At 42.3% G+C, this 115,343-nt stretch carries 93 protein-coding genes, 1 tRNA gene and 1 pseudogene (1 of these 95 running past the window's edge); 67 read left to right on the plus strand and 28 right to left on the minus strand.

Features of this window, described 5'->3' with window-relative positions; translation table 11 throughout:
* The first annotated feature begins 509 nt into the window (after positions 1–509).
* From CHB62_RS01955 to CHB62_RS01975, 5 genes are all read left to right on the plus strand, one after another.
* Positions 510–719, plus strand: coding sequence for a hypothetical protein (locus CHB62_RS01955; RefSeq protein WP_240616232.1), 210 nt, complete (start codon positions 510–512; stop codon positions 717–719).
* 6 nt (positions 720–725) lie between these two features.
* The gene (locus CHB62_RS01960; RefSeq protein WP_141240396.1) at positions 726–2,270 is read left to right on the plus strand and encodes a hypothetical protein; all 1,545 of its coding nucleotides are present in this window, start codon (positions 726–728) and stop codon (positions 2,268–2,270) included.
* Positions 2,271–3,345: 1,075 nt separating this feature from the next.
* Positions 3,346–3,579 (plus strand): hypothetical protein, encoded by a 234-nt coding sequence (locus tag CHB62_RS01965; protein WP_089365485.1) that lies wholly within the window; start codon positions 3,346–3,348, stop codon positions 3,577–3,579.
* A 47-nt stretch (positions 3,580–3,626) separates the two neighbouring features.
* Positions 3,627–5,237, plus strand: a complete 1,611-nt coding sequence (locus CHB62_RS01970) for a hypothetical protein (RefSeq protein ID WP_089365486.1) — start codon at positions 3,627–3,629, stop codon at positions 5,235–5,237.
* Positions 5,238–5,641: 404 nt separating this feature from the next.
* The gene (locus CHB62_RS01975; RefSeq protein ID WP_089365487.1) at positions 5,642–6,085 is read left to right on the plus strand and encodes an HU family DNA-binding protein; all 444 of its coding nucleotides are present in this window, start codon (positions 5,642–5,644) and stop codon (positions 6,083–6,085) included.
* A gap of 822 nt (positions 6,086–6,907) precedes the next feature.
* Here CHB62_RS01975 and CHB62_RS01980 read toward each other — a convergent pair.
* The 3 genes from CHB62_RS01980 to CHB62_RS01990 form a co-directional block, all read right to left on the minus strand.
* On the minus strand, positions 6,908–8,419 hold the full coding sequence (locus tag CHB62_RS01980) for a class I adenylate-forming enzyme family protein (protein ID WP_089365488.1): 1,512 nt from the start codon (positions 8,417–8,419) through the stop codon (positions 6,908–6,910).
* Positions 8,416–9,261, minus strand: a complete 846-nt coding sequence (locus CHB62_RS01985; RefSeq protein ID WP_176414834.1) for an SDR family NAD(P)-dependent oxidoreductase — start codon at positions 9,259–9,261, stop codon at positions 8,416–8,418. The genes CHB62_RS01980 and CHB62_RS01985 overlap by 4 nt, the downstream gene beginning before the upstream one ends.
* A gap of 247 nt (positions 9,262–9,508) precedes the next feature.
* Positions 9,509–10,234 (minus strand): RDD family protein, encoded by a 726-nt coding sequence (locus tag CHB62_RS01990; RefSeq protein ID WP_089365490.1) that lies wholly within the window; start codon positions 10,232–10,234, stop codon positions 9,509–9,511.
* Between the two features lie 102 nt (positions 10,235–10,336).
* On the opposite strand from CHB62_RS01990, the gene CHB62_RS01995 reads away from it, so the two are divergent.
* The 17 genes from CHB62_RS01995 to CHB62_RS02080 all read left to right on the plus strand — a co-directional run bounded on the left by CHB62_RS01995 (position 10,337) and on the right by CHB62_RS02080 (position 30,701).
* Positions 10,337–11,314, plus strand: a complete 978-nt coding sequence (locus CHB62_RS01995; RefSeq protein WP_089365491.1) for a stage II sporulation protein M — start codon at positions 10,337–10,339, stop codon at positions 11,312–11,314.
* Complete coding sequence (locus tag CHB62_RS02000) at positions 11,289–12,281, plus strand: hypothetical protein (RefSeq protein ID WP_089365492.1); 993 nt, start codon at positions 11,289–11,291, stop codon at positions 12,279–12,281. The genes CHB62_RS01995 and CHB62_RS02000 overlap by 26 nt, the downstream gene beginning before the upstream one ends.
* An 11-nt stretch (positions 12,282–12,292) precedes the next feature.
* Entirely contained in the window at positions 12,293–12,904 is a 612-nt protein-coding gene (locus CHB62_RS02005; RefSeq protein WP_089365493.1) for a DUF4129 domain-containing protein, read from the plus strand.
* Complete coding sequence (locus tag CHB62_RS02010; RefSeq protein ID WP_089365494.1) at positions 12,901–14,157, plus strand: DUF4350 domain-containing protein; 1,257 nt, start codon at positions 12,901–12,903, stop codon at positions 14,155–14,157. Before CHB62_RS02005 ends, CHB62_RS02010 begins: the two co-directional genes overlap by 4 nt.
* Before the next feature lie 48 nt (positions 14,158–14,205).
* Positions 14,206–15,180: an AAA family ATPase gene (locus tag CHB62_RS02015; RefSeq protein WP_089365495.1), complete on the plus strand. Its 975-nt coding sequence runs from the start codon at positions 14,206–14,208 to the stop codon at positions 15,178–15,180.
* Between the two features lie 124 nt (positions 15,181–15,304).
* Entirely contained in the window at positions 15,305–16,618 is a 1,314-nt protein-coding gene (locus CHB62_RS02020; RefSeq protein ID WP_089365496.1) for a DUF58 domain-containing protein, read from the plus strand.
* 615 nt (positions 16,619–17,233) lie between these two features.
* Entirely contained in the window at positions 17,234–17,713 is a 480-nt protein-coding gene (locus CHB62_RS02025) for a hypothetical protein (RefSeq protein ID WP_089365497.1), read from the plus strand.
* On the plus strand, positions 17,710–18,651 hold the full coding sequence (locus CHB62_RS02030) for a calycin-like domain-containing protein (protein WP_089365498.1): 942 nt from the start codon (positions 17,710–17,712) through the stop codon (positions 18,649–18,651). Before CHB62_RS02025 ends, CHB62_RS02030 begins: the two co-directional genes overlap by 4 nt.
* A 14-nt stretch (positions 18,652–18,665) precedes the next feature.
* Positions 18,666–19,460 carry an HmuY family protein gene (locus CHB62_RS02035; RefSeq protein WP_089365499.1) on the plus strand — a complete coding sequence of 265 codons (795 nt, stop codon included), beginning with the start codon at positions 18,666–18,668 and terminating at the stop codon, positions 19,458–19,460.
* 75 nt (positions 19,461–19,535) lie between these two features.
* Positions 19,536–21,506: a TonB-dependent receptor plug domain-containing protein gene (locus tag CHB62_RS02040; protein ID WP_089365500.1), complete on the plus strand. Its 1,971-nt coding sequence runs from the start codon at positions 19,536–19,538 to the stop codon at positions 21,504–21,506.
* 23 nt (positions 21,507–21,529) lie between these two features.
* A complete protein-coding gene (locus tag CHB62_RS02045; RefSeq protein WP_089365501.1) occupies positions 21,530–22,396 on the plus strand; it encodes a hypothetical protein in 867 nt (288 codons plus the stop codon).
* Between the two features lie 1,480 nt (positions 22,397–23,876).
* A complete protein-coding gene (locus CHB62_RS02055) occupies positions 23,877–24,368 on the plus strand; it encodes a TlpA family protein disulfide reductase (protein WP_089365503.1) in 492 nt (163 codons plus the stop codon).
* A 4-nt stretch (positions 24,369–24,372) separates the two neighbouring features.
* Entirely contained in the window at positions 24,373–26,001 is a 1,629-nt protein-coding gene (locus tag CHB62_RS02060; protein WP_089365504.1) for a DUF6029 family protein, read from the plus strand.
* Between the two features lie 5 nt (positions 26,002–26,006).
* Complete coding sequence (locus CHB62_RS02065; protein ID WP_089365567.1) at positions 26,007–26,795, plus strand: Omp28 family outer membrane lipoprotein; 789 nt, start codon at positions 26,007–26,009, stop codon at positions 26,793–26,795.
* Between the two features lie 43 nt (positions 26,796–26,838).
* Complete coding sequence (locus CHB62_RS02070; RefSeq protein WP_089365568.1) at positions 26,839–27,513, plus strand: hypothetical protein; 675 nt, start codon at positions 26,839–26,841, stop codon at positions 27,511–27,513.
* A 29-nt stretch (positions 27,514–27,542) separates the two neighbouring features.
* Positions 27,543–28,853 (plus strand): thioredoxin family protein, encoded by a 1,311-nt coding sequence (locus tag CHB62_RS02075; RefSeq protein ID WP_089365505.1) that lies wholly within the window; start codon positions 27,543–27,545, stop codon positions 28,851–28,853.
* Positions 28,854–28,883: 30 nt separating this feature from the next.
* Entirely contained in the window at positions 28,884–30,701 is a 1,818-nt protein-coding gene (locus tag CHB62_RS02080) for a MutS-related protein (protein WP_089365506.1), read from the plus strand.
* A gap of 250 nt (positions 30,702–30,951) precedes the next feature.
* Here the strand turns inward: CHB62_RS02080 and CHB62_RS02085 are convergent, their stop codons facing one another.
* Entirely contained in the window at positions 30,952–31,767 is an 816-nt protein-coding gene (locus tag CHB62_RS02085) for a Cof-type HAD-IIB family hydrolase (RefSeq protein WP_089365507.1), read from the minus strand.
* Between the two features lie 253 nt (positions 31,768–32,020).
* On the opposite strand from CHB62_RS02085, the pseudogene CHB62_RS02090 reads away from it, so the two are divergent.
* Positions 32,021–32,731 (plus strand): annotated as a pseudogene (locus CHB62_RS02090) (MIP/aquaporin family protein); the annotation flags it as partial.
* A gap of 203 nt (positions 32,732–32,934) precedes the next feature.
* Complete coding sequence (locus tag CHB62_RS02095; protein ID WP_009012217.1) at positions 32,935–33,948, plus strand: class II fructose-bisphosphate aldolase; 1,014 nt, start codon at positions 32,935–32,937, stop codon at positions 33,946–33,948.
* Between the two features lie 144 nt (positions 33,949–34,092).
* Here the strand turns inward: CHB62_RS02095 and CHB62_RS02100 are convergent, their stop codons facing one another.
* Positions 34,093–35,610, minus strand: coding sequence for an NAD(P)H-hydrate dehydratase (locus tag CHB62_RS02100; RefSeq protein ID WP_089365509.1), 1,518 nt, complete (start codon positions 35,608–35,610; stop codon positions 34,093–34,095).
* Positions 35,611–35,691: 81 nt separating this feature from the next.
* Between CHB62_RS02100 and hpt the strand changes: the two genes are divergently transcribed.
* The 5 genes from hpt (at position 35,692) to CHB62_RS02125 (ending at position 40,259) form a co-directional block, all read left to right on the plus strand.
* The gene (hpt, locus tag CHB62_RS02105) at positions 35,692–36,231 is read left to right on the plus strand and encodes a hypoxanthine phosphoribosyltransferase (protein ID WP_009012219.1); all 540 of its coding nucleotides are present in this window, start codon (positions 35,692–35,694) and stop codon (positions 36,229–36,231) included.
* Positions 36,231–36,803: an adenylate kinase gene (locus CHB62_RS02110; RefSeq protein WP_089365510.1), complete on the plus strand. Its 573-nt coding sequence runs from the start codon at positions 36,231–36,233 to the stop codon at positions 36,801–36,803. Before hpt ends, CHB62_RS02110 begins: the two co-directional genes overlap by 1 nt.
* Before the next feature lie 153 nt (positions 36,804–36,956).
* Complete coding sequence (gene obgE / locus CHB62_RS02115; RefSeq protein ID WP_009012221.1) at positions 36,957–38,129, plus strand: GTPase ObgE; 1,173 nt, start codon at positions 36,957–36,959, stop codon at positions 38,127–38,129.
* Complete coding sequence (gene pgeF, locus CHB62_RS02120; protein WP_089365511.1) at positions 38,122–38,901, plus strand: peptidoglycan editing factor PgeF; 780 nt, start codon at positions 38,122–38,124, stop codon at positions 38,899–38,901. Before obgE ends, pgeF begins: the two co-directional genes overlap by 8 nt.
* Before the next feature lie 266 nt (positions 38,902–39,167).
* A complete protein-coding gene (locus CHB62_RS02125; protein ID WP_254919361.1) occupies positions 39,168–40,259 on the plus strand; it encodes a hypothetical protein in 1,092 nt (363 codons plus the stop codon).
* 85 nt (positions 40,260–40,344) lie between these two features.
* On the opposite strand, the gene CHB62_RS02130 is transcribed toward CHB62_RS02125, so the two are convergent.
* Both CHB62_RS02130 and CHB62_RS02135 read right to left on the minus strand, forming a co-directional pair.
* Complete coding sequence (locus CHB62_RS02130; RefSeq protein ID WP_089365513.1) at positions 40,345–40,530, minus strand: hypothetical protein; 186 nt, start codon at positions 40,528–40,530, stop codon at positions 40,345–40,347.
* Between the two features lie 11 nt (positions 40,531–40,541).
* Entirely contained in the window at positions 40,542–41,846 is a 1,305-nt protein-coding gene (locus CHB62_RS02135) for a phosphoribosylaminoimidazolecarboxamide formyltransferase (RefSeq protein ID WP_089365514.1), read from the minus strand.
* 104 nt (positions 41,847–41,950) lie between these two features.
* Here CHB62_RS02135 and CHB62_RS02140 point away from each other — a divergent pair, with 104 nt between their 5' ends.
* Together CHB62_RS02140 and CHB62_RS02145 are read left to right on the plus strand one after the other, a co-directional pair.
* Complete coding sequence (locus CHB62_RS02140; protein WP_009012227.1) at positions 41,951–42,325, plus strand: RidA family protein; 375 nt, start codon at positions 41,951–41,953, stop codon at positions 42,323–42,325.
* An 848-nt stretch (positions 42,326–43,173) separates the two neighbouring features.
* Positions 43,174–43,458, plus strand: a complete 285-nt coding sequence (locus CHB62_RS02145) for a hypothetical protein (protein ID WP_089365515.1) — start codon at positions 43,174–43,176, stop codon at positions 43,456–43,458.
* Between the two features lie 355 nt (positions 43,459–43,813).
* Here the strand turns inward: CHB62_RS02145 and rplS are convergent, their stop codons facing one another.
* From rplS to CHB62_RS02160, 3 genes are all read right to left on the minus strand, one after another.
* Positions 43,814–44,176: a 50S ribosomal protein L19 gene (rplS, locus tag CHB62_RS02150; protein WP_009012229.1), complete on the minus strand. Its 363-nt coding sequence runs from the start codon at positions 44,174–44,176 to the stop codon at positions 43,814–43,816.
* 134 nt (positions 44,177–44,310) lie between these two features.
* The gene (locus CHB62_RS02155) at positions 44,311–45,045 is read right to left on the minus strand and encodes an acid phosphatase (protein WP_089365516.1); all 735 of its coding nucleotides are present in this window, start codon (positions 45,043–45,045) and stop codon (positions 44,311–44,313) included.
* 451 nt (positions 45,046–45,496) lie between these two features.
* Positions 45,497–47,632 carry a TonB-dependent receptor gene (locus CHB62_RS02160; RefSeq protein ID WP_089365517.1) on the minus strand — a complete coding sequence of 712 codons (2,136 nt, stop codon included), beginning with the start codon at positions 47,630–47,632 and terminating at the stop codon, positions 45,497–45,499.
* Between the two features lie 318 nt (positions 47,633–47,950).
* Between CHB62_RS02160 and CHB62_RS02165 the strand changes: the two genes are divergently transcribed.
* Positions 47,951–48,715 carry a 5'-nucleotidase C-terminal domain-containing protein gene (locus CHB62_RS02165; RefSeq protein WP_089365518.1) on the plus strand — a complete coding sequence of 255 codons (765 nt, stop codon included), beginning with the start codon at positions 47,951–47,953 and terminating at the stop codon, positions 48,713–48,715.
* A gap of 20 nt (positions 48,716–48,735) precedes the next feature.
* Positions 48,736–49,575 (plus strand): bifunctional metallophosphatase/5'-nucleotidase, encoded by an 840-nt coding sequence (locus CHB62_RS02170; protein WP_089365519.1) that lies wholly within the window; start codon positions 48,736–48,738, stop codon positions 49,573–49,575.
* Positions 49,576–50,017: 442 nt separating this feature from the next.
* Here CHB62_RS02170 and CHB62_RS02175 read toward each other — a convergent pair whose 3' ends face one another.
* The 3 genes from CHB62_RS02175 to porT form a co-directional block, all read right to left on the minus strand.
* Complete coding sequence (locus CHB62_RS02175; protein WP_089365520.1) at positions 50,018–50,350, minus strand: hypothetical protein; 333 nt, start codon at positions 50,348–50,350, stop codon at positions 50,018–50,020.
* Between the two features lie 170 nt (positions 50,351–50,520).
* Positions 50,521–51,684: an ATP-binding protein gene (locus CHB62_RS02180; protein WP_089365521.1), complete on the minus strand. Its 1,164-nt coding sequence runs from the start codon at positions 51,682–51,684 to the stop codon at positions 50,521–50,523.
* 201 nt (positions 51,685–51,885) lie between these two features.
* Entirely contained in the window at positions 51,886–52,632 is a 747-nt protein-coding gene (porT, locus tag CHB62_RS02185; protein WP_089365522.1) for a type IX secretion/gliding motility protein PorT/SprT, read from the minus strand.
* Positions 52,633–52,986: 354 nt separating this feature from the next.
* On the opposite strand from porT, the gene fdxA reads away from it, so the two are divergent.
* Entirely contained in the window at positions 52,987–53,154 is a 168-nt protein-coding gene (gene fdxA / locus CHB62_RS02190) for a 4Fe-4S ferredoxin (protein ID WP_008822033.1), read from the plus strand.
* Between the two features lie 589 nt (positions 53,155–53,743).
* Here the strand turns inward: fdxA and CHB62_RS02195 are convergent.
* Positions 53,744–53,817, minus strand: a tRNA-Met gene (locus CHB62_RS02195).
* A 451-nt stretch (positions 53,818–54,268) separates the two neighbouring features.
* On the opposite strand from CHB62_RS02195, the gene CHB62_RS02200 reads away from it, so the two are divergent.
* The 12 genes from CHB62_RS02200 to CHB62_RS02250 all read left to right on the plus strand — a co-directional run bounded on the left by CHB62_RS02200 (position 54,269) and on the right by CHB62_RS02250 (position 69,378).
* Positions 54,269–54,661, plus strand: coding sequence for an START-like domain-containing protein (locus tag CHB62_RS02200; protein ID WP_089365523.1), 393 nt, complete (start codon positions 54,269–54,271; stop codon positions 54,659–54,661).
* A gap of 201 nt (positions 54,662–54,862) precedes the next feature.
* Entirely contained in the window at positions 54,863–56,809 is a 1,947-nt protein-coding gene (locus CHB62_RS02205) for an LptF/LptG family permease (RefSeq protein WP_089365524.1), read from the plus strand.
* 4 nt (positions 56,810–56,813) lie between these two features.
* Positions 56,814–58,019 (plus strand): bifunctional 3,4-dihydroxy-2-butanone-4-phosphate synthase/GTP cyclohydrolase II, encoded by a 1,206-nt coding sequence (locus CHB62_RS02210; RefSeq protein ID WP_089365525.1) that lies wholly within the window; start codon positions 56,814–56,816, stop codon positions 58,017–58,019.
* Positions 58,020–58,846: 827 nt separating this feature from the next.
* Positions 58,847–59,230, plus strand: coding sequence for a hypothetical protein (locus CHB62_RS14795; protein WP_158296825.1), 384 nt, complete (start codon positions 58,847–58,849; stop codon positions 59,228–59,230).
* A gap of 215 nt (positions 59,231–59,445) precedes the next feature.
* Positions 59,446–60,639 (plus strand): pyridoxal phosphate-dependent aminotransferase, encoded by a 1,194-nt coding sequence (locus tag CHB62_RS02215; protein WP_089365526.1) that lies wholly within the window; start codon positions 59,446–59,448, stop codon positions 60,637–60,639.
* Between the two features lie 228 nt (positions 60,640–60,867).
* Positions 60,868–61,707, plus strand: coding sequence for a MotA/TolQ/ExbB proton channel family protein (locus tag CHB62_RS02220; protein ID WP_089365527.1), 840 nt, complete (start codon positions 60,868–60,870; stop codon positions 61,705–61,707).
* Between the two features lie 30 nt (positions 61,708–61,737).
* Entirely contained in the window at positions 61,738–62,388 is a 651-nt protein-coding gene (locus tag CHB62_RS02225) for an ExbD/TolR family protein (RefSeq protein ID WP_089365528.1), read from the plus strand.
* A 12-nt stretch (positions 62,389–62,400) separates the two neighbouring features.
* Positions 62,401–63,087 (plus strand): ExbD/TolR family protein, encoded by a 687-nt coding sequence (locus CHB62_RS02230; RefSeq protein ID WP_089365529.1) that lies wholly within the window; start codon positions 62,401–62,403, stop codon positions 63,085–63,087.
* 35 nt (positions 63,088–63,122) lie between these two features.
* Entirely contained in the window at positions 63,123–64,004 is an 882-nt protein-coding gene (locus CHB62_RS02235) for an energy transducer TonB (protein ID WP_009012245.1), read from the plus strand.
* 13 nt (positions 64,005–64,017) lie between these two features.
* Complete coding sequence (locus CHB62_RS02240; RefSeq protein ID WP_009012246.1) at positions 64,018–64,983, plus strand: PstS family phosphate ABC transporter substrate-binding protein; 966 nt, start codon at positions 64,018–64,020, stop codon at positions 64,981–64,983.
* Between the two features lie 755 nt (positions 64,984–65,738).
* A complete protein-coding gene (locus tag CHB62_RS02245) occupies positions 65,739–67,154 on the plus strand; it encodes a tetratricopeptide repeat protein (protein WP_089365530.1) in 1,416 nt (471 codons plus the stop codon).
* A gap of 955 nt (positions 67,155–68,109) precedes the next feature.
* A complete protein-coding gene (locus CHB62_RS02250) occupies positions 68,110–69,378 on the plus strand; it encodes an MFS transporter (RefSeq protein ID WP_089365531.1) in 1,269 nt (422 codons plus the stop codon).
* A gap of 154 nt (positions 69,379–69,532) precedes the next feature.
* On the opposite strand, the gene mutY is transcribed toward CHB62_RS02250, so the two are convergent.
* Positions 69,533–70,537 (minus strand): A/G-specific adenine glycosylase, encoded by a 1,005-nt coding sequence (gene mutY, locus CHB62_RS02260; RefSeq protein ID WP_089365533.1) that lies wholly within the window; start codon positions 70,535–70,537, stop codon positions 69,533–69,535.
* Between the two features lie 211 nt (positions 70,538–70,748).
* On the opposite strand from mutY, the gene CHB62_RS02265 reads away from it, so the two are divergent.
* The 7 genes from CHB62_RS02265 (at position 70,749) to rodA (ending at position 78,312) form a co-directional block, all read left to right on the plus strand.
* A complete protein-coding gene (locus CHB62_RS02265; RefSeq protein ID WP_009012250.1) occupies positions 70,749–71,108 on the plus strand; it encodes an outer membrane protein assembly factor BamD in 360 nt (119 codons plus the stop codon).
* Positions 71,109–71,302: 194 nt separating this feature from the next.
* Entirely contained in the window at positions 71,303–71,899 is a 597-nt protein-coding gene (locus CHB62_RS02270) for an IMP cyclohydrolase (RefSeq protein WP_089365534.1), read from the plus strand.
* A 46-nt stretch (positions 71,900–71,945) separates the two neighbouring features.
* The gene (locus CHB62_RS02275; protein ID WP_009012252.1) at positions 71,946–72,968 is read left to right on the plus strand and encodes a rod shape-determining protein; all 1,023 of its coding nucleotides are present in this window, start codon (positions 71,946–71,948) and stop codon (positions 72,966–72,968) included.
* A gap of 12 nt (positions 72,969–72,980) precedes the next feature.
* The gene (gene mreC / locus CHB62_RS02280) at positions 72,981–73,865 is read left to right on the plus strand and encodes a rod shape-determining protein MreC (RefSeq protein ID WP_009012253.1); all 885 of its coding nucleotides are present in this window, start codon (positions 72,981–72,983) and stop codon (positions 73,863–73,865) included.
* 111 nt (positions 73,866–73,976) lie between these two features.
* A complete protein-coding gene (gene mreD / locus CHB62_RS02285; protein ID WP_009012254.1) occupies positions 73,977–74,477 on the plus strand; it encodes a rod shape-determining protein MreD in 501 nt (166 codons plus the stop codon).
* A gap of 3 nt (positions 74,478–74,480) precedes the next feature.
* Entirely contained in the window at positions 74,481–76,847 is a 2,367-nt protein-coding gene (mrdA, locus tag CHB62_RS02290) for a penicillin-binding protein 2 (RefSeq protein ID WP_089365535.1), read from the plus strand.
* Positions 76,837–78,312 carry a rod shape-determining protein RodA gene (gene rodA, locus CHB62_RS02295; protein WP_089365536.1) on the plus strand — a complete coding sequence of 492 codons (1,476 nt, stop codon included), beginning with the start codon at positions 76,837–76,839 and terminating at the stop codon, positions 78,310–78,312. Before mrdA ends, rodA begins: the two co-directional genes overlap by 11 nt.
* A gap of 1,069 nt (positions 78,313–79,381) precedes the next feature.
* Here rodA and CHB62_RS02300 read toward each other — a convergent pair.
* The 4 genes from CHB62_RS02300 to CHB62_RS02315 form a co-directional block, all read right to left on the minus strand.
* The gene (locus CHB62_RS02300; RefSeq protein ID WP_009012257.1) at positions 79,382–79,876 is read right to left on the minus strand and encodes a gliding motility lipoprotein GldH; all 495 of its coding nucleotides are present in this window, start codon (positions 79,874–79,876) and stop codon (positions 79,382–79,384) included.
* A 20-nt stretch (positions 79,877–79,896) separates the two neighbouring features.
* Entirely contained in the window at positions 79,897–81,225 is a 1,329-nt protein-coding gene (locus CHB62_RS02305) for a PSP1 domain-containing protein (RefSeq protein WP_089365537.1), read from the minus strand.
* Positions 81,226–81,389: 164 nt separating this feature from the next.
* On the minus strand, positions 81,390–82,529 hold the full coding sequence (locus tag CHB62_RS02310) for a DNA polymerase III subunit (protein WP_089365538.1): 1,140 nt from the start codon (positions 82,527–82,529) through the stop codon (positions 81,390–81,392).
* Positions 82,530–82,547: 18 nt separating this feature from the next.
* On the minus strand, positions 82,548–83,549 hold the full coding sequence (locus CHB62_RS02315; RefSeq protein WP_089365539.1) for a methylenetetrahydrofolate reductase: 1,002 nt from the start codon (positions 83,547–83,549) through the stop codon (positions 82,548–82,550).
* A gap of 217 nt (positions 83,550–83,766) precedes the next feature.
* On the opposite strand from CHB62_RS02315, the gene CHB62_RS02320 reads away from it, so the two are divergent.
* Together CHB62_RS02320 and CHB62_RS02325 are read left to right on the plus strand one after the other, a co-directional pair.
* On the plus strand, positions 83,767–85,044 hold the full coding sequence (locus tag CHB62_RS02320; RefSeq protein ID WP_176414835.1) for a glycoside hydrolase 5 family protein: 1,278 nt from the start codon (positions 83,767–83,769) through the stop codon (positions 85,042–85,044).
* Positions 85,045–85,600: 556 nt separating this feature from the next.
* Positions 85,601–86,563 carry a type I phosphomannose isomerase catalytic subunit gene (locus CHB62_RS02325; RefSeq protein ID WP_089365541.1) on the plus strand — a complete coding sequence of 321 codons (963 nt, stop codon included), beginning with the start codon at positions 85,601–85,603 and terminating at the stop codon, positions 86,561–86,563.
* 116 nt (positions 86,564–86,679) lie between these two features.
* On the opposite strand, the gene CHB62_RS02330 is transcribed toward CHB62_RS02325, so the two are convergent.
* Together CHB62_RS02330 and CHB62_RS02335 are read right to left on the minus strand one after the other, a co-directional pair.
* Positions 86,680–87,804: an AI-2E family transporter gene (locus tag CHB62_RS02330; RefSeq protein WP_089365542.1), complete on the minus strand. Its 1,125-nt coding sequence runs from the start codon at positions 87,802–87,804 to the stop codon at positions 86,680–86,682.
* 8 nt (positions 87,805–87,812) lie between these two features.
* A complete protein-coding gene (locus CHB62_RS02335) occupies positions 87,813–88,412 on the minus strand; it encodes a thymidine kinase (RefSeq protein ID WP_089365569.1) in 600 nt (199 codons plus the stop codon).
* Between the two features lie 526 nt (positions 88,413–88,938).
* Between CHB62_RS02335 and rsmI the strand changes: the two genes are divergently transcribed.
* A complete protein-coding gene (gene rsmI / locus CHB62_RS02340) occupies positions 88,939–89,661 on the plus strand; it encodes a 16S rRNA (cytidine(1402)-2'-O)-methyltransferase (protein ID WP_089365543.1) in 723 nt (240 codons plus the stop codon).
* Positions 89,658–90,572 (plus strand): Cbp1 family collagen-binding glycoprotein adhesin, encoded by a 915-nt coding sequence (locus CHB62_RS02345; protein WP_089365544.1) that lies wholly within the window; start codon positions 89,658–89,660, stop codon positions 90,570–90,572. Before rsmI ends, CHB62_RS02345 begins: the two co-directional genes overlap by 4 nt.
* A gap of 233 nt (positions 90,573–90,805) precedes the next feature.
* Here the strand turns inward: CHB62_RS02345 and CHB62_RS02350 are convergent, their stop codons facing one another.
* The 4 genes from CHB62_RS02350 to CHB62_RS02365 form a co-directional block, all read right to left on the minus strand.
* Positions 90,806–91,195 (minus strand): PTS cellobiose transporter subunit IIC, encoded by a 390-nt coding sequence (locus tag CHB62_RS02350; RefSeq protein WP_089365545.1) that lies wholly within the window; start codon positions 91,193–91,195, stop codon positions 90,806–90,808.
* A complete protein-coding gene (locus CHB62_RS02355) occupies positions 91,192–91,674 on the minus strand; it encodes an RNA polymerase sigma factor (protein ID WP_089365546.1) in 483 nt (160 codons plus the stop codon). Before CHB62_RS02355 ends, CHB62_RS02350 begins: the two co-directional genes overlap by 4 nt.
* 6 nt (positions 91,675–91,680) lie before the next feature.
* Positions 91,681–92,136, minus strand: coding sequence for a hypothetical protein (locus tag CHB62_RS02360; protein WP_089365547.1), 456 nt, complete (start codon positions 92,134–92,136; stop codon positions 91,681–91,683).
* 438 nt (positions 92,137–92,574) lie between these two features.
* Positions 92,575–93,027, minus strand: a complete 453-nt coding sequence (locus tag CHB62_RS02365) for a nucleoside deaminase (protein ID WP_089365548.1) — start codon at positions 93,025–93,027, stop codon at positions 92,575–92,577.
* Positions 93,028–93,259: 232 nt separating this feature from the next.
* Here CHB62_RS02365 and CHB62_RS02370 point away from each other — a divergent pair, with 232 nt between their 5' ends.
* From CHB62_RS02370 to CHB62_RS02415, 10 genes are all read left to right on the plus strand, one after another.
* Positions 93,260–93,625: a YraN family protein gene (locus CHB62_RS02370; protein WP_004360454.1), complete on the plus strand. Its 366-nt coding sequence runs from the start codon at positions 93,260–93,262 to the stop codon at positions 93,623–93,625.
* 14 nt (positions 93,626–93,639) lie between these two features.
* Positions 93,640–94,431: a biotin--[acetyl-CoA-carboxylase] ligase gene (locus CHB62_RS02375; protein ID WP_089365549.1), complete on the plus strand. Its 792-nt coding sequence runs from the start codon at positions 93,640–93,642 to the stop codon at positions 94,429–94,431.
* A 54-nt stretch (positions 94,432–94,485) separates the two neighbouring features.
* The gene (gene pyrH / locus CHB62_RS02380) at positions 94,486–95,196 is read left to right on the plus strand and encodes a UMP kinase (RefSeq protein ID WP_025837978.1); all 711 of its coding nucleotides are present in this window, start codon (positions 94,486–94,488) and stop codon (positions 95,194–95,196) included.
* A gap of 227 nt (positions 95,197–95,423) precedes the next feature.
* Positions 95,424–97,523: a protein-disulfide reductase DsbD family protein gene (locus CHB62_RS02385; protein WP_089365550.1), complete on the plus strand. Its 2,100-nt coding sequence runs from the start codon at positions 95,424–95,426 to the stop codon at positions 97,521–97,523.
* Positions 97,524–98,126: 603 nt separating this feature from the next.
* On the plus strand, positions 98,127–101,378 hold the full coding sequence (locus CHB62_RS02390; RefSeq protein ID WP_089365551.1) for a SusC/RagA family TonB-linked outer membrane protein: 3,252 nt from the start codon (positions 98,127–98,129) through the stop codon (positions 101,376–101,378).
* A gap of 18 nt (positions 101,379–101,396) precedes the next feature.
* Positions 101,397–102,854 carry a RagB/SusD family nutrient uptake outer membrane protein gene (locus CHB62_RS02395; protein ID WP_009012276.1) on the plus strand — a complete coding sequence of 486 codons (1,458 nt, stop codon included), beginning with the start codon at positions 101,397–101,399 and terminating at the stop codon, positions 102,852–102,854.
* Between the two features lie 345 nt (positions 102,855–103,199).
* Positions 103,200–103,907, plus strand: a complete 708-nt coding sequence (locus CHB62_RS02400) for a DUF4843 domain-containing protein (protein WP_009012277.1) — start codon at positions 103,200–103,202, stop codon at positions 103,905–103,907.
* 41 nt (positions 103,908–103,948) lie between these two features.
* On the plus strand, positions 103,949–105,376 hold the full coding sequence (locus CHB62_RS02405) for a PKD-like domain-containing protein (RefSeq protein ID WP_089365552.1): 1,428 nt from the start codon (positions 103,949–103,951) through the stop codon (positions 105,374–105,376).
* 7 nt (positions 105,377–105,383) lie between these two features.
* The gene (locus CHB62_RS02410; RefSeq protein WP_089365553.1) at positions 105,384–107,933 is read left to right on the plus strand and encodes a zinc-dependent metalloprotease; all 2,550 of its coding nucleotides are present in this window, start codon (positions 105,384–105,386) and stop codon (positions 107,931–107,933) included.
* Positions 107,934–107,953: 20 nt separating this feature from the next.
* Positions 107,954–110,473 (plus strand): zinc-dependent metalloprotease, encoded by a 2,520-nt coding sequence (locus tag CHB62_RS02415; protein ID WP_089365554.1) that lies wholly within the window; start codon positions 107,954–107,956, stop codon positions 110,471–110,473.
* A 577-nt stretch (positions 110,474–111,050) separates the two neighbouring features.
* On the opposite strand, the gene CHB62_RS02420 is transcribed toward CHB62_RS02415, so the two are convergent.
* From CHB62_RS02420 to trxA, 3 genes are all read right to left on the minus strand, one after another.
* A complete protein-coding gene (locus tag CHB62_RS02420) occupies positions 111,051–112,025 on the minus strand; it encodes a DNA-methyltransferase (RefSeq protein WP_089365555.1) in 975 nt (324 codons plus the stop codon).
* 507 nt (positions 112,026–112,532) lie between these two features.
* Positions 112,533–114,842 (minus strand): outer membrane beta-barrel family protein, encoded by a 2,310-nt coding sequence (locus tag CHB62_RS02425; RefSeq protein ID WP_089365556.1) that lies wholly within the window; start codon positions 114,840–114,842, stop codon positions 112,533–112,535.
* A 398-nt stretch (positions 114,843–115,240) separates the two neighbouring features.
* On the minus strand, positions 115,241–115,343 hold the end of the coding sequence (gene trxA / locus CHB62_RS02430) for a thioredoxin (RefSeq protein WP_009012283.1). The gene runs 212 nt beyond the window's last position; the window shows 103 of its 315 coding nt (coding positions 213–315); its start codon lies beyond the right edge, outside the window; the stop codon is at positions 115,241–115,243.

Genomic DNA, 115,343 nt, shown 5'->3' on the forward strand with positions numbered 1-115,343 from the left:
GCTAATTTCTTGTTTGTTTCATATATTCTCACTACCTTTGCGGCCAGTTAAAATAAAATTAACTCGTAATAACGATGAGAGTCATAAAGAATATTAATTCAGCAAATGTTTGCACTTTATTAGGAAATAAAGGCGCAGACACGCTTTGTGTTGTATTAGATTCTTTAACGAAGAAAGATGAAAAAAATATCGGAAATTATTTGGTAGTTCCAAATAATTTTGTACTCTCTCTCTCTCTCATATAGGCCAGGCCTAACCTCCCCACTTTTTTCTTCTCGCATACGCGCGCGAGGCGTGCCGTGCAACCCCTGTAAACAAAGGACTTTTCGGAGTTTCCTTTGTTCGCGTTTGTGTGTCATTTTCTCTATGATGGCACATGGTTCTAACGAAAATACGAGATGAGATCTTAAGTCTATAGTTCTGACAAATAATCAACATGTAACGATAATTAATTACGGATGAAATCAACCCGATACACGAAGTTGTATCTCTAAACTCAAATGAAAATTATGGAAAAGGTAAAGAGGGCTTACAAACAGCCCATGTGTGGAATAGTCTGCACAGAAATTGAAACATTGTTGGACCAAGTAAGTGGGCAACATTCTAACATTGGCCAAGGTGGAAGCTTTGAAAATGCCAAACAAACTTTATTCACTGAAGAGGATGAAGAGGAATATATTAATGAAGAAAAGAGTAGTTATACTCTGTGGAATAATTAAATGATTATGAAAAAGATTTTTTTAATTACAACAATTGCATCTACAATTTTTGCTGTAGGATGTTCTAACAATAATGAAGTGGGACAAGAAGATTTTCACATACAAGAAAACAAAAACACTATTAGTTTTGTAGGTGGTATTGATAATAATCAAACTGCTACCCGTACTTCTATTACACATACTATAGGTAATGGAGCTATAGCTTATTGGAGTTCAGGCGATAAAATATGGGTAAAAGATAATTCTGGTGTGTTCCATCAAAGCTCAGCTGGAGTATTAAATACGACAAAAGCAAAAGGTCTTTTTAATATGCCTAATGGCATGTATTCAAATGGATGCCAAGTGAATTATGTAGGCGGTAGTTCTGATGGAACAAAAGTAACGATTGCGGCTAATCAATCTCAAACTGTAGCGAATGATTTTTCTCATGCAGGTGTATCTGGTGATTGTGGTACAGCTATTGCAACAGGTAGTGGTTCATCTTTCGTGTTCACTCTTCAGCATAAAGCTGCATACTTATGTTTGATGCCTAGGAGTACTAATGCTGCATTCATGGCTTGTAAATTAACAGGTATCAAAATTATATCAAATAATGCTATTGCAGGCGTCTACGATTTTTCTTCAGGGAACTTGAGCACTGCCCCTATATCTTCAACTTCAAATACTATTTCATTAACAACAAATAATTTCTCTATTCCTAATATTGAAACACAGAGTTTTGCATCTTATGTTGTTATTGCACCAGGTGTTCATACTCTTACAATACAATATCAATTGTTAGATCCAAATATAGGACAGGCCGGTACTGTTACGAAGTATGTTAGTTCAACTTTTGTTGCAGGTAATATTTATGATATAAAGTCAAATTTCGACACAAATACGATAGGTCGTGAATATTACTTATGGGATGCAAAATATGATACTTGGTTTGGGCATACAGCTGACCAACCATATAAAAATGATACATACGATACAAATGGCATAAATAATTATCCTGTTTCATCTAGTGATATTCGATGGTATAATCCTACTACTTCAATGTCAGCAAGGGCGCAAAATAGTTCAAAGGATTGTCCAACGACTAATGAGATTACTTGGTATGCAAAGTTTGGAGACCCACATTGGGATGCTAATGAATTATGGGCATGGAATGGTATGGGAACTGTTCAGAAAGGCGGAATGTGGATAAAGAAAAAGGCGTATATTTCTGGGTTCACGGCAAGTATAGGTGCTACAGGTGTTGATTATAACTCTAATCCAGTTTTACAAGCATCGTTTAGCACACCAGCTATACAAGGTCGTCCTTCAAGTTCTGATATCAACAAGTATTTCTTCTTACCTGCAGAAGGACGTTATCGTTTCTTCCGTGATGGAAAAACTGGTATAATGAAAGATGTTGGAGTTACTGGAACTTATTTCCCTAGCACAAATACTCCAGTAGTTCCAAGTGCTCCAGATGGTACATACGCTTTGCATTTTACAAAGGACTTCTTGGCACTTTCCAACGGAGGAACTAAGAAGGATGCTATTATGAATTGGAAAGCACAATAGTATATCGTTATTCTATTAAAGATAGATACGGTATTATTATTCTTTGAAAGTTTTCTTCTAAAAGAATAAATATTGGTATTACATAGTATTATATATTAGTATTATTAGTTTGGTAATTTAATTTTCGTTTTCTTGCCCCTGTCGCCACTCTTGGTGTTGAGGGGCAAGTTTTTTGGATCTTCAGCAATTTGGAGTGATACTTTCTGAGATTAGAACCTTGAAAAAAGGTCACACAGAGAAATGGAGAGCACGGAGGATTGTTTATAACAAATCTATTGTTGACACAGAGGCATCGTTGGTGCGTGGAGGAACAGAGGATATTTGCGAGTTTTATTAATACTTTGGCCTACTTCATTACAAAGCAGTGGTTTGCAAGATTAGTTAAAAACGTTTATTACCAAAGCTATCAGTAACACGTACACTACGGCTCTGTCGCTCTTTGTGCCTTCGGCACCTCCGTGCTCTCCCCTTCTCTGTGTGCCTTTTATATGTAGTAGGCTTAATTTATCACTCCATATTTTGGAAGAACCAATTTTGTTTTGCTTTTTCCTCTCGCTATTTAATAAAGGTTATGTCCTTACTTGATATGCTATGCGCCCTAAACGTTAAAGTTTAGCTACGCTTTTCTATTTACTTTTATATTTTTTTGCTAATTTCTTGTTTGTTTCATATATTCTCACTACCTTTGCGGCCAGTTAAAATAAAATTAACTCGTAATAACGATGAGAGTCATAAAGAATATTAATTCAGCAAATGTTTGCACTTTATTAGGAAATAAAGGCGCAGACACGCTTTGTGCTGCATTAGATTCTTTAACGAAGAAAGACGAAAAAAATATCGCAAATTATTTGGTAGTTCCAAATAATTTTATACTCTCTCTCTCTCTCTCTCTCATATAGGCCAGGCCTAACCTCCCCACTTTTTTCTTCTCGCATACGCGCGCGAGGCGTGCTGTGCAACCCCTGTAAACAAAGGACTTCACGGAGTCTCCTTTGTTCGCTTTTTTGTGTTCCTATGTAAACGAAATAAGAAGAAATTAAGCACGAAATAATAACTATTTTTAATCAATAAGACAATGGAGAAAAAGAAACAAAAGAAGAACTATTCTGCACCAAAGTGTGAAATAGTTCAGGTAAGTGAAAGCACTTATTTGATGGATACATCCTTCCCGAGCCAGCACAAGAAGGCAACCCACGCCAGCGGTCCAACGGCTTCAGCGAAGGCCTTCGGCTTATGGAATGATGAGCACCTTGAGGAGGGCAGCAATGAGGAAGCTAACGATGACAGCTCATCATCATGGGACGACTAATTTCTAAAGCGATTAATTAACAGAAAACGAACAAAGAAAAAAGAAAGATGAAACAGACAATGAAACATCAGTCCCTTTTATCAGGGATAAAGTCTTTGGGCATCATGCTGAGCTTAGGTTTGGCCTTGGCTTCATGTACAAAGGACGACGTGTCTCAGAACCCAGCAAAGCCAAACGAGGAAGAGAATAAGAACTTAACGACCTTCGTGGCAGGTGGCGAGAATAAGACGCGTACGTCAATGGATTACGACAGCGGTGACTTCTATTGGGAAGCAGGCGATTATATCTACGTAAAGGATGATGATGGTGTATTGCAGAAGAGTAGCAACGCTCCAACTCAGAAGGTAGCTTCCTTCCGTTATAGAGTTCCTGGCAAGTTTGGCGCAAGTGCAAGTTATAAAGTTTATTACTTGGGTAAGAATAGTAACGGCAGCAAAGTAACTATCTCTACTAATCAAACGCAGACAGCCCCAGACAACACCGAGCATTTCGGCATTGCAGGCGACTACGGTACTGCTACGGCAACAGGAGCAGTAGGCGGCAGCATCTTTAGCTTCCAGTTAGAGCATCAGCCAGCTTACCTTGTCTTCCAGCCTTACACAAGTAACACAATTCTGCAAAACTGTTACTTAACTAAGGTAGAGGTAAGCTCCGACAACGATATCGCTGAGACCTATACTGTCAGACTACCTAAAGGCAAATTAGTCGCTTCTGTAGGAACGGGGAGCAATAAGATCGTCTTAACCACAAAAGACCCAACAAGTGGTAGCAGCTACTACTACGGCTTCCCACTGGGCAACAGTGCAGCTGACGTAACGAATAACGGAGCTTACATGGTGATTAAGCCAGGTACTCATACTTTAAGGGTACGTTATTGGGTAAAGGACGTAGCAACAGGAGTGGAGGGTACCATTACTAAAACTCTATCCCAAGCAACGTACGCTGCCAACACCTACTACGATATGACAGCTAACCTTGACGTAAAGGATTACGATGGTGACCATTATTATATGTGGGACGCTCAGGAACAATACTGGAAGGGGCATGAATGGTGGTCAGCCAATAGACACCAGCCAGTGTTGAACAATTCCGGTAACGGCAACTACGCCCAGAACAACGCTGACCCAAACAATCGTTGGTACCACGAGGGTAGCGGTTCACCTTTCAATGCTACTCAGAGTTGCGCTACTCTCCCCAACGCTAACGAGCTGTCTTGGTATTGCAAATACGGTGATCCTCGTTGGGACGGAGACGAGTTATGGACTACAATGGGGCATTTATATAAAGGCGGCATGTGGTTTAAGAAGAAGTCTGTATTACAAGCAGAGGGTCATTATAACACCGAGAAATCTGCCGACGGTTCAACCGACCTACGTACAACATGGAAGAAGTACCAGAACAACAACAGTAGTATCAACAACTCTGGGCTCCCTTCCGCAGCTGATGCAGGTAATTACTTCTACCTGCCCGCCTTGGGAGCCTACGTCAACTTTGGTGGACTGGACAGCGTTGGCGTCCTCGGCCGCTATTGGTCGTCAAGTGCTTACCCGGGGTCCAGCTACGGCCCCTTAGCGTACCACCTGTACTTTTACAGTGGTTACGTCAACGTGGGCTACATCCACCGCTTCTACGGGTTAAGGGTCGACGGTTTCGAGTAGTCCGTGCGCTTGCCCTTTTAAAACCCCACCCCGACCCTCCCCGAAGGAGAGGGAGTGCCTAACGGGATGAAGGAGGGTGAGAGATAAGGAAAAATCTAACCCGTTGCAAGAAAATTTCTAACCTGTTAGAAATTTACGGGGAACGGGTTAGCGAGAAATTTCTAACGGGTTAGAAATTTTCTTCCGACCCGTTAGAAATTTTACTCTGACCTAATATGTGTTTTTAAGCCTCCGCATCGTGCGGGTTTTCCAAGCTTTGCGGAGGTTTTTGTTTCTTTTGAATAGTGAATAAACACGCTTTTACTTAAGCTAATTATGCTCGGTATAAGAAACGAAACTAATGAAAGACGTGTTGCTGCAAAGTGCAGCAGAAGTAAGTAATAACTAATAAAATCTTAAACACAATGAAAATCAAATTGATTGAAAGAAGAAAACCAGGCACCAAGACAGGTCCTGGAAAGTTTTATGCAAGTCCTGTGAACGTGGGGAAGAAGACCTTGCGAGATATTGCGCATGACATTGCGGGGCGTTCTTCGCTGACACGTGGTGATATTGAAAACGTACTGGCGAACTTTATGGATTGTCTGCCTCATTACCTCCGTGACGGCTTTAGCGTGCAGTTAGGAGAGTTTGGCACAATGCGCCTAACACTGTCAAGCGAGGGGGCTGCAACGGAAAAGGCTTTTAAGACCGAGACGATTAAGCCTCGTGTGGTCTTTACGCCAGGAAGAGAATTGAAGAGTGAGCTTGCCGCAAACTCCTACGAGTCGGTGAGGAAGAAGGAGGAAGCAGACAAGGACAAGAAAAAGAATGGAGGAGGAAGTGGCCCTGTAGCGGGCCAAGGATAGGAAAGGATATTGGGCTTATGAGCCTAATGAGGCCAATAGGGCCAATATTCAAGAAAAGAAAAAAGTTCGGTTTTAATAATACTGAATTGATTAATTTAGTTTTAATTATGTTTCCAGCGGGAAGCCATTGATGTGATATCAATGACGATACATCGGTAATTTAATTTTCGTTTCTTGCCCCTGTCACCATGGTTGGTGTCATGGGGCAAGTTTTTGGTGGTAGCTCGTTGTTTTTTTTTCTCACAGATTTTCACAGATGAACAGAACCCTTTCTGCTAACAGGTAGAACTCACAAACGCCGGCAAGTGGCGACAGATATCACAGAGCCTTTCCGCTAACGTTGGTTGTATCGTTCTGTGATATCGGTTGACTTAATGTCTCTGTGCACCTTTGTGATTTCTGTTCTTCTGTGTAGTTCTGTGAGAAAAGAATGCGAGAGGCTCGTTGGGGATTTTATCTCTCACAGATTTTCACAGATGAACAGAACCCTTTCTGCTAACAGAGAGAACCCACAAACGCCGGCAAGCGACGACAGATATCACAGAGCGTTATTGCTATTCATCAACACCTAACAATTAACACCCAACACCCAACAATGGCTGAAACGCTCTGTGTTCTCGGTTGACTTAATGTCTCTGTGCGCCTTTGTGATTTCTGTTCTTCTGTGTAGTTCTGTGAGAGAATAAAGGAGAACATGAGAGAGAGCGGCCCCTCCCCCAACCCCTCCCCGATTGGAGAGGGGAGTGATCACCGAGGTTACCCCTCCTTCGCTGCTTGTGTTGTGATTGAAATTTTCTGTGAAACTCTGTGAGAGAAGGGATTTCAATGCGCTTTCTGCTTACCCGTTGAGAGCATATCAATGGTCTTAAATGTGATAGCATGTGGCATTTCTGCTCGTGAGAGTTGGGGACGAAGCCAGTTGAGGAGGGCAGACAGGGAGAGAGAGGAATTGTGAGTACATTCTACTTCAGCGTGGATAACATTGCCAAAGGCGGGGTTGGGGACACTGAACGCACGTGCAGCGGAGATGAGAGGGTGGGAGAGAAGCACCTGCTCTACGTGTTCGGGATGTACGTTCTCACCACCACAAACAACCATTCGGTCGGTACGGCCACGATGGAAAAAGTAGCCTTCTGCATTTTGGTAGACAATGTCTTTCGTGTTCTGCCACTTATTCTTACGTCCTGTCATGGCCCAACTTGATTGTACCCACAAGTCACCCGTATTCTCCTTGTCGGTCTTTTTAATCTTACAGCGCACTCCCCATATAGCCTTACCAAGTGTAGGCTCGTCGAAAGAAGCGAGGTCATGAGGGGTAGCCAGCAAGAAGAAGCCCGCTTCAGACGTACCATAAAGATTGAAGAGTATCTCGCCAAGTTGATTATGGGTTAGGTTGATGAGGCTTTTAGGGAGACTATCTCCACCGCAAATCATACATTTCAGAGTCTTCATCATCTCTTTTGCCCCTTTTGTCTGCCAAATTCTTGAAAGCATAGCAGGGACGATAGGCATCACTTCGATGTGTTCATGCTGAATAATCTCTAAGGTCTTTGGAGCATCGAAACGTCCTTGTAAGTAGATTTCCTTTCCCATCAAGAGAGAAACGATGAGTGTGGCAAGTCCGAAACCATGATAGAAAGGGAGAGCGATGAGTACACTCTGATATTGATAGACCCCTATCTCTCGAAGGAGGGCAACGAGTGGTGGAAGAAAGGACGTGACAGATGGGCGCCGTTCCACACGCTGATAGTTCCCGCTCGAACCGCCAGTATGGATGATAATCTCCCTTCCGCGCCCTATTCGAGGGAGTCTTTTTCGTTCGTACTGATAGTCCCTATATATAATAAGGTGGTGAAGTTCGGTGGTAGTGACAGTCTGATACGAGATAGGAGGTAGGTTTTCTATCAGGTCGTCGTCATAGATAAAGAGTTGATATTGTCGTCCTCTAAGGTGGTTGGATAGTTGTTCTCTTCCCATATCCGTATTTAATAAGACGGTTTGTACGCCAAGTCGAGAGAGCGCAGGGAGGAGTAAAGTAAGGATAAGACTGTTTCGTCCTAAGATGGCGACTCGCATGTTAGGGCGTAGATGGTATTGCATATAAAGGAGCTGAGCAAGGTCTTGTGCCTTCTGGTAAGTCTCCTGATAGGTCAATGCCGCCTTCCCATCTTTCAGGGCACAGCGTTGTGGATAGAAATGAGCCGCAAAACGGAGCAGTGCCATCAGACTGATACCTTCAGACGTGAGACTTTTAGTCCACACCCACATACCCTTTGGCGAGACTATGTGTAGCCGATAGAGAATAGAAAAGATAGTGTCAGTCTTCCTTTTCATACCATTCGCTTATAGAACAAGTGAACAATCGGGGCAAAGAGATAGGCTATTGGAGCAGACAACTTAGCCCACCAAGGTTGGTAACGCTTCCCCTTTCGTATGGCAAGTCGCAAGAGAATGTTGGCAGCATCAGCTGGGTAGTAAGCAGGTAGTTGTTGATACCGCTCGTTGACATCCGACATCGCTGTATGAACCAAGGGCAGATAGGCAATCTGTACACGGATACCTAACGGCGCAAACTCGCTGTTTGCCGTCTCGCACCACGTGTTGGCTGCACTTTTTGAAGCGTGATAAGCCGACCAGCCCGGTGCCATCGGATAGAGTGTGCTCACTGATGAAGAGTAGATGATACTTCCTTTACTTGCTTTCAAGGCAGGTAATAATGCCAATGACAAGGCCACTAAGGCACGGTAATTAAGGTCTATTGTGCGGTCATAGTCGTGTAGACGGTCCAGTGCATCCGTGATCTTACGATGGATAGACTTACCAGCATTACAGAAAAAGTAATCCAACTGCGGTAGAGTTTCCTTTAGTTTTTGACAAAGCAGTTCCAATTTCTCTCTGTTTCTAAGGTCTATTGCACAGTAGTCAGCACGGTTCCCCCTCTGCTTGGCTCGGTCGCATAAGCATTGTAACTCCGCTTCGCTACGAGCGATGAGGAAGACATTTGCATCGGCGTCAATGAGTTTCTCGGTTAGAGCCCTACCTATTCCGTGCGATGCACCAGTGACAAGAACCCACTTGCCAGAGAAATGCTCCTTTGTAATTGCAGGCTTCAATCTTACTTGAGGGTAGGCCAACGCAGTCCCAATAGCCAATAGCTTGTCTTTTATACTTGCCATGATAACTCTTTTCTAACAGATGGTAGCTTTCATTTCGATAGTAGGTAAGGATTGTGTTTATTTGTCAACTCATCATGAGATGGGCAACAACACATCGGCCGAAGAGTGGGAGAAGGACTAAGGATTACCTTTATATAAAATGTAGAAAGACAGGGACAACATACTAATCTGAGACGTATTTTATTAGTAGATAATGTTCCCTTGTCCTTACTTTATCATTTTGTCGTATTTCTCCGGTCGTAATCTGTTAGATAATCTCTAATGTAAAATGTTGGTAATCAAGTAAGATTGTATAGAGAAACTTCTCGTCATCAGTCTTAGTATCAGTAATCTTCAGATGCTCCCTAACCTTAGCAGCAAGCGAGGTGATGCGCCTTTCACGTTCATATCCGTATTCTGTGTTAAGCGTACGTTGGATGACATCAAGCTGATTTAGGGAGAGGTCTTCTGCTTGTGGATATACTGGCTTATACTTCCTATCGAGGTATGAGAACTCATCAAGCGATACTTGTATCTTATGGTAGTTGTTGATACGTATCACCATAGTGCCTGCAGCAAGGTCGCCAAGTCGCTGAGAATCCTTCGAAACGAGTATAATCAAGACTCCAATACAAGAGAAACCGATGTCGATAAGTTGCAAAAGCCAACGCATGAAGAAATTACCAATCCCCGGAGTCGTACCATCCTTCTTCACGACACGGGTGTGCATGACCATCTTTCCCACGCTTTGCCCGTGATTAAACAGCTCCATTAAGAACGAATAGAAAAGTGCTGGTAGGTATATAGCGAGTGCGAAGAAGATGTTATTCGCAAAGAAATCAGCTTTGGTTTCGACAATGAGAATAGAGATGCCAATCACATAAAAGATAATTAGAACACTATCAATAACCTGCGCCATGATGCGTTCACCTAAGCTGGCAGGAGATTGACTTATTTGCACATATTGTCCGGTAATGATGTTGGCTTCCGACATATCTATTGTTAATTATATGTTGTTTCTGTTGCAAATGTAGAAAAAAAACTCTAAATTTGCGCTCAATTGAATAATAATGTGCGCTTATACATGTGATTTTTCATGAAGGAGATACTATTTATACGCAATAACATTGCTAAGTGGAGGACTATGGAAGGGATGATAGAGAATGTTAAGTTTGAGATGCCCGACCAGTTGGCTGATGCTTATACAGAGCTGACGGCCGATCTTGCCTTTGCTCAAACACATTATCCTCGTTCGCGTATAACTATCTACCTGAATAACCTTGCTTCAGCACTACATAATGAGATCTATCGCAATAAACGTGAGAAATGGGGACGACTGATAACCTTTTGGACACAAGAGGTGCCTGACGTGATGTGGAAAGAACGTCGTATGCTACTTTTGTCCTTTGTTATCTTCATGATAAGTGTGCTGGTAGGCGTTGTGTCTACATTAGGTGATGAGTCTTTTCCACGGCTTATTTTGGGCGATGGATACATGGATATGACACTTGAAAATATAGCTAAGGGTCAGCCAATGGGGGTATATGGTCAAGAAAGCGAGGCAAACATGTTCCTCAGTATTACGCTAAATAATATCATGGTGTCGTTTAATGTCTTTGTCTCTGGCGTACTGACAAGTTTTATGTCGGGCATACTGCTTTTCCAAAATGGTATTATGATAGGTTGTTTTGACACCTTCTTTTATCAGCACGGACTATTAGGAGAAAGTCTTTTAGCCACGATGTTGCATGGAACATTGGAACTCTCGGCTATTATAGTGGCAGGTGCTGCAGGATTGGCGATAGGCAATGGATGGCTATTCCCTGGTACTTATTCACGTATTGTTAGCTTCCAACGTGGCGCAAAGAGGGGAATGAAGATTATTGTGGGTACTATCCCAATCTTTATCTTAGCAGGCTTTATCGAGAGTTTCATAACTCGTCATACGGAACTGAACGATATTGTTCGGCTCAGTATCATCCTGTTATCATTAGCCTTTGTCGTGTTTTATTTTATTTATTTACCTTATAAACGTAATTATCAACGCAATGCAAATAGAAAGACCAAAGATTGAACTTTATGAAATGCGTAGCATTGGCGAGAAATTCTCTGCTGTTTTTGGCTTTATACGTGAGAATTTCAAGTTGTTACTACGTGCATGTACCTACCTACTCTTGCCTCTTTGCTTGGTACAGGGGGTTGTTATGGAGGTGATGATGAATGTGTTGATGCCTTTTTATACCAATACGTTGGGTATAGGCAACAACATGGATTTGTCAGATAGCATGTTGCTTCGAATGGGAGGAGCGTACTTGGGCTACTGTCTTTGTATGATGGTTGGAACTATTCTATTGACGGGTATCTGCTTTGGAATGGTTAAGTATTATCAAGCAAGCCCTAACAGACTACGTGGAGTGATGATGAGTGACTTAAAACCGACGATTATTAAGGTAATCAAACGGTCGTTGGTAATGTCCTTGGCCTTGGTTGCTATCCTGATTGTTCTTATGGCTCTTCTCATCACATTCACAGTACTTCTTGATACGGTGATACTGGTGGTGTTCTTCTTTCTGGGTATTCTTGTGTTCAGTCTACCTGTTTCAATGGCAATACCAGTATATGTCTTTGAAGAAGACGAGTCTTTGTTCAATGCGCTTCTACGTGGTATAAGGTTAGGATTCAAATCCTTCTGGTCATTGTTAGGATTGATTTTTGTGATGGGATTCCTAAGCAATACCATCAGTTCCTTTACTACTCTACCATGGTATATGCTGACTATTGTGAGAGGAGTCTTTATAGTAGATCAGTCAAGTCAGGCTGCTTTTGTAGGTAGTCCAGTCTATAGCTTCTGCGTGTACTTGGCATCTGTATTCATGAACTTCTGTATGTATCTTACGATGACACTCTCTACTTTTGCCTTGGCGTTCCACTATGGAAGTATAGCAGAGGAAGAAGATGGGTTCTCAGTAGAGAAGGATATACAGCGTTTTGAGGAGTTGAAGGAGGAAGATAACGATATTGACAATTTTGATAAACTCTGATAACCATTCGTATGTTACAACCATTGACTGATACTCTGTCGTGTGACACAACCTTACTTCACCAGTATTGCGCTGATGAAGCATACGATTATGCACGCGAGTTACAGGCTCCAGAACTCGACTGGACGAGTTGGTTGATTCAGAAGATAGGTGATTTCTTCTCTGATATCTTTGATTATGATGGCGATTTGGACTTTCGAATGGTCGTTTACATCTTCCTTGGGCTTGTAGTTGTGGGTCTGATAGCTTTTATCTTGTATCGTTATCAATTCAAACTCTTTGGTAGAACGGGCAAGGTGACGGCTGACGACGATGAGGAAGACAATATCTATGGAGTCAATTTCGACGCTGTATATGAGAAGGCAATGGCGCAGAAGGATTATTATAAGGCTGTTCGAATAGTCTATTTGCGTACACTTCGATGGTTATCAGATAATAATATGATTAGTTGGCAGCTTTATAAGACGCCAACACAGTACACTCGTGAATTCTTATCTGCTGAGTTTGGACGGATGACAACTGCTTTTATGCGTGTAAGATATGGTAATTACCAAGCTTCGGAAGAAACTGTTAAGCTGCTCTTAGACTTAGAAAGCAAGATAAAGGAAGGAGGTAAGCGATGAACAAAAAGTTCTTGATCTTTATAGTTGGCTTCCTCGTCTTAGTCTTCCTATTAGAGTTGAGTGCACCATCGATGTTTGTTTGGGATCCTACCTTTAGTCATCATGATAGGCAACCCTTTGGTTGTGCGGTGTTCGACTCGCTGATGAAGAAATCAGTTCCTGCTGGGTATGAGGTGACACGAAAGACTTTATCACAGTTGGAACGTGACGGATATGGTAAGAAACCGCATGCCTTCTTAATTCAATCAATCGATTTTAACCCGTCACCGACCGACCTCCGTGCGTTAGACCGACTTCTGAAAACAGGTAATAAGGTGTTTATTGCAACGTCATCAATAACCCCTGACTCTCTCTATCCCGACCTACAATTAACGATTAGTGGCCAATATGGCTTCTCTCCCATGCAGGTCAAGGCCTCAATTGAGAATCAAGAGATTCCATACGATACGTTAGTTTGGTGTCGGCAGTCGCCTTATCAGAATAAGAAATACAGTATTTACTCTGCAATGTCAGGCAACAAAGTCGATGTGGATAAGCCTGCTAAGTATGATATCTTGGTTAAGAACAGGCAGACAGATGACTATACTGATAGGGTTGATAGCTACTGGGTGCCCCGTGTAGTTCGTATTCAACGAGGGAAAGGAGAACTCTTCTTTTCTTGCGAACCATTGTTATTAACCAACTATGGTATTCTTGATGAGCAAGCTAATGGTCTTGTCTTTCGTTTGATGTCACAGTTTCGTGGCTTACCAATCGTTCGTACGGAGGCTTATACGCCTCAAGCAGAGATTAACGAGGAGACTCCACTGCGCTTTTGGCTACAAAATGAGCCTCTCCGATGGGCTATCTATCTCACCTTAGGAGGGTTATTACTCTTCTGTATGTTCTATGCTCGCAGGCGACAGCGTGTTATCCCTGTTGTAGAAGAGCCTAAGAACCGCTCGATAGAGTTTGTGAAACTGATCGGAACACTTTATTATCAGAAGCATATCAACCATGACTTACTGCAGAAGAAGTATGCTTATTTTACTGAAACACTTCGTCGTCTGATGATGGTTGATGTGGAGGACACCGAAACAAGAAAAGATGATGTGGCACAGATAGCACTCCGAGCAGGAATGCCAGAGGCTGAGGTCAGGATGATTCTCGACCGTGTCGACCGTTATCTAAAGGCTGATGAATATATCAACGATGCCGCTTTGCGGAAGGCAATAGACGGTATGGATAAGATAATCAATAATCTTTTAATGTGATAGACGCATAATAAGTAAAGTATTAATGAAGCGTAAACAATAGATAAGATGGAAGAGTATAAAGAAGAAAGAGCTGACCTTGAATTGTTTAGTCAGAAGGTTAGACAGTTGAGAGAGGAAATCAGTAAGGTTATCGTTGGGCAACAAGAAGCTGTTGCCTTGTTGTTGACAGCGATACTTGCAGACGGTCATGTGCTGATAGAAGGTGTGCCAGGAGTAGCAAAGACCTTATTAGCACGATTGATGTCACGCTTGATAGATGCCCGTTTCAGTCGTATTCAATTCACGCCAGACCTCATGCCAAGCGACGTACTCGGTACGACTGTCTTCAATCTTAAGACTTCTGAGTTCGATTTCCATGAAGGTCCTGTATTCTCAGACCTCGTCCTTGTGGATGAAATCAACCGTGCTCCTGCCAAGACACAGGCTGCTCTCTTCGAGGTAATGGAGGAACGTCAGGTTACAGTAGACGGTACCACGCATCGTATGAGTGATGTCTATACGATTATAGCGACGCAGAATCCAGTCGAGCAGGAGGGTACCTATCGTCTACCAGAGGCCCAACTCGACCGTTTCCTATTTAAGATAAGCATGGGTTATCCATCTGTTGATGAAGAGATGAACATCCTCAAGCGCCATCAAGAGAAGAGAAACCTCATCAAGTTAGCCGATGTTAGACCCGTGTTGACCATTGACGAACTTTTGCAGATGCGTAAGAAATTGGATACTGTATATGTTGAAGAGAGCCTTCTACGCTATATAGCAAACATCGTACAGCAGACACGCACCTCAAAGGCAGTCTTCCTTGGTGCCAGTCCACGTGCCTCTGTGGCAATGCTCAATGCTTCTAAGGCAAGTGCACTATTGGGTGGACGCGACTTTGTGACGCCTGAAGATGTTAAGTTCGTTACTCCAAGTATTCTTCAACACCGTCTTATCCTTACAGCTGAGGCCGAAATGGAGGGTTACACTCCGTTGAAAGTTGCACAGAAGTTGATTGATAAGGTGGAAGTTCCTAAGTAATGGTGTCTGACGGAGGATGATAAACTCAGCGTTGCCATACTGATGTTGTATGCTGGCGGATAGTTTGTTGTCTTCTTTATGGACCTCCCTCGACACCTGCTAACATCTAACAAAAGATAAAGAAATGTTCCTTACCAAACGGTTTTATATCATCTTAGCAAGTCTAACCCTCTTAGCAGGGTTTGGTTATGTGTTCCCACAGCTTTTTACAGGTGTAAAGATACTTCTGTTTATCTTTGCCGTAATGGTTGTGATAGATGCCGTTATGCTTTATCATCGTCGTGGGATAAGTGCAAAACGAAGCTGTTCTGAGCGTTTCTCTAATGGTGATAAGAATGTTGTCAAGATAAGTCTTGAGAGTAACTATTCCTTCCCAGTGTGGCTGACGATTATCGATGAGGCTCCAGAAGTGTTCCAACGAAGAGATATCAGTTATAAGAGTTCTCTTGCAGCTATGGGTCATACGGTACTTCGTTACACACTGACACCAGTCAAGCGGGGCGTCTACTCCTTTGGTAAGATACGTTGCTTCACACGTACCAGCATAGGACTTGTAGAGCGACGCTATACTTTGGGCGATGCAAAGGACGTTAAGGTCTATCCTTCTTATCTGATGTTAAATCGCTATGAACTTCTTGCAATGAGCAATAACCTCACAGAGATGGGTATAAAACGTATTCGTCGTGTGGGTAACAATACGGAGTTTGAGCAGATAAAAGACTATGTGAAAGGGGATGACTACCGTAGTATAAACTGGAAAGCAAGTGCACGTCGCAACCAGCTGATGGTGAATGTCTATCGTGATGAGCGTTCTCAACAGATATTCTCGGTGATTGATAAGGGGCGTGTCATGCAGCAGTCTTTCCGTGGAATGACGCTTCTCGATTATAGTATCAATGCTTCTTTGGTCTTGTCCTACGTTGCTATGCGTCGTGATGACAAGGCAGGTTTGATAACCTTTGCTGATAAGATAGATACTTTCGTAGCTCCATCACACCGAACAGGACAGATGCAGACCCTTTTGGAGGCGCTTTATGCACAAGAAACCAATTTCGGTGAGACCGACTTCAGTAATTTGTGTGTTAATGTACATAAGCAGGTAAGCAAGCGAAGTTTGTTTATTATATACACGAGCTTCTCTGGTATAACAGCTCTCAATAGGCAGTTAGCTTATTTGAAGCTGCTTAGTCAGTGGCACCGAGTACTTGTTGTCTTCTTTGAGGATGCTGAGATGAACGATTACATACGTTCCCCTAAGCGCTCTATGGAGGAGTATTATCAGCACGTTATAGCCGAGAAATTCGCCTACGAGAAGCGTTTGATAGTCTCAACACTGCGTCAGTATGGTATATATAGCGTGTTGACAACCCCCGACAAGCTTAGCATTGATGTCATCAATAAGTATTTAGAGATGAAGCAAAGACAAATCTTAACGTAATATTCCGCTGTTGGCATTATGAATGTCAATGGCTTGTAGCGTTTTTTATACATAGAGTTTAAGGGCTGAAATCCGACAGTGGGTTTCAGCCTTTATTGTTTTCATGGGTCAACAAGACGAACGTAACGACCGTTATATGCGTTCCGTTCGATAGGATATAACGGCTATGAACGATAGAGAATATTACTGGTAAAGAGTCAGTAAGGCGTGTTTCTATGATAGGCAAAAGTAGTCATGCCGAATTATTATCATGAAGAAAAATATTTTTTATCATGAAAATAAATATTTCTTGTCGTGAAAAAAAATATTTTTCTTCATGAAAAGAATTTGAAAACGACAAGGAGTTGCTCGTTCCTAACGCTCTTCTTGTATGTTGACGATGATGATAAGAGGGCATAAAGAAGCCAAGTTAGGGTGTAGCATTTGCTTGGGAGAATTCGAGAAATCAGTACGTTGCGCTGCCTTCTGTCGTCGTTTAGGTCGCTGTTCATAAGCATTTGTAAGTAATTTTTAAGTGTTCTGTGGGCTAAAATCATAATAAATAGGTATTGTGGCATACTGATGTTTCTTATAACTTTGCATTCGAATAGAATTAATATAAACTGAATCAGTAACATGAGAATTAAAAATTTATTTCTTACACTTGCTGTTGTGCTGTTAGCTTCGATGACTTCTATCCCTGTCTCTGCGGCTAACCATGTGAAAGTAAGTGACAAAGATGGCAATAACACTTACTTTGCTCTGTCTGATAAGCCTACTGTTACCTTCACTTCCACTGCCATGGTTTTGACTGCTGGAAGCCAAACAATAGAGTATCCTCTGACAGACTTCCGTGCTTTTGCCTTCGAAGATGATCCATTAAGCATTGAGTCTTTTAATGCAGAAGGCAACAATGCCGTCTTTTCCTTTGGTAACTCCTTGAAGGGAGAAGGCCTGAAAGCAGGTAGCCAAGTAGCTGTTTACACCATTAATGGACAGTTGGTTGGCCGTTCTACCGTAAGCCAAAGCGGTACTGTTGAGATTCCTCTCGACGGACAAACAGGCGTTTTTGTAGTTAAATCATTATCTAAGACATTTAAATTCATACGTAAATGAAAAAGATCTTTACTTTAGTAATCGTATCTTTCTTGAGTGCACTCGCAGTACAGGCACAGTCATTAAAGGTAACCAAAACCGATGGTAGCGTTGTAACTTATAACGCATCAGATATTTCAAAGATTGAGTTCTTGCCAAGTGAAACCCCTTCACAACCAAAGTTGATACACGAGTTTGCAGGCTATCTGACTGTAAAGAACAGAGCACTCGATAATGTTCGTTTTGACACAGGCGCTAAGATTAAGGTGTTGCAGGACGGTGGTAAGTTCTTTGCAGAGTTCTCCGATACTCAGTGGGGTACTGGTTCTTTCGAGATAACCATGGCTAATCATGCCATTAACGGTACTGGAAAGATGAAGATTGCAAACCCAAAAGCTGGCGGTGCAATGAATGAGTATGATGCAACAATGAGTGGTTCGATGACAGAAATAAAGATTTCAATCCCATCACTCATGGGTGGTACTGATATTACTTGGCATTATGCTGAGGCTTCAGCAGCGTCAAAGGTGGCAGGAAACTATACTGGTACGACCTCTTTGAATGTGGGTGGAATGTTTGGTCCATTCACATCTGCAACGGTTGGGTATAAGATTACTGCTAATGAAGATGGCTCTATCAATGTGACAGCATCTGAAGAGAAGTACACAGGTGTTACAATGATGCAGAACTTGACATTAGGAACATATACCGTAAAGAACCTTGCTTACGATAAGGCAACCAATAGCTTTAGTCGTGACTATAGTAAAGACGGTATCAAAGTACACTTCAAGGCAACCGGCGGCGCGATGGAAAGGGATGAAAATTACGAGTTCGGAGAAACAAGTAAGATGACCGTTACACTTGCTGAGGATGGTACATTGACCATAACTAACAAATATAAGGTAGGCAAAATGCCATTCCCAATCTCAGCAACTTATACTGGTAAGAAGGCTAAGTAAAACGTTATACGCTCATGCACAGAGTATTTCGCCCTATTTCTATCCTTGCAGGCTGTGCCATCATGATGTTGGTAACAGCCTGCAACGGCATTTTTGATGATATATATGATGAGGCTTCTGCTTCATCAAGTGTAACGACAGAGGGTCAACTCCTTGTTAATGCTGCCAGTTGGAAGGACTGGTATTATGTTGACTTTGACTCTTTACAGATGTATATCGAGCGCAAAGACACTGCAGGACTGCTCAAGGCACAGACAAACTTCACGCATTATGCTATCCCAACGAGCCTGTCGTCGGGTAGTGGTGACGGGAAAACGGGTATGTACACTTACTGGTTTGATGTCTTCGGAAAAGGTATCTCTGTTAATGAGAAGCGTGGCTTTACTGCTACGGATGCGCAGCCTGAACCACAGTCATGGAGCATTGCCTTTCATCGTAACAATGTTAGGACGAACGGTGGGGCCGTACTTGAAACGAAGTACACCTCTTTGAATGAGCTTCCAAAGAATAGTTCCTATTTCTTAGGAGCAACATTCCAAGAAGATGAATGGACAGAGAACGAGGTTTGGGAGGACCAGTCGCAGATGCTTATGAGCCTGATTGGATGCCAGGGAATACGTATTAATAAGGTACTATCGTCTTGGTTGAAAATCGATATACCCCCAATGCCACCTGCTTTCACGATGAACAAGCATGTATTCATCGTTCGTTTGAAGAATGGGAAGTATGCTGCCTTGCAGTTGGAGAACTATATTGGTACCGATGGAACCAAGTGCTGGTTGACTATTAACTATAAGTATCCATATTAAATTAGACATGCAACCCTTTTCGTTATGCTTTATTCGAGGATAAGAAAGGGACTTCATTAATATTTGTTATTGGCTATGACGCGAAAGACCATTATATTGTCAGTCCTACTCAGCCTCACCTTTGAAGGTATGTCGGCTGATGTTCCCAATGACTCTATCCCCCAGACGATAGAGTTAGACCAAGTAGTAGTGACGGGAACACGTACCCCAAAGTTGCTTGCCAATACCCCTGTGTTGACGAAACTCATCACTGCTAATGACATAATGAAGACAGATGCCACCAATCTACGTGATGTCTTACAGCAGATAATACCAGGTGTTGAGTTCTCATACGCCATGAATCAGCAGGTACACATGAACTTTTCTGGCTTTGGTGGACAGAGTATGTTGATACTTGTTGACGGTGAACGCCTTGCTGGAGAGACGATGGACGATGTCGACTTCACCCGCATTGGTATGGAAAATGTTGACCATATCGAGATTGTGAAAGGTGCTGCATCAGCGCTCTATGGCTCTAATGCCGCTGGTGGAGTTATCAATATCATCACAAAGAAAAAGCCCAATCCATGCGCACTCAACCTTAACATGCGTTTTGGTCGCCATCATGAGCAACGCTATGGACTGTCTTGGCAGTACGCAAGGGGCAAGTGGAATAACTTGCTGACGGTCAACAGGAATAGTTCCAACAACTTTAATGTGCACAACGGACCTAATCCTATTACGCGCGTCGTATCTACCATCTATGGTGATGCTGTCTGGAACTTCAAGGAACAGCTAACTTATACACTGAATGAGAAGCTACGCTTGACAGGACGTGCCGGTTATTTCTATCGTCAGTTGGTACGTACAGAGGAGGTGCCAGAGCGTTATCGTGACTTTACAGGCGGCCTTCGTGGTACGTGGACACCCGACCTCTTCAACAGTGTAGACCTCTCCTATGCTTTCGACCAGTATGATAAGTCAGACTATCAGCGCATTACTCGACTGGACATCCGTGACTATTCAAATGTACAGAACAGTCTTCGACTACTTTATACGCACACGTTTGAAAACGAGAATGTCCTCTCTGTGGGTGCAGACTATATGCATGATTACCTCTTCAATACGAACTTAGAGGGTCGAGTACGTAAGCAAGACTCCTTCGATGCATTTGCTCAATACGACTGGAACATCAATAAGTATTGGGAAGTAGTAGGTGCGCTGCGTTACGACTACTTCTCTGATGGACACATCTCAAGACTGACTCCGAAGGTAAGTGCACGTTATCAACCAATAAGAAACCTAAATGTTCGACTCAGTTATGGCATGGGCTTCCGTGCACCAACACTAAAAGAAAAGTACTACAACTTTGATATGTCGGGTATATGGGTGGTCGAAGGCAACCCTTCTTTACGGCCAGAAGTGAGCCAGAACTTCAATGCCTCGGTTGATTACACAAAGGGTCACTATAACTTCACGGTAAGTGCTTATTGTAATAAGATTGAGAACAAGATAGCAACGGGTGCTCCTTACTATAAGAGTCCATCGGACATCATGCCTCATCTACCTTATCTTAACCTAAATAACTATACGGTAAGTGGGGGAGAGGCAACGGCACAAGCGCGTTGGACGAATGGTCTTACCGCCCGTTTAAGTTATGCTTATACCAATGAGCGCCTGCCTAAAGACAAGAATAGCAACGCTGTAAACAACCAGTATATACCTGCTCGCAAACACTCAATGACAGGTCATGTCGATTGGGACCATCAGTGGTTGAAGAACTATGGAACGAACATCGGACTCGATGGACGCTTCCTCTCTGCAGTCGACAATGAAGAGTTTGTTGATTACTATGACATCTCTAAGGGTATAAAGAATATCCATTACCCAGCATACGCACTCTTCAAACTATCCTTAGTGCAGCGTATCAGCAAGGCTGTAAAGGTAAGTGTTGTACTCGATAACATTTTTAATTATAAACCAGAATATTATTATTTGAACTGCCCATTGACTGATGGAACAAACCTAATGATAGGGATGTCGGTCGATGTGGACAAACTCTTTTAAGCACTGAAAGCTTTAATTAATTTATGGAAAAGGATAAGATCTATTTCTGGCGAGCCATCGCCTCGTTTATTTTAGTGTTGTTCACGATGCCTTTAGGTCATGCTCTTATGATCATGATGGATAAGAACATGGCGCCAGAAGCTGTGCATTATGCTGGCTTTGCCATGGGTTTTGTGGGATTGGTCATCGTTATCATTGGTGTATTTGTTAAAGGTGATACTCGTCAAACACTGTGGGGACTTATCGGAGGGTTGCTCTTCTGGACCGGATGGGTAGAGTTCCTCTTCCAATATTACGCCAATCGCTATGGCGTACCACCAGAGATTGAACACGGACAGGTCGTTACTAAGCCAGAATATCTGATACTTCCTGCATCATTCGGGTTCTGGATGATGATGATGACGATGTACATCTTTAGTACACGTAATGGTTGTGACTTTATAACATGGATACAGAAACGACTGTTTGGAAAGCGTAAGAACGAGATAGCCTTCCAACCGATGACCCGCCACACGTCTATTGTCACGTTTATGGAAGTCAATATGATTCTATGGGCTTCTTATCTTTTATTGATGTTCTGTTACGATAAGAACTTCCTTGGCGACCATCATCCAGTGACTTATCTCATAGGTTTTAGTTGCTTTATCGGTTCGTTGTTCATGTTCAAGAAGCAGCTCCACATCGCTTCATGGGGTGCTAATATCCGTATGTCAGTGGCAACGGTGATTGTTTTTTGGACTCCTATTGAGATTCTCGGACGTATTAATTTCTTCAAGGAGTTCTGGATTCATCCACAAGAATACAGTGTTCAACTACTTTGCATCTTAGCTGCTTTCATCATCTTGATAGTTTATATGTGGATGAAAGGTGCTAAGAAGAAGCGTGGATAATAAGTGATAACGAGGACTACTGTAGGCGATGTGTAATCGTGTTGCCTATTCTCAAGAAATATGATATATACAGTATAGATTACTTGTTGGCAATAGCGAGGTTGCTGACAAGTAATTTTTTTTGTATCTTTCAGCTGCACTAAAAGGCTACTAAGCCATTGATAGCGGGCGTTACCCTATAGTATTCTACTGTGAAAAGCGTTACATATAAGTCCTATCCATTGTTTTGATGTCGCTTTCAAACAATCTGTACAAGTCCGATTCATTGTTTTGAGGATAGTCTCAAACAATCTTCTTCCCACTTTGGAAGAATTGACAATAAGGTAAAAAATCGTTACAAGCATTCAAGCTAAGTGTCCTCGACATAGGAGTAATATATGTTTTATGAATGAGTTTGTAACCTACAAGGAATCTGAATCTTACAAGTTGGGTTGAAGAAAATGCCTTTCTTGCTTCAAGAAGGGCGTCTTCTTGAGGCAAGAAGAGCATGTTCTTGTATGAAGAAGGGCCTTTTCTTGCATCGAGTCAAGCCTTTTCTCCAAATTAAGAAGGGATTGTTAATGAAATAGTTTTATAATTTCTACTAATTTGTTTAGCCTTCCCTCTTTCTTTCCTATTACCTTTGTTGGTGTCTCTCAGTGATTCCCTCTTGTCGTGAAGGACATTTCCTCTTACAGAATCAAGTTCCCATAGAGGTCCATTCAGGCACAAGCTATCACAGACTTTACAAGCGATTTTAGCAGTAACGCTCTGTGTTCTCTGTATGCCGAAGGCCTTCTGTGGGCTCGAAACTGTGCGCCAAAAAGCTCCGTGAACTCTGTGCGCTCTGTGAGAGAAAAAACTCCCCAGCGTGAGAGAAATGCTTACTCACACCTCGTGTCAGCAGGCCAGTAGGGGTAACCTCACATACTAACTACCAGTTGGCCCCTCCCCCTTCCCCTCCCCCGAAGGGAAGGGGGCGTAATCACCGAGATACCCCTATAAAAAGGATGTAGGCTTCGTTATGTCCCTTAATGGCAGTCTTGTAGGGGTAACCTCACATACTACGCCCCTCCCTGCGGGGGAGGGGTTGGGGGAGGGGCCACTATCTTTTGGACTCGAACCTGTGCGCAAAAAAGTTCTGTTAGATCTGTGAGTTCTGTGAGAGAAAGAAATGTCCTTAGTGAGAGAAAGAAGTGTCCTTCGTGAGAGAAAGAAATGTCCTTCATGAGAGAAAGAAAAGTCCTTCGTGAGAGAAAGAAATGTTCTTCGTGAGAGAAAGAAAAGTCCTTCGTGAGAGATAATACTCCCTATCGCTCTCAAGCAACCTCTTTATTACAGCAGAAAACTACCCCGAGCGAATAAGATAAGGGAGCATGATACGCATGACGGACAAGTCTAAAATCGGTCAAGACGTATAATGTTGTTTCTCTTTGGCTGTTTCTTCTTTGCTATATCGCTTTTTTTTCGTATTTTTGTAGCACCAATATAATTAAAAACAATGAATAAGTTATTTCTATCCCTTTGTTTGTTGTTGGTGAGCTTTGCGTTGTCTGCACAAGAGCGACTGCCCAAAGTGATACTCAAAGACATAGAAGGAAGGACCGTACAAACCGACACTATCTCTAATAATGGCAATCCTCTTGTTATTACCTTCTTTGCTACTTGGTGCAAGCCATGCGACCGTGAGTTGAAAAGCATTGATGAGCTTTATGATGATTGGCGCCGAGAAACAGGTGTGCGAATCGTTGCAGTATCCATTGATCAGGCTCAAAACGTCAATAAAGTGAAGCCGATGGTCGACCAGAATGGCTGGCGTTATGATGTATTACTCGACCCTAATGGTGAGTTCCGACGCTCGTTAGGTATTCTGTCAGTGCCTTATACGGTCTTACTCGATGGTCAGGGCAGGATTGTTTATAAGCATAATGGCTACACAGATGGCGCTGAGATGGAGCTATATAAGAAGGTGAAAGAGGTAGCAGGAAGGTGATTTTATGAAAAGATGGATGATGATAGGACTGCTCATAAGCCTGAGTAGTACATCGCTTTATGCACAAGAGTCCGACAAATTACACCTTTCTGGAAGTCTTCAGAGTGATATGCTGTTGGCACAAAAGGACAGCGCGACAGGCGCAGAGGCTACAGGCAGTCGTTTCCGAACGAATACTTATCTTGACTTGAGGCTTTCAAACAGATACTTTGAGGCTGGTGCAAGGTTGGAATATATGCCCCATCCACTCCCAGGATACGAGCATGACTTTAAGGGTTGGGGCGTTCCTTACGCCTACTTGAAGGGTCGTTATAAGAATGCGGAGCTTACTTTGGGTAGCTTCTATGAGCAGTTTGGCTCTGGTTTCATCCTCCGTTCGTATGAAGAACGCAGTCTTGGAATTGACAATTCATTGCAAGGTGCACGCTTGAACTATCTCCCTTGTGCGGGAGTTGCGGTCAAGTTGCTTACGGGTAGACAGCGTCGTTACTGGCATCACAATAAGAGTTGGATGACAGGAGCAGATGTGGAATGGAACATGGAAAAGTCGTTTAAGTCGCTTCAACAGCATAATACCTATATAATGTTAGGTGCTTCCTACCTTAATAAATACGAGAGAGACGAGGTGGTGATGGTCGACCCGACCCATCGGTTGCGCCTTCCTCGTTATGTCAATGCGTTCGATTTACGTCTACGAGTGCAACATCACGGCTTCAATGTATTGGCAGAAATGGCAATGAAGACGCAGGATCCTTCGCATGATAATGGTTACATCTATCGTAATGGCTATGTGGCAATGCTCTCTGGGTCCTATTCTAAGCGTGGAATGAGCCTATTGTTGCAAGCAAAACGCAGTACGAATATGGGCTTCCGAAGCCGTAGAGGGATGGAAGGTATCTCCTCTTTCATCAATCATCTACCGCCTTTCACGGTGGAGCATACCTATACCTTGGCAGCACTCTACCCTTACGCTACACGCCCCGAGGGTGAGTGGGCTTATCAAGCAACGGCAGCTTACACCTTTCCAAAGGGCTCATGGATGGGAGGAAAGTATGGAACAACAACGAAAGTGAACTTCTCTCATGTCCATTCAGTGCTTAAGAAGGGTGCAGGAGAGATGGGTACAGAGGGTTATGGTAGCCCGTTTTGGGCATGGGGGGACGCTACCTATTATCAAGATATTGATGTGCAGTTGGAGAAGCGACTCTCTAAAGCAACGAAGTTAAACCTGATGTATATGTATCAACGGTACAATCAGACCTTGTTAGAAGGGCATGGAGGAATGTTAAACACGCATATCTTCGTCGCAGATGTCAAACAGAAACTCGGAACGAACGCCATCTTGCGTGTCGAAGGGCAGTATCTTGCATCAAAAGAGGGCGATAAAGACTGGCTATTCGGGCTGGGAGAACTATCGTTCGCACCGCATTGGATGGTCACTGTGAGCGATCTCTACAATGCAGGTAACAGTCATGTGCATTACTACCAAGGCTATGTAACCTATAGCGGCGGGGCACATCGACTGCAATTAGGCTATGGTCGAACACGTGCGGGCTTTAATTGTTCGGGTGGAGTATGCCGTTATATCCCTGCAACAAAGGGTTTGACACTCTCTTATAATTATAACTTTTGATGGAAATGAGACGTTTTTATATACTTATCTTGGCTGCTGTTGCACTCTTGACAGGCTGTGATTCAGTTGGTTCTGACGAACGATTGATAGAGATTCCACCTGCAACTGTTCAGCGAAATGTACTCATAGAGGACTTTACAGGGCAGCGTTGTATCTTCTGTCCGGCAGCTTCTCAGACGATAGAAGAGCTGCAAAAACTTTATGGAGCAGACAGATTGATAGCCGTGGGCATACATGCTGGACCGCTCGCAATAAAGAGTATGGGTGGAGTTAAGGGCTTGCGCACTGATGCAGGGGATGTTTATTACAAGTATTGGGCAGTTCCTAATGTGCCGAAAGCCATTATCAATCGTCGTGGAGGCGTCCTACAGAAAGATACTTGGGCTGGGCGTATCTACGAAGAGTTCGCTCAAACGACTACAATCAATATAGCCCTTCAATGTCACTATGACGCTGCTACACGTCAAGTGAAGATTGAAACCAACTTAAAAACATTGTCCGATGATGTGAAGGGAAGGCTTCAGCTTTGGTTAGTAGAGGATAGTGTCGTGGCTCCACAGCTCTTTCCAAACAATAAGATGGATAAGGAGTATGTGCATAACCACGTGTTCCGTGCTGCTATCAATGGGGAGTGGGGAACGGAGTTAACGCTCTCTTCAATGCGAACGCACGTGGAGCAAACAACGTACACACTCCCGGAAGATGTCGTACCAGGCAATGCGTGGATTGTAGGATTCGTCTATAACGATAGCGGAGTACTGCAGGCTGTGCGCCAAAAGGTTTCTATTTCGTAAATAAATTATCATCAATTAAGTAGATAAATATAAAATGAACAATATGAAATTACGCTTACTCGTATTATTCGGACTGCTGACCAGTCTTTTAGTTAGTGCTCAAGCACAGACAAGTAACAATGATGTTGCCTTCGTGGATGCGCAAGGTAAGGTTATTCCCAACGGCACAACGGTGGTATTAAACGCTGTGAAAGATGCCATGTTCCCACCTGGATGGAAGGAAATAGCAGGTGAGGTGTATATTAAGAATACGTCGGATAAGGACCTGATAGTGACCCTTTTCAGTAGAATTAACAGCATTGATGGGGGTAATGTGACGGTTTGTGCACTCGGCGGATGTACTCCTGTAGAAGAAGGTAATAGTACAGAGATAGGAAGTCAACCGCTGTTGGCAGGCTCGGAGAAGGAGTCTATTGCGATAGAACACACTTACGAACATAGTGAGAAGGGCTCAATTACATTGAAGATTACTACTAAAGAGTCTGACTCAGAACAGCAGATAGAGGGCCCATCTATTACTATTAAGTTCGATACCAACCCAACAGCAATAGCAGGAGTAGCGTCACAGAAGGGTCTTACTTACGATGTCTTCAATACGCAAGGTTCCTTATTGTATAAGCAACTTACGTCTTTGGCAGGTCTTCCTAAGGGTCTTTACCTTGTGAGACAGCAGTCTGCAAAGGGTGTTACCACGATTAAGAAATGCGTAATTCACTAAACATTCATCTTTAAAATGCACAACCTGACATGTTACGTAAGTATTATATACAAATCATCACACTAATTGCTCTCTTCTCATACACCGTGAACGTTAAGGCACAAGAGCATATTCTCATGCCTACTGCGGGGCAGAGAGTGTATGTACCCATCACTGCAAAGAGTGTAAAAGGGAAGATGAAAGTCTCTAATATAGGTAGGACTACTATTCAGAACATAGACTATACGCTTTCTCTCAATGGGAGGGAGTTGGAGTCAAAACACTATGTATTCCCACAGGCGTTGGGACATAACGATGATGCTGTGGTTGAGGTAGATGTCCCACCATACACAGAATTAGGAGAGGACGAACTTGTCTTCACGATAACAAAGGTGAATGGGGGACGTAATGGTGCAACGATTAGCTATGCTAACCTACCGAGAATTACAGTAACAAAGGTCCCTAAGCGGAGGATAGCAGTGGAGGAATACACGGCAATGTGGTGCAGGTATTGTCCAACAGGGATTGCCCTTATGGAAAACCTGTCGCATACTTTTGGCGATGACTTCGTCGGTATTGCTGTACATGTTGATGATCCATTGACCTGTTGGGACTATTATTCAAAGGCTAAGGGGAACCGTTTTCCCACAGTTGATATGAATAGAAGCCACAAGTTAGGCTATGTCTTGGGTGTAGATGAGTTCAAAGCAGAGCAAGAAGCTGGTGCAGACATGGACCTTGAGGTGTCAGCTGTATGGGACGAGAGTAAGAACAACATTACAGTGACGCCTGTTGTTACATTCCGAGTGAACCGAGATGAGGCTCCATACGGCTTTGCCTATGTCCTAACAGAGGATGGAATGACGGACTCAAGATGGGTGCAGAACAATGCATACTCTGGTAGTCACGGAGACCGCGGAGTAACAAAGGAGTTCGACGAGATAATCGACTCTCCAGGAGAAATCCATAATCTTAAGAACAACTTTGTAGCTATTGCAGCAGAGGGGGTGAATGTTCCTGTAACAGGTCACGTCGAAGCGCCGATTAAAGCAGATACCCCACTGAACCATTCCTACGTCTTTAAAGATATTAATAGTAAGAAAGTCATACAAAAGAAAGAGAATCTTCGTGTCTGTGTCCTGCTGATTAACACACAAACGAGGCATGTTGAGAATGCAGCTAAGTGTGTTATCTCTGAACCAAAGGCCACTGGCATCTCTTCTGTTTCAGATGGTACTCGTAGCGAAGTAGTGGTAGGACGCTACACACTTGACGGTCGACGCATCACGACTCCACAAAGGGGAATTAACATCGTGAGGTACAGTGATGGGCGAGTGAGCAAAGAGGTAGTGACAAGATAAGGACTCCTTCAATATTATATAGGTGTAACCATGAATAAAGACTTAACTGATTTGTATCAGCATAAAGCGGAAGAGACGAGTACAATGCTCGTGTCTCTCCGTAGCCGTAGTCGGTTTTTTATCTTGACAGAAATCGGTTCCTTTTTAGTTGCCATTGGCTTTGTAGTTCTCTACACGCTATTGGCTGATGCGGCTTGGACACTCCTCTGTGCCGTAGCCGCCTTGTGTTTCTATCTTTACATCCGTCATCGTGACGTATTGAACGACCGAAAGATAAAGCACGGAGAGGCACTGCTGCGGGTTTATCAGAATGAGATAGACTATCAGCATGGCAATTTCTCAGGCTTTGAAGCTGGCGAACAGTATGTTTGTCCGCAACATCCTTACACCTTTGATATGGATGTCTTCGGGGCAGGATCACTGTTTCAAAGGATGAACCGCACCATCTCTACTGGTGGTAGCGACCAGTTGGCAGCCTGTCTGTCTACTGAGTGGGGACATGCGAAAAGGGAGGAACTTGTAGGACAGATACGCATGAGAATGGCTGCTATTGACGAGTTAGGACAAGACGAAACATTCTTGTCTTCCTTCAAGTCTTTGGGCGTTAAAGAGCGAATTAATACAGCAGAAGTGTTGAAAGCACTGACGGCTATTCATCAGCAGACCTTTCCAAAGATTTTCCACAACCCTCTCTTGCGTTATTTCTGTTATGCCGATTTACTCGGGTTCTACGTGAGTATCGTGCTTTCCATTATGGGTTTAGCCCCCTCTTTGCTCCCTCTATGGTGGGGAATGTTCAACTTCATGTTCTCTTTCCTTTGTGGACATAAGTACATGCGTGTCATTTCTGAACTGATAGCAAAGGTACACGCACAGGTAGATGGTTACTTGCAAGTATTGAAGTTGATTAACACGACTGAGTTTAAGTCGGCTGAACTCCAAGCGTTGAAAGCACAGCTTTCGGGTGCAGAGGCCTCCTTTGAGCAGTTAGAACTTATCTTACAAAAGATAGATAACAGAAGTAATGAGGTCGGGGTGTTTATCTTCAACAGTTTTGCCTTGATTGATCTTGCGATTGTAAGACTGTTCCTTCGTTGGCAACACACGTATGAGCAACGCACAAAAGAATGGATTGACGGTCTTAATCTCTTTGATGCTTTGGTGTCAATGGGTAACTATCGACTGAATGAAGATAGAGCAGTAAAGGCCGAAATCAGCGAGGAGAATAAGGTAGTCTACGAAGCGAAAGGTCTTTATCATCCCTTCCTTGGCGAGAAGGCTGTGGCAAACGACTTCACTATTCACGACCATGAGTATTACATCGTCACGGGTGCAAATATGGCAGGAAAGAGTACTTTCCTTCGTTCGTTAGGTATTAATTACCTCTTAGCAATGAATGGTTTGCCCGTCTTTGCAGCCGAGTTGAAGGTCTCAGCGTTCCATCTTTTTACGAGCATGCGCACCACGGACGACCTTACCCACGGTATTTCTTATTTCAATGCGGAGTTGCTTCGTTTGAAGAAACTGTTAGGCTCGTTGCATGATGACGTACCGAGTCTGATTATCTTAGACGAGATATTGAAGGGAACAAACTCCCTCGATAAGTTGAATGGGTCTCGTCTTTTCTTACAATACATCGCAGAACGCAATGTGACAGGCGTCATTGCCACGCACGACCTTGAGCTTTCAAAGATGGAGAACGAGTATGAGGGGCTTTTTCATAACTATTGTTTTGAGATAGAATTAGGTGAGGATATCACCTATTCGTATAAGATTACCAAGGGAGTAGCCCGTAATCAGAATGCGACATACTTGCTGAAAGGAATCTTAAAGCCCAATGTCTTTTGAATAGTCGAGTAAGTTGAGGGCAGGATAAGATAGTTGGTGAGCGGCTATCCTATCGTTTTCAGCGTGTTTAATAAGGATAAATAATAAGCTAAATCGACTATTAGGACTGGTCGACTTTAGCTTGTTTTCGAATTCTTTTCATGAAGAGAAATATTTCTTTTCACGATAAAAAATATTTATGTTCATGAAGAAAAATATTTCTTTTCATGAACATAATTCAGTCTTAGTGATGTTAACTAATTTAATTCGCCTACTCAGTTGGAAGAATAAAGCGTTCGATGACATGTGCCACACCATCTTCTTCATTCGATAAGGTGACGAAATCGGCCTCTTTCTGTATGTCTTCTGCAGCGTTCGCCATCGCTACACCGAGTCCTGCAAAGCGTATCATACTAAGGTCGTTATATCCGTCACCGCAGGCGATAACCTCCTCGCGGCTAATACCGAGCGACGAGATGAGACGATTGAGAGAGCGGGCTTTGTCGATGCCGAGCGGTACACACTCAAGGAAAAAGTCGGCCGAACGATAGACATCCATCCTCCCTTCCAACTCTTTAGACAATCTTAATTCTAACTCATGGAGTGGGGTAGGGTCGCCAACAATGAGACATTTGTTGATAGGATAGACCAACTGATGAAGGAAATCATCGTATTGCATGACGGGCATCTTATTGATGAAAGCCTCGTGTTGTACGTATTTATCGTCTTTGTTGGTAGCCGCAATACCCTCCCCTTGGTAGGTTAGGATTTCCATATTAGCTTTCTTCGCTTCTTGATAGAGCAGAGGAACAAGCTGCTCGTCCAACTTCTGTTCAAAAAGAACGTTGTTGTTCGTGCAGTCGATAATCTTTCCTCCATTGAAGGCGAGGATATAACCGTTGTTTTCTTTCAGTTTTAACTCCTCCGCCAAAGGGACGATACCGTATGTAGGGCGGCCAGATGCCAGTACGACATGCACTCCAGCAGCCTGTGCCAGCATGAGGGCTTGCTGGGTGTGAGGGGTTATGAGTTTTCTATTGTTGGTCAGTGTGCCGTCCAAGTCGAGCACTATCATCTTATACTTCATATTGCTTTAATACTTTATTCTTTGTATTTTCGGTTGTGGAAAACATCTAATTCTTATTGAGACGCATGAATCTCTTTGCAAAGGTACGGCTTTTTATGAAGTAAAGGCCGTGTTTCTCTTGATATAAACCAAAAACTTTCAAAAAGTAGACGACCGATATAATAAATCGTAGGCGAAAGCGTTTATACAGCGAATTAACCATTCTAAAGACATTAAAGTCAGGATAAATAAATATTAATTAAAATCGAAGAGAGTTATGAAGAAGTATTTAGCTGAGATGATCGGTACAATGGTATTGGTCCTCATGGGCTGTGGCGCAGCTGTATCTTTGGGTTGTGACCCTGTTAACAATCAAGCAGCTGTAGTTGGAACAGCCATTGCGTTTGGTCTTTCTGTAGTCGCAATGGCTTACACGATAGGGGGTATCTCTGGTTGTCATATTAATCCAGCGATTACACTCGGTGTCTTCCTTAGTGGTCGTATGAGTGCGAAAGACTGCGTGATGTACATGTTGTTCCAGTTTATTGGCGGTCTGATAGGTGCAGCACTACTGTTCCTCCTTGTCACGAATGCCGGTAGTAGCTTTGCAGCTGCAGGTGCAGGCTTAGGCGCAAATGGGTTGCAAGAAGGGATAAGTGTCGTAAGTGGCCTACTTGCAGAGATTATCTTTACATGCGTATTCGTACTTGTAGTATTGGGTACAACGTCAAAGACCAATGGTACAACAGGTAAGTTTGCAGGATTAGCAATAGGTTTGTCGCTCATCCTCGTACACCTTGTATGTATTCGTTATACAGGAACATCAGTCAACCCAGCACGTTCATTTGGTCCAGCTTTGTTTGTTAAGCTCGCAGGAGGTCCTTCCGCAGCATGGAGTAACCTATGGATATTCATCGTCGGACCGTTTGTTGGCGGTGCAATAGCGTCCGTCATTTGGCGAGTTCTCGACTCTTCAGAGAAGTAATAGAATAGGCTTATTAGACAGACGGTGCTAATAAGCCTATTAATCTATAATCTTGAGGCAACGAGTATTTGTTAGGGATTTTAACACTTAAAGGCTATTAAATATGTGTGATGTCTTGGTTATGAGAAAATAAAACCGTACTTTTGCAAATACAAAATAGGTATAGACTTATTAATTTTAATTTTTTAAGCATAATAGAAATTATGGTAGTAGATTACAAGAAATTAGGTCTCGTGAACACACGTGAGATGTTCAAGAGAGCAATCAAAGGCGGTTATGCTATCCCAGCATTCAACTTTAATAACCTTGAGCAGCTTCAGGCTATTATCAAAGCATCTTCTGAGTTGAGATCACCTGTTATTCTTCAGGTATCTAAGGGTGCTCGTAAGTATGCTAACCAGACGCTACTTCGTTACCTCGCAGAGGGTGCTGTAGAGTATGCAAAGGAGTTGGGTTGCCATCATCCAGAGATTGTACTTCACCTTGACCACGGTGATAGCTTCGAGACATGTAAGTCTTGTGTAGACTTCGGCTTCTCTTCTGTGATGATTGATGGTTCTGCTCTTCCATACGAGGAGAATATTGCTTTGACAAAGAAGGTTGTTGAATATGCACATCAGTATGATGTAACTGTTGAGGCTGAGCTCGGTGTTCTCGCTGGTGTTGAGGATGACGTTGTTGCTGAGGTATCTCACTATACAAAGCCAGAAGAGGTTGTTGACTTCGCTACTCGCACTGGTTGTGACTCTTTGGCTATCTCAATCGGTACTTCTCATGGTGCTTACAAGTTCACTCCAGAGCAGTGTACACGTGACCCAAAGACTGGCCGTTTGATTCCTCCTCCATTGGCTTTCGACGTTCTCGCAGCTATCGAGAAGCAGCTCCCAGGCTTCCCAATCGTTCTCCACGGTTCTTCTTCTGTTCCTCAGGAGTATGTTGACATCATCAACGAACACGGTGGTAAGTTGCCAAACGCTGTAGGTATCCCAGAGGATCAGCTTCGTCAGGCTGCTAAGAGTGCTGTATGTAAGATTAACATCGACTCTGACTCTCGTCTTGCCTTTACTGCTGGCGTTCGTCAAACATTTGATGAACATCCTGAGTACTTCGATCCACGTCAGTACTGTGGTAAGGCTCGTGAGTACATGGAGGACCTTTACAAGCACAAGATCACTGATGTTCTTGGTTCTGATAACAAGCTCGTTAACTGCGACTAATCGTCAGTTGAGATCAGTTTGATTAGATATAAAAATAAGCGGCAGTTCCTTTTGGAGTTGCCGCTTTTTGGTTGTTTCGTTTTCTAAGAGACGATGTCTCGTAGGCTGATACCTTATTATAATAGGCTACGGGTGGGTGATTGGCTAATCATCCAAGAGCTTAAAGGCCTTAGGAAGATAGTTGATGATATCACTTGCAACAAGGCTCTCCTTACCTAAGTCTTTAGCGGCTAAGTCGCCAGCAAGGCCGTGTAAGTACATTCCCACCATACAAGCGTTCTGTTGATGATAGCCACGTGCAAGGAGGGCAGTGATGATGCCGGTGAGTACATCACCACTTCCAGCTGTTGCCATACCGCTATTACCAGTGGCGTTGAAGATAACGTTACCATTAGGAAGGCATAGTGCACTGTTATGTCCTTTAAGTATAATGTAGGCTTGTAACGACTTTGCCAACTCACGTGTACGGTGGAGACGCTCGTAATCAGCATTGGCTGGAGAGCCTGTCAGGCGGTCGAGTTCCCTCGCATGAGGTGTCATTATGATTCCCTTTGGTAGTTGTTGCATCCATGCACGATGGCTTGCAAGGATGTTCAAAGCATCCGCATCTGCAACAATAGGGCATTGCGCACGTCTTATCTGTGCTATCATCGCAATTGCTGTAGGCTCTTGTCTGCCCAAGCCAGGCCCAATGGCTAATGCATCAAAGTCATCTGTATCAACGGCTTCGGTAAAGGCTGTCTCCTCGTGGTCCATCTGTAAGACTGCTTCAGGGACTGCAATCTGCATGATGTCGTAGTTCTTCTTGGGTGTATGTACGGTGGTCTTGCCCACACCACAGCGTAGACAAGCACGAGCAGACAATATTGCTGCCCCCGACATACCATAACTACCAGCTATGATAAGCGCATTCCCCATGTCTCCCTTGTGTGAGAAATCGTCTCGATGGATAAGACGTGAACGAATGTCGCTCTCTTCTAATACATAATACTGTGCTTCAGTCTTCTGAATAAACTCCTGACTTAAACGAATGTCAAGTACTTTCAGTCTACCAATAAACTGCTGTGCATCAGCGAAAAGGAAGGAGAGTTTCCGCTCGTGGAGGGTCAGCGTGAGTGTAGCATGGATGATATTGGCACGTACGTTATAGGTGTTGTCTTCAGACATCAGGCCTGATGGCACATCAATACTTACAATCTTTGCAGGACTCTGATTGATATATTTCACCAAAGAAGCAAATCCTCCAGCCAAAGGCTTGTTGAGTCCAGATCCGAAGAGACCGTCAATAACCAAAGTGTCAGCGGTCAGCTCTGGTGGATCAAACTTTGCTGTAATCTCCGTAAAGTCCTTTGCATGCTTACCATCAAGCAGTCGCTGACGGTTTGTTACGCAGTCTTCCGATAGATGATTGGTGATATTAAAGAGGTATGTACTTACCTTATACCCTTCATTTATCAGTAATCTGGCCACAGCAAGAGCGTCCCCACCATTGTTGCCGGGGCCTGCAAAGACAACAATTGGCGTGTTTGTAGACCATTCCTCAGTGATAGCACGAGTAATAGCCTTGGCTGCACGTTCCATTAAGTCAATTGACTTGATTGGTTCATGCTCTATAGTGTATCTGTCCAGTTCGTGAATCTGGGCACTTGTAAATATCTTCATAACGATGGCAAATTTACAAAATAAATGCGGATAGTTTGGTATTATTTTCGTAATTTTGCGCTAAATTATAAATAAAGAAGCATGAGTCGCGTAACAATTAAGGATAAAACGTTTGAGACATCTATACCAGAAGCGGAGATTCTGGATAGGGTGAAACAGGTAGCAGAGCGTATTAATAAGGATTTTGAAGGTAAGAAACCATTGTTCCTTGCCGTGTTGAATGGTTCTTTTATGTATGCCTCTGACTTGATGAAGAATATCACTATCCCATGTGAAATATCTTTTGTCAAGTTAGCCTCTTATCAGGGTGTTACTTCAACAGGCACTATCAAGGAGATTATCGGTTTGAATGAAGACATCCGTGGCAGGGAGGTCATCATTGTAGAAGATATTGTTGATACAGGTGCAACGATGAAGCGTATGCTCGAGACACTTGGTACACGTGAGCCAGCAGGACTACATATTACAACCTTACTATTGAAGCCAGGTAAGCTTACAGTACCTTTGAACATAGAGTATGCAGCTATTGAAATACCAAACGACTTTATTGTTGGCTATGGACTCGACTACGATCAAGAGGGTCGTAACTTAAGGGATATATACACATTAGTACAAGAATAATGAAGAATATTGTGATTTTTGGTGCGCCAGGTGCAGGTAAAGGCACTCAGAGCGACAGGATGATTGAGGAGTATGGGTTCGGTCATATCTCTACAGGTGACGTACTTCGTAATGAGATAAAGAATGGTACAGAACTCGGTAAAACGGCAAAAGGCTACATTGACAATGGTCAGCTCATTCCAGACGAGTTGATGATAGACATCCTTGCAAGCGTCTATGACAGCTTTGGAAAGGAGCATAAGGGAGTTATCTTCGATGGTTTCCCACGCACTATCCCACAAGCAGAAGCATTGAAGAAGATGCTGGCTGAGCGTGGTCACAACGTAGCAGCAATGATTGAACTATTTGTTCCAGAGGAAGAGTTGATGAAGCGTCTACTTCTCCGTGGACAGCAGAGTGGTCGTTCAGACGATAACGAGGAGACTATTAAGAAGCGTCTTAACGTGTATCACAATCAGACTTCTCCATTAATCGACTGGTACAAGGGTGAGAATATCCACCATCATGTGGAAGGTCTCGGAACTGTAGATGATATCTTCGCACGTATTGCGTCTGTTATTGAAGAACTTTAATATACTGGCTGATAGGTGTTAGGTATGGGCAGATACTATATGTATTGTCTTTTCCTAAAGCCTATCAGCTTTTTGCTAATTAGACCTTAAATAATAAAAGGTCAGTTGATATAAACGATTATTCATACTATTCTCTAACATTCATCACTTGCTATGGCTGATTCGAATTTTGTTGATTATGTAAAGATATACTGCCGCTCTGGTAAGGGAGGTAGAGGTTCCATGCACCTTCGTCATGTGAAGTATAACCCTAATGGAGGCCCAGATGGTGGCGACGGTGGCAAAGGTGGAAGCGTTTATCTGCGTGGTAACCACAATTATTGGACGCTGTTGCACTTGAAGTTTCAGCGTCACATTTATGCTGAACATGGTGGTAATGGTGGTCGTGACAAGTGTCATGGTACGGATGGTAAGGATGTTTATATCGACGTTCCCTGTGGTACTGTTGTCTATGATGCCGAGACGGGCAAGTATGTCTGTGATGTTATGCACGACGGACAGACGGTATTGCTGTTGAAAGGTGGACGTGGTGGATTGGGTAACTTTCAGTTCCGTACATCCACAAATCAGGCTCCCCGTTATGCACAACCAGGTGAACCAATGCAGGAGATGACTGTTATTCTTGAGTTGAAGTTGCTCGCTGATGTCGGTCTGGTGGGTTTTCCGAATGCAGGTAAGTCTACTTTGCTTTCTTCTCTCTCAAGTGCAAAGCCCAAGATAGCCAACTATCCCTTCACAACAATGGAACCTTCGTTAGGAATTGTCAGCTATCGTGACAACCAGAGCTTCGTGATGGCCGATATTCCAGGTATCATTGAAGGGGCAAGCGAAGGTAAGGGACTCGGCTTGCGCTTCCTCCGTCATATCGAGCGCAACTCCCTTCTCCTCTTTATGGTACCAGGGGATACAGACGACATCAAGCGCGAGTATGAGATACTACTTAATGAGTTGCAGCAGTTTAATCCTGAGATGCTCGACAAGCACCGTGTTTTAGCGGTAACAAAGAGCGACCTTCTTGATGATGAACTCATTGAGATGCTGCGCGAGACATTGCCAACCGACCTTCCTGTAGTCTTCATTTCAGCAGTTACTGGACAAGGTCTTGATGAGCTGAAGGATATTCTATGGAGGGAACTGAACGCTGAGAGTAATAAGCTACAGGGTATTCTCTCAGAAGACACACTTGTCCATCGTGATAAGGATATGTCACGTTTTGCAGCCGAGTTAGCGGCTGAGGATGCTGATATAGATGATGTAGAAGAGGTTGGAATAGACGAGTTAGATGAGGTGGAAGACCTCGAAGATTTTGAATATACGGATGATTAAGCCTGTTCTACATTACTTTAATCTTGCCGACGAGGTAGTCTGCTTTAGTACTACCCGCCATGGCGGTGTTAGCAAGGGGAAACTTGCAACACTCAATATCAACCCTCATCGGGGGGATGACCCATCTGCTGTAGCTGAAAATCTGCAGGCCGTAGCTGCAGAGATTGGCGTCAAAGCAGATAAGATTGTCCGTCTTCATCAGATACATGAGACGCACTGTCTTACCGTGACGGATGATTTCTTCCATCTTTCAGCCGCTGAACAGTATGAGAGGGAAGAAGGGAAAGATGCTGTCGTTACCGATTGTCGTAACGTTTGCATTGGTGTTCATACGGCCGATTGTGTTCCTATTCTTTTTTACGACCCCGTTCACTCTGCTATTGGGGCAGCCCATGCCGGTTGGCGTGGCACGGTGCAACGTATCGCTCAACATACACTTCGTAAGATGACAGAACTGTACGGTACCAACCCAAAGGAGCTTAAGGCGGTTGTAGGACCATGTATCTCATTAAAGAACTTTGAGGTTGGTCAGGAGGTATATGACGCCTTTTCTGAAGCAGGCTTCCCTATGGAACGTATTGCACGGATGTATGAGAAATGGCATATCGACCTTCCGCTCTGTAATCAACTTCAATTAGAAGAACTCGGTGTACCAACTGCTAACATCCTTCAGGCGGCTATCTGCACCTATGATAATGCTTCAGAATTCTTCTCAGCACGTATTCTAAAGGAGGGATTTGGCACTATTTACACTGGTATAGCCCTGCGATAAATTTCCGCATGACGTGTTGTCACATATTTATTGTCATGTAAATAAATATTTCTTGTCGTGAAAATAAATCTTTCTTGTCGTGAAGAAAAATATTTCTTATCATGAAAAGAATTCGAGAAGGGTGTTTGTGTAAGTGGTGTTGAGCGTTCAGATCGGGATATAATAAGGTGAGGAAATGTGATTGAAAGGCATGTCTTTGTGAATAATTTAGTATCTTTGCTGTCTAAGGAGACGTTTATTCCGTACCGAGATATTTGTTGTATCGTATGAAGAAAATCGTGTTTTTCCTATCAATATGTATGCTTTTGGTTGCATGTACAGACAAGCGACAAGGACAGATAGCGAAAGTTCTCTTTCTATTGAATAGGACAGGAACATACTATGAAAGGTCTAATGCTGATAGTAGACAGTGTTATCTCAATGTTGATAGTTTGTTGGATTGTATAGACACAACTAATATAAAGACGTCCAAAGGGGCAAGAGCCTTTCCTATTGTGCAGCCTTTGTTAGACTCATTATGTACTACAAAAGAACTTTGTGAACTCACAAGTAGGAGCTATTCCGCAGTCGTTCGTCTTGCTGCCACAGATGCTCTGATACGTCGAAAGTATGTACATTTAGAAGACATATTGCTTTCGAATTATACAGATACGACGAGGATAGGTGTCTGTTCAGGCGATGTTGGGTGGGAAGAACGTGTTGGTAGTGTGTTCTTACGTAATGTTCAGTCGTGTAGAAAAAAGGCGGTCATTAGTAAAGAAGATTCTTTGCGCAATGACTCATTAGCACTTTATGCAGTAGGATTGTCCAATTATCTATATACCAGAAGACTCTTATTACGACTCCCACCGAAGGCGAGTTATTACGCAAGAATAAAGGAGATTGTGCTTAAGGAGCAAACCTATCAAGCGTTGAAAGCCTTAGCTCGCTTTCGTAGAGAGGGAGATAAAGCGATTTTAATGAGTGCTTTGTCTCGTTATGCAAACGAGGAAGAGGATGTAGAAAGTGAAGATGATGAAACCAATAACGCCTTGTTGGCGGTTACGGTTTGGCCTTGTCAGGAATTTATCCCGATGTTGATGCGTATCCGAGACGATGAGGTTAAGAAGGATAATAATAGTATGCTGCCACGTAGCAAATACTTATTTGAGGCTGTAATGGCCTACAACAACCAGTGGGCCTACAACTTTATTGACGCAACACTTGCCTTGTCATCAAAAAAGAACGACCGTGAGTATAGCTCTGATATAACGATGGCAACAAACTTCCATTCGGCTATGTTGTCTCATTATAATCCTCGTTTTGCCAGCTTATTAAGGAAGTATCCTGGTGAAGACTTTGGTGATGGCTATGAATAGACAGCCGTTTCATCAATAACAAACGCCCTCATTTCTCCAAATCCCTTTGATAGGGGCGGACAAACGAGGGCGTTTGTTGATTTATTTACTTGTGTCGGTTGGCACGTTGCTGACGGTATTTCGCCTTCTGCTTAGCACTGCCAGAGCCATGAGCACCAGTTATATATTTCTTTTTCTTGGCTTTGGTTTTCACCTTGCCATCATCGGTCTTGGGTTTCGAGGCACCTCGAAAGACCACTCCACTCTCGATGATTTCATCTATATCGCTCATATTTAATCTCTTTAATGATGGAATAAACGAACGCCTGTAAAGGCCATTGCGATGTTATACTTATCACATGTGTCGATGACATGGTCGTCACGAATACTCCCTCCGGCCTGTGCTATATACTTTACACCACTCTTGTGCGCACGCTCAATATTGTCGCCAAATGGGAAGAATGCGTCAGAACCAAGTGCAACACCAGTGTTTTTGGCAATCCACTCCTTACGCTCTTCACGTGTCAGAGGCTCTGGACATTCTGTAAAGAACTGTTGCCATACGCCATCTTGCAGCACGTCTTCATACTCGTCAGAGATGTAGATGTTGATAGTATTGTCCCTATCAGCACGGCGAATATCCTTCTTGAATGGGAGGTTCATAACCTTTGGGCACTGACGTAGCCACCATTCGTCAGCCTTATTACCAGCTAAACGGGTACAGTGGATGCGACTCTGCTGTCCAGCCCCAATCCCTATAGCTTGTCCATCAGCCACATAACAAACCGAATTACTCTGAGTATATTTCAAAGTAATCAACGATATGATAAGATCTCGCTTGGCATTCGCAGTGAAAGTCTTGTTCTTTGTAGGAATGTTCTCGAAGAGCTTGGGGTCATCAAGCTTCACTTCGTTGCGCCCTTGTTCAAAGGTAATACCGAAGACTTGCTTTCTCTCGATAGGAGCAGGTACATAGTCAGGGTCAATCTTGATAACATTGTATGTCCCCTTACGCTTCGCCTTTAGAATCTCTAAAGCCTCCGGAGTATAGTCAGGGGCTATCACACCGTCGCTAACCTCACGTTTGATAAGTAGCGCAGTCTCCTTGTCGCAGGTGTCACTAAGGGCACAGAAGTCACCGTATGAGCACATACGGTCGGCTCCACGAGCACGTGCATAGGCACTGGCAAGCGGTGTAAGCTCGAAGTCAACATCATCGACAAAGTAAATCTTCTTGAGTGTCTCACTCAAAGGAAGACCTACTGCAGCGCCAGCTGGGCTGACATGCTTGAATGATGCGGCTGCAGGAAGACCCGTAGCAGCCTTCAGCTCCTTAACAAGCTGCCAACTGTTGAGTGCATCAAGAAAGTTAATGTAGCCTGGACGACCACTGAGAACTGTGATGGGGAGTTCGCCTTCCTCCATATAGATACGTGAAGGCTTCTGGTTCGGATTGCATCCGTACTTAAGAGCTAATTCTTTCATATAACTTATGTGGTATATGTAAATGGTTATGCAAAGGTAAGGAAAAATAATGGAATACGTTGTTACGGTCGTTGTTTTTAAGTAAAATAGCCCTTCAGGTTTGTTTCTTTTGAAAGAAATCATTACTTTTACACTCGATAAAAATTAATCTTTGGAGCATAGAGGGCTGTCTTGTCATTGACTATACACCCTCGGCTACCTTTAATCCCTTACAAATTATAATAGATATGCAAGCATTACACACAGACAAGGCACCTGCTGCAGTAGGTCCTTACAGCCAGGCCATCGAGGCTAACGGTTTCATTTTCGCATCTGGTCAGCTCCCTATTGACCCAGCTACCAATGCTTTCGCTGAAGGAGGTGTGAAGGAACAGACACGCCAATCACTCACGAATGCACGTAACGTGTTGGCTTCTGCTGGTGTTGACCTGTCTCATGTCGTTAAGACAACAGTATTCCTTTCAGATATGGAGAACTTCGCAGCGATGAATGAGGTTTATGCTGAGTTCTTCAAGGAACCTTATCCTGCCCGCTCAGCCTTCGCTGTCAAAGCTTTGCCAAAGGGTGCACTCGTTGAGGTGGAGTGCATTGCTGTGAAGTAAGGTGGTGTGATTTATCTAATCGCATGCTCTTAGCTTGTGGGGAGGATGGTCTGTTCTCTCATGGAATGGCACAGATGTTTACATACGAGTAACGCTCATCTGGATTTATCCCAATCGTTTTGATGTAAATAATTTTCACCTCTCTCGGAAACAGTATATGCCCTTCAAGCTAAGAGAAGAGGCCTAATTAGATTGCAGAATATGCCCTTCTTGCCTATAGAAGACGCCCTTCTTGATGCAAGAAGGGCGTCTTCTGCAATGCTGTTTGTAATATGCTGATATAGTGAGGATTATAAGCTTGATAGTTGAGGATGTTATATTCCTGCTATGAGAGAGCTTTTCTCTATAATATGTAATGATTTTTTATGTATCTACAAATGCCCTTGAGATAGGGAGAAGAAGATATGGAACATTCATTAAAAAGTCGATTGCACTGGTAGAAAATCTTAAAAGAGGAACGTTTTGTTGCTTAGGAAGATAGATAGAAAGGGTAGGAAAGACGATAATCACCCCTTTTTCTGTCGTTATATGATGTGTTTGCACGAATGGTATTAAGGCTTAATCGCCTTCCGAAATGCTGTTGGAATGGAGGATAGAAAGGGGCGGATAAGGCGTTAGATAACTCAGAATAAGGTTTGTTAGATTAGGTTCTTCTTTATTAGAAAACGACGTAAGGCGTTCTAAGTCAAAGTGGTATCGCATAGTGATGGAACTCATTAAATTATTACCCCTTCGTTCACAAGTTTAATTAACATATTTAACGTTGAGAAAAGTCGTTGAATATTACTTAATTACTTATTCTTTTATTACTTTTGTAACACGTTAGTATTTATACTGGAGAATGAGGTATGAGAAAGAAGCTTAGAACCATTATCGAGGAGCTTGGGCAAAGGACGAATATGCGTAAAGAGCTGGCTTCCGATTTGGAGAGATTGTCTGACAGGTTAGCACTTTATCACATCCACTTGGGGTCAGCATCGTTGAAGAAGCTGATAGGCTATTTCAAGGGGATAGAAAAACCTTCTAAAAAAACATTAGATAGGCTGGCTCTCTTTGCAGGGTTCCAAAACTGGAAGGATTTAAGTGCTGCTTTGCATGGCGAAAACGATGCGAAGTTGAATTATGAAGATTAAGTACTCCATTGTATGATGGGGTAGGGGATGGTCTTGAAGACTGGATGCTGAAAGACTGTCTGTGAGGGTTTGTAGGGACATACGGTAGGTTTATCCGCAGCAAAGGCCTGTTATGAGATAAACAAGGCGTATATCCCTACATTGTTTTAATGCCACCTTTGATAGAGGAATACCACGTCTCGGGGTTAAGCGAAAAGTGAGATGTAAGTTTGTATGTAAGTTCTTAGGATTATTGATTTCGCTCTCTTTCTAACGTGTCACAGGTGAGGTAGTGGTAAATAAACCTTTTGAGAGACAAATAAAAAAGCCCGAAACCAATGGTTTCGAGCTTTTATTTTCTTGGATTCTCAAGGATTTACTTTTCAACAGCAACGGTTCTCTTCTCCTTGATGCGTGCAGCCTTACCTGTAAGATTACGTAGGTAGTAGAGTTTCGCACGGCGAACCTTACCACGCTTGTTCACCTCGATAGAATCGATGTTAGGTGACTCAATAGGGAAGATACGCTCAACACCGATGGTGCCTGACATCTTACGAACAGTGAAACGCTTCTTCTCTCCATGACCAGAAATCTTGATTACTACGCCACGGTAGAGCTGAATACGCTGCTTATTACCCTCGACGATTTTGTAAGCGACAGTGATAGTGTCACCAGCCTTGAACTCTGGGAACTGCTTGCCGGTTGCAAATGCTTCTTCAGCAACTTTAATTAAATCCATTGTCTTTTATTAATTAAATATTGTTTGTCGTTCCAACGTAACATAGTCCATGACTCTTCCACGACCAGCGGTTACGCCAAAAGCGATGCAAAGTTACTACTTTTCAATGAAATGACAAAGTATTTATATGCTTTTTAATGCTTATTTGTTGCAAGCACCTTTGCAATCTCCTTCTTTGCCTTAGCCATTTGCTTCTGGAAAGCATCTGATGACTGTACGGCAGCAAAGCCTACACTTGCACAGAGACGGCCTGCGTCGACATCGCTCTGATAGTGGTATCCACAGATTACTCGGCTCTGACCATATTCGTAGGCATGCTTCATGATTTCGTTGCCACGGGATGGGTTCAACGCTGTTAAGGTCAATCCGAAAATCCATCCACGGCAAGTATGACCAGAAGGATAGGAACCGTTGTTGATTAATTCTGCCTCGAACTGTGGTTGGAGGGTATGCTCATGGAACTGAGCAAATGGACGCTTGCGCATATACTTAGCCTTGGCGCGGTCGACAGCATGGTTACCATCAATACCAATCATACACATGAGCTTGTAAGTCTCAGGTGTCTTCTCTGGTGTGATGAGCATGCCAAAGGAAGGAGCAAAGCCTACGAGGACTGAATCAACATCAAAGTTAGCATCGAACTTAGCCTGTGCAGCACGCTCTTTGTCCTCTCTCATCTTGCGACCCCACCAATACTGACGGAAGTCATAGTCGAACTGATAGGATGCTGTGTCTGGTGGGGCTGGGAGGTAGATACCGGCATCTGGCATGTCAGCCTCTGGTATGAACGACTGCTTCTTGTAATCCTGAGCATTCACCGTCATGCCTATTAATAGCATAACAAAGCTTACGAACAAACTCTTTCTCATAATGAATAGTTGTTTTAATGAATTTAAGTTGATATGTGTTATATGCTGCAAAAGTAGGGAATTGTACGTGTTTTTCAAAGGTTTAATAGGTTTTTAATAGTTGCATTCTGCATTGACAGCCTTTCTGAGGGGTTGCAACTATTGGCTTCTTTACGTATAAATGGCTGATAGTGTGACCTTATATTATAGTGTCGTAATACTTCTTCGTTTGCGTAACAACAATCGTGCTAATACGATAAGGGTTTTGAGAGAGTAAATGAAAAGCAGGGAAGAGGAGCAACATGCGTTGCTTTCCGTCTTCCCTGCCTGTGGGTTACGATATATAAATAAGGTGTATCAGTGTTTAAAAGGACTTCTTGTATAAGTGTAAGAGGACTGCTTAATCACTCTCCACTTCGTTATTCAAGAAACTCCCAACACCTGTGAATATCTTTAAGAGAGTGTTTCAACCTTAATACTTAAACACTGCTGTGAGCGTAATCTTGCGTCCATCAGCATGAGCATACTCTGCATTACGTGCCATCATCATAGATGCTGGTGTGTAATAAGTGTAGTTTAGCAAGTTAGATATAGCCAAACTCAAGTCACAAACCTTCAGTTTAACACCTGCAGTGAGGTTTAGTAAGTTGATACGACTTACTATTCCTTCTCCTTCATTATACTTTCCTGATGCGTTAGGAGCAAATCGGTCGCGCTTACCAGTATGCATGTATTGCAGCTGGAGATAGGTGTTCTTGACTGGAGCATAGTTGACATACATTGCCAACTTAGCGGCTGGGATAGAGATATTCGACATGTATGTGTCCCAATCACCAGTAGCTGATTTGAGCTTACCTTCGAACCATGAGAAGTTAGCACCAGCCTTTAAGTTACTGAGGATTTGTGCGTCTGCACTCAACTCAACGCCATATACCTTCTGTGGAGTACGATTGACTACCCAGAAGCCGTGGTCTATCTTGAGGTCACTTCCTAACTTAGAATAGGTGTAGAAGAACGAGCCATTGAGTTGCAACCAATGGTTGATATCAGAGTAAGCACCAATCTCGTAGTTGTTAGTCTTTACTGGTTCTGTGGAGATCTTAGTGAGTACATCGGCCTTAGCAGCACGTAGTGTGCGACCTAAATCGAAGATAGAAAAGCCTTGAGAGTAGGCTACGAAGGGTTGAAAAGCAGGATATTTGTTATAGGAAAGACCTACGTTAAAAGACATGTTATTATACTTCAGCGTTCCACCCTTGACCTGAACCTGTGGGTCAGAGAGCTTATTACGCAGTACGTCATAGTCTGGCACCTTCACACTAATGTAGTCGTAACGACCTCCAAGTTTGACGTTAAGGTGCTGCCAGAGCGTTGTCTTGATTTGAACAAAGGGTGCATGGTTGTTGCTTGTGAGCCATGGCATCCAATACCTGCCGTCTACTAAGGGTTGAGAAGTCTTGTTATAGAGGTAGTCGTAACCGTAGACTATGTGCGCAAAGGCATCGTCAGAGAATATAAGACGACTATTGAACTGAGCACGAACACCGAATTTACGGTCCTTAACAGCCGACTGTCCGCTTGTTTCCTCCCATCTTGGTTGTGCTGGATTAGCCTTTCGGAAGTCGAAGATGGTGTATAGACTTGAACCATAAACAGACGCTTCTAAGTCGGTGTGCTTGAATATGTCCTTTGAAGTAAACTTGAGGTATGCATTGTGGTTATACCTTGTTCCTTCGTCAACTGCCTGTGGGTCCTTGTTGCCAATGACGCCAATAGAAGGGCTTTGGAGGTATTTTCCACCGAAAGGAATCAGCTTTGTGTCCTGCAAACTACGATAGAAATTATACATCAACTCAATTCTGTTCTTTGGAGATAGGCTGTAACCGAGGTTGACGAGGGCATTCGTAGTGTAAGTATCACCGAGTCCGTAACGTGGAGAAATAAACTCTCCGTCACCGTCAATAGCGCTACCTGTACGTCCGAAAGCACCATTTACGAGGTAATCGAAGTTACCCACACGTCCATAGACTTGCTGGTTGATGCGATAACCTTGGCCTTTTCCTTTACGGAAGAAGTTGTAGGTTGACCCTGAGAGAGTCGTCTCTCCTGCAAAAGACTTATTGGTAGTATTCTTCTTAGTGATGATGTTTATCAATCCACCGATAGCCCCATTACCATAGAGAGCAGTAGATCCTTTCACCACTTCTATATGGTCGATAGCAGCGATGTCAATGGTTCTTATGTCACGATCGGTTGAACGTAAAGGAGTTGATTGAGGGATTCCATCAATCAAGATAAGTGCACTTCGTCCGCGAAGTGATTGTGAGCGCGAGCTTGTGGTATTGCTTGATAGTGCCATACCAGGTGTGAGCATACCCAAAAGGTGGGTGATGTCAGGTGCAGTCTTACTCATTTCTGCTATTTGTTTCTGGTCAATGATGGTAACAGTAGCAGCCGCATTCTGCTTTACTTCAGGCATACGTGTTGTACTAATCGTTACCTCTTTGAGTTGTAATGTGGTGTCTTCCATCTCTTGTGCTTGTGCATTACAAGGCATTGCAGCCATTGTGAGCATTGTAAGAGATAGGTAAATTACTTCTTTCTTCATGTGAACACAATCCGTTAAATATTAATAATTGGTTACAAAGGTATAAATAGTCTTTCAAACTCACAATACCTAAAACAAGGTATAGTTAGAGTCGTAGAGGATGCTGTTGTTTGTTTTTTCATGAAAAGAGAGATTATCTTTCATTCTTAGACAAGCAGTGTATTCGATTTTTTTTCTTACTTTTGCATTGTCTTTTTAGATATTGTCAGTTTGCGATGCTACCTATATATAATAGGTGGAAATTATCGGTTATCAAATAAAGGATGTGTATTCTTTGTTCTGACAGGTCTTTATGAGAACTATAAAATGTCATTATATATGTATAAGAAAACAGTTTATCTGTCTGGACTAACAGCTGTATTAGCGTTGACAGGCTGTGCTTCTCATTATGAGTTAGCGGGCATTCAGCGTACACGTGTGCTGGTTGACAGTAGGTATGATGCTACTCCTGATGCTGAAGCAGCAAGGTTTATGGAACCATTTAAGCATAAGGTTGACTCGGTGATGGGACCTGTTGTGGGCGAGGTCGACCACGAGATGGTGGCACATCGGCCTGAGAGTGACCTCTCCAACCTGTTAGCAGATATTATGGTATGGTCTGCTCGTAGCTATAATGAGAAGGTTGACTTCGGTGTTTACAATATGGGAGGTATCCGTGCAGCACTTTCTAAGGGTAAAGTGACCTACGGAGATGTGTTAGACATTGCTCCTTTTGAGAATAAGATATGCTTTGTGACACTCACAGGTGAGAAGGTTTTAGAGTTGTTCTCACAGATGGCACATACTGGTGGTGAGGCTGTCAGCCATGGTGTAGAACTCGTTTTTACACGTGACCACAAGTTGAAATCGGCTCGTCTCAATGGTAAGGAGATTGACCCAAAGGCAACTTATCGTATTGCAACACTTGACTACTTGGCGCAAGGTAATGATAAGATGGAGGCTTTCAAGTCGGCTACTAATGTCGTATCACCCCAAGCAAGCAGTAATAACACACGCTTCCTTATCATGAACTACTTTAAGGAGCAGACTGCTCAAGGTAAGGTTGTCAATTCACATAAAGAGGGACGTATCCGAGTGGAATAATCTTTTAACGATACACATGTATGAAAAGAAATATATTATTGATTACTTTCTGCTTCCTGACTGTTCTCGCTTTCGGTCAGAATAAGCACTTAACAATTCTGCATACTAACGATGCGCATAGCCAGATCTATCCGCTTAATACGAATCTTGCAGACACGATGAAGGCTGGACGAGGCGGTTTTGTGCGTCGTGTGGCTATGATTAAAGAAGAGAGAAAGAAGCAACCTGACTTGCTGCTCTTCGATAGTGGCGATTTCTCACAAGGCTCACCTTATTATACAATGTTCAAGGGTGATGTTGAAGTGGGACTAATGAATCAGATGCACTATGACGCTGCTACGATAGGTAACCATGAGTTCGACTTTGGCATGGACAATATGGTTCGCCTCTTTAAGATGGCTAAGTTCCCTATTGTATGTGCTAATTATGACTTTACGGGTACGCCACTTCAGAGCTTGGTAAAGCCTTACGTTATCTTGAAACGTAATGGCTTAAAGATAGGAGTGTTCGGTCTTGCTCCTAAGTTGGATGGTCTTGTGGTGAAAGCTAACTATGGTAAGATTGTTTATAACGACCCTGTGGCTTGTGCACAGAAGGTTATTGACGAGTTAAAAGCAAAGAAGTGCGATTTGATTATCTGTATCTCCCATCTTGGATGGAATATAGAAGGGGTCAGTGATGAGGAGGTTATTGCAGGAACTCGTGGCCTTGACCTCGTTTTGGGTGGTCATTCGCATACCTTCCTGACTAAGTTAGAATACGTGAAAGACCTTGATGGCAAGATGGTTGGCGATGATCAGAATGGTAAGCATGCCATTTATGTCGGTAAGTTAGTACTTGATATGAAGAAGAAAAAGTAAGTCTTTCAATCGATAAGACCTATATATAAATAATGTGGGCTGTATCAATAAGGTTGTTAATGGATATCTTATTGATTCAGCCCATTGTCGTTCATGCGCTATGAACGTTGTTGAGAGTATGTGAATAGATGCTTTCTACTGTCGCATTCTCCGCCATTCTATAAGCGTGAAGAGAAAGATAAAAGAGCGTGCAGAGGGTCTGATACGAATTATTTTCATGAAAAGAAATATTTTTTTTCATGATGAGAAATATTTTTTTTCACGACAATAAATTCTTTTATTCATGGTAATAATTCGTGGAAATCGGTCTCTTTTGTTTACAAGAACCAAACCCAATAGTAGGAGTTGACGGTTATTACGGCTACTATTGGACGTGGGTTATGACGTAAAAAGCTATAGTCTGATAGTGTTCTCGGGTTATGAAAGAGGCTCGTGGGTACCCTTATCTTATATAAATCTCCCCAGATTTCTTGTTGCCCTTTGCCTTCTTCATTTCATCTTGATGCTTTTGGATGATAGGCTTCAGATACTTCTTTGATTTTGTTGTAATCAGTAAAATACCGCCAGTACGTGGATAAAACAGCTTATTGAGGTCGCTGTTTTTGATAACATGCACACTAATGATGTCTTTCTGGTCAAGGTCATCGATGCTCTGTACCTCAACTCCATCTACAAGAAACACTGGGATGTTCAGACTATCTTGCTTTTCTTTGGTCTGTGCGCTAATGTTTATACTTGCAACGAGTGCACAAAGAAGGATAATAAACTTTCTCATAACTACTTTTGTTTACGATTAGTAATGTAACAAAGATACTGTTTTTTTATATTGTGAAACAAAGTTCTTACTTTTTTAACATCTTTTATTGTCTACCTATTCGGCATTGGAAAAAGAAGAGGAGTGTTTCTGTAGGAGAGAAGCAGTACTTTATCTTGGATAATAAAGACTCAGAGAAGGGAAGATATATGGCGATAGTTGATAAGGTTGATATCACCACTCGAGTTCTCAAAGTCGCCAGAGTAGACAATAGCCTTCTTACTTATGGGAGTCTTTATCCAGCCTTCAATCTGTGTAAGTGTCTTCTCAAATGATGAACTATAAGTCATAGAAGACTTCACCTCAATGGCAGTTAGCTCTCCTTCCTGCTTGATTAAGAGATCAACTTCATTCTGATTAGAGTCGCGATAGAAGAATACTCCATCTTCTAAGCCCATGTTATAGCGATGCTTGATGGCCTCCATAACAATCATATTCTCAAAGATAGCACCACGCATCTTATCTCTATCTAACTGTTGTGGAGTCTCGATGTCGAGTAGATAACAGGCCAGTCCAGGGTCGTTGAAATAGAGTTTAGGACTCTTCACCAGTCTTTTTGGAATGTTCTCATAGTAGGGTGGGAGGAGCGTTATGAGGTAAGAAGCCTGCAAGACAGAAAGCCAGTGGCTGATAGTCTTGGAACTTACGCCTACCTCTGCACCTAATTCAGAAGCGTTGAAGAGTGAGCCTATTCGTGCTGCACACAGTTTCAAGAACTTTGTGAAGCGTATTTGATCTTTCATCTGTAGGAGATCTCTTACGTCTTTCTCCAAGTATGTCCTAACATAAGAGGGGTAAAAGAACTTAGCTATATTCTTCTTTGCACAGATAGAAGGGTAGAGCCCGTTGTAAAGGATTTGATTTAGATTGTCTAAATCAACCTTTCCTGTAACCTCCTGTATGGACATTGGTAATAGTTCGAACACCCCTGCACGACCAGCAAGAGATTCTGAAAAGTTCTTCATTACCTCGAAATTCGAACTTCCTGACAATGCGAAATGTCTCTTGGGATTGTTATCTACAATGCCTTGTATGTAGTCTAATAATTGAGGACACCTTTGTATCTCGTCAATAAACATTCCTTCATCTGTCTGATTAAGGAAGGCTATGGGATCATTCTTTGCGTAATCAAGAATGTTGAGGTCCTTTAGACTGTATTTCTCGTAGAGTGGGAATAATTGAGTTAGCAATGTACTCTTGCCTGATTGACGTGGTCCAGAGACTGTTATCACGGAGAAGTATTTTGATGCCTCAAGTATCGTTTCCTCTATTTTACGATGTATATAATCGTTCATAAGCTTATGTAAATTTGGAGTTCAACTCCGAAATTACATAAAAAAGGGCATGTGTACAAGTGAAAAGCGTGTTTTTAATAAAAAATCTATGCAATTTTGAAGTTGCACTTCAATATTGCATAGATTCTATAAGTGTTCTGGTAAGTCTTCTTATAATATTAGTCTTCGATGTAATATCTGCTAATTTTGCAAACAAGCGATTTATTCAAAGTAGAATGTGAGGGCTATCATCTTTGCTCGTGTATCGTTGACAGAGTTGGTGTACATGAGCATATTCTTGTCTTGGAGGGTTTTTGAATGATTCTTATCAAGGCTATTAGTAAGACTGTACATGAACTTTAATTCTGGACGTAACTTAAAGTAAGGTAGATAGAAATCACATCCAAGTCCCACTTCTACGAAGACATCGCTGCGTTTGAGCTTGATATAATCATTGTCCTTACCTGAGAGATTGAGCATGGGGTTCAATCCTAACATTACGTATGGACGGTGGTTGTTGAATCGTGGGGCAGCTGCAATGAGGTCGAAAGCGCATGAGATATATGCTGTCTTTAGTTCTTGCACCTGTTCAGTAGGTTCGCCTTGCGTATTAAGGTCTGTGAGGTTTCGGAAAGTAAGATGTCGTGTGCCAAAGTACATGGCTGGGGCCATACGCAGTTGGAGGGTTGAGTTGAGTCGTAACTCGCCTAAGACGCCAACAGTGAAGCCCGCATCCCAACGGTCTTGGTCTACTGATATAGTCTTCTGAACCAGTCCGTTACCATCTCCAAGGTCTACCATCTGTGGTCCGACATTATTGAGCTCGAGGTCTTGTAGATGTGTTCCGACGAGTACACCAAAGTGAAATTCACGCAAGTCGGTGTAGGGACGGTTCTGAACTTTCCGTTCCTGTGCATGGCTTGAAAGCACAATAGCCAATGAGATAAGTGTGAATAGTATTCTTTTCATATTATTCTTCAAACGTTTATCTACTTGTTTTATTGTCTATCTTCCTGTTGATATTTCCTCTTCTTTAGGTGTCTCTCATCCTTTTTAGGTATGAAACAAGAAAAACGATGTTGTTTAATGTAATAGAGGGTAGCCTTCGTGATTGTTGTGTTATTTGTTTATAAGTTTCTGTTTAATAGTTAGTTACGTTTATGAAAGGCCTTGTAATTCTATTTTTATGTCGTCTAAATATTTGTAATTTATCTCATTATGTTTAGGTATTAAGGAATTTATTCCTAACTTTGCACCATCAAATTTAGGTATAAACCTATTTGTAATACAAGAACATTATTAACATTATAAATTATTTATATTATGGCTTACGTAATTGGTAATGATTGTATCGCTTGTGGTACATGTATCGACGAATGTCCAGTAGAGGCAATCTCTGAGGGTGATATCTATAAGATTGACGCAGACGCATGCACAGAATGCGGCACATGTGCGTCAGTTTGTCCAAATGAGGCTATTAGCCTTCCATAAGGTTTATAACCTGTTACTGATTAAATTCATAAGGCGAGTCGTAAGGCTCGCCTTTTTGTGTTTTATGTCCGAGCAACTTTTATTAGCTTCTTCTTTCTTAATAGCAAAGTTTATGATGGTTCTGGTTAACGGAGGAATGCAACTTTTTAAAATAAGAGGGATATAATACGTACTACTACAAGAATAGTTTTAAATTCGTTTTGCTGTCATTTTTAACATTTGACGTAACTCCTCTGTAAACAAGATAGTTAGGTGGTAACTTTGTGTGACGGCAGTGACAGCAAGTTTAGTTTTGGTTGGAAACTACTTTGCAGTTGGTACATAGAAATAGAACATGCGGTGAGCTTTCTGTTGGTATGGGCAACTGTAAAGTAATACGAGAAATCTAATGCAATAAAGAAAGGTTGTGTAATCACTTGAAACGAGGGCTGAATCCAATACTATATACTAGATTACTTCTTTCTTATAGATATGAGTGAGCTTTATCAGATACAAATCATTATAAGTAGGTATATCTGTCTCTTTATATTAAAAGGATAGTATATAAACAAAAAAAATTGGTAATCAAGAATGATTATCAACCTTTTTGTAGCGGGACGGGGCTACGATCCCCGGACCTCCGGATTATGAATCCGACGCTCTAACCAACTGAGCTATCCCGCCATCCATATTACTTTCGTTCTCGAAAGCGGGTGCAAAGGTATGAAGAAAAAATCATACTTGCAAATAATAATTCACTTTTTTGTGGCTTATTCATTAAAAACATTCTTTTTCTGTGTCGGATACTGCAGGGGAGGCGATGGTTTGCTGCTTATTACAATAAGGATAGAAGATATGCTTTTGAGTAAGAATACCATCCTAATTTATGCTTATTAATGATGGAATACAATAAAAACAAGAAGATATACGTTTAAAGGCTGTCCTTCTGTTTGGTGCAGTAAGAGAAGAAAACGGTTCTATGATGATATTATCGCAAGTATATCTAACGGCTATTTAAGTAACTGCTAAGAACAAACTTATATGATGACTTTATTTCTGGAAGAGGATAGTATGAGTGCGAAGAGACACAATAGAGAGTTGATAAATAAGCATAAACAAAACGCTTTACTTAGTTATGAGTAAAAAAGTAGAATTAGAATACGAATTGAAAACACGTTCAGGCAGCGCTGTGTGGGCACTGATTAGCACACCTATAGGGCTGAAGAAATGGTTAGCAGATGACATGACAATAAATGAGGATGTCGCAACTTTTGTATGGGGCGACCCGCTTCGTGAGCATGATATACATACAGCAAAAATCGTCGAAATGGTCAAGAACGACCATGTACGTTTCCATTGGGAGGCTTCGGAGGATGAAGCTTATTGGGAGATAAAGATGTTCCATAGTGAGATTGCAGGTAATTACCATCTATATATAACTGACTTTGCAGAGGACGATGACGTCGAGGGCTTAGAGCAGATGTGGAATCAGAACATTGAACGCCTACATGTCATAACGGGTATGTAAGCTCCTTGATGCTAATTTGACGTGAACAGATAGATGAAAGAGGCTGGTTAAAGAATAAAAATATTAAAAAAGACAATTACTCTGATATTTTTATGTAAATTTGCAAAAGGTAAGCTATTCTCCACTGATGGGATCTCTGTATCCTTAATGTGTCTTAGCTCGTATGTAAATAAGGGAGAATAAACTCCTTGTCATTATATCATGTTTCGAATCAAGAAGTTAGATATCTTTATTGCCAAGCAATTTGGTATGCTTTTCATGGGAACTTTCTTCATCAGCTTGTTTGTGTTGATGATGCAGTTCTTGTGGAGATATGTTGATGACTTGATAGGTAAAGGATTGTCAATGGACGTTCTTGGACAATTCTTTTGGTACATGAGCTTAATGATGGTACCACAGGCTCTTCCGTTGGCAATTCTTCTTTCATCGCTAATCTCCTATGGTAACCTTGGCGAGAGTTCGGAGTTGACGGCTATCAAGGCTGCTGGCATCTCTCTTATTCAGTCGTTTAGAGGACTAATCTTTATTAGTGTTCTTATCGCTTTTGGCTCGTTCTATTTCCAAAACAATGTGGGGCCAACAGCACAAAAGCATATTGCTCAATTACTGATATCCATGAAACAGAAGAGTCCGGAGCTGGAAATACCAGAAGGAATCTTCTATGATGGTATCCCGCAGACGAACCTCTATGTAGAAAAAAAGGATATGAAGACTGGCCACCTATATAATATTATGGTGTATAGGATGACGGACAGCTACGAAGACCAGGCTATTATCCTCGCCGATTCAGGTATGTTACAGTCTACAGCAGACAAGAAACACCTTGTATTGAACCTATGGAGTGGAGAGTGGTTTGAGAACATGCGCTCACAAGAAATGGGTAATAGTGCCAGTGTTCCATATCGTCGAGAGACCTTTGCACATAAGCATATCGTCCTTGACTTCGATGGTGACTTCAACTTAACGGATATGGCTGGTATCTCAAATGATGCTCGTACGAAGAGTATTACGAAGATACAGCACGATAAGGACTCTCTTGTTCACGTCTACGATAGTGTGGGTAACGCTTTCTATAAGGATGCACAGTCCCTTTATTATCGAACGCCTAAGTTAAAGTCTGTCGAAAGGAAGGAGGCCATAAAACTGTCGGAAGAAAAGGCGTTCAACATAGATTCGGCCTTTAATAAGCTACCTGCCGATCAACGACGTTATGTCGTTGACCAAGCTTTATCGACCGTTCAGCAAGAAGTAAGCGATCTTGATTTTAAGAGTATGATAACCAGTGATGGTGATAAGCTTATCCGATTGCATGAAATAGAGATTATTAATAAGTTTACATTATCGCTGATATGTATTATCTTCTTCTTTATCGGTGCACCACTCGGTGCTATTATCCGAAAGGGAGGATTGGGTATTCCAATCATTATCAGCGTTATAGTGTTCATAATCTTTTATATCCTCGATAACACAGGTTATCGAATGTCGCGACAGGGTGACTGGGCTATCTGGTTTGGAAAGGGCCTTTCTATGGCCGTACTTATTCCAATGGCGATATTCTTTACGTACAAAGCTAACAATGACTCAACTGTATTCAATGCAGATATGTATAGGAGAATGTTGATGAAGATGTTTGGAATGAGGGTGAAACGTAGCGTTGCGAGCAAAGAAGTTATCTTGCATGACCCTGACTATGATAAAGATGCAGAACAACTGAAGAATTTGAACGTTAGAATTGAGGACTATGCTAAGACTCGAAGACTTAAGTCAGCACCTAATGTAATAAAGGTGTTCTTCCGTTATCATACGGATCATGTCATCGAGAAGATTAATGACGAACTTGAGACTGTCATTGAAGACTTGAGCAATACACGCAATAAGGTTATCATGACAGAACTGAATAAATACCCAATATTAGCTGTTAAGGCACATACAAGACCGTTCGACCATAAGTGGTCTAATATTCTTGCAGCAGTGATACTGCCAGCTGGTATCTTCTTCTACTTCCGCATGTGGCGTTTCCGCTTGCGTCTTTATCGTGATCTCCATACGATTATTGGCTGTAACGTGATGATAATCTCAGAGATAATACGGATGAAGGAAAGAGAGGAACAAAGGTTTATTGGTATCGAAACAACAAACAATCAGTAACAATATGGAAGACTTTAAACTCGATAGCATCGAAGATGCGCTGAAAGACTTTCGGGAGGGAAAGTTCGTTATCGTAGTTGATGACGAAGACCGAGAGAATGAAGGTGACCTTATCATGGCTGCAGAAATGATCACACCAGAGAAGGTTAACTTTATGTTGAAGAATGCACGAGGTGTGCTTTGTGTACCTATTACGATGTCACGGGCGGAAGAATTGGACCTACCTCACCAGGTTTCTGATAACACATCAATGCTTGGTACTCCGTTCACCGTCACCGTTGATAAGCTGGAAGGCTGTTCGACAGGTGTGTCTACACATGACCGTGCTGAGACAATTAAGGCGTTGGCCGACCCAAAATCTACTCCACAGACCTTTGGTCGACCTGGTCATATCAACCCATTGTATGCTCAAGACAATGGAGTTCTGCGTCGTTCGGGTCATACCGAGGCAGCCGTCGATCTCTGTAAGCTCTCTGGCTGTTTCCCAGCGGGTGTGTTGATGGAGATAATGAACGAAGATGGATCGATGGCGCGTATGCCTGATTTGCAGAAACGTGCAAAGGAATGGGGACTGAAGATTATTAGTATCAAGGATATCATAGCTTATCGCTTGAAGACCGAGACAAGTATTGTTGTCGGTGAAGAGGTAGAGCTTCCTACTAAATATGGTATGTTCCATCTGATTCCATTCCGTCAAGCGAATGGATTAGAGCACATGGCACTTATTAAAGGTACGTGGACAGAAAACGAACCAGTGCTTGTGCGTGTACACTCTTCATGTGCGACGGGCGATATTCTTGGTAGTCAACGTTGTGATTGTGGTGAGCAACTGCACAAGGCAATGGAGATGATTGAGAAAGAAGGTAAGGGTGTCCTTATCTATATGCAACAGGAAGGACGTGGCATCGGCTTGATGAATAAGATTGCTGCCTATAAACTGCAGGAACAAGGACTTGATACTGTTGAGGCAAACCTCCACCTTGGCTTCCGTCCTGACGAACGTGATTATGGTTGCGGAGCACAGATGTTGCGCCATCTTGGCGTCCATAAGATGCGTCTGATTACAAACAACCCAACGAAGCGTGTTGGGCTTGAAGCTTACGGATTGGAGATTGAGGAGAATGTCCCTATTGAGATTACTCCTAATAAGTTTGATTATCGCTATTTGAAGACGAAGCGTGATCGCATGGGTCACGACTTGCATCTATAAAGATAATATACTTTTGAAAGGCTATGTAGTAAGCTTTGTTGTCAATCCCACTATAGAGAGGCATCCTGTCTCTTTATAGTGGGATTGTTGTTTATGCTTTTGGGAGTTCATCTTCATAATCTGTCCGAATCAAAAATGGTCTGTTGGCTGGTGGCGAATGGAGTAGGATAGGGTGGTGGTAGTGTTTTGTGACCTCTGACAGTCGTTACTCGTGTAAGTTTGTTAGCTACCAGTTGCTATGTGGAAATATGAGAAAAATGCTGCACTTATAAGTTTATGACAGGTGAGATGTTACTCAATAGGGTAAGTGTGGGTTTTTGTTGCACGTTGTGTGAAGGGTAGGCACAAAGCTATGAATTGCTTGAGCGAATGTAAGTTAGAAAGGTCGATAGATGTAAAAGGAGGTTTTATATAGACAAAGATGGTAAGTCTTTGTTTGCATAGTATAGTATATTAAGTATGTAAATATTATTGTATTTCATGTCTGTTTGGCTTTACGATAAGTATATCAAAAGTACCGCTTTGTACTTTAAGGGAATTTACTTAACTGTAAAAAATCATTACATAATATCGACCTGATTACCCTTACAATACGAGTATAAAAACTTTTATGATAGATCTTATAATGTGCAATAAGTCAATAGGTTACATGTGGTCTTAAAGAAGACGCCTTTCTTGCTTCAAGAAGGGCGTCTTCAACATGCAAGATGGGCATGTTCTTGAATGCAGTTAGGCCTCTTCTATTATCTTAAAAAGCGTGTACTCTATTCATGAAGGGTAAAAATAGTTGACAGAAAGGAGAGGGAGAGCGATTTCCACAGCCTCTAATGCCCATCAGTCGTTACCTACTCCCATCACTAACACAATCCCTTAACACCTATCTACCATCACCTAACACCCATTTTTCATCACCTATTACCCACCAAACACAAGCCCTTAACACCCATCCATCATCACCTAACACCCATTCACCATCACCTATTACCCACCAAACACAAACCCTTAACACCCATCCACCATCACCTAACACCCATAATCCATCATCTATTACTCACCAAACACAAGCCCTTAACACCTATCCACCATCACCTAACACCCATAATCCATCACCTACTACCCACCAAACACAAATCATTAACACCGATCATCTAACACTCATCACCCATCACCCATCAACTCTATTTGAGTATAACTCATGTGTCATCCGGTGAGAGGAAAAGGTGTTCAGTTCTTGTAACAAAGTTCTTCTTAGTATTTAAGTTCTATCACTTTTAGTATCGGAAGAACCATATTTTTGTGGTTTTAGCTGTCAAATCGGCAGTAAAAATGTTATAATGATAAAATAAAGAAAGAAAAGTTGCGTTATCAGAATGAATTTACGTACTTTTGTACTTGATATTATTCATAAAGAAAGATAAAGTTCGAAATGGCACAACTATCAGATCGTTTGAATCGACTGGCGCCTTCTGAAACATTAGCAATGTCGCAGAAGAGTAGTGAAATGAAAGCGCAGGGAATTGATGTTATCAATATGAGTGTGGGTGAACCAGACTTTATGACACCCGACCATGTGAAGGAAGCGGGCAAAAAAGCTATTGATGATAACTTCTCTAAGTATTCTCCTGTTCCTGGATATCCTGTTCTACGTGAGGCAATTGTTAAGAAACTGAAGCAAGAGAATCACCTTGAATATGCTGTTTCGGAGATAGTTGTTGGTACAGGAGGTAAGCAAGGTGTGTGCAATGCCATCTTGGCTTTGGTTAATCCTGGCGATGAGGTCATCATTCCTGCACCTTATTGGGTTAGTTATCCACAGATGGTAAAACTCGCTGGTGGTGTTCCTGTTATTGTTTCTGCTGGTATTGAACAGGATTTCAAGATTACGGCTGAACAGTTGGAGCATGCGATTACACCCAAGACAAAGATGATTATTCTTTGTTCTCCAAGTAATCCTACTGGTAGTGTCTACTCTGCAGAAGAGTTGGAAAGCTTAGCCAAGGTCGTCTTGGCACATGATGACTTGTTCGTTCTGTCAGATGAGATATACGAACATATTAATTATATAGGTGGTCATTGTAGTATTGCTTCTTGCCAAGGGATGAAAGACCGTACAATACTCTGCAATGGTGTCAGCAAAGCTTACGCTATGACAGGTTGGAGATTAGGCTGGGTTGCTGCGCCAGAGTGGATTGCAAAAGGGATTAATAAGCTACAAGGACAATATACGTCAGGTACATGTAGTGTAAGTCAGATGGCTGCTGTGGCTGCATACGAGGCTGATCAAACTTGTGTGGCTGACTATCGTGAAGCATTCCGACGTCGTCGTGACTTGATTGTTGAGTTGGCAAAGGATATACCTGGCCTTGAAGTGAATGTACCACAGGGTGCGTTCTATCTCTTCCCCAAATGTTCAAGCTATTTTGGAAAGACTGATGGTAAGCATGTCATTCGTAGTTCGTCAGACCTCGCAATGTATATTCTTGAAGAAGGAGGCGTGGCAACAGTGGGTGGCGACGCTTTTGGTGCCCCAGAATGTTTCCGAATGAGTTACGCAACAAGTGATGATAATATTAAGGAAGCACTACGTCGTATCAAAGAAGTACTTTCAAAACTTAAATAGGGCTCGAAAGAGTAGATAGTAATAAAGTAGAGAGAGAAACCGTACATTTATAACTGTTAAATGTTATTAATCCTATCTCTATTTTTCTTTTAATTACTATCTTTGCGGAGATAAGACACTGTGTTGAACGAGCTCACATACGGCTCGTATCATACAAATGCTTATAAATCAGAAAGATATTAACAAATTAATTCATTAATAACCTAAAAATTAAAATTTTATCAAATTATGGCAACTACACAACAAAAACCAGTCCCACAGAAAAAGTCTGAGGGCTTCACAGGAGTTAGAGGTGCATTCTGGATTATCGTCGTATGCGCTGCCGTTGCGTTCGCATTGTTCTACTTTTGGTTCGGCAATCAGATGCATTTCCAGGATGGTGCTGCACGTGAAAACCCAGCAGACGTTTGGGGTACTATCTTCAAGGGTGGCGCAGTCGTTCCTGTTATCCACACTCTCTTGCTGACAGTGCTTGCTATGTCCATCGAGCGTTGGATGGCTTTGAAGACTGCTTTTGGTAAGGGTGCCCTTCCAAAATTCGTTGCAAACATCAAGAGTGCTCTTAACGCAAATGACCTTGCTAAGGCTAATCAGCTCTGCGATCAGCAGAAGGGTTCTGTAGCAAACGTTGTTAAGGCTTCTTTGAACGCTTACAAGGATATGGAGACTGGTGCTAATGCTAACCTTAAGAAGGCTCAGAAGGTAGCTAAGATTCAGCAGGCTCACGAGGAGGCTACTCAGCTCGAGATGCCAACTCTGACAATGAACCTCCCTATCATTGCTACTCTCGTAACACTTGGTACTCTTACTGGTCTTCTCGGTACTGTAACTGGTATGATCAAGTCATTCTCTGCTCTTTCTGCAGGTGGTGGTGCTGACTCTGCTGCACTTTCTGCTGGTATTTCTGAGGCGTTGATCAACACCGCTTTCGGTATTGCAACATCTTGGTGTGCAGTAGTTTCTTATGGTTACTACTCAAACAAGGTTGACAAGTTGACTTTCGCCCTCGACGAGGTTGGTTATTCTATCGCTCAGACATACGAAGTAAACCACACAGACGAGGCTTAATTTTTGCTAACCCTTTAATAATTTATCGCTATGGGTAAAGTAAAAGTTAAGAAGAATGACACTTTTATCGACATGACGCCTATGTCAGACGTTATGACCCTGTTGCTTACCTTCTTTATGCTGACTTCTACTTTCGTTAAGAATGAGCCAGTGAAGGTAAATACTCCGGGTTCTGTGTCTGAAACTAAGGTGCCTGAGAATGGTGTCTTGACAATTCTCGTTAGTCCTGAAAAAGGACCTACTGGAAAGCCTACTGGCGAAGGCCAGGTTTTCATGAGCTACGATAATACCAATGAGTTGGGACAGATCGTAGGCAATATGGGCATTACATTGACTCCTGCACAGAAGAAAACTTTTGTTGCTGAGTCTACATTTGGTACTCCGCTCGATAAGTTGGCTGCTTATTTGTCAAAGCCTGCTGCAGAGCGTAGTAAAGAACTCCCTAAGATGGGTATTCCTCTCGATAGTATCCAAGGACAGGAGATGACTGAGTTCCAACAGTGGGTTAACGCAGCCCGCCAGGTGAACCCGAAGGTTAGACTTGCTATCAAGTCTGATGCTGACTCTCCTTATGGTACCGTTAAGAAGGTAATGAGCGAACTCCAAGATATGGATGAAAGCCATTACTATATGATCACACAGTTGGACGCTAAAAAGGCTGCTCAGGCAGCTAATAAGTAAGGAGATCAAAGTATGGAAATGATGGATACAGGAAAAGGAGGCGGCAAGCAGAAGAAGATGACCGTCCGCGTAGACTTTACGCCGATGGTGGATATGCTTATGTTGCTGATTACTTTCTTCATGCTTTGTACTTCGCTTAGCAAGCCTTCAACTATGGAGTTGACGATGCCAAGTAATGATAAAACTCAGAAAGAGGACCAGAAGAATGAGGCTAAGGAGTCACACTCTATTACAATTTACATTGCTGACGGAGATAAAATCTTCTATGGTAATGGTAAGCCAGAGTATGATAACGCTAATTGGCTAAAGCCTGCTGATTGGAGTAACACTTCAAAAGGTATTCGCTACGTTCTTCAACATAAGCAAGTGGGTGATCCTTCTACTGGTGAAGCTATCTCTATCCCATATAAGGATATGGATATCGCTGTAAAGCAGCTGAATCGTAAGAAAGCTGAGAACCCTAAGGCTTATCCTGATAGCATCTATCAGGCTGAGATTGCATCGATTAAAGGTGGTATGATTGATGGCAAGAAGGTTTCAACCATGACTGTCATTATTAAACCAACTGATCATGCTTCATATCGTCACTTGGTAGACATCCTCGATGAAATGCAGATTTCATATATTGGAACTTACGTCATTGACAAGCTGACAGACCAAGACAAGGCACTCTTAGCCAAGAAAGGTATAAAGGCTTAATCACTGATTCGTAAACAATTAAAGAAAGAAAGACAATGGCAAAAATAGATTTATGCGATCCTAAATGGGTCGACATGGTGTTCGCCGACAAGAACAAGGAGTACGGTGCATACAAGCTTCGTAAAACTGTTTCTCAGCGTAACATCAAAGCGTTAGCTATTCTGCTTTGTGCTGCATTCCTCGGTGGTGGTTACTTAGCTTATCAGATTAAGAAGCACAACGACGAGTTGGCTGCTCAAGCTGCTTATGCTGCTAAGATGGAGTTAGCTGCTCTTGAGCAGGCTAAGAAAGATCAGGCTGAGCGTAAGAAGCAACAGAAGAAGGAAGAACCTAAGAAGGTTGAACCAGAGAAGGTTGTTCCAGAAACTCGTGCAACAGTTAAGTTTACAGCCCCAGTCATCAAAGATGATAAGGATGTAAAGGAAGAGATGCCACCAATGGTCAAGATGAACAAGGAGACCAAGGCAGTCGGTGTTGAGAACAAGGAAGGTACGGAAGATCGTACTGAAACTGCAGCTCGTAGTACCGTTGCTACTCCTGAGCAGATTGTACCAAAGATCGAAAAGCCAGTTGTTGAAGCTCCAAAACCAGAGCCAAAGCAGGAGGTAGAGAACAAGGTCTTTACAGTGGCGGAGGTTATGCCTTCATTCCCGAACGTAAATGCTTGGTTGGCTTCTCACATCCAGTACCCAGCTGTAGCAGCTGAGAATGGTGTGCAGGGTCGTGTTATCGTTAAGTTCGTTGTAGGACGCGATGGTAGCGTAAGTCAGGCACAGATTGTTCGTGGTGTTGATCAGTCACTCGACCGTGAGGCGCTTCGTGTTGTTAACAGCATGCCGAAGTGGTCTCCTGGTATGAACAATGGTCAGCCAGCAAACGTTTGGTTTACTCTCCCTATTACCTTCAAACTGCAGTAAAAGCAAATATTATATGAAAAGAACCAGATTCTACATAACAGTAGGATTGATGCTATCCCTCGGCTTTCTTCTGTCTGCTTGCGGACAGAAGAAAGCTAAGGACGGCAGAACAGATACGCCGACGTCAGGGACGATTCAATTCGCCTCTGACGAAAGTTTTAGTCCTATTATAGAGGAACTGTTACAGAATTATCAGTTCCGCTACCCACAAACTCACTTGTTGCCAATCTATACAGATGACAACAAAGGTATGCAACTGATTCTCGACCAGAAGGTTAATCTTTTCTTTACTTCTCATGCACTGACGAAGGGAGAGGATGCCATGTTACGAGAGAAAGGTCCTATTCCAGCGGTATTCCCGATAGGATATGATGGAATTGCTTTCATTGTGAACAATACGAATGCTGATTCATGTATTACGGTCACAAATGTTAAGAAGATTCTCAGCGGACAGATTACTAAGTGGAATCAACTGAACCCGAAGAATAACAAGGGTAACATTGAAGTTGTCTTTGATAATAAGGCTTCAGCAACATTACATTATGTAGTCGATTCGATATTAGGTGGAAAGAATATTAAGGGTGCGAACATTGTTGCAGCAAGTAATAGTAAGTCGGTTGTCGACTATGTTCATAAGACTCCTAACGCCATAGGTGTTATTGGTTCAAACTGGTTGAATGACCACAGAGACTCAACAAACACTACATTTAAGAAAGATATTACCGTAGTAGGTATCTCACAGGCTACTGTAGCACAGCCTGGTAACAGTTGGCAGCCATACCAAGCTTATCTCTTGGATGGAAGGTATCCGTTTGTTAGAACAATCTATGCGATAGTTGCTGACCCTCATAAGGCACTTCCATGGGCTTTTGCTAACTTCGTAACGAACCCTATTGGGCAGAAGATTATCTTCAAGGCTGGTCTATTACCTTATCGTGGAGAGATTAACATCCGTGAGGTTGAGGTAAAGACACAGTAGTGGCTTAATGATTAATAACGGACCATCCGATAGGATGGAGATGTGGAACAAACTACTATTGTAGGTGGTTTATACATTTTGCTACTTGTTACAAGACAATGATGAAGATGTTGGTGCTGGTTACCATCGTATGTGGTTGAGTTTTGATTACATATCATCTTGCTAAGTTGAACGTATCGTATAAGCGGCTATCGCAGGTGGTTTAAGAGTTAAGCATTATGTCACCAGACGTGGACGAAGATGTTGGTGCTGACTACCATCCTTAGTGGATGAGCAATGATTACGTATCCTCTTGCTAAGTTGGGTATATCGTACAAGCAGCCATCGCAGGTGGTTTAAGTATTAAGTATAGGTCATCTTGCTAAGTTGGAAGTATGGTAAAGGCAGCTCTCACAAATGGTTTAATTCTTAACTACTGATAATCATGTTGTGTTGGAAAAGCCGTACAAACTTTCATCACATGTGGTTTAAGCAATTAACTACGAGCCCTTTAGTTGGATGGAGGTATTGTACAAATCACCAAAGTATGTAGCTTAAGTATTATTTATGTGTTATCTAACAGGTAAGTCTTGGCAAGAATCATTAAATTAGAGGTAGTTATAGACGTAGAGTAAGTAGTTATAAGATAGAGATAAATAAGCTTGCTTATCCTCGATAATAGTCAAATATAGATAGTTTCTTTAAACTATTATATCATGGTAGGCGTCTTAATAAATAATGTGTTCACTTAAATTGAAAATTAAAGAGAGAGAATTATGAAGACAAAGAAATATTTAATAGCTGGAGCTTTGATGTTGGCAATGTCAACTCCAGCACTGGCACAGGAAGTTGACTATGCTGTTGCACTTAAGCCTATAGTAGCAGCTATCGAAGCTGCACCAAATGATCCAAAGGCAGCCAAGGACCTCATCAAGGAGTATCAAAAGACCTTTAAGAAGAGTGAGGAGGCTATTGTTGCGTTGGGTAATGTTTATCTTTTGCAGCATAATTACGATGCAGCAACAGAGATTGCCAACAATGTTATCAATAATAAGAAATTTAAGGGCAGCTTAGCATACGTTCTTTTGGGCGACATTGCTGCTCTTAAGGACTCTATTGGTAATGCGGGTGCAGCTGCTACACAGTATCAGAACGCAATTACTGTTGATCCACAGAACGTAACAGCTTACGAGCGTTATGCAAAGGTTTTTCGTCATGTAAATTCAAAGGTTGCTGTTCAGAAACTTGAAGAACTTCGTAAGGTTAAGCCAGACTATCCTGTAGAGGCAACTGCAGCTGAAATCATGTTGAATGACGGGAAGTATAAGGAAGCTTTGGAGTGGTATGGTAAGGCTAATCCAGCTAATATGTCAGAGGACAACTTCTATAACTATGGTTTCGCAGCATACATTACAAAAGACTACCAGAGAGCTTTGGATGTTGTAAAGCAGGGTTTGCAGAAGTTCCCTAACAGTGAGTATCTAAGTCGTATAGCAATGATGGCATCTGTTGAGTTGAAGGATTATGCTTCAGCTATCAACTATGGAAAGGCTGTATTCGCAGGTTCTGGTAAGAAGGTAGCTAACGACTACGATGTATATGCAAAGGCTCTCTGTGGTGCTCAGCAGTATGACGAGGCTATTAGTACTGTCAACAAGGCACTTGAAGCTGATAAGAACAATATTGAACCATTGAAGACTTTGGCCGCTATTTATGCTGCACAGGGTAATGATGATAAAGCACTTGAAGTTCAGCAGGAGTATCTTTCAAAGAGTAAGAAAGCTACTAACAACGACTGGGCAACACTTGCCAATACATACATTGCAAAGGCAGATGGCTTGACAGACCGTGCTGCAAAGAATGCTGTTCTTGCAAAGGCTCTTGATGTTTATGAGCAGATGGTTGCAAAGTTCCCAACAATCTCTGACTGGGTATGGTTGAACCAAGCTAATGTAGCTCAGTTAATGAACGACCCAGATAAGGTTGCTGAGATATATCAGAAGGTTGCTGCATACGAAGAGGCAAAGCCAACACTCGACGAAGATAGCAAGAGCTATTTGGAGAACGTTTACTATGGTCTTGGTTACTATTACTCAAAGAAGGGTAATAAGCCTCTTGCAGACGAGTACTTCAATAAGGTGCTGAAGGTTAACCCTAACAATGAGGGCGCAAAGAAGGCTTTAGGAATGTAATTATCCGTAATATTTATTAGGTATAAGGGCGATGGTCGTAATGACTATCGCTCTTTTTTTTATGTTACAACGCTGGCGTAGGAGGCTTGTCGTTGGTAAGATCCGTTATTGCCTATGTCGTTCTAACATCTTAAATCCCCATTATAGATAAGTATTAGTTACTCTTTTCAATAACAGAGAATAGTGTGTTGCGAATTATTTTCATGAAAAAAAATATTTTTCTTCATGAAAATAAATATTTCTTCTCGTGAAAATAAATATTTCTTCACACGAGAATAAATTGTCGAAGATAGATTCTTGCGATAGATGAAATAAATAATTAAGCAGATAATATTGGTGTTTCTATAGCTTTAGAGATGATAGATTCTACCCTTAGATTGGGCTGTTATTAATACAGGTAAAGTTTAGCTATATTCCTGTTCATTCTTTTGCAAACGAAGAAGGAAGCATATCACTTTGAGTTTTAGACAGACCTTTGTTAGTGTCATGCTTCCTTATCGTGTTACTCTATGGTTCTCTATATCCAATAGAGAGGGTAGAGTGTATTAGAGTCGTTTCTATGTTCGTATTTTATGAACTAATCTAAACACATGTAGAGAACATAAGTGACAATATGACGGATGTCATTTTCCTGTTCACAAAGATAGGTTAAATTTCTCAAAGATGCTTTCAAGAAAAGCGAAAATCATTGCACTCTAATGTATAAATTATCTTTCTTATCCTTTTTCGTGAATGTCATTTTATCTTTTCTCGTTAATTTTGTGTATCTTTGTGAACGTTTGAAAAGTCACAAAACAAAGTGTTCAATAATGTTCGGCTTGTCTACTTAGCCCTATCTGTCTCCTTTGGCTGACATGATAGGATAATCTCTAATCTGTTTGCAGATAGTAGACGGTAGAAGATGAACACACCTCAAGCAATAGTGAAAATAATAGAACATAAAACACATTAAGCATTGAAAACAGAAAGAAAGATAAGTCCGTGGGCATGGATTCCCTCTCTTTATTTCGCAGAGGGCCTGCCTTATATTGCCGTAACGGTGTTGTCACTTCAAGTCTATATGCAGATGGGGCTGTCAGATGCCGAAGTTACGTTTTACACATCATGGCTTTATCTCCCTTGGGTCATCAAACCCTTGTGGAGTCCCTTCCTTGATTTGATAAAGACAAAACGATGGTGGATTATCATTATGCAAACGCTTGTGGGAGCAGCCTTTGCCGGAGTAGCTTTTACGGTTAATACGTCTTTATGGCTTCAAGGAACCATCTGTTTCTTCTGGTTACTTGCTTTCAGTAGTGCTACGCATGATGTAGTTGCCGATGGGTTCTATATGATGGGACTCAACCAGCACGACCAAGCCTTTTTCGTTGGTATTCGTTCTACCTTCTATCGTATTTCTATGGTCGTCGGTAAGGGCGGACTGATTGCTCTTGCAGGTTTTCTGCATAAGAGCTTTGATATACAATGGACGTGGTCGCTTGTGTTCTATGGTCTGATGGCACTCTTTATGGGTCTTGCTCTCTATCATCGTTTGATACTCCCTTGTCCATCTGAAGACGCAGAGAGAGAACAAGTATCAGCTTGCCATTTGTTACGTAGCTTTGGGCAGACCTTTCTCTCCTTCTTCAAAAAGGAACAAGCACTAACCACTATTTGCTTTCTATTACTCTTTCGTTTGCCAGAGGCATTAATTATACCTATCTCTCAACTTTTCCTACAAGCATCGAAGGCAAAGGGAGGGATAGCACTTTCCGAGATTGAGTATGGTACAGTGAATGGTATAGTTGGTACAGTAGGCCTCTTGATAGGTGGTGTTATAGGAGGAATGATGATTAGTCGTGATGGTTTGAAGCGTTGGATATGGCCGATGACTGCAGCTATCACGTTGCCTAATTTGGCCTACGTTTACCTCGCCTATATGCTTCCAGACAACGTAATAGCTGTTAGTGTAGCCGTATTTATCGAGAATTTCGGTTATGGTTTTGGGTTCAGTGCTTATATGCTCTTTATGATTTATTTCAGTCAGGGTGAACACAAAACCAGTCATTACGCCCTCTGTACGGGTTTTATGGCATTGTCAATGATGGTTCCGGGACTATTTGCGGGAACATTAGCACAGGCTGTGGGTTATCGTTGGTTCTTTGTAATCGTGATGATAGTCTGCATCTTCCCCTTCTTGGTGGCTCATCAGCTACGTATTGATGAGGACTTTGGAAAGAAGTAATGGTTGGGGCTGGGCTTTGAAGAGAAAGGAAAGGAGCGAGAAGGTAGCCATTGCATGGGAAGACTGGCTAAGAGGCTGTGTCTTGTAGAAGTGGACCGTGGAAAAGGCGATGATAGTCAGAAGGCGAGAAGGGAGGATGAAAGGGGAGAGAAGTTTAGGTTGGAATTTCCTTCAGGAGAATTTCGATAAGGCGAGGTAAGGCATATTTCTCAAGGTCTTGCTTGTCTATCCAGATGAAGTCGGAGGGTAGCTGTGGTCGTACCTTAGGCTGCCAAAGGTAGAAATCAGCAAGTAGAATTTGATGAGTAAGAACATGCTTCATCCCTTTCCGTAGTAGTTGTGCTTCTGTTTCCCATCTATCTCCTATGGAAGGAGCAAGCAGTTCGGGTTGTGGAAATTCCCATAATCCCTGCCAAATATCGCCAGCACCACGTTGATGGATGGCAATCTCGTCTCCATATTCAATATATAAATAGGTGAGATGGCGTTCCCGTTGTTTCACCTTCTTGCTTTTTATGGGCAGTTCATTAACACGTTGCTCACGGAAAGCGACGCATGTTTCACATAAAGGGCAAGTGTTGCAATGAGGAGAAGATGGTGTACACTGAATAGCACCAAAGTCCATTATTGCCTCATTGTAGTCAGCTGGTTCGCTTGTAGGTAAAAGAGATTGAGCCAGTGTTTGAAATTCTTTCTTGCCGTCGGTGCTGTCAATAGGAGTTTCTATGCCATAATAACGAGAGAGGACACGATACACATTGCCATCCACCACGGCAACCGGTTCGCCAAAAGCAATAGAAGCAATGGCTGCAGCAGTGTAATCACCCACCCCCTTCAGTGCTTTCAATCCCTTGAAAGTCTGTGGAAATCCACCTAATTCAACCACCTGTTGGGCAGCAGTATGCAGGTTTCGTGCACGGGAGTAATAGCCTAATCCCTGCCAAGCCTTTAGTACCTCGTCCTCCGTAGCAGCAGCCAGTTCGTTTACCGTAGGCCATTGTTCCATAAAATGTTGCCAGTAGCTCAGACCTTGAGCGATACGAGTTTGTTGTAGAATGACCTCGCTAAGCCAAATAGCGTATGCGTCATTCGTATCCCGCCAAGGCAGAGCTCGTCCGTTGTTTTTGAACCATTGAAGGAGTGTTGCAGCGAAATTCATGGGGCAAAGGTAGTTAAAAAGTAGAAAAAGAATGAAAAGTAACGTGGCTATTTGTTGCTAAAATCATTATTATTTCCTATTTTTGCCATGACTGTTACCCTACGATGGCATAAAATGACATTACTTATCATGTAGTGGAAGTATTGTAAATACAAGCCGAAGATAGGGAAAATTAATGTAGAATTAGAGGTTATAAAAGATGAGAAACAAGATGAAGAAAATGCTAATGGGACTTGCCCTCATTGTGGCAACACTCTCGGTAAGCTCATGTGCCACACGTGAGTCAGCTGTTAATGACTTAGAGAAATTTTCGTACGAATTGCGAGATAACAGTCAGTATTATACTGCAAAGAAGTGGCGTAAGGCTGTGAACAAGTTCGGTAGGATACGTCGTGAGATAGCACGGCATGACTATACCGTTGCAGAACGCCAACGTATCGGTAGACTCGAAGGCGATTGTGCACGCTATATGGTGCGAGGAGCTAAGGACGGAGTGGTGAATAGTGTCTTTGGGCTTGGTAGTGAGATACAAGGTATATTAGATGCTTTCGGTATCAAGCGTAATGAATAAACTTAAAGAGAGCTTTGTAGGGAGTTAAGAACAAAACAGCAGCGCTCAGAGAACAAGCATAATAAAACAAAAGATGGCAGCTTATTAGACTTTAATCAATTAGTTGCTCACCTTTTGTTTTTTTTTGATTTAAAATATTGTTTAGTCACCTTTAATTAGTAACTTTGCACATCAAATCCATAAAATGTTTTACAATGGCTGGTAAAAAACAAATTAAGACTGCTCTTATTTCGGTCTTTCACAAAGATGGACTTGAGGATTTGCTCAAGAAATTACACGAAGAAGGCGTTAAGTTCCTAAGTACTGGCGGTACACAGGAGTTTATTGAGTCCTTAGGCTATGAGTGTCAAAAGGTTGAAGAGGTTACATCTTACCCTTCTATTCTTGGTGGTCGCGTAAAGACACTCCACCCGAAGATATTTGGAGGAATCCTCTCTCGTCGTGATAATGCAGACGATCAAGCACAGATGAAGGAGTATGATATTCCATTTATCGACCTTGTTATCGTAGACCTCTATCCTTTCGAGCAGACAGTAGCCAGTGGTGCCAGTGCAGAGGATATCATTGAGAAGATAGATATTGGTGGTATCTCGCTGATACGTGCGGGTGCAAAGAATTTCAAGGATGTTGTCATAGTGCCAAGTAAAGCAGAATATCCTGTGTTGCTTCAGATACTTAACACGAATGGAGCACAGACAGATATTGAAGACCGAAAGATGTTTGCAGAGCGTGCTTTTGGTGTTAGTAGTCATTATGACACAGCTATTCATCGTTGGTTTGCAGCGGAATAAGCATATAAGATAAAGAATTAGAAATTTACAAAATACACATATATTAATGGGATTATTTTCATTTATCCAGGAAATAGCTATGGACCTGGGAACGGCAAACACAATCATTATCAGTGATGATAAGATTGTTGTAGATGAGCCGTCAGTAGTAGCTCTGGACCGTCGCACAGATAAGATGATTGCTGTGGGAGGTGATGCGAAGATGATGTACGAGAAGGAACATCCCAATATTCGTACTATTCGCCCTTTACGTGACGGTGTTATTGCAGACTTTACAGCTTGTGAACAGATGATGCGTGGACTCATTAAAATGGTTCACACAGGTAATCGTTTCTTCTCTCCTTCACTGCGTATGGTGATAGGAGTGCCATCTGGCTCTACAGAAGTAGAACTTCGTGCAGTGCGTGACTCAGCAGAACATGCTGATGGTCGTGATGTTTACCTTATCTTCGAACCAATGGCAGCAGCCCTTGGTATGGGTCTTGATGTAGAGGCACCAGAGGGTAACATGATTGTTGATATCGGTGGTGGAAGTACGGAGATAGCTGTGATTTCTTTAGGAGGTATCGTATGTAACAACTCTATTCGTGTTGCTGGTGATGATCTTACAGCTGATATTCAAGAGTATATGAGCCGCCAGCACAATGTAAAGGTCAGTGAGCGTATGGCAGAACGTATCAAGCTTCATGTAGGTTCAGCGCTGACAGACCTTGGTGAGGAGGCTCCAGAGGATTACATCGTACATGGTCCTAACCGTATAACAGCTCTTCCTATGGAGGTACCTGTATGCTATCAAGAGATAGCTCATTGCCTTGATAAGACAGTAGCAAAGATTGAGAATGCTGTACTTTCAGCATTGGAGAACACTCCACCTGAGCTTTATGCTGATATCGTAAAGAATGGTATCTATCTCAGTGGTGGTGGTGCTTTGCTTCGTGGTATCGACAAGCGCTTGACAGATAAGATTAATATTCCATTCCATATAGCCGAAGACCCATTGCACAGTGTGGCTAAGGGTGCCGGTATTGCATTGAAGAACGTAGACCGATTCTCGTTCTTAATGAGATAACAATAACTGTTCATGCACAATCTGACAGAGTTCCTTGCTAAGTACAAGCATTGGTTCTTGTTCGTTGCCCTGGAAGTCTTGAGTATGGTTCTCCTGTTCCGATTCAATGACTATCAGGGCAGTGTGTGGTTCACGTCGGCAAACTACGTTGCTGGTTTGGCTTATGAAGGGAGTTCGAAGGTTACATCTTATCTGACAATGGGTGAGGTGAATGAAGCTTTAACCAAGCGTAACCTCGAATTGGAACAGCAAGTTAAGGCGTTGTCCGCCCAACTGTATGATAAAACAAAGGATTCTACCTTTCTTCATAAAGGTCAGTATCGTTTCCTGTCTAAGTTCCGTTTGATACAAGCAAAGGTTGTTGCTAACTCGCTGGATAAGCCAAATAACTTTATCACCATCAATAAGGGAACATGGGATGGAGTACAGAAAGATATGGGCGTAGCCTGTGGTAATGGTGTTGTAGGTATTGTCTATATGGCAGGTATCCATTATGCTGTTGTTATCCCAGTGCTGAATTCAAAGTCAAATATCAGTTGTTCCATTCAAGGACGTGACTACTTTGGTTATCTTCATTGGAATGGTGGCGCATCTGATGTAGCCTATTTGGATGATATACCTCGACATGCTAAGTTTAAGTTAGGCGATCGTGTCGTGACGAGTGGATATTCTTCCGTTTTCCCAGCTGGGGTGTTAGTAGGCAAGGTAAAGCATGTCTATAATTCGGAGGATGGTCTCTCTTATCGCTTGCAGATACAGCTCTCAACTGATTTCGGTAATCTTCGTGATGTTTGTGTAATAGATGATGCTTCTATAAGAGACCAGCGAGAAGTTATAAAAGCAGCACAAGATTCTATCAAGCCTATTGAGGAGCAGATAGGAAATAAAGCACAGTAAGCTGTGACTATCAATAGTATTAGTTTGGAGAAAGGCCGGATAAGTCCACTTTATAAGCAATTTCTTCGTTTTGTGTGACTATTATCCCCTTTATATACACGTATAGAAAGAATGAATATAGATTTTCTAAAACGTTTGCTTTGGTTTACTGTTTTGACGGTAGCACAGGTGTTTGTACTTAATCACATCCATCTGTTTGCTGTTGCCACGCCATTGCTTTATATCTATTTCATTCTTCTTTTCCCTCGTAATTATCCTCAGTGGGCTATTCTGTTATGGGCTTTTGTGATGGGACTAACGATTGACACCTTCTCGAATACGCCAGGTGTAGCTGCAAGTTCGTTGACTTTAATAGCTGCTTTACAACCTTTTGTGTTGCAGCTGTTCATTCCTCGTGATAGTAGTGAGAACTTCCAAGCAGGTATGGATACGTTAAGTATACCGCAATATACGTGGTATGTGGCCATTCTCACCTTGATATACTGTGTTGTCTTCTTCTCTTTAGAGATGTTCAGCTTCTTTAATGTGTTTGAATGGCTACAGTGTATTGGAGGTAGTTCATTGCTCACTGTGATTCTTATTCTTGTTGTTGAGAACGTTAGGAGGCGATAAGAAATGAAGAATTATGACTTAGAAAAACGTCGCCTCGTGCTTAGTGCTGTTGCAATAGGTATTGTGGCGATATACATCATACGCCTTTTTGCTCTTCAGATAGCCAGTGACGACTATCGGAAGAGTGCTGATTCTAATGCTTTCCTAAAGAAGATTGAGTTCCCATCGCGTGGTACTATCACTGATAGGAACGGTAAGCTGCTGGTTTATAATCAGCCAGCTTATGACATCATGGTTGTTACTAACGAGATGAGGGGCCATCTTGACACGCTCGAGTTTTGCAAGGCTTTGAACATAACTAAGGCCGACTTTATTAACCGGATGGTTAATATCAAGGATAGAAACAAGAATCCAGGATACTCACGTTTCACGCAACAACTCTTCTTGAGCCAGTTAAGTGATAAAGACTTTAGTGCTTTCCAAGAGAAACTCTATCGTTTTCCAGGCTTCTATATAAGGAAACGTAGTGTTCGACAGTATCAACAACCTATTGCAGCCCATGTCCTTGGCGACGTTGCTGAGGTAAGTCAGAGTGATATAGAGGATGATGACTACTATCAGGCAGGCGATTATATCGGTAAGATGGGTATCGAGCGTGAGTATGAAAAAGACTTACGTGGTGTAAAGGGAGTACAGATACTTCTGCGAGATGCGCATGGTCAGATACAAGGTCGCTATCAGAATGGTAAGTATGATCAGCGTCCACATCCCGGACGAGACATTCAGCTTGGTCTTGATGCTAATCTTCAAGCCCTTGGCGAACGTTTGATGGAAGGAAAACTCGGTGCTATCGTGGCTATTGAACCTAAGACGGGACAGATCTTAGCAATGGTCTCAGCACCTACTTTCGACCCTCGTGCCATGATAGGTAAACTGCGTGGTAAGTATCAACGTGAGATGACCTTAGACCCAGCTAAGCCTCTGCTCAATCGTGCGATAATGGGTCAGTATCCTCCAGGTTCAACGTTTAAGACCGGACAGGCTGTTACTTATTTCACAGAAGGGATTGTTACAGACTCAACTCGTTATCCTTGTCATCATGGATTTAACTTTAAGGGACTCCATGTAGGTTGTCACGCTCATGCCTCTCCAATCTCTTTGGTACCTTCCATTAGTACTTCTTGTAACAGTTATTACTGTTGGGGACTCTATCACATGCTCTCCAATCGTAGGAAGTATAAGACGTTGGAGGATGCGATGAACGTATGGCGCGATTATATGGTATCAATGGGCTTTGGTTATAAACTTGGTATTGACCTTCCAGGAGAGAAGCGAGGAATGATCCCAAATGCGAAGTTCTATGATAATGCTTTTAAGAAATGGAACCCATTATCAGTAATCTCTATCTCTATTGGACAAGGTGAGGTTAACCTTACCCCATTACAGATTGCCAACTTGGGTGCTACGATTGCCAATCGTGGATATTTCATTACGCCACACGTTGTACGTAATATTCAAGGCAAGAAACTGGATAAGAAGTATCTTGAGAAGCATCGTACAAAGGGAAGCATCAAAGCTTATCAAGAGGTAATAGCGGGTATGATGTCCTCCGTTCGTGGTGGAACATGTGCGCATGCAGTCCATCCTGGTTACTCGTTAGCTGGTAAGACGGGTACAGCACAGAACCGTGGTAAGGACCACTCAGTGTTTATGGGCTTTGCACCGGTTGATACTCCGAAGATTGCCATTGCTGTTTATGTTGAGAATGGTGGGTTTGGTGCTGATTACGGTGTGCCTATCGGCTCACTCATGATAGAGCAGTATATCAACGGTAAACTGACACCTGGGGATGAGGCTCGTGCTGCAGCTCTTCAGAGTCGTCACATCTCTTACTCCTTTAAGCGTCCTCTCTCACGTGCAGACTCAGTTCGTCTCGATTCTATAAAACGTGTGAATGTTATTCGCGACTCACTGAAGAAGGTCAGAGAAAAGCAGGACATGGCTGTAGCCGAGAAACTTAAAGAGGCAAAGGCAAAGAAGGATGCAGAAGATAAGGAGAAGAAGAAGGAACCTCAGAACGACCCTGCTATCCGTGTAGAGCCTGATACGAAGGTCAAGACAGAGAAGAAAGACAAAGATAAGGGCGACGATAAGAAGGAAAAAGATAAAGAAAAGAATAAGGAAACGCGAAAGGAGAGTAAAGAGAATTCTAAGGACAAGGAAAAGCCTAAGGACCAACCAAAGGACAGACCCAAGGAACAAACCAAGGTGAAGTCCAAAGAACAGGCAAAAGATAAGCCTAAGGAACGGTCGAAGGATAAAACTAAAGGGCAAGTAAAAGATAAGCCTAAGGAGCAGATCAAAGATAAGTCTAATGGTCAATCCAAGGCGAAACAAAATAGTAAGGAGAAAGTAAATCGTGCCAAGTAATTATACAGCAGACAGACAGCCGGGTGTTCTTCGTTCATTAGACTGGTGGACGATTGGTATCTATATAGCGTTACTCACTTTCGGGTGGGTAAGCGTCTGCGGTGCGAGTTATACTTATGGAGATACAGAGATCTTCTCACTTTCAACTCGTTCGGGTATGCAAATCGTGTGGATTGGTACTTCTATCTGTTTAGGCTTTGTGCTTCTAATGATGGACGACCGCTTCTATGACACCTTTGCTTACGTAATCTATGGTTTATTAGTGCTCCTCCTATTTGCCACAATCTTTAATCCTCATAGTATTAAAGGTTCACGTTCATGGATTGTGCTTGGTCCACTCCGACTTCAACCTGCCGAATTTGCTAAGTTCGCAACGGCATTGGCAATTGCCAAGTTTATGTCTGCTTATGGCTTTACAATTAAGAATTGGAAGCATTTCGCAGGTGCTTGTGGAATCATCTTCCTACCGATGTTATGTATTGTAGGACAGCGCGAGACAGGTTCAGCATTGGTTTATCTTTCCTTCTTCCTCATGCTTTATCGTGAAGGAATGTCTGGTGCATTTCTCTTTACGGGACTGGCAATGATCATTTATTTCGTTGTTGGAATCAAGTATGAGGATATATTGTTGTGGGACACACCAACGTCTTTAGGAAAGTTTGTGGTCCTCTTGCTTGTTCAGGTATTCTCATCCGTTATGGTATGGGTTTATGTGGGCGACAAGGGACGTATGCGCTTGTTATTAACCTACGTCTTTGGTATTACAGCCCTTGCCTTATTATTCTCTGAATTTGTCATACCTTTTGATGTTGTTTGGGTTCAGTTGGTTATATCAGCATGTGTCATTGGCTATTTAGTCTATAATGCGATGAATACTCGCTTTGCCAACTATTTCTATATAGCATTGTTTGCTTTAGGTTCAATAGCCTTTTTCTATTCAGCAGACTATGTTTTGAACGATGTCATGCAGCCCCACCAACGAGTACGTATCAATGTACTCTTAGGATTGGATGAGGACCTTGCAGGGGCGGGATATAATGTGCATCAGAGTGAGATTGCCATCGGCTCTGGTGGTTTGCAGGGCAAAGGGTTCTTGAATGGGACGCAGACAAAGTTGAAGTTCGTGCCTGAGCAAGACACCGACTTTATCTTCTGTACCGTAGGAGAGGAGGAAGGCTTCCTTGGTTCGGCCTCAGTACTTGTGTTGTTCCTCTGTCTTATCCTTCGACTGATGTACCTTGCCGACCGACAACCCTTTAAGTTCGGGCGGGTCTATGGCTATTGTGTGGCAGGAATCTTCCTGTTCCACGTGTTTATAAACGTCGGGATGGTACTCGGTCTGACGCCTGTAATCGGTATTCCGTTACCATTCTTTAGTTACGGAGGTTCTTCTCTTTGGGGTTTCACATTACTCTTATTTATCTTCCTCCGCATTGATGCTGGGCGTAATCTTATCCGTCAGTAAGAGATAAGATTACGCTTAGATGATTTTCCTTTTATGATTTATGCTGATAAAAGGATATTCCATTACTCTTGTTGTATGTGGAATAGCCCTTTTTGGAGTTCTTCCGTTAAATGTGTGGACGCTTTTCGTAGTGCTTTAACGTAAGAGCCAAAGTTACTCATAAAACAAAAATATAGCAGAGAAAGTTGTCAACTATTTATCCTATTTCATCCTCTTTCATTGAAAATCTTTTCGTTTTAAGACATCGAAAACCTGCAGATAAGGGTTAAAAAATCATTACATAATTTCAAAGAAAACATCTATAAATAACGGCAAAAACACACACATGAAGCAGGTTTACAATCAACAGAATATCAATTAGTTATAAGCAGTAAAGTAAAAGGTGCTTAATTGGACTTCAAAAGGGCGTTAGCAAGGGTCTTAAAGAGCATCTTTTGCAAGCCAGAAGGGCGTCTTTTAGAAGCCAAAAGAGCATGTATTGGGTCTGAGCTGTACAAAAATAGTTTACAAACATGATTTAATAAGGGAATAAGTAGGTTATAGATGACAGATAGACATCACACCTAATTACATTTATCATATAGTTTACCTCCCCCTTATAAAACAATTTTATTAGAGGTAAGCTTACCATGTATGTGGATTAATCTCATTCTATTAACAATCTACACATTTAACGGAAGAACCCTTTTTGGGGTGTCTGTTGCTTTTGAAAGTATGTGTCTGTGTGTCTTTGTCATTGGTCATAATATTTCACGCGGCACGGTTCTTTGTAAGGTGTATAATACTCTATATCATTGTAGAATATGGCGAGTAAGAGGATTAATCACTTTTGAATGAAAGAAAGTGAAGTGTAAGTGCTTATTTAAAAGCACGTTGGCTTAAACGTACACCAATAATAGCAACACTGTCAAGCATAGTAATGTCACTTTGATTAGCATTACTTGTTTGTTGCGGTTTATCGCCCTTTCTTATTTTGTTCAGCTAAGGACAGATTATAGAGTAGATAAAGGCTGCTTCAAGACTCCGATGTGTGGAGCTTAAAGCAGCCTTTATTATTTGTCTTTACTACTTATTTCTTAAGAAGTCTGATACCAACGTCACTAATTCCTGGGACGGACTCACGGCTCATGATATGATGTATTGTGACATGCAACGAATCGTTGCGATTGAGCTGGAAGGAAGTGATAGGCTGACGTATCTCAGTGCTTGTGATACCTTTCTGACCAACCAAAGTACCCTTGTCGTTGACAATCTCGCAGTTAACAGTATCGTTATATGTTCTCTCTTGTTTCTTACGTTGCTTGAAGTAGATAACCTTCCGTTCAATAATCATACTTATATTGCGGTAAGGATAAGTTCGTGCAGCACGTAGACAAAGGTCTAACTGGTAGTTACCCTCCCATTGTCGAGGAATATCAAAAGTAAGTGTGTCATTGCGCAACCATCCCTGTAGCGACACACCTCTGTATTGGTCGTAGGTGCGTGGGTCGTTACATGAAGTAGTACTCATGATGGTAATCATGAGTACTATTATATATAATAAGGTGGAAACCTTATGTTTCATTCTTGTGTTCTTTCCGTTTGCTAAGGCTGTCTGCCTTCATTTCTATTGTTCTGTGGTTCACCTTCGTTCTGTTGCTGAGCAGGGCGAGGACCGTTATAAGGGCGTCGATTACTATTCTGTGGGCGACGGTTGTCGTTCTGTGGACGTCTGTTGTCATTCTGCTGACGGCCGTTATCCTGTCCATCCCGCTGGTTACGACGGTTTTCACGTTGTGGTCTACCCCCTTGTTGACCGTTGTTATTGCGCGATTGGTTGTTCTTCTTGCGCTTCTTAGCCTTGTCGAATCGACTGAGATCAGCACCTGCAAGGAGGTCGACAGGCTTCTTCGTCGGTTTGGCCTTACCATCTTCAAGTAGCGATAGAGGCTTTTCACCACGTCGGTTCAGTTCGATAATCTCCTTAGCACGCTCCGCACTGATGGTCTCGAGGTTTGCTGCAAGGTTCTTATCAGTAGAGTAGGTGCATAGACCATTGAGTATGTCAGTCTTAAAGAGATGGTATTCACCATCCATAGTCTCCAATATCACCTCCTTACTTGGTAGTTTCCTGCCAGCCTCCATGTAGTCGTCAACCTCATAGTTAAGGCAACATTTCAATTTAGCACACATTCCCGCCAGTTTAGTAGGGTTGAGTGAGATATCTTGAATACGTGCAGCAGTGGTAGAGACACTTGAGAAATTCTTCATCCAAGTAGCACAACAAAGTTCACGACCACAAGGTCCTGTACCTCCGATGCGGCCTGCCTCCTGTCGTGCTCCAATCTGTTTCATTTCAATTCGTACGTGGAAGGCAGCAGCAAGGTCCTTGATAAGCTGGCGGAAGTCGACACGTTCGTCAGCAATATAGTAGAAAATAGCTTTGTTCCCATCGCCCTGATACTCTACGTCACCAATCTTCATCTTCAGACCTAAGCCTTTTGCAATCTGTCGACTCTCAATCATTGTGGCGTGCTCACGTGCTTTAGCCTCATGATACTTCTGCATATCAACCTCTTTAGCAAGGCGATAGACACGCTTGATGTCGTCAGGTGACTTCACTGTCGACGATTTCTTAATTTGCAGTTTGACGAGTCTTCCTGTCAGCGTAACGACTCCTATGTCATGTCCAGGGTTAGCTTCAACAGCCACGATGTCACCCTTCTTCAAGTCAAGGTTGTTGACATTGTGGTAGTAACCCTTACGAGTATTCTTAAATTGAACCTCAACAAGGTCGGTTGTCTGGTTGTTGCCAGGCACGTCAGCCAGCCAGTCGAAGGTGTTCAGCTGGTGGTTTTGTCTGCCACACCCTTTGTGGCATAAACCTCGGTCACACCCATGCCAGACCTTGAATTTCATATCTTTGTAATCCATTGATTGTTTCTTTTTGTTTATATATATATTGGAAGCCTCCATGTTGACCTCTGATAGAGAGGGATGGTAGGCTGTGATAAGCAATGATAAATTATATTGTACAGCTTTCAAGCATATAACTTGTCAACTTGTCCACCTGTCAACTCGTCTACTTGTCAACTCGTCTACTTCTTCAACAACAACACAATGAGTTTCAGAGCCATGTCATAAAAGACAATCTTAGCGTTTGCATTCTGTCCAATATCACGATTGGCACGTTGGAAGAGTTCGTTGATTTCAATGACGTTAGCCTCGTTGATGAATCGAGCAAAGTTCTTTGCAAAGTTCTCCTCCTCCAGTGTCATGTAGTTAAGTTCAGGAGTTCGGAAGTTAAACATGAAGTTCTCACGCACTTGATGTTGGAAGTAAGTGAGCATACGACGTTCTTTCTCTCGTCCATAACCAGCCACAACCTCACTCCAACGCTTGAGGTCTTTTACGTTACGGAGGTAACATAGGCGCATAAGCATCTGAAACATGTTATGGAACTCACGGTTTTCATTACCAGCGTCCAGTGATTCCAATGCTTTCAACCAACTACCATTTGCAATGCGGGCAATGCGGTGAGCTGCATCAGCATCAATACCCCTCTTGTCGACGAGGGCGTTTTCTATTGCTTTGTCTTCTATCCGTTTCACATCAATACGCTGTGTACGACTGACGATAGTCTCGAGTAGCTTCTCTGGTTCCTCGCATACCATGAGGAAGACTGTGCCCTGTGGTGGTTCCTCCAACAGCTTCAATAGTTTGTTAGCTGAGGTGAGGTTCATTCGCTCTGGCAGCCAGATGATAGACACCTTATAGCCTCCCTGACTTGATTTCAACGCCAAGACACGTGACAGTTCGTCGCTCTCAGCACCCGTGATGATAGCCTGTTGTGTGGTAGCCCCCATCTGACTCATCCATTGATTCATGGTGAAGTAAGTCCCTTGCATGATGAGTCCGTGCCATTCCTTCGCAAAGTCAGTACTTACGGGTTGGTGTTCACTACTCATGCTTGGCAGTTTGATGGTAGGATAAGAGAAATGAAGGTCAGGATGTTCCCAGTTGCGAAGCATGGCACGAGCATTAGACACGGATGGAGATGATTCTCCATTCGTCTCATCACCAGCGAGCAAATAACAGGCAAAAGCCATTGCAAGCGCCATCTTACCCGCTCCATGAGGACCGCAGAAGAGTAAGGCATGAGGCAGACGGTCTTCTTTAACCATCTGAATAAGCCGTTCCTTAACTGCTTCTTGTCCTATAACTTCTGAAAAGTCCATCTTCTCTTGTATTCTTATTTATTTGCTGTTCTGTTGTAGAAGACCACTCTCTACTATTCGCTTCATCACCTCGTGCACACTGCTTACAGCCGATACGGTATAGAAATGTACGTTGTTGAAACCATGCGCATAAAGGTCTTTTACCTGTCTCACGGCCCATTCAATACCTAACAGGCGTGCCTCCTCATCCGTCTTACACAGCAAAGCCAACCCAGCAAGCTCTTCTGGGATGTCACAGTGGAATGTCTTTGGTACGACATGCAGCTGAGACAGCTTTGCAAACGGCTTAATTCCCGGTATGATAGGGATGGTAACACCCATCTTACGAGCCTGATCAACGAAATTATAGAACTTCTCATTATCGTAGAAAAGCTGTGTTACGGCAAAAGTAGCACCAAGGTCCTGTTTCTGTTTGAGGTATCGTAGGTCCTGTTCGAGGTTCGGTGCCTCCTCATGTTTCTCTGGATAGCATGCTACACCATATACGAAAGGCTTACCAGGATGTTTCATTGTAGAACCATCAGTGAATATTCCTTCGTTGAAGCTGTTCACCTGTTCAATCAGTTCTGTTGTATGACTATGCCCGCCCTCGGTCGGTGTGAAGAAGCGGTCTTCACGTGCTTTATCACCACGCAGGAGCATAAGGTTTTCAATACCCAAGAACTGCAAGTCGAGTAGTTCGTACTCAATATCCTCCTTTGTAGCGCCTGAGCATATCACATGAGGGATGACAGGAATGCCATACCTCTGCTGAATAGCAGCTGCGATAGCCACTGTCCCCGGGCGACGACGTACACTCTGGCGTTCCAGCAGACCGTCTTCACGTTCGTGATAGACAAACTCACTGTGGTGAGTAGTGATGTTTATGAAGCTCGGATTAAACTCCTTGAGCTGGTCAATATTGCGAAAGAGAGACGCTGTTCCACTACCTTTCAAAGGGGGAAGAACCTCAAATGAGAAATGTTTCTCGCCCGTCTCGTCATTTAGTATTTGCTTTATATATGTTATGTTGTTGTCCATTTGGCTACAAAGTTAGTAAATAATTGTGAGAAAAGGGGCAGGTTTGGATAAGTAAAACACTTAAAGAGTAAAAAAGTAAAAGCCTATTTGTACTTCTAAAAGTAGCTCTCTATGTAAGGGAAAAACGTGCTTCAAGTGTATTAATAAGTAGATGCTTCTTCCCAAAGAGGGGTATAAAGCAGGACGAATGAGTATTATTTAGAATTACTACTAATATATGAAAAGAGTTTTTATGGCAATTCTTGCCTTAGCAATGGCCGTAAATATGATGGCCGGAGACTTTGTGAAAGTAAAGAACGGACGCTTTATCCGTGGTGGAAAACCCTACTATTACGTGGGAGCTAACTTCTGGTATGGGGCCATACTTGGCTCTGAAGGACCGGGGGGCGACCGTGTGCGCCTTTGTCGGGAGCTTGATGAGCTACAGCGTTTAGGCATAGATAACCTCCGCATCTTGGTGGGTGCGGATGGTCTGCCGGGTGTTGAAGATAAGGTTGAACCTGTCTTACAGCCTCGTCCGGGGGTGTATAACGACTCTATCCTCGCTGGGCTTGATTATCTCTTGACGGAGATGAGCAAGCGAAAGATGGTTGCTGTACTTTATCTCACCAACTCTTGGGAGTGGAGTGGAGGCTATGGTGCTTATTTGGAGTGGGCTGATGAGGGACCAGCTTTGATACCACGTAGGGACGGCTATGGTGCTTACACAAAGTTTGCCAGTAAGTTTGCTGCTAATCAGAAGGCTCATTTGATGTTCTATGACCATATCCGCTTCATCCTTAGCCGTACTAATAGATACTCTGGAATGAAGTATGTCGACGACCCAACCATCATGTCTTGGCAGATATGTAACGAGCCTCGTGCCTTCTCAAAGGAAGCTTTACCAGAGTTTGAGAAGTGGCTCTCAGAGGCTACAGCACTTGTTCGCAGTCTGGATAAGAACCATCTTATCAGTCTTGGAAGCGAAGGTGCCTTCGGTTGTGAGCGTGATTATGGTTGCTTTGAGCGTATCTGTGCTGACAAGAACGTCGACTACTGTAATATTCACATCTGGCCGTATAACTGGCAATGGGCAAGAAAGACACATCTGAAGGAGGATCTCAAGGCAAGTTTTAAGCAGACACAAGATTATATCGACAGCCATCTTGCCATCTGCAAGCGCCTTAATAAGCCCCTTGTACTTGAAGAGTTCGGTTATCCTCGGGACGGTTTTTCGTTCTCATTGAAGAGTTCGACGAAGGCTCGCGATGCTTATTACAAGTATGTTATGGACGCTGTTGCAGAGAATGCAGTGCATGGTGGACTCCTTGTTGCCTGCAATTTCTGGGGTTGGGGAGGTTATGCAAAGCCTCGACATGAGCGTTGGCAGGCAGGAGATGACTTCACTTGCGACCCAGCACACGAACCACAAGGGTTTTATAGTGTGTTTGCATCAGACAAGTCTACCTTGAAGATTATTCAAAAACATACGAAACGTATGTCTGAAATCAAATAGTTTGGATTGTTTGAGAACTATTTTTAGTCAATAAACGATGGTATTCTTGTCGTTAAAGAATGCTTAGTTATATTATCATCAGGCTTTGATAGCGTTGCCGTCAATGCTCGATAGAAGGGATAGAGGTGCTTAATTGAGATTCAGTTAGGCACCTTTTTTCATGCCCTCTTGTCTCTGGTCTGCGAATTATTATCATGAAGAAAAATATTTTTTATCGTGAAAGAAAATATTTTTTATCATGAAGAAAAATATTTTTCTTCGTGAAAATAATTTATACCCGACGGTTTTTCGCTATCTATCATACCGATAGCAAGTAGAGTATCTCTGGTCTTTAATGCGTGTAAAAACGAGCTTTACACTACTTGATAGACGTGTGGAAGGGTCTTGACATTTAGTTACTGATATTAAGCAATTGCCTACTTAAAGACGTACACTTGTCTTCTTTCAGTATAATCTTTGGTTATCTACGGAATAAAGTGTAACTTTGCAGTACGAATGAAGGCCATGTGCAGGCCTCGTCATAAGGACGTTTGAAACATTAAAAAAGCAATAAAAAATGGAAATGTTTAAGTTTAATCCTCTTTTGAAGTCTATCCTTTGGGGTGGAGAAAAGATAGTACCTTTCAAGCATCTGACTTCTGATCAGAAGCAGGTGGGCGAAAGCTGGGAAATTTCAGGTGTTAAGGACAACGAGAGTGTTGTCTCTAATGGCGAATATAAGGGCTGGACACTGAACAAACTTGTTGAGACTTTGAAGGATAAATTGGTGGGTAAGGAGAACTATGAACGCTTTGGTAATGAGTTCCCTCTGCTTGTTAAGTTCATTGATGCACGCGAGCAGCTTTCTATTCAGGTTCATCCAACGGACGAGCAGGCACAAGCACAGGGTTTAGGTCGTGGTAAGACAGAGATGTGGTATGTGATGGAAAGTGATGCTGATGCTTCTCTTCGTAGCGGTTTGAAGCAGCAGATTACCCCAGAACAATACAAGGAAATGGTTGAAAATGATACTATTACAGAGGCTTTGTCAGAATATCCTGTGAAGGAAGGCGATGTGTTCTTCTTGCCAGCAGGTCGTATCCACTCTATTGGTGCAGGCTGTTTCTTGGCAGAGATACAGGAGACAAGCGATGTAACCTACCGTATCTATGACTTCAAGCGTCAGGATGCAGCGGGCAATTATCGTCAGTTGCATACCAAGGAAGCTGCTGAGTGCATCGATTATACCGTCTATCCAGACTATCGCACACAGTATGAGGCACGTCAGAATGAGCCTGTAGAACTCGTTAGCTGTCCTTACTTCACCACTTCTGTCTATGACCTTATAGAGCCAATGACACTCGATTATAGTGATTTGGACTCTTTTGTCATCTTTGTTGGACTCAAGGGTGAGGGTGAGATTACTGATGCTGAGGGCAATACTATCTCATTCCGTGCAGGTGAGAGTGTACTCCTTCCAGCTACAACAACGGTTGTCAAGGTTTCAGGAACTATCAAATTCTTGGAGTCATACGTGTAATCAATGACGCAAGTAACGTTTCTGAAGCATCATCTGTGAGGTGATTATAAAGAAAACGGCTCTCCTTCTCGAATGAAAAGGAGAGCCGTTTTCTTTATAACTAATGGATGATAAGTTTACTCTTTCGTCTCTTTTGCGTCCTCTGTGAGGGTCGATAGTACCTCTATCCCGTCTTTGTCGATATCCTTTGTTACGTATCGTTGCCAGTAAGCAATGATGAGTGTGGTGAGTGGAAGGGCTATGATAAGTCCGATAAAGCCCAAGAGAGCACCCCATACAGAGAGTGAGAGGAGTAGGATAGCAGGGTTAAGTCCCATGGCTTTACCCATTATCTTCGGTGTTATCACCATATCCATAAGGGCCTGTATGATGGCAAACACGGCCAAAGCCGACCCAAAGATAATCCAGAAATTCTGCCCTGTATCAGCCGCTTTGAGTAGTGCCAAGAATGCTGTTGGGACGAGGGCAAAGGTGTGAAGATAAGGTACAAGGTTGAGAATACCGATGAGTATGCCCAGTCCGATAGCCATTGGGAAATCTATAATGGTGAAGCCAATACAGAAGAGTACTCCCATACAGAGTGATACCAGTCCTTGTCCACGGATGTAGTTATTGAGTTCTCGCTCTACGTCTTGTGCCAGTCCGGCCCAGAAAGGGCGTGCATTCTTAGGGAATATCTTAATCCAATTGTTAGTCAACACCTCATAATCGAGCAGAATAAAGAACATATACAGCAGCGTGATACATGAGGCAATGACGGAGAGAACGACACTCGCCGTCTGTCCTATTACTGAGAAGAGCTTCGGCATAGCGGTCCTGATGGTGTTTCTAAAGTCCGGACTCTTCAGGTATCGTTCGATTTCATATTGGTTCTCCTTAATCCACTGCTGCACCATTGTCGATACATTGTTAGTGTGAGTCGTCTCGTTTAGATAGCGATTGGCTATGTGCATGAATCGATCTACTTGGTCTATCATTGGCGGAACAATGAAATAGAAGATAGCAGCAAAGATGGCTATAACAAATAGTAGGGTGACTATAATACTTAAAGCTCTGCCTGGTACGTGTAGTTTATACTGTACAAACTTAACAATTGGATAGAGGAGATAAGCTAATAACCATGCTATGAAGAAGGGTAGGAGTACCTCAGATAGTTCGTTGATGATAAATCCAACTGTTAGAACAGCAAGTACTATAAGTGCCCAACGGATGAACTTATCGAAAGTAATTGTTTGTCTCATAAGTCTTTTTAAACGTTTTTGTTTGCTTCTTCCTGTGTCGCCTTCTTGTAGCATTCACGGCATAGAGGTTCGTATTCCTGCTGTTCTCCGAGCATCACTCGTCGATTGTCGGCAATGAGACGATGGCTAACGTATGCCAAGGCACCACACTTCACGCAGATTGCATGCACCTTTGTTACCTCGTCAGCAATAGCACAAAGAGCTGGGATAGGGCCGAAAGGAACACCCTTATAGTCCATGTCGAGGCCTGCAATGATAACACGTACACCGTTGTATGCTAACTTGTTGCACACATCTGTTAGTCCTTCGTCTAAGAATTGGGCCTCGTCAATACCCACGACGTCAATGTCTGAGGCAAGAAGGAGAATGTTTCCTGATGAATCAATAGGGGTGGAATGGATGGAGTTCTGGTCATGACTGACTACATCCTCGTCCGAATAACGTGTGTCAATAGAAGGTTTAAAGATCTCAACCTTCTGCTTTGCGAACTTAGCACGCTTCATACGACGGATGAGTTCTTCTGTTTTACCAGAGAACATACTGCCACATATCACCTCAATACGCCCTTGACGACGTCTTTCTCCATTATGATTATCTATCTTTGCCATAGTTATTGCAAAGATAGATAAATTACGAGGAATAGTCATACTATAAGCGTTAAAAGTTATTGTGTAGGCCTATTCTTTGTCCTTTTGAGGGTGAGAACTGGGCAACTCGACGGATTTTCCCAGTGTTATTCGACAAGAATAGTCTTTTCTTCAACCGTTCTCTATGGTCGTGATGAGGCTTAATAGGAGTGGTGGGCATACTGAATATCAACTTTATTTAGCTTTCAATGCGTTATTAAATGTTGTTGGAAAGGTTTTTGTCTGTTAAGTTTTCTTGGAAAGTAAAGGATTTATTAAGATTTTGTTTTAGCCTTGTTGTTATAAAACATACTGACAGACTGTGTTTTAGAATATTTTACGCTTGAAAGGATGAGATGATAAGTATGATGTTTAATAACGCTTTTGGGTTAAAATTATAACATCATTGTTACTAAGTTTTGTCCCTTGCAAATGGAGATGTTTGTTATGTAAAAAAAGCTAATTTATTTTGTTCTTCTACACAATTGCTTTACATTTGCATTCAACAATGGGAACATTATATCTCGTACCGACACCGGTTGGAAACATGGAGGACATGACGCTCCGTGCCATCAGAGTCCTAAAGGAAGCTGATTTAGTATTGTGTGAGGATACTCGAACATCGGGTATTCTATTGAAGCACTTTGAGATTAAGAACCGTCTTATGTCTCATCATAAGTTTAATGAACATGCAAGTACTGCCAATATTGTCAATAGACTGAAGGCTGGAGAGACGATTGCTCTTATCTCGGATGCGGGGACTCCGGGTATTAGCGACCCTGGTTTCTTCCTTGCTCGTGAGGCTGCTGCTAACGGGATAACCGTTCAGACGCTTCCTGGAGCAACCGCTTTTGTACCTGCATTAGTGTCAAGTGGCTTACCATGCGACCGCTTCTGCTTTGAAGGATTCCTCCCTCAGAAGAAAGGACGCAAGTCTCATTTAGAGAGCTTAACCGATGAGACGCGCACAATGGTGTTCTATGAGTCCCCTTATAGAGTGGTGAAGACGTTGGAGCAGTTCGCTGAGGTGTTTGGAGCAGAGCGACAAGTAAGTTGCTGTCGTGAGATTTCAAAGGTGCACGAGGAGAGTGTTAGAGGAACATTGGCAGATGTTATCGCCCATTTCAAAGAGACGGAACCACGAGGAGAGTTCGTTATTGTTGTGGCAGGAAAGGACAAAGTAAAGTCTTCTGAACGGAAGAAACAAATGGATAAAAACGTGAAAGTATGAATAAACTATTAGTTTTTGCAGTATGTGGAGCCCTTGCGCTGGCATCCTGCAACCAAGACAAGAAGTCGGCATTAAACCCATCTGAGATAAAGAGTGACTCTTTGCGTAACATCATTGACGCTCGTGACCACGAGATAAACGATATGATGGGAACGTTGAACGACATCCAACAGGGTTTTGCAGCTATCAATGAAGCAGAGAATAGAGTGACGATAGCGAAGGATGGTGAGCGTGTTGATAAGGCAGAACAGATGAAGGAAAACATTCAGTTCATCGCTCAGCGTATGCAAGAAAACCGTGAACTCATCAAGAAACTACAGCAGCAATTACGCGAGACAGGCTTTAAGGGTGACGCAATGAAGGAGACTTTGAATCGTTTGACCAATCAACTGAGTTCTAAGGAGCGTGAGTTGAAGCAGTTGCGGGCTGAGTTAGAGTCAAAGAACATTCATATCAAGGAACTTGATGAGACTATCACTGGCTTGAATACAGACGTTGCTAATCTCAAGACAGATAAGGAGAACCTTACAGCCGATAAAGAGAACCTTACGAAAGAGAAGGAGAGTTTGCAAACAGAAAGCAACCAGAAGACCGAAACCATTAATACACAAGACAAGCAGTTGAACACTGGTTGGTATGTATTCGGTACTAAGAGCGAGTTGAAGGCACAACGTATTCTCGACGGAGGAAAGGTGTTGCAGGGTTCGTTCAACAAGAATTACTTCACAAAGATAGATATCCGTATCAACAAGGAGATCAAACTTTATAGTAAGAGTGCACAGTTGTTGACAGCGCATCCAAGCAGCAGTTACACGCTAACAACTGATACAAACGGACAGTATGTACTCCGTATCACTGACCCACAGACATTCTGGAGCACAAGCAAATACTTGGTTATTCAGGTTAGATAATCATAAAATACAAAATAAGAAAGAGGAGATGTGTTATAACAGCACATCTCCTTTTTTATTTCTCCAAACTTACTCCAGTCTCACAATTGGATATATTCAGAAGAGGGTAACTATTTCTTCAAAAAAGGTTGACGGTTTCTTCAAAAAAGGTAGACCTTTTTGCCCAAAAAGGTCTACCTTTTTTGTAATCGTGCTATCTGTTATGTCAACTTCTACAAAACCCTAAGAAGCCCCTATTGATGTGGTGCTTCGTCTTTTAGATTTACTAATTTCGTGGTAAACAATAGGCTGAGTGTGACGAAGCCTGCACCTATTGCCAGTCCGACATACTGAACATTATGAAGTAAGGTAAGGATGAATTCTGATTGCGTTCCGTTGATATATCGGTCAAAGATGGTTGGCAGTGTGAAGCTCGCAAGTGTCACAATACAGCCCAAAACAATACCAACAGCAAGCAGTTTAAGCGACATCAGTTTGTTCTTTCGCCTCTCCGCACGTTGATACGTCTTGACTTCTTCGATGAGTTCCAGCTGTCGTTGCAGTTTTTGCATGAAGGCATTGTCATCCGACAGTTGTGGATGATAGTCCGAGAGTAAGTCTTTCAAGAATTTATCTTCGTTCATCTTTCCAAAATATGTTTAAGTTCTTGCCGTCCACGTGAGAGTTGTTTCTTAATCGCATCCTCACTGTTTTCGGTTATCTCTGCAATCTCTTTTATTTGATAACCCTGCATATAATAAAGCAGGATACTTGTGCGCATTGTCTCCGAGAGCGTTGCCAACGCAGTGTGTAGTTCTTGATAGCGGAAGGCATCATCACTCTTACTGTTCCCTTGGAGCGTGATAGCCTTCTCAAGGGGTAGTTCCTGTTTGTGTTTCTGTTTGCGACGTGAGTCGATGAAGACACGATAAGCAATTTTCATTAGCCAAGCCGAGAACTGTCCACGTTCGTCATATTGACTACTGCGAAGGTAGGCTTTGATGAGAGCCTCTTGAGCAATATCGTCAGCTTCAGCACCATTGCCGCAGCATAAAGCCGTCAGGAACCGGCGTAGATGTGCCTGTTCCCGACCGACCTGTTCGACGAATTGTTCTCTTGTCATAATAACCTAATCGTTGTCTTTCAAGTTTTCCAAAGTCTTTTTGGCATTGTTGTAGGCGATTAACAACCCGCATCCTACTGCCAATGGGACAACACCAAATACGGCGCCTATAGGGATATATCTTTTGTCAAAACTTTGCAAAATGCTCAAAACTATAATAACCAATATGGTTGCCGCCCCTCCGATAAGACAGATTGTCCCCCAAAGTAGTTCCTGGTGCATTTTTGTCATCAGTTGCTCTTTGTATGATTTCTTTGAAGGGTTCAGCTTGTCGAGAAACTCCTGCACGTCAATGTCAGGATTCTTTTCAATAATAGCCGTAACAATCTCGCTTCTTTTGTCTGTTTCGTGTTGTTTGTTACGGTAAGAGAGCCAAGCCATTATGATAGGAAGAACTACTGCAATTGCTATTGGAACGAGACTTTTAATGATTGATTCTAATATTACATAATTCATAATCATTTGTTTTTAATATGTTATACATTTGGTTTTCTTTCTGAACCGATTCACTTGTATAACGTTGTTGATTTGTAAAAGGTGACATCAAAGGCATAAATTTATTTGTTTTATGGTATTAATTGTATTCTTGATAACGGCTCTTTTTTATGCTTACAATAACTTTTGAGCAAATTATTTACATGAAAATAAATATTTATTGTCGTGTAAATAATTATTTTTCTTCATGAAAAAAAATATTTATTTTCATGTAAATAATTCGTTGGAGTGTAGCTATGAGAGGTTAAAAGGGCATCTATCAGCTGCTTACCTCTTACCTTTAATGCTTGTAAAGGGCATCGATAAAATCCTTCCTCCTTCCTTTCTATATCTTTATTAGTATTAGGAGCAAAGGTAATGTCTTAACTCCTTTTACTACCTTCGTACTCCTTAACTCCTCAATCCCTACCTTCTTTCTTGGAAGAATCGTTGCATCAAGGCTCGACATTCCTCTTCCATTACACCGTAAGTAACATTAGCTTTTGGGTGGAAAGCCTTGGGTGCATATTCATGATAGCCTCGTTTTTCATCGGGACAACCGTAGACAATGCGCCGAAGTTGCGCCCAACCGATGGCACCAGCACACATGATGCAAGGTTCAACCGTCACATATAGCGTGCAATCTTGCAGATATTTACCTCCCAACTCATTGGCTGCCATGGTTATTGCTTGCATTTCTGCATGTGCAGTAACGTCATTGAGCGTCTCTGTCAGGTTATGGGCACGAGCGATGATACGGTCACGGCATACCACAACAGCACCAATAGGGATTTCACCTTCTTTATATGCAGCTTCGGCTTCAGCCAATGCACGCTGCATATAGTATAGGTCTTTCTTGCTTTGTTCTTCTGTACTCATACTGCAAAAATACGGGTTTTATTTTGATTTTACGAAAGATTATTCTAACTTTGTGCGTGAATATTAATGTACACAATTCTTGACGGGAGTGATAAAGTTTAAGGATTTTAGAAGAAGTAGGCTATACCTTTGTTTCATCCGTAAATCGATTTGATACGTATAAAGAATTATCTTATCTCCTTCTAATAGTCTGAACTTCTAAAACTTCTGCAAGTTGAGGAAAGAAAGACGCATGGCATACCATAACGAATTAGGTAAATGGGGAGAGGATGTGGCGGTAAGCTATCTCCAACAGTTGGGTTATGTCATTCTTCATCGTGATTGGGATTATCATCATCGAGACTTAGATATTGTTGCTATAGATAATGGTACGCTGGTTATCGTTGAGGTAAAGACCCGAAAGAATGAGCAGTTTGCTGATGCTGATGAGGCTGTCACCGTGCAGAAAGTGCGTTCGCTCTCGATAGCTGCCAATGCATACGTCAAGCGATATAACATCAATTTGGATATCCGCTTTGATATAATCACTGTTGTAGGGCAGCCAACAGGGACCAATGAAGTGCGCCATGTGAAGGATGCCTTTCTTCCATTCATATAAAGAATAGATTGTAAATGAAGATAATAGATGCCGTATTAGGCTTTTTCAAGCCAACAGTAGTAGAGAAAGAAAGAGAGGTGAAAACCGTAAGACTGGATGCTGTAGATAGTACAAACGCCTATCTGCGTACTTATACACCTGCTGATGATGAGCCAATGTCAGTCGTTGTTGCCGATTATCAGACTGCAGGAAAAGGGCAGGGGACGAACACTTGGGAGAGTGAAGCTGGTAAGAACCTGTTGTTCTCGGTACTTGTACACCCGACGATGCTGCCTGTTCGTAGTCAGTTCCTACTCTCTGAAGCTGGTGCCTTGGCTCTGAAAGAAGCTTTAGCAGACTATGTGAAAGAGGATATCCGCCTGAAATGGCCCAATGACATCTATTGGAAAGATAAGAAACTGAGCGGAACACTGATTGAAACAAAGCTTGCTGCGGGGCGTATAAAAGACTGTGTCTTCGGTGTGGGACTGAATGTAAATCAGGAAACGTTCCATAGTGATGCTCCTAATCCCGTTTCTCTCTGCCAGATTTTAGGGCATGAGGTTGACAAAGAAGAACTGCTGAATAAGATTATTAAGAAGTTCTCAGAACTCTATCGGCTGTTAGAGATGGGCGGATATAATGATATCAGTGCAATGTATCACGAAGCCTTGTATCGACGTGGAGGCTTTCATAAGTTCCGTGATGCTGATGGTGAGTTTGATGGCGCTATCGTTGAAGTAGAAGACGATGGGCACCTCATCCTCCGTGACAGCAAGGGTATGATTCGTGAATATCAATTTAAAGAAGTAGAATTTATTATATAATAAGGTGTTTGGGAAAGTAAAGAAGTTCCTTCAACTCCTTCAACTCCAAAAATAATGGCAAGATTTAAAAGAATTCTCTTGAAACTTTCGGGTGAGAGTTTGATGGGAAAACAGGGCTTCGGTATCGACCCTGAGCGTCTTAGCGATTATGCTAAGCAGATTAAGGAAGTACATGAAATGGGTGTACAGATTGGTATCGTAATCGGTGGCGGTAACATCTTCCGTGGTTTGAGCGGTAGCCAAAAAGGCTTTGATCGTGTGAAAGGCGACCAGATGGGTATGTGTGCAACCGTTATCAACTCTCTTGCTCTTAGCTCAGCACTTGAGGCAATCGGTGTGAAAGCTAAGGTTTTGACCGCTATCCGTATGGAACCAATCGGCGAGTTCTATAGCAAGTGGAAGGCTATCGAGGCTATGGAAGCAGGTTATGTTTGTATCTTCTCAGCTGGTACTGGTAGTCCTTACTTTACTACTGACACTGGTTCAAGCTTGCGTGGTATTGAGATTGAGGCGGACGTAATGCTTAAGGGTACACGTGTAGATGGTATCTATACAGCCGATCCAGAGAAAGACCCAACAGCAACAAAGTTCTCTGATATTACATACGATGAGATTTACACAAAGGGTCTTAAGGTAATGGACCTCACAGCAACGACCATGTGTAAGGAGAATGACCTACCTATTTATGTCTTCAATATGGACGTTGTCGGTAATCTGAAGAAGGTTATGGACGGTGAAGATATAGGTACGTTGGTGCATAATTAATGCTGATTATTCTTAAATGAATAGCTGTTGCAGCAGGTAGGTGACTACCTGTCTGCAACAATATACGTAAAATAAAAATCGACGAGAGAACTCATCTTAATCCTGAAAACCTTTTGAACATAGATTGATAAAAAGTTATTGGATATAAATATTAAATATATACATTATGTAATATTATAAAAATAATTTTCTTATCTTTGCAGTTCAAATTCTAATAGTATAAAACGATGAAAAGAAGAAATACACTATTTATCCTCTTTACGCTGTTGTTTAGCCTCACAGCTATGGCACAGCAGAACCCTGTTCATTTTTCTGTACAGCAGAAGCAGGTTTCACCAACAGAGGTAGAGGTTATCTTCACAGCGAAGATCGACCAGGGATGGCATGTATATTCAACGAATCTTCCTGCTGATGGTCCTACATCTGCATCTTTACATGTAGACAAAGCAGAGGGCGTAACACCAGTAGGTAAGCTCACAACACGTGGTAAAGAGTTGAATGTCTATGATAAGACTTTCGAGATGAAACTACGTTATTTCGAGAATAGCGTTGGTTTCGTTCAGCGTTACAAGATAACAGCTAAGACCTATAGTATAAAGGGTTACCTGGAATATGGTGCTTGTAACGATGAGATGTGTTTGCCACCAACACAGGTAGAATTCAATTTCAAAGGTAATGGACCAGCTTCCGCTCCCGCAGCAACACCAACAGCTGCTAATGCAGAAACGGAAAAAACAACGACAGCTGCTACTAATGTAGCAGCTGATGGTTTATCTGCACTTACCGCAATGACTGCAGATACAGCTAAGAAAGCTGATGTGTTGCCAGCCGATACTGCAGGGGCTCTAAAGCAGGAGAATGCACAAGTAAATGCAGATGTTAACTTGTGGCAACCTGTTATCAAAGAGTTGTCAGCCTTCAATAGCACCAAGGATAGTACTAATAGCTCTCTTTGGAGTATTTTCTTTATGGGTGTTTTGGGTGGTTTCATCGCTTTGCTCACCCCTTGTGTATGGCCTATCATTCCAATGACGGTAAGTTTCTTCCTCAAGAGAGCGAAGGATGACCGTAAGAAGGGTATTCGTGATGCTGTGACATACGGCTTGTCAATCATTGTCATCTATATGGGTTTGGCAACGCTTGTTACTTGGGCTTTCGGTCCACAGAAGTTGAATGAGTTGGCAACAAATGCACCGTTCAATGTGTTCTTCTTCCTTTTGTTAGTAGTCTTTGCATTCAGTTTCTTTGGTTGGTTTGAACTTCGATTACCTTCTTCATGGGGTAATGCGGTTGACAATAAGGCCTCTGCGACAACAGGTTTGCTTTCTATCTTCCTTATGGCATTCACCTTGTCATTGGTAAGTTTCTCTTGTACAGCTCCTGTCGTAGGTCTTCTCCTTGTTCAGGCAGCAACAAGTGGTGACTGGGTAGCTCCTGCAGTGGGTATGTTTGGTTTTGCTTTGGCTCTTGCCTTGCCATTCACCTTCTTTGCTCTCTTCCCAACTTTACTTAAGAAAGCACCAAAGTCTGGTTCATGGATGAACATGATTAAGGTTGTATTGGGTTTCATCGAATTGGCATTCTCACTGAAGTTCTTGTCAGTAGCCGACCTTGCATACGGCTGGCATATTCTTGATCGTGAGACATTCCTTTCCATTTGGATTGTTCTCTTTGGCCTTTTGGGATTATACCTCATTGGTAAACTCAAGTTTCCTCATGATGATCTCGAACAGAAGGCAATGCCAGTACCAGCTATCATGTTGGGCCTTTGCTCGTTAGCTTTCTCTGTTTACATGCTTCCTGGACTCTGGGGTGCACCTTGTAAAGCGGTTAGTGCGTTCGCACCACCTATTAATACACAGGACTTCAACCTTGCTCCACAGACCGTGCATGCTGCTTATACGGATTATGATGAGGGTATGCGTGCAGCGGCTGCAGCTGGTAAACCCGTCTTGATAGACTTTACTGGTTTCGGATGTGTTAACTGTCGTAAGATGGAGGCATCTGTCTGGACCGACTCACGTGTCGCTGAGAAGCTGAATAAAGACTATGTCCTTATTTCGCTTTATGTAGACGACAAGACTCCATTGAAGCAGCCTGTTGAGGTGAAACTACCTGATGGAACGTCACGTACACTGCGAACTATTGGCGACAAGTGGAGTTATCTGGAACAGACTAAGTTCGGTTACCTTGCTCAGCCATTCTATGTTCCTTTGGATAATGCGGGTAAGCCGTTGAATGGTAGCTTCAGTTTTAAGGAGGATGTACCTGCTTATCTTGAATTCCTCGATAAGGGCTTGGAGAATTATCACGCCAAACAGCAATAATGATATAGGCTGACAACATTGCGCTTAATGAGCTCGTAGATAGTATAGAGCCGCATAGTCATGTGTTCTGAAAGAGGTTGTATCAAAAAGACCATTGGAAGGTCTTGATTGATACAACCCTTTGTTCTATTTATACCTGAAGCCTTTACTATCGCACGAGAGGATACGTACTATTTGGTAAACGTACCTTGTACAGATAAAGTATTAGTTTCTTCCATGTTATTTAATGCTTTTAAGAATAAAAAGGTGTAAGGATGAAGATCGTAAGAGGGTAGTCTGTGAGTATATGTCATTTGGTTTGGTAGATGTTAATGTTAAGTGAAAAAATACCATTAAAACGTACATTTGGCTATCAAAAAACAATAATAATGAATAGAATTCTTTATTTTTAATAATAAAGTCGCTTGTATTTTTGTTTTTTTTTCGTACTTTTGCAGAATAATAGGTAAATAGGTATAGTCTACCTGTGAAGGTGACTAATTAATAGTATTAATAGTTATAAAGAAGACATTTCTTCTCTCTGAACAATTATTAACGTAAGAGTTTTCGAGTTAAAAAAGGATTGTATTTTCAAGTAACAGAATTTCATAATTTTAGAGAACGATGCAGAAGATTAAATTCCTCCAGCGCGTAATATGTGTTCTTCTACTGAACCTTTTATGCATTGGGCCATTAAGTCTCCCTATGTCAGCACAAGAACTGAATGGTGCAAAAGTAACTCTCTCTATGCATGATGCGACAGTAGAGGATTTTGCTAATGAAGTTGCTAAGCAGACAGGATTGAATGTAAAGTTTGCAGATGATGATGTGAAGGCGTTTAAGGGTGTGTCCCTTGATGTACGCGATCAGTCAGTTTCAAGTTTGTTACTGAACTTGGCAAACCAGTTCCCACTCTCATATACCGTTGAGGGCAACACCTTGACGTTTGCAAAGAAGGAAGCGGTGCAACGTAAAGGTGGTGTTCGTGGTCAGGTTACCGATAATAACGGTGATCCTATCATTGGTGCCGTTATCCGTGTGGATGGTGTGAATGGTGGTTATGTGACCGATATTAATGGTGAATACGACATTGTGACCGACCTCAAAGAGGTGCACATGACCGTGTCATATATTGGTTATAAGACAGTTACTAAGACTGTAAAGAATGGTGCTATAGCCAACATCACGTTGCGTGAAGACTCAAAGGAAATGCAAGAAGTGGTTGTGACCGGTTATCAGACTAAGAATAAGAACTCGTTTACAGGTTCTCAGGTAGCTGTAAGTCGTGACCAGTTGATGAATGTAGGTACGAAGAATGTATTGCAGAGTATTGCGAGCTTCGTCCCTGGTATGGTCATAGCAGATGATAACCTCAAAGGTTCTGACCCTAATAAGGTGGCAGAACTCAATATTCGTGGACGTGCGACTTTCGAAGGACAGGCCAATACACCAGTCTATGTGGTAGATGGTGCACAGGTAACAGCAGAGTATGTTGCCGATATGGATATGAACGATATTGAGACCGTAACCGTATTGAAGGATGCTTCAGCATCTGCTCTTTATGGTGCGAAGGCTTCTGCAGGTGTCATCGTTATTACCACAAAGACACTGAAAGGTGGTAAGCTGAAAGTGAACTATAGCGGTACAGTACGTCTGTCAACGCCTGACTTACATGATTATCACTTGTTGAATGCAAGTCAGAAACTTGAGTATGAGCGCCTTGCAGGTTTGTTTACAGATACAAGTCCTGCAACTCAATATACACTTGATAAGGATTATGCACGTATATATAATGACATCCAAAGAGGTGTAGAGACTGATTGGTTGTCTAAGCCATTGCGTAATGCCATCTCTCAGTCACATAGCTTGAGTGTAGATGGTGGTGACGACCGTGCGAAATATAATCTTGGTGTACGTTATGGAAAGGATTCTGGTGTTATGAAGGGCTCTGATCGTACTCGTCTTTCAACCAATTTCCGCCTCTCTTACAATATTGCAGGTAAGTTCTTCGTGTCTAACAGTTCGACACTCTCGTCTGTAACGAGTAACGTGTCACCTTATGGTGATTTCTCAGACTGGGTTAAGATGAATCCTTATGAGAACCCATATAACTCTGATGGACAGTTGCGTTCTTCGCTATATCATGACTTAGCAAACCCATTATACGATGCTTCGTTGGGTAGTTATAGTAATTCAAACAACTTCGACTTCCTCAATACAACTAATATTCAGTTGTGGTTCGGTGAAAAGATACGTTTGGATGGTGATTTCACAATCGACCGTAGCAAGCAAGATAGACGTACTTTTACATCTCCTTTTGCCTATAATGAGATTCGTAACAAGACGGCTGATCAGCGTGGTTCACTGACGGACAGTTGGGTAAACACCACTACATTGCAGGGAAAACTTATGTTGTCATACAACAACTACTTCTTTAAGAAGCTCTTCCTTACTGCAATGGGAGGTAGTAGTATGGAGTCTACGTCAACAGATGCGGCTTCCTATACTTCAATAGGATTCTATTCTGATAAGTTAGGACACCCAGCTTTTGCTACAGCGTATGCTGCAACGCGTCCAAGTGGCTCTGATACACAGACGAGAGGAGTAGGTTTCTTCGTTAATGCCAATACGATCTGGGATAATAAATACTTCCTCGATCTTATCTATCGTTATGAGGGTTCATCTCGTTTCGGTAAGAATCAGCGCTTTGCCCCATTCTGGAGTGTTGGTGGTGGATGGAATATTCACAACGAGAAGTTCATGAAGGGCTCGCAAGTATCGCTCTTGAAGCTCCGTGCCAGTGTAGGTTATTTGGGTAACATCAACTTTAACCCATATCAAGCACTGACTACTTATAGCTATAATAGTTCATATTTCTATGGCAAGGGAACTGGTGCTACGCCAATTACTATCGGTAACCCAGATTTGAAGTGGGAGCGTACGCTGAGTACTAATATCGGTGTTGATTTCACTGCCTTCCGTGGTCGTGTCGACCTTTCAGCCGATTACTATATCAAGAATACTGATAACCTGCTCTTGGATATCACCAAGGCACCATCAGTGGGTGTGACTACTTCACGTGAAAACATTGGTGAGGTGCAGAACTCAGGATTTGAGCTCCGTCTGCGCACCTTCCCAATTCAGAATAAAGACTGGCAGTGGTCTCTCGGTTTAACATACGCTTATAACAAGAATAAGATTAAGAAGATCAGTAATTCTCTGCGTGAACAAAATGAGAAGAACAAGGCTGATAATGGTGTTGCACCACTTCCTATCTATGAAGAAGGTCAGTCTTTAACTGCTTTGAAGGTTGTTCCTTCTGCAGGTATCGACCCTGTAACAGGTCAGGAAATCTTCATTAAGCGTGATGGAACATACACCTTTGTTTATGACTCAAATGATAAGGTAATCTTCGGAGATACCAATCCTATAGGTACAGGATCTATCAACTCTTATCTCACCTATAAGCGTTTTGCTTTGAGCTGCTCATTCTTGTACTCCTTCGGAGGTTCTCTTTACAACGAAACCTTAGCAACAAAGGTTGAGGGAGCTAATCCTAAATACAATGCTGATGAGCGTGTATTAAATGACAGATGGAAGACTCCTGGAACAATAGCAAAGTACAAGCGTATTGACGATACAACTACTCCGTATCAGACATCACGCTTTGTAGAGAAGAATAACTTCCTACGTATGAGCAGTCTCTCGCTCTCTTATGAGGTTCCAACGACCTTTATTCAGAAGTACGGCTTGAAGCGTATGTTCTTAGAACTCCTCACTAACGACCTCTTCTATCTGTCAACAGCGAAGAGGGAACGTGGTCTGAACTATCCATACGATAGGAGTTTTGAGTTCTCAGTACGTTTCTCACTCTAAAACTAAATTAGGATAACAATGAAGAAGATAACGAAATATATAGGAATATCCATGGTGGTTGCGCTGCTTACATCGTGTAACGACTTCTTGGATGTACAGCCTAAAGGGCAGCTTACAGATGACGAGATGTTCACTGATATTACTGGTTATGAGGATGCTATGTTTGGTATTTATGGTAAGTTAGCTTCATCTAACCTCTATGGAAGTAATCTCTCATGGGGTATGGTGGATGAGTTAGGCCAGCAGTTCGGTTATGACAATACACAAGACGTAAGTTACTACTTGAACCGCTATCAATATACTAACCAGCAAGCACGCAACGTTGTAGATGCTGTCTGGAGTAATATGTATAACAACATCTCTAATGTCAACAATGTGTTGAGGCACATTAATGATATTAGTGCAGGTGAACAAGAACGCAAGATGATTCACGGTGAAGCCTTGGGTCTGCGTGGCTTTATGCACTTCGACCTTGCTCGTCTTTACTGTACAGACTATACGCGCAGTGATGCAAATACTCTTGGATTACCATACGCAACAGAGTTTAATCTGAAGAACCGCACTCGTTACACCTTGCAGGCAACGTTCAACCTTATTCTTAAGGACTTGAATCAGGCTGACTCATTGTTGACAGACGACAATGATGTTACCTACGATAACAATTTCGTACGTGATTATAGCAAGGGACGTGTGATACTTTTCAATAAGTTTGCCGTTAAAGCTACGAAAGCTCGTGTGTATTACGCTATGGGTAAATACACTGAAGCTGCTAAATATGCCCGTGAGGTTATCAATGCAACACAGAACTTTAAGTTGAATACAAGTACATCACTCGATTCTGTGATGCGCTTTCCTGCTAACAAAGAGATGATTTTTGGAGTTTATGCAGCCGACCGTTCAACAACTATTCGTTCAACATTCCTGCGTTCAACAGGTTATGGTTCCTTCGTTGAAGGCCGTCGTGATTTGCGTAGTCTCTATGAGGTCGACCAATTCACGGCTCTTAGCTCTGACCTCCGATACACCTCTTTCTTTAGAGAAAATACGTCGGGTTCAGCTTCTTCTTTCAGCTTTATTCGTCTAATCCAGAATGATGCTGAGGCTACAAGAGGTGCATTGAAAGGCTTTGTGTTAATTAGTTTGCCAGAGATGTATTACATCTTGAGTGAAAGTCTTTATGATTCAAACAAGACAGAGGCAATCAGTCTGCTCAATCAGGTTAGAAAGAGTAGGGGATTAGGCGATGTTGATGCAGCTAAGGTAGCTACACGTACACTCTTCGAGCAGGAGATGATGCGTGAACGTATGCGTGAGTTCCCTGGTATGGGTCAGACCTTCTATGCGTTGAAGCACTACAACCGTAGTTTTACTGACTTTAGAAATATTGACACATATCAGCCTTCAGATGCCATCTTTAATCTCCCTTGGCCAGATAGAGAGAATGAGTATGGCGATCAGGCAGTTCATAACGAATAATACATATCAAGCAGTCTGTATGGTTTAGCACTGCTAAACGACAAGAGCAAGGCGATTTGTAATAAGCGTTTAGCTATGCTAAATCACAGACTTAAGTGTATAAAAGAAAAGATATAAACGTATAGACAGATATTGTAGTTCGTAAAGACTTAAATAGGATATACTTTTAGAAGGGCTGACTAATATACTATTCCATTGATGTTTACCCTTTACATGGTGTATGATAAGTCTTAACACCAGAGTAGAATATGGTATGGTGAGTTTATGATGGTCTTATGCAGTAGGGCAAAAAGACAGATTTACCATGAGAATTACTTATCGGACAACACTAAAAAACAAATGATTATGTATAAATCAATCACAAACATCTTCGCTATCGGTGCTATAGCTCTATCGTTGACAGCGTGTTCAAACGATAACTACGAGGGAGAATACTCAAAAGATGGTACTTTCGAAGGGGCAAATCAGGTTTATTTCGACCTCAATAATGCTTCTGACACATTATATAATTATTCATTCGGAACACTGCCTACCAGCGTGACCTCTGACACAATCAATGTGAAGGTGAAACTCGCAGGAGTAAGAAAGTCACAGGTACAGCACTATAAGGTGGTTGTTGACCCAAGTAGTTCGGCAAAGGCTGGGGTTCACTTTGTAGCAATCAATAGTGACCAGACAATACCAGCTGACAGTCTTTCAGCGAGTTTCCCAGTAGTACTTTTGCGTCAGAACCTTAGTGATACGAAGAATGACAGTATTCGTCTTGTTCTGCGTTTGGAAGCATCTGACGACCTTGGTGTTCGTTTTCCTGACAAGATAAAGAGGATAATCACCTTCGATAATGTACTAGAAAAGCCTTATTGGTGGTCAAATCCTACACTCCAAGCAATGGGACTTCCTGCTTATACGCCAGCTAAGTATCGCTATCTACTGTCCTTGTATAATTCAGATGCAAGAGCGATAGAGAAGGCTGTAAGTAACCCACGAAGTTGGACACAGCTTTACAGGAATATTCAGAAGTTGAAAGCTTACTTTGCAGCTAACCCTGAGTAATCACATTCATTGGTATAACCATTAATATAATTACACGAAATATGGTAAAGAAATATTTATATCTCTTGGCTATAGCAGCCCTTACCTTCTCATCATGTATTAAAGATGATTCGACAGAAGGAGGCGATAATGTGTCTGTAATCAGCCTGCAGACACCTCTGAACAGTAGCTATACGCTTAATCAAGGAGATACATTGAAGATTAATCCTACGGTATTGCAGAGCAATGGGAAGCAGAAACTCACCTACGAATGGGAGATAAATCATAAGTTGGTATCGAGTGATTCTGCACTTGTTTATCCTATTCAGACCTCTGGAACCTATACTGGACGTCTGCGTCTAAGCAATGGTCAGAATATTCAGATCTATGAGTTCAATGTGAACGTAGAGTATGCTTATACGAAGGGTGTCTTCCTCTTGGCTGAAAAGGACAACAAAGCAATTCTTTCCTACGTACCGACAGAGGACGTGAACAAGAGTTTCCAACTTGATGTGTTGGGTGCTAACAATCCGAATACTAACTTCGGTACTCCTTGCTCAATGGCATGGAACAAGACGATTGGTAGTCAGACAAATAATGTTCTCATCATTGCTGCAGGCAATCCATCAACACTTTATCAGCTTGATGGCTATGAGATGCTATCACTTTTCCAAACTCCTGTTGGTGAGAAGGTAATACAGGTAGAGGCAAACTCTGACCCAGGTTCACCGAAGGTAATGGCAATCACAAAGAACAACTTGTATTCTTTGGGCTTGAACTCAACCAATTTGATCTCACAGACATCACGCTTCACAAGCGCAGTAGGAGGTTCTGTAAAGTTTGCAGACCGCATGACACCATGGTGGAGAGACGACCTCTTTTATGCTCATGGCGATGCTTACTTCGACAACGCACATGGTTCTCTGTTGGCAATGGCTATCGAGAATACATCTGTTCCTGCTGAAATCTTGAAGGGAACCTTTACTGGTGATACGTTGGTAGGTATGGGTAGTGTGAATAAGCAGCGTAACCTTGCTTTGATAACCAATCAGACAAGCACCGGCACATTCTACTTTACATATATTTTCCCAGGTTACTACTCTTCTTCTGCAGATAAGCGAATTGCCGCAAACGTGCTTTATCGTGTTGCGATGCCTTCTACTTCTGGTATCGCTAATGGCTCTGTCGTACGTTCTGCACGCAGTAAGAATATTGTTTATTATACCAATGGTAATGCTGTCTATGCTCACAACGTTCTTGCCAATAGTAATTTCCCAACTTCTGCACTGTTTACAGTAGGGAATAGCACGGAGAAGATAGTTGATATGACATTCTCAGATGATGATAATCTCATCTATGTCGCAACCAATGATGCGTCAGCTGCTATGCCCGGTAGCCTCTACTGCTACGATACACAGACCAATACACTACGCTGGTCTAAGCAGAATATAACAGGACGCATAGTTAAGGCATTATTCAGAAACAAATAATACACTAATGATAAGAATGAATTTCTCATTTAAGAACTCTTTACTTGGAGGGGCATTATTGCTCCTCCTTGTATTGCAAAGTACTGTTGCAAAAGCTGATGATGACAAGTCTAAGGCTAAGCCTAAGAAGGAAACGAAGTATGACAGACTCTTTAAGGATAAGAAGACAGAGACTGCACGCAGTAAGTTTATTACCGTTCATAAGTTTGACAACAAGATTTACTTTGAGTTGCCACGTACTTTGTTGAAAAAACAGATGATGCTTGGTGGAGTAATAACCTCTACCACTGATGCATCTACAGTCACTGTTGGTTCTACAAGTTCTAACCCTGTCTTGTTCTACTTTGACATACAGGATAGCTCGGTCGTTATGAAGACTCCTAACAATGTTCTTTTCAAGGAGAATGCGAACTCAGCAGACCTTGATAGTGCATTGGCCTTGAACTATCGTGATGGTATTTGGCAGGGCTTTAACATCTTAGCTTACAACAATGACAGCTCTGCTGTTGTCTTTGATGTAACCTCTTTGTTAGGTAAGCCAACTAACCTTATCTCGGTTATGCCAACGAAGAATGGTAATTATAGCCTTAAGGCAACTCCAAAATCAGAACTTTCGTTCATTCGTGGGATAAAGAGTTTTGATACAAACGTTATCGTTAACAATGACTTTACGTATGGTGTGTCAACCTCTCTGATGTCTATGCCTATCGGTGGCGAGCGTCCTACAACTGTAGGTGTTAGTTATAGTGTAGCACTTGTGCCTGAGTCTGCAATGCGTCCACGTATCATGGACTCACGTATCGGTGTGGATTATTCTGTTCGTTTGGGTATTCCTCAGGAAGGTGCAAGTACTAAGCGCATCTTCTTCTCACATCGTTGGAACCTCGTCCCAAAGGATAAGAAGGCGTATGCAAAGGGTAAGTTGACTCAACCTGTCAGTCCTATCCGTTTCTATTTGGACAATACTTTCCCAGAGTCATGGAAGCAACCCATCCGTGAAGGTATCCTTGAATGGAACAAAGCATTTGAGAGAATAGGCTTTAAGAATGCTATTGAGGTGGTTGATTTCCCACAGAAGCAGGGTGATTTCGACCCAGATAACATCCAATATTCTTGTATTCGCTACATACCAAGTGGCTCTTCATCTGCTCCTAAGAGTGATGTCCATGTCAATCCTAATACAGGAGAGATTATGGCAGCCTCTATGTTCATCTATTCTGATGTCGAGAAGTTGTTACATAAGTGGCGTTTAATTGAGACTGGTGCCGTTGACCCATCAGTACGTAGCAACCGTTTGTCTGCAGCTAAGTTTGCTGAAGGTTTGAAGATGTTGGTTACAAAGGAAACAGGTAGTATGTTAGGTCTCTTGGATAACCTCGGTGCTTCAGCTACTTATTCTACTGATTCTTTGCGTAATGCACGTTTCACCACAACCATGGGACTTGCTCCTTCTGTTATGGATGACGTTCATTACAACTATGTTGCACAGCCAACAGACAATGGTGTACGTCTTGCTCCGAAGGGACTTGGTATGTATGACTACTTCACAATTGATTGGAACTATCGTTACTTTGATACCGATAAGGTTTCTATCAATGATGAGAAGAATACGCTTGAGGCTTTCATTGATAAGAAAGTGACCAACCCTCGTCTTCGTTATTATGCTGAGCGCAATGCTAAATGGGACCCACGTCTTGCTGCAGGAGCACTTGGTAACGATATGATAGCAAGTGCAAACCTTGCAAATAAGAACTATACAATCGTTGAGAACAATCTCTCTAAGTGGATAAAGAACGATGAAGATACTCGTATCAAGGACCAGCTCTATCTTCAGATATCACAGAATCGTTACGCCTTGTTCAAGCAGGTGTTGAGTAATGTTGGTGGAATGTACCTCAACAATATGAAGATTTCAGCAGGAGTACCGCAGTATCAGGTTGTTCCAAAGGATCTTCAGCGTCGTTCACTCCTGTGGTGTTTGCAGGAAGCTATGAGCTTCAAGAAGTATGCTAACCGTAACTACGAGCGTAAGGGCTACTTATCAGTAAGCTATTATGACCAGAGTTTAGAGTTTATGGGTTACGATTTGATGGCAGCACGTATGCGTGTGGCTATCACTTCTTACTTGAATCCAAACAGTTACACACAGAAAGAGTACTTTGATGATATCTATAACACCCTCTTCAAGAGTGTTGCTGAGATGCGCGCACCTTCTCAGGGCGAGCGTGTTTTGCAGCGTGCATTCATGAGTCAGGCACAGAGTGTTGTCTCTAAGGCTACTGGAAACGGTGGTTCTGGCGGTGGTTCTGGTGCTGGTACAGCTTTGAAGGGTGATGATCTCGGTGCTACTCCAGGATTTGGCGACCCTTCTCAGAATCTTGCACCAACAGTTGACATCTCGCTTGCTGACAACTCTGAGCTTTATTTCTACAACTGTATGTTGAAGTTAAGAACGGCTTTGGAGAAGTGTCTAAAGGCTAATTTGCCACTTGAAGCGCGTACACACTACGAGATGATGCTCTTCAAAATCAATAAGACAATGGAGGTGAAGAAATGAGAAAGACTTCATTTATATCAATGAAATCGGTTCATGTAACCCTACTGGCAGTGGGTTTCTTAGGTCTCTCACTGTCAGCACAGGCTTTCCCTTTCTTTAAGAAGAAGAAAAAGAAGGCTACCACCACTACTACGGTGGCTAAGAAGGATGCCTATGAGCGCATTCTGACTGAAGAGAAGACGGACTCTGCTAAGGGACCATTCGTTTCCTTCTACAGGACAGGTGAGAAACTTCTTGTTGAGTTACCACCATCGTCTATTGGTCGTGACATGCTTATCGGTGCTACTATATCCTCTGTTTCAAGTCCACAGTTTGCTGAGGTTGGTACACGTGCAGGTTCTGTCTCTCACGTACGCTTTATAGAGAAAGATAGTTCTATCGTTATGCAGGCTATCAATTCAGAGTTGCTTGACGCACTGCCTACTGGTGATGCGAAGCAAGCACAGGCCACGAACTATCGTAACCTCGACTTCTATAGCTTCCCTATCAAGGCGAGAAACAAGAAGACGGGTGGTATTCTTTTTGATGCGTCTTCTTTCTTCTTGAGAGAAAGTAAGTATTTCCCAGTGATTGCAAAGATTGCTGGTCCATATCGTGTGGATGCTGACTTGAGGCCAGAGTGGATTAAGGTAACGTCTTTGAAGTCGTTTGCTAACAATGCTTGCATATCAATGATACGCAACTATGTTACCAATATGACTGGTAATAGTGGTAGTGTTGCTATTAGCAATCATCCTGTTTCTATCGGCGTACAGTTTACTTTAGCACTCCTGCCAGAGGATAAGATGACACCTCGTCTGAGTGATACACGTCTTGGTTACTTCCTCACACCGAAGTCAATCGTTAATGACAGTCTTATCGACCATGCAAGCTTTATCAATCGTTGGCGTGTAGAACCTAAGGATCCTGCTGCTTACTTTGCTGGTCAGCTCAGTGAACCTGTAAAACCTATTGTGTTCTATATCGATAATGCGTTCCCTGAAAAGTGGAAACCAGCGATTCGGAATGCTGTTCTTAGATGGAATAAGGCTTTCGAGCGTATCGGTTTCAAGAATGTGATGCAGGCAGTGGACTTCCCAACCAATGACCCAAACTTCGACCCAGATAATTTCCAATATTCTTGTATTCGTTATCTGCCTACGGCAACAGAGAATGCTATGGGACCATCATGGGTCGATCCACGTACAGGTGAGATTATCACAGCTACCGTACTGGTGTATAATGATGTCGTAAATGTCATCAACAGTTGGCGTTTTATCCAGACGTCGCAGATTGATCCGGCTGCTCGTACATTGGATATGCCTGACAGTATTATGCTTCCAACATTGGAGTATATTGTTACGCACGAGGTGGGTCACACACTCGGACTAATGCACAACATGGCTTCATCGGCTGCAATCCCAACTGATTCGCTCCGTTCTGCAAGCTTCACACAGAAGTATGGGACGACAGCATCTATCATGGACTATGCTCGTTTCAACTATGTTGCACAGCCAACGGACAAGGGCGTGTCGCTTACCCCTCCTGAACTTGGCGTTTATGACAAGTATGCAATAGAGTGGGGCTACCGTGTCTTCCCTAACTCAAAGAGTTTTAGGGATGATGTGAAACCGTTGATGGCACTCGTCGCATCCCATGCTGACGACCCAATGTATCGTTATGTTCTCCAGCAGTCACGCTATCGTTATGACCCAACTGCCATTGAGGAGGATCTCGGTGACGATGCTGTGAAGTCAAGTACTTACGGTCTGAAGAACCTTGAGTATATTCTCAAACATTTTGATGAGTGGATTCCTGATGGTACAGACGGTACTCGTAAGGCAAAGCTCTATCGTCAGATGGTTTCTCAAGCTTATGGTTATGCACGTAATGTCTATGCTGTCATTGGTGGTATCAAGTTGAATCAGAGCACAGAGTCATCTGGTATTCCTCGTTATGAGGTCATGCCTAAGGAGAAACAACGTGCTGCCGCAATGTGGTTGTTACAGGAAGCACGCAAGTTTGGTAAGCGTGGTGTTGAGAGTATCGAGAACCGTTTACCTCAAATCAACTCGCATCCTTACAAGACATTGGCAAGTGGTATCCAAGAGATGGCACTCTCTGCAACTGCGCGTTTAGCATTGAGCTATTATGCTGACTCTACTTCTTATTCTCCATTGGAGTATTGCGAAGACACGTATAATAATGTTTGGGCTAAGACAATCGCAGGTGATGAGAATCTCGACGACGATGATATCGCTATGCAGCAACTCTATGTTGAGCGTCTGAAGGAAAACATTGTTGAGGTTAAACAGGTTGGTAAGGTGCGCAGCTTGCGTGATGATAAGCAGGATGTTGCTTTCCTTGGCTTCGGTGTTGGCTATGGTGAACCAGACACAATGTGGACGGAGACCATCGACCGTACAGCTGAATATGTGTTCCACTATGCACAGAAGCTTCAGAAACTTCTTCAGGAACGCATTAAGACAACGAAGGACACGACCGTAAGGTCTCAATATGAGTTGATGTATGCACGTGTCCAGCGTTATATGAATGGTTAATCTACCGTGTTAACATACATCTCAGAGGGTATATCTCAGGCGTCTGTGTCTTGGATATACCCTCTTTCTTTTTGTTCAGTGTTAGGATAGAGTATCGTTTTGTTGTTATTCTTTATGGTGGTACTGAGTGTCCCTCCGTAAATCTTTATATCTCTCTGTGAGGTTTGATGTAGCTTTATGACATGATATGGAAAGTCTTGTTAAGGTGTGATGATAATGTCCTTTGTTAGCCATAAATTGCTTACGTAAGCCAATCTCCCTATATACTATATTTTTTTAATTTTACTTTGCTGTCATTTTTAACATTTCGTGTAAGTGCATAGGAATTAATTAGTTATATGCTTATAGATGGTGACAGGAGTGACAGGAAAATTGGTTTTGGTTGAATTAGGTTACTATGGTCTCTTGTTTTAACGCATGATTTTTGACTTAGAAAAATTCTTCTATATGCCATCACTACGGTTTGTTAGTTTTTTCAAGTGATTTTTCAATGAGCCTTTATGATATTGTTCTCCGTTCTTTTTAATTCTCTATTTAGGTTATTTTAGGGCGAGATTAGACAAATAATGATGTGTTTCTATTGTTCTGCAGATGCCTTTTGCGATTTCTTTTGTAGGCTTAATGTGTTACGTTCCCAAAAGACACCGTCAGAGTAACCTTGAATGTCTTTGTTCTCTTCAGCCATACGTAGGCGTTTAGATGACAATAGGGCATACTCCTCATTGATTTCTATACCACAATAGTGTCTACCTAATTTCTTAGCAACAACGCATGTTGTTCCACTTCCAAGGAAAGGGTCAAACACGATACCCTGCCTTGGACATGAAGCTAAAATGAGTTTAGCTATCAGCTTCTCTGGCTTTTGAGTTGGGTGGTCTGTATTCTCTGGCATTGACCAATAAGGGATACTGATGTCATCCCAGAAGTTAGATGGGTAGGTAAGGCGAAAGTTTCCGTCTTCAGTCTCTATCCAGTCTTTGGGTTTTCCGTCCACTTTATAAGGGGCTAAAACTCTCCTTTTCTGCATTACGGATGCTACGTCAAAGTAATAGTCTTTATCATTGAGGACACCAAACCAGATGTCTTCCATAGCATTCTTCCAGTTTGTTTTCGCTCCACGACCCTTTTCACGTTGCCATGTAATACGGTTCTTGATGGTTACATACTCACTCATGACTTGATAGATAGCACTTGTACTTTTCCAATCACAACAGACATATATACTCCCGTTAGGTTTTAATAGCTCTAACACCTTGGGAAGCCAACATCTTACATATTCAATATAGGTCTTGTCGTCCGTAGCCTTGAACTTAAATCCTGCAAAGTCTTTCGATAGATTATAAGGAGGATCTATGATAAGCAGGTCTACAAAATGTTTGGGTAGGTAATCTATAGCCTCAAGTAAATCTTGATTATAAATTTTATTGAGTACTTCATCGACCGATGACGACGTGTTAAGTTGACATAAATCCTTCTTTAAGTCTGTTCGTTCGCTATCAGACAAGACAATAGTACGGTTTCGTGTTGCACGATTTTTCTCCATATTAGGCATCTTAAATATTGTTTTGTTATCGTTTCTGTGTCCCTTCGTCCATGAGTATCTACTATGGCGAAGAACTCCTTGATACAAAGGTACAACTTTAAGTGAGTTATTCCGACTATCTATTTTGTTTTTTGATAGAATAAATGAATAATTCTAATTTATTACCATCCAATAGTTTTATAAGAACGAAAACGTCGTTTTCTACGATCTAACCCAATGCTTTCTCTTTACGAACGAGCACTTTCGGCAGATAGTAAACTACGACAGAGGATATAGTGCCTCAGGTTGTTTCTCTCCTTCCTAATCCTTCTTACCGAATTATTTTCATGAAAATAAATATTTCTTGTCGTGAAGAAAAATATTTTTTGTCATGAAAATAATTCTTTCTACTCATGAGAATAATTTGGTTTCGACACAAAATAAGCCCCTCGTAGGTAGTTTTCTCCTTGCGAGGGGCTTGTCGTTTATAGTTGATTGGAAGCTTGATGGCTTGATAGGTTACGCCTTTAATGAAGGCTATAATCTGTTCTTTTCAGCCTGTCCAGCACCTGTACCCTTGTATTTGCTTCGTGAAGTATTGAACTTATAAGTAACAGTTAGAACAAACTGACGGCTGTCGTATGTACCAATATATTGAGTCTCCATAGACTCTGTGTAGCTAATTCCTCCTTCTTTTTGGGTATGGAACAAGTCTGTTCCACCAATACGAAGTGCGAGTCTGTCCTTTAGGAAAGACTTGGTAAGGTTGATGTCAAGCGAACCTCTATTGCTTGCTAATGAGCTAATTTCGCTATTGCCTTTTGTAACGAGGTAGGACTCCATTGATAGTAACCAGCCTTTGCCGAAATCGAATGTGTTGTTAAAACTGAATTGCCAGATTGGTTTGTTCAGCTTATAAGTCTTTGTACTCGTATGTAATGTGAGCCATTGCTTCTTCATTAATGCCGTGAACTCAGGTGTCCAGATACCGATTGTTGGCGAAAAAGCTAACTGAGTAGATATTGTCTTGATGCTTGGAAGATTCGTGTAGGTAAGACGTGAGATAGCTGAATTATGGCTGTTTTGTTCGCTCCAGAAGACAATGGCGTGGCGACGGTCATTGTATGAGATGCCAAACTGGATGAACTTCCACATAGCTCCTAAGCTTATGTCGTGGATATATTCGTGCTGAAGCAGTGGGTTACCCGACTGCATCAAGAAACGATTGCCGTATATAACGTTATTGCTTAACTGACTATAAGAAGGGCGACGCGTCCTCGCTGCATAGCTTAATTGCATCTGTAGGTCTCCTAATTGAGTAGCTACAGAGATACTTGGGAATAAGTTGCTGAACGAACGACTCTGATTAGCAATGTGCTGTCCGTTCTCATAATAGTTGAAGCGTACCGCCTCCCAGCGCAGACCAGCTGTCAACTGGCAGATAGATAGCTGGTGTTTGTATTCCATAAAAGGGGCTATATTCGACTCTTTTAGCTGTGCGGATGAGCTTGGGACATAGTTTTCAGGATTGCTATATGCATCATTGCGGTTCGTATAGGTATATTCTGCACCCACTGACAGATTACCTCCTAAAACTGGATAGCCCAAAGTTAGCTTAGAAGCAAAGAGCCTGTTGCGCTCTTGATTGTCGGAAGTCACGGTGCGACTAACCTTGTTGCGACTTTCTTCTCGATAGGTGGTATGGTTATTTTGCTTGTTATAAAGATAATCCGCATTGAAGTCTATGTCCATCTTTCCTATCTTTCCAACATAGTAGAGATTAATGAATTGGGAAGGACGATGGGACTGCTTGCATGTTGCAAAGGTGTTAATATGGTCGTAGAAAGTCCCGTTTGCCGTTACATCACTACTAAGAAAAACAGATAGGGGGAAGTTATGAGGGAAGTTAATCATGTATTTGATACCGACAGAATTGCTGTCATTCAGCTGATAGTCTGCTCCTATAGTATTCTTGACAATAGAATTCTTATCGGGGACTTTTTGCGTGAAATCCTGCTGCCAGAGGGTGTCAGCGTGAACAATAGTAGTTGTTGTGCTGTGTTCGAGGCTGTTGTCAAGTGAATAGCCATGCGTACCAAAGAGTTCCAGATGCTTATGGCGATATTTCCAGTTCAGCTGTTCTGAGAGGTCTACATTTTCCGACTGGTAGTAGGCGGAGCGTACATCGAAGCCAAAGCCGTCGCCTACAGCCTTCTTCGTTCGTATCTTTACGACTGCTCTTACTGCTGCATTATATCGGCTTCCGGGATTGCTTATCACCTCAACGCTCTTGATATCGCTTGATTTCAGGCGTTCAAGCTCAGCTGCATCGCGCATCTGACGACCGTTGATATAGATGATAGGTGTACCTCTACCAAATACTTCGTAGCCATCTTTCTTCTTTGTCAGTCCCGGGACATGTGCAAGGACATCCTCACAAGTACCGAGCTTGCTCAGAATGGTGTTCTCGATATTCGTTTGTAAACCCTCTGTTGTCATCTTGTGTAGGGGAGCATTGCCTTTGACGACCACCTCTTTCATCATTTTTGCATCTTCTTTCAGAACGATAGTCAGGTTATCTTGGTTGGAAAGAACCGTAGTAAAGGGTTCATAACCTACAAAGGAGGCTTTAAGGATATTACCTACTGTAACCTCCTTGAAGTTGAAACTGCCATCATTAGCGGTTGTTGTACCAGCAATGAAGGTAGAATCCTTGGCTGAAAGGATAATGACATTTGCGTAGGGGATAGGCTTCTTGTTTTCATCAAGCACCTTTCCAGATACGGACTGTGCGCTGGCTCGAAGTCCAGTGCAGAACAAAAGGAGGATAAGTAATAGTTTTTCCATAACTAATGAAGTTAAGTGAAACGAAAGGTTCAAACTCAGTTGCGCTTTTAAAAAGCGATAGGTTTCAGCTACAAAGGTATGAAAAGATATGGAAACCAATAAAAAAAAAGGAAAAACTTTTAGTTTCGTACGTTTTTTCTTAGGCGTAAGGTGGTTTATAGATGATGCTTTATACGAAATATGAGTATAATGATGAGTGTTAGTGATGTGTGATGCCATGCTATAGGATTATCCTTTGCTTTGTGAGAGCCTTGGTATTATATGGTTGTTCAGAACCTTTTACTATATAATGTATAACGATAGAAGAGGACTTGGGAAATGCTGTTGTATGAAAAAAGCCATATCAGACATCCTGTAGGAGGATAGTCTAATATGGCCTTATACTTATCAGTCTTAGCTTAGAGCAATGCCTTGAACTTCTCGTTCAAAACATCTTTTGAGGCAGCACCAACAAACTTGTCTACCAACTTACCACCCTTAAAGAAGAGGATGGTAGGGATG

This window comes from Prevotella jejuni (assembly GCF_900187995.1).
Lineage (GTDB): Bacteria > Bacteroidota > Bacteroidia > Bacteroidales > Bacteroidaceae > Prevotella > Prevotella jejuni.

What these genes read in the sequence shown, in the direction of transcription:
- CHB62_RS01965 (WP_089365485.1), top strand. Translation starts at nt 3,346, where the DNA reads ATGGAGAAAAAGAAACAAAAGAAGAACTATTCTGCACCAAAGTGTGAA.
- CHB62_RS02350 (WP_089365545.1), bottom strand. Translation starts at nt 91,195, where the DNA reads ATGAACGAAGATAAATTCTTGAAAGACTTACTCTCGGACTATCATCCA.
- CHB62_RS02110 (WP_089365510.1), top strand. Translation starts at nt 36,231, where the DNA reads ATGAAGAATATTGTGATTTTTGGTGCGCCAGGTGCAGGTAAAGGCACT.
- CHB62_RS02420 (WP_089365555.1), bottom strand. Translation starts at nt 112,025, where the DNA reads ATGCCTAATATGGAGAAAAATCGTGCAACACGAAACCGTACTATTGTC.
- CHB62_RS01995 (WP_089365491.1), top strand. Translation starts at nt 10,337, where the DNA reads ATGAAGGAGATACTATTTATACGCAATAACATTGCTAAGTGGAGGACT.
- CHB62_RS02165 (WP_089365518.1), top strand. Translation starts at nt 47,951, where the DNA reads ATGTATAAGAAAACAGTTTATCTGTCTGGACTAACAGCTGTATTAGCG.
- mrdA (WP_089365535.1), top strand. Translation starts at nt 74,481, where the DNA reads ATGAAGAATTATGACTTAGAAAAACGTCGCCTCGTGCTTAGTGCTGTT.
- CHB62_RS02210 (WP_089365525.1), top strand. Translation starts at nt 56,814, where the DNA reads ATGGAAGACTTTAAACTCGATAGCATCGAAGATGCGCTGAAAGACTTT.
- mutY (WP_089365533.1), bottom strand. Translation starts at nt 70,537, where the DNA reads ATGAATTTCGCTGCAACACTCCTTCAATGGTTCAAAAACAACGGACGA.
- pyrH (WP_025837978.1), top strand. Translation starts at nt 94,486, where the DNA reads ATGGCAAGATTTAAAAGAATTCTCTTGAAACTTTCGGGTGAGAGTTTG.
- CHB62_RS02355 (WP_089365546.1), bottom strand. Translation starts at nt 91,674, where the DNA reads ATGACAAGAGAACAATTCGTCGAACAGGTCGGTCGGGAACAGGCACAT.
- CHB62_RS02235 (WP_009012245.1), top strand. Translation starts at nt 63,123, where the DNA reads ATGGCAAAAATAGATTTATGCGATCCTAAATGGGTCGACATGGTGTTC.
- CHB62_RS02055 (WP_089365503.1), top strand. Translation starts at nt 23,877, where the DNA reads ATGAATAAGTTATTTCTATCCCTTTGTTTGTTGTTGGTGAGCTTTGCG.
- CHB62_RS02395 (WP_009012276.1), top strand. Translation starts at nt 101,397, where the DNA reads ATGAAGAAGATAACGAAATATATAGGAATATCCATGGTGGTTGCGCTG.
- CHB62_RS02175 (WP_089365520.1), bottom strand. Translation starts at nt 50,350, where the DNA reads ATGAGAAAGTTTATTATCCTTCTTTGTGCACTCGTTGCAAGTATAAAC.
- CHB62_RS02155 (WP_089365516.1), bottom strand. Translation starts at nt 45,045, where the DNA reads ATGAGAAAGAGTTTGTTCGTAAGCTTTGTTATGCTATTAATAGGCATG.
- CHB62_RS02170 (WP_089365519.1), top strand. Translation starts at nt 48,736, where the DNA reads ATGAAAAGAAATATATTATTGATTACTTTCTGCTTCCTGACTGTTCTC.
- hpt (WP_009012219.1), top strand. Translation starts at nt 35,692, where the DNA reads ATGAGTCGCGTAACAATTAAGGATAAAACGTTTGAGACATCTATACCA.
- CHB62_RS02125 (WP_254919361.1), top strand. Translation starts at nt 39,168, where the DNA reads ATGAAGAAAATCGTGTTTTTCCTATCAATATGTATGCTTTTGGTTGCA.
- mreC (WP_009012253.1), top strand. Translation starts at nt 72,981, where the DNA reads ATGCACAATCTGACAGAGTTCCTTGCTAAGTACAAGCATTGGTTCTTG.
- CHB62_RS02040 (WP_089365500.1), top strand. Translation starts at nt 19,536, where the DNA reads ATGACGCGAAAGACCATTATATTGTCAGTCCTACTCAGCCTCACCTTT.
- CHB62_RS02225 (WP_089365528.1), top strand. Translation starts at nt 61,738, where the DNA reads ATGGGTAAAGTAAAAGTTAAGAAGAATGACACTTTTATCGACATGACG.
- CHB62_RS01990 (WP_089365490.1), bottom strand. Translation starts at nt 10,234, where the DNA reads ATGTCGGAAGCCAACATCATTACCGGACAATATGTGCAAATAAGTCAA.
- CHB62_RS02310 (WP_089365538.1), bottom strand. Translation starts at nt 82,529, where the DNA reads ATGGACTTTTCAGAAGTTATAGGACAAGAAGCAGTTAAGGAACGGCTT.
- CHB62_RS02385 (WP_089365550.1), top strand. Translation starts at nt 95,424, where the DNA reads ATGAAAAGAAGAAATACACTATTTATCCTCTTTACGCTGTTGTTTAGC.
- CHB62_RS02065 (WP_089365567.1), top strand. Translation starts at nt 26,007, where the DNA reads ATGAGACGTTTTTATATACTTATCTTGGCTGCTGTTGCACTCTTGACA.
- CHB62_RS02370 (WP_004360454.1), top strand. Translation starts at nt 93,260, where the DNA reads ATGGCATACCATAACGAATTAGGTAAATGGGGAGAGGATGTGGCGGTA.
- CHB62_RS02300 (WP_009012257.1), bottom strand. Translation starts at nt 79,876, where the DNA reads ATGAAACATAAGGTTTCCACCTTATTATATATAATAGTACTCATGATT.
- CHB62_RS02015 (WP_089365495.1), top strand. Translation starts at nt 14,206, where the DNA reads ATGGAAGAGTATAAAGAAGAAAGAGCTGACCTTGAATTGTTTAGTCAG.
- CHB62_RS02240 (WP_009012246.1), top strand. Translation starts at nt 64,018, where the DNA reads ATGAAAAGAACCAGATTCTACATAACAGTAGGATTGATGCTATCCCTC.
- CHB62_RS02220 (WP_089365527.1), top strand. Translation starts at nt 60,868, where the DNA reads ATGGCAACTACACAACAAAAACCAGTCCCACAGAAAAAGTCTGAGGGC.
- CHB62_RS02025 (WP_089365497.1), top strand. Translation starts at nt 17,234, where the DNA reads ATGAGAATTAAAAATTTATTTCTTACACTTGCTGTTGTGCTGTTAGCT.
- mreD (WP_009012254.1), top strand. Translation starts at nt 73,977, where the DNA reads ATGAATATAGATTTTCTAAAACGTTTGCTTTGGTTTACTGTTTTGACG.
- CHB62_RS02325 (WP_089365541.1), top strand. Translation starts at nt 85,601, where the DNA reads ATGGAAATGTTTAAGTTTAATCCTCTTTTGAAGTCTATCCTTTGGGGT.
- CHB62_RS02270 (WP_089365534.1), top strand. Translation starts at nt 71,303, where the DNA reads ATGGCTGGTAAAAAACAAATTAAGACTGCTCTTATTTCGGTCTTTCAC.
- CHB62_RS02035 (WP_089365499.1), top strand. Translation starts at nt 18,666, where the DNA reads ATGCACAGAGTATTTCGCCCTATTTCTATCCTTGCAGGCTGTGCCATC.
- pgeF (WP_089365511.1), top strand. Translation starts at nt 38,122, where the DNA reads ATGATTAAGCCTGTTCTACATTACTTTAATCTTGCCGACGAGGTAGTC.
- fdxA (WP_008822033.1), top strand. Translation starts at nt 52,987, where the DNA reads ATGGCTTACGTAATTGGTAATGATTGTATCGCTTGTGGTACATGTATC.
- CHB62_RS01960 (WP_141240396.1), top strand. Translation starts at nt 726, where the DNA reads ATGAAAAAGATTTTTTTAATTACAACAATTGCATCTACAATTTTTGCT.
- CHB62_RS02205 (WP_089365524.1), top strand. Translation starts at nt 54,863, where the DNA reads ATGTTTCGAATCAAGAAGTTAGATATCTTTATTGCCAAGCAATTTGGT.
- CHB62_RS02070 (WP_089365568.1), top strand. Translation starts at nt 26,839, where the DNA reads ATGAAATTACGCTTACTCGTATTATTCGGACTGCTGACCAGTCTTTTA.
- CHB62_RS02345 (WP_089365544.1), top strand. Translation starts at nt 89,658, where the DNA reads ATGAATAAACTATTAGTTTTTGCAGTATGTGGAGCCCTTGCGCTGGCA.
- CHB62_RS02335 (WP_089365569.1), bottom strand. Translation starts at nt 88,412, where the DNA reads ATGGCAAAGATAGATAATCATAATGGAGAAAGACGTCGTCAAGGGCGT.
- porT (WP_089365522.1), bottom strand. Translation starts at nt 52,632, where the DNA reads ATGAAAAGAATACTATTCACACTTATCTCATTGGCTATTGTGCTTTCA.
- CHB62_RS02160 (WP_089365517.1), bottom strand. Translation starts at nt 47,632, where the DNA reads ATGAAGAAAGAAGTAATTTACCTATCTCTTACAATGCTCACAATGGCT.
- CHB62_RS14795 (WP_158296825.1), top strand. Translation starts at nt 58,847, where the DNA reads ATGCCCATCAGTCGTTACCTACTCCCATCACTAACACAATCCCTTAAC.
- CHB62_RS02400 (WP_009012277.1), top strand. Translation starts at nt 103,200, where the DNA reads ATGTATAAATCAATCACAAACATCTTCGCTATCGGTGCTATAGCTCTA.
- CHB62_RS02330 (WP_089365542.1), bottom strand. Translation starts at nt 87,804, where the DNA reads ATGAGACAAACAATTACTTTCGATAAGTTCATCCGTTGGGCACTTATA.
- CHB62_RS02390 (WP_089365551.1), top strand. Translation starts at nt 98,127, where the DNA reads ATGCAGAAGATTAAATTCCTCCAGCGCGTAATATGTGTTCTTCTACTG.
- CHB62_RS02130 (WP_089365513.1), bottom strand. Translation starts at nt 40,530, where the DNA reads ATGAGCGATATAGATGAAATCATCGAGAGTGGAGTGGTCTTTCGAGGT.
- CHB62_RS02405 (WP_089365552.1), top strand. Translation starts at nt 103,949, where the DNA reads ATGGTAAAGAAATATTTATATCTCTTGGCTATAGCAGCCCTTACCTTC.
- rsmI (WP_089365543.1), top strand. Translation starts at nt 88,939, where the DNA reads ATGGGAACATTATATCTCGTACCGACACCGGTTGGAAACATGGAGGAC.
- CHB62_RS02410 (WP_089365553.1), top strand. Translation starts at nt 105,384, where the DNA reads ATGATAAGAATGAATTTCTCATTTAAGAACTCTTTACTTGGAGGGGCA.
- CHB62_RS02005 (WP_089365493.1), top strand. Translation starts at nt 12,293, where the DNA reads ATGTTACAACCATTGACTGATACTCTGTCGTGTGACACAACCTTACTT.
- CHB62_RS01970 (WP_089365486.1), top strand. Translation starts at nt 3,627, where the DNA reads ATGAAACAGACAATGAAACATCAGTCCCTTTTATCAGGGATAAAGTCT.
- CHB62_RS02365 (WP_089365548.1), bottom strand. Translation starts at nt 93,027, where the DNA reads ATGAGTACAGAAGAACAAAGCAAGAAAGACCTATACTATATGCAGCGT.
- CHB62_RS02135 (WP_089365514.1), bottom strand. Translation starts at nt 41,846, where the DNA reads ATGATTTCTTTCAAAAGAAACAAACCTGAAGGGCTATTTTACTTAAAA.
- obgE (WP_009012221.1), top strand. Translation starts at nt 36,957, where the DNA reads ATGGCTGATTCGAATTTTGTTGATTATGTAAAGATATACTGCCGCTCT.
- CHB62_RS02060 (WP_089365504.1), top strand. Translation starts at nt 24,373, where the DNA reads ATGAAAAGATGGATGATGATAGGACTGCTCATAAGCCTGAGTAGTACA.
- CHB62_RS02080 (WP_089365506.1), top strand. Translation starts at nt 28,884, where the DNA reads ATGAATAAAGACTTAACTGATTTGTATCAGCATAAAGCGGAAGAGACG.
- CHB62_RS02320 (WP_176414835.1), top strand. Translation starts at nt 83,767, where the DNA reads ATGAAAAGAGTTTTTATGGCAATTCTTGCCTTAGCAATGGCCGTAAAT.
- CHB62_RS01975 (WP_089365487.1), top strand. Translation starts at nt 5,642, where the DNA reads ATGAAAATCAAATTGATTGAAAGAAGAAAACCAGGCACCAAGACAGGT.
- CHB62_RS02140 (WP_009012227.1), top strand. Translation starts at nt 41,951, where the DNA reads ATGCAAGCATTACACACAGACAAGGCACCTGCTGCAGTAGGTCCTTAC.
- CHB62_RS02100 (WP_089365509.1), bottom strand. Translation starts at nt 35,610, where the DNA reads ATGAAGATATTTACAAGTGCCCAGATTCACGAACTGGACAGATACACT.
- CHB62_RS02360 (WP_089365547.1), bottom strand. Translation starts at nt 92,136, where the DNA reads ATGATTATGAATTATGTAATATTAGAATCAATCATTAAAAGTCTCGTT.
- CHB62_RS02075 (WP_089365505.1), top strand. Translation starts at nt 27,543, where the DNA reads ATGTTACGTAAGTATTATATACAAATCATCACACTAATTGCTCTCTTC.
- CHB62_RS02265 (WP_009012250.1), top strand. Translation starts at nt 70,749, where the DNA reads ATGAAGAAAATGCTAATGGGACTTGCCCTCATTGTGGCAACACTCTCG.
- CHB62_RS02425 (WP_089365556.1), bottom strand. Translation starts at nt 114,842, where the DNA reads ATGGAAAAACTATTACTTATCCTCCTTTTGTTCTGCACTGGACTTCGA.
- CHB62_RS02200 (WP_089365523.1), top strand. Translation starts at nt 54,269, where the DNA reads ATGAGTAAAAAAGTAGAATTAGAATACGAATTGAAAACACGTTCAGGC.
- CHB62_RS02230 (WP_089365529.1), top strand. Translation starts at nt 62,401, where the DNA reads ATGGAAATGATGGATACAGGAAAAGGAGGCGGCAAGCAGAAGAAGATG.
- CHB62_RS02315 (WP_089365539.1), bottom strand. Translation starts at nt 83,549, where the DNA reads ATGGACAACAACATAACATATATAAAGCAAATACTAAATGACGAGACG.
- CHB62_RS01985 (WP_176414834.1), bottom strand. Translation starts at nt 9,261, where the DNA reads ATGGCAAGTATAAAAGACAAGCTATTGGCTATTGGGACTGCGTTGGCC.
- CHB62_RS01955 (WP_240616232.1), top strand. Translation starts at nt 510, where the DNA reads ATGGAAAAGGTAAAGAGGGCTTACAAACAGCCCATGTGTGGAATAGTC.
- CHB62_RS02215 (WP_089365526.1), top strand. Translation starts at nt 59,446, where the DNA reads ATGGCACAACTATCAGATCGTTTGAATCGACTGGCGCCTTCTGAAACA.
- rplS (WP_009012229.1), bottom strand. Translation starts at nt 44,176, where the DNA reads ATGGATTTAATTAAAGTTGCTGAAGAAGCATTTGCAACCGGCAAGCAG.
- CHB62_RS02030 (WP_089365498.1), top strand. Translation starts at nt 17,710, where the DNA reads ATGAAAAAGATCTTTACTTTAGTAATCGTATCTTTCTTGAGTGCACTC.
- CHB62_RS02375 (WP_089365549.1), top strand. Translation starts at nt 93,640, where the DNA reads ATGAAGATAATAGATGCCGTATTAGGCTTTTTCAAGCCAACAGTAGTA.
- CHB62_RS02145 (WP_089365515.1), top strand. Translation starts at nt 43,174, where the DNA reads ATGAGAAAGAAGCTTAGAACCATTATCGAGGAGCTTGGGCAAAGGACG.
- CHB62_RS02095 (WP_009012217.1), top strand. Translation starts at nt 32,935, where the DNA reads ATGGTAGTAGATTACAAGAAATTAGGTCTCGTGAACACACGTGAGATG.
- CHB62_RS02085 (WP_089365507.1), bottom strand. Translation starts at nt 31,767, where the DNA reads ATGAAGTATAAGATGATAGTGCTCGACTTGGACGGCACACTGACCAAC.
- CHB62_RS01980 (WP_089365488.1), bottom strand. Translation starts at nt 8,419, where the DNA reads ATGAAAAGGAAGACTGACACTATCTTTTCTATTCTCTATCGGCTACAC.
- CHB62_RS02275 (WP_009012252.1), top strand. Translation starts at nt 71,946, where the DNA reads ATGGGATTATTTTCATTTATCCAGGAAATAGCTATGGACCTGGGAACG.
- CHB62_RS02245 (WP_089365530.1), top strand. Translation starts at nt 65,739, where the DNA reads ATGAAGACAAAGAAATATTTAATAGCTGGAGCTTTGATGTTGGCAATG.
- CHB62_RS02045 (WP_089365501.1), top strand. Translation starts at nt 21,530, where the DNA reads ATGGAAAAGGATAAGATCTATTTCTGGCGAGCCATCGCCTCGTTTATT.
- CHB62_RS02305 (WP_089365537.1), bottom strand. Translation starts at nt 81,225, where the DNA reads ATGGATTACAAAGATATGAAATTCAAGGTCTGGCATGGGTGTGACCGA.
- CHB62_RS02415 (WP_089365554.1), top strand. Translation starts at nt 107,954, where the DNA reads ATGAAATCGGTTCATGTAACCCTACTGGCAGTGGGTTTCTTAGGTCTC.
- CHB62_RS02180 (WP_089365521.1), bottom strand. Translation starts at nt 51,684, where the DNA reads ATGAACGATTATATACATCGTAAAATAGAGGAAACGATACTTGAGGCA.
- CHB62_RS02010 (WP_089365494.1), top strand. Translation starts at nt 12,901, where the DNA reads ATGAACAAAAAGTTCTTGATCTTTATAGTTGGCTTCCTCGTCTTAGTC.
- CHB62_RS02020 (WP_089365496.1), top strand. Translation starts at nt 15,305, where the DNA reads ATGTTCCTTACCAAACGGTTTTATATCATCTTAGCAAGTCTAACCCTC.
- CHB62_RS02000 (WP_089365492.1), top strand. Translation starts at nt 11,289, where the DNA reads ATGCAAATAGAAAGACCAAAGATTGAACTTTATGAAATGCGTAGCATT.